General features: G+C 36.7%; 121 protein-coding genes and 1 pseudogene (2 of these 122 only partly in view). 35 read left to right on the top strand and 87 right to left on the bottom strand.

Going from position 1 to position 115,343, the window contains the following annotated elements; genetic code table 11:
• The 51 genes from F984_RS07745 to F984_RS07500 form a co-directional block, all read right to left on the bottom strand.
• Nucleotides 1-11: the beginning of a hypothetical protein gene (locus F984_RS07745; protein WP_004708333.1), read on the bottom strand. 310 nt of this gene lie to the left of the window's left edge; 11 of the gene's 321 nt are visible here — the first part of the coding sequence; it begins with the start codon at nucleotides 9-11; the stop codon falls past the left edge of the window.
• A gap of 44 nt (nucleotides 12-55) precedes the next feature.
• Nucleotides 56-9,634, bottom strand: a complete 9,579-nt coding sequence (locus tag F984_RS07740) for an interleukin-like EMT inducer domain-containing protein (protein ID WP_004708332.1) — start codon at nucleotides 9,632-9,634, stop codon at nucleotides 56-58.
• Between the two features lie 9 nt (nucleotides 9,635-9,643).
• Nucleotides 9,644-10,537 (bottom strand): hypothetical protein, encoded by an 894-nt coding sequence (locus F984_RS07735; RefSeq protein ID WP_004708331.1) that lies wholly within the window; start codon nucleotides 10,535-10,537, stop codon nucleotides 9,644-9,646.
• Complete coding sequence (locus tag F984_RS07730) at nucleotides 10,537-10,980, bottom strand: hypothetical protein (protein WP_004708330.1); 444 nt, start codon at nucleotides 10,978-10,980, stop codon at nucleotides 10,537-10,539. Before F984_RS07730 ends, F984_RS07735 begins: the two co-directional genes overlap by 1 nt.
• On the bottom strand, nucleotides 10,980-11,627 hold the full coding sequence (locus tag F984_RS07725; protein ID WP_004708329.1) for a hypothetical protein: 648 nt from the start codon (nucleotides 11,625-11,627) through the stop codon (nucleotides 10,980-10,982). Before F984_RS07725 ends, F984_RS07730 begins: the two co-directional genes overlap by 1 nt.
• 116 nt (nucleotides 11,628-11,743) lie before the next feature.
• Nucleotides 11,744-12,022: a hypothetical protein gene (locus tag F984_RS07720; protein WP_004708328.1), complete on the bottom strand. Its 279-nt coding sequence runs from the start codon at nucleotides 12,020-12,022 to the stop codon at nucleotides 11,744-11,746.
• A gap of 62 nt (nucleotides 12,023-12,084) precedes the next feature.
• Nucleotides 12,085-12,852 (bottom strand): hypothetical protein, encoded by a 768-nt coding sequence (locus tag F984_RS07715; RefSeq protein ID WP_004708327.1) that lies wholly within the window; start codon nucleotides 12,850-12,852, stop codon nucleotides 12,085-12,087.
• Between the two features lie 21 nt (nucleotides 12,853-12,873).
• Complete coding sequence (locus F984_RS07710; RefSeq protein WP_004708326.1) at nucleotides 12,874-14,169, bottom strand: hypothetical protein; 1,296 nt, start codon at nucleotides 14,167-14,169, stop codon at nucleotides 12,874-12,876.
• 118 nt (nucleotides 14,170-14,287) lie between these two features.
• Nucleotides 14,288-14,575, bottom strand: coding sequence for a hypothetical protein (locus F984_RS07705; protein WP_000151778.1), 288 nt, complete (start codon nucleotides 14,573-14,575; stop codon nucleotides 14,288-14,290).
• Between the two features lie 4 nt (nucleotides 14,576-14,579).
• The gene (locus F984_RS07700) at nucleotides 14,580-15,206 is read right to left on the bottom strand and encodes a hypothetical protein (RefSeq protein ID WP_004708325.1); all 627 of its coding nucleotides are present in this window, start codon (nucleotides 15,204-15,206) and stop codon (nucleotides 14,580-14,582) included.
• A 63-nt stretch (nucleotides 15,207-15,269) separates the two neighbouring features.
• Nucleotides 15,270-17,048, bottom strand: a complete 1,779-nt coding sequence (locus F984_RS07695; protein ID WP_004708324.1) for a hypothetical protein — start codon at nucleotides 17,046-17,048, stop codon at nucleotides 15,270-15,272.
• Nucleotides 17,049-17,202: 154 nt separating this feature from the next.
• Nucleotides 17,203-17,505, bottom strand: a complete 303-nt coding sequence (locus F984_RS07690; RefSeq protein WP_004708323.1) for a hypothetical protein — start codon at nucleotides 17,503-17,505, stop codon at nucleotides 17,203-17,205.
• Nucleotides 17,502-18,050 (bottom strand): hypothetical protein, encoded by a 549-nt coding sequence (locus F984_RS07685; RefSeq protein ID WP_000934749.1) that lies wholly within the window; start codon nucleotides 18,048-18,050, stop codon nucleotides 17,502-17,504. The genes F984_RS07690 and F984_RS07685 overlap by 4 nt, the downstream gene beginning before the upstream one ends.
• Nucleotides 18,040-19,170 carry a hypothetical protein gene (locus F984_RS07680; protein WP_001272161.1) on the bottom strand — a complete coding sequence of 377 codons (1,131 nt, stop codon included), beginning with the start codon at nucleotides 19,168-19,170 and terminating at the stop codon, nucleotides 18,040-18,042. Before F984_RS07680 ends, F984_RS07685 begins: the two co-directional genes overlap by 11 nt.
• Nucleotide 19,171: 1 nt before the next feature.
• On the bottom strand, nucleotides 19,172-19,450 hold the full coding sequence (locus F984_RS07675) for a hypothetical protein (protein ID WP_001243273.1): 279 nt from the start codon (nucleotides 19,448-19,450) through the stop codon (nucleotides 19,172-19,174).
• Between the two features lie 14 nt (nucleotides 19,451-19,464).
• Nucleotides 19,465-21,003 (bottom strand): phage tail-collar fiber domain-containing protein, encoded by a 1,539-nt coding sequence (locus F984_RS07670; protein ID WP_000996682.1) that lies wholly within the window; start codon nucleotides 21,001-21,003, stop codon nucleotides 19,465-19,467.
• A gap of 75 nt (nucleotides 21,004-21,078) precedes the next feature.
• Nucleotides 21,079-23,070: a Hint domain-containing protein gene (locus F984_RS07665; RefSeq protein WP_004708321.1), complete on the bottom strand. Its 1,992-nt coding sequence runs from the start codon at nucleotides 23,068-23,070 to the stop codon at nucleotides 21,079-21,081.
• A 19-nt stretch (nucleotides 23,071-23,089) separates the two neighbouring features.
• Nucleotides 23,090-23,602 carry a hypothetical protein gene (locus F984_RS07660; RefSeq protein WP_000014219.1) on the bottom strand — a complete coding sequence of 171 codons (513 nt, stop codon included), beginning with the start codon at nucleotides 23,600-23,602 and terminating at the stop codon, nucleotides 23,090-23,092.
• 11 nt (nucleotides 23,603-23,613) lie between these two features.
• Nucleotides 23,614-23,814, bottom strand: a complete 201-nt coding sequence (locus F984_RS07655; RefSeq protein ID WP_000130710.1) for a TraR/DksA C4-type zinc finger protein — start codon at nucleotides 23,812-23,814, stop codon at nucleotides 23,614-23,616.
• Entirely contained in the window at nucleotides 23,807-24,610 is an 804-nt protein-coding gene (locus F984_RS07650) for a hypothetical protein (RefSeq protein WP_001108883.1), read from the bottom strand. Before F984_RS07650 ends, F984_RS07655 begins: the two co-directional genes overlap by 8 nt.
• A gap of 2 nt (nucleotides 24,611-24,612) precedes the next feature.
• Complete coding sequence (locus F984_RS07645) at nucleotides 24,613-25,518, bottom strand: hypothetical protein (RefSeq protein ID WP_004708317.1); 906 nt, start codon at nucleotides 25,516-25,518, stop codon at nucleotides 24,613-24,615.
• A gap of 72 nt (nucleotides 25,519-25,590) precedes the next feature.
• Entirely contained in the window at nucleotides 25,591-25,818 is a 228-nt protein-coding gene (locus F984_RS07640) for a hypothetical protein (protein WP_001239774.1), read from the bottom strand.
• 11 nt (nucleotides 25,819-25,829) lie between these two features.
• A complete protein-coding gene (locus F984_RS07635) occupies nucleotides 25,830-26,288 on the bottom strand; it encodes a hypothetical protein (protein WP_001183513.1) in 459 nt (152 codons plus the stop codon).
• Nucleotides 26,289-26,366: 78 nt separating this feature from the next.
• Nucleotides 26,367-26,981, bottom strand: coding sequence for a hypothetical protein (locus F984_RS07630; protein WP_000371260.1), 615 nt, complete (start codon nucleotides 26,979-26,981; stop codon nucleotides 26,367-26,369).
• Nucleotides 26,969-28,414 carry a hypothetical protein gene (locus tag F984_RS07625; RefSeq protein ID WP_000176700.1) on the bottom strand — a complete coding sequence of 482 codons (1,446 nt, stop codon included), beginning with the start codon at nucleotides 28,412-28,414 and terminating at the stop codon, nucleotides 26,969-26,971. Before F984_RS07625 ends, F984_RS07630 begins: the two co-directional genes overlap by 13 nt.
• Nucleotides 28,395-28,733 (bottom strand): hypothetical protein, encoded by a 339-nt coding sequence (locus tag F984_RS07620; protein WP_000633139.1) that lies wholly within the window; start codon nucleotides 28,731-28,733, stop codon nucleotides 28,395-28,397. The genes F984_RS07625 and F984_RS07620 overlap by 20 nt, the downstream gene beginning before the upstream one ends.
• Entirely contained in the window at nucleotides 28,733-29,089 is a 357-nt protein-coding gene (locus F984_RS0103770) for a hypothetical protein (RefSeq protein ID WP_001166851.1), read from the bottom strand. The genes F984_RS07620 and F984_RS0103770 overlap by 1 nt, the downstream gene beginning before the upstream one ends.
• 199 nt (nucleotides 29,090-29,288) lie before the next feature.
• On the bottom strand, nucleotides 29,289-30,230 hold the full coding sequence (locus F984_RS07615) for a putative barnase/colicin E5 family endoribonuclease (RefSeq protein WP_000535146.1): 942 nt from the start codon (nucleotides 30,228-30,230) through the stop codon (nucleotides 29,289-29,291).
• 124 nt (nucleotides 30,231-30,354) lie between these two features.
• A complete protein-coding gene (locus F984_RS07610) occupies nucleotides 30,355-31,062 on the bottom strand; it encodes a hypothetical protein (protein ID WP_000213842.1) in 708 nt (235 codons plus the stop codon).
• 193 nt (nucleotides 31,063-31,255) lie between these two features.
• Nucleotides 31,256-32,155, bottom strand: coding sequence for a phage antirepressor N-terminal domain-containing protein (locus F984_RS07605; protein WP_001259764.1), 900 nt, complete (start codon nucleotides 32,153-32,155; stop codon nucleotides 31,256-31,258).
• 64 nt (nucleotides 32,156-32,219) lie between these two features.
• Nucleotides 32,220-33,161 (bottom strand): type II toxin-antitoxin system HicB family antitoxin, encoded by a 942-nt coding sequence (locus tag F984_RS07600; RefSeq protein ID WP_000801068.1) that lies wholly within the window; start codon nucleotides 33,159-33,161, stop codon nucleotides 32,220-32,222.
• A 353-nt stretch (nucleotides 33,162-33,514) separates the two neighbouring features.
• Nucleotides 33,515-34,570 carry a hypothetical protein gene (locus F984_RS07595; RefSeq protein ID WP_000172885.1) on the bottom strand — a complete coding sequence of 352 codons (1,056 nt, stop codon included), beginning with the start codon at nucleotides 34,568-34,570 and terminating at the stop codon, nucleotides 33,515-33,517.
• Between the two features lie 13 nt (nucleotides 34,571-34,583).
• Complete coding sequence (locus tag F984_RS07590) at nucleotides 34,584-36,872, bottom strand: phage tail tip lysozyme (RefSeq protein ID WP_002080089.1); 2,289 nt, start codon at nucleotides 36,870-36,872, stop codon at nucleotides 34,584-34,586.
• A 76-nt stretch (nucleotides 36,873-36,948) separates the two neighbouring features.
• Nucleotides 36,949-37,209: a hypothetical protein gene (locus F984_RS07585; protein ID WP_000142838.1), complete on the bottom strand. Its 261-nt coding sequence runs from the start codon at nucleotides 37,207-37,209 to the stop codon at nucleotides 36,949-36,951.
• 143 nt (nucleotides 37,210-37,352) lie between these two features.
• A complete protein-coding gene (locus F984_RS07580; protein ID WP_000101402.1) occupies nucleotides 37,353-38,195 on the bottom strand; it encodes a hypothetical protein in 843 nt (280 codons plus the stop codon).
• 13 nt (nucleotides 38,196-38,208) lie between these two features.
• The gene (locus F984_RS07575; RefSeq protein WP_001085635.1) at nucleotides 38,209-38,895 is read right to left on the bottom strand and encodes a helix-turn-helix domain-containing protein; all 687 of its coding nucleotides are present in this window, start codon (nucleotides 38,893-38,895) and stop codon (nucleotides 38,209-38,211) included.
• The gene (locus F984_RS07570) at nucleotides 38,896-39,585 is read right to left on the bottom strand and encodes a RusA family crossover junction endodeoxyribonuclease (protein ID WP_000592656.1); all 690 of its coding nucleotides are present in this window, start codon (nucleotides 39,583-39,585) and stop codon (nucleotides 38,896-38,898) included.
• Nucleotides 39,586-40,546: 961 nt separating this feature from the next.
• Nucleotides 40,547-41,002, bottom strand: coding sequence for a hypothetical protein (locus F984_RS07565; protein ID WP_001136753.1), 456 nt, complete (start codon nucleotides 41,000-41,002; stop codon nucleotides 40,547-40,549).
• Between the two features lie 455 nt (nucleotides 41,003-41,457).
• A complete protein-coding gene (locus F984_RS07560; protein WP_000991091.1) occupies nucleotides 41,458-41,991 on the bottom strand; it encodes a hypothetical protein in 534 nt (177 codons plus the stop codon).
• Complete coding sequence (locus tag F984_RS07555) at nucleotides 41,988-42,752, bottom strand: ATP-binding protein (protein ID WP_000994862.1); 765 nt, start codon at nucleotides 42,750-42,752, stop codon at nucleotides 41,988-41,990. Before F984_RS07555 ends, F984_RS07560 begins: the two co-directional genes overlap by 4 nt.
• Complete coding sequence (locus F984_RS07550; protein ID WP_000124477.1) at nucleotides 42,749-43,792, bottom strand: hypothetical protein; 1,044 nt, start codon at nucleotides 43,790-43,792, stop codon at nucleotides 42,749-42,751. The genes F984_RS07555 and F984_RS07550 overlap by 4 nt, the downstream gene beginning before the upstream one ends.
• A gap of 3 nt (nucleotides 43,793-43,795) precedes the next feature.
• On the bottom strand, nucleotides 43,796-45,274 hold the full coding sequence (locus F984_RS07545) for a DNA cytosine methyltransferase (RefSeq protein ID WP_001055556.1): 1,479 nt from the start codon (nucleotides 45,272-45,274) through the stop codon (nucleotides 43,796-43,798).
• Nucleotides 45,271-45,657: a hypothetical protein gene (locus tag F984_RS07540; RefSeq protein ID WP_004708298.1), complete on the bottom strand. Its 387-nt coding sequence runs from the start codon at nucleotides 45,655-45,657 to the stop codon at nucleotides 45,271-45,273. Before F984_RS07540 ends, F984_RS07545 begins: the two co-directional genes overlap by 4 nt.
• Nucleotides 45,658-45,662: 5 nt before the next feature.
• The gene (locus F984_RS07535; RefSeq protein WP_000078469.1) at nucleotides 45,663-46,271 is read right to left on the bottom strand and encodes a phiTE_072 family protein; all 609 of its coding nucleotides are present in this window, start codon (nucleotides 46,269-46,271) and stop codon (nucleotides 45,663-45,665) included.
• Nucleotides 46,268-46,807: an HNH endonuclease gene (locus F984_RS07530; RefSeq protein ID WP_000817335.1), complete on the bottom strand. Its 540-nt coding sequence runs from the start codon at nucleotides 46,805-46,807 to the stop codon at nucleotides 46,268-46,270. Before F984_RS07530 ends, F984_RS07535 begins: the two co-directional genes overlap by 4 nt.
• Nucleotides 46,804-47,421 carry a hypothetical protein gene (locus tag F984_RS07525; RefSeq protein ID WP_000218435.1) on the bottom strand — a complete coding sequence of 206 codons (618 nt, stop codon included), beginning with the start codon at nucleotides 47,419-47,421 and terminating at the stop codon, nucleotides 46,804-46,806. The genes F984_RS07530 and F984_RS07525 overlap by 4 nt, the downstream gene beginning before the upstream one ends.
• Nucleotides 47,418-47,873, bottom strand: coding sequence for a hypothetical protein (locus F984_RS07520; RefSeq protein ID WP_000575717.1), 456 nt, complete (start codon nucleotides 47,871-47,873; stop codon nucleotides 47,418-47,420). Before F984_RS07520 ends, F984_RS07525 begins: the two co-directional genes overlap by 4 nt.
• A complete protein-coding gene (locus F984_RS07515; protein ID WP_000200037.1) occupies nucleotides 47,870-48,055 on the bottom strand; it encodes a hypothetical protein in 186 nt (61 codons plus the stop codon). The genes F984_RS07520 and F984_RS07515 overlap by 4 nt, the downstream gene beginning before the upstream one ends.
• Nucleotides 48,052-48,252 carry a hypothetical protein gene (locus F984_RS07510; protein ID WP_000290737.1) on the bottom strand — a complete coding sequence of 67 codons (201 nt, stop codon included), beginning with the start codon at nucleotides 48,250-48,252 and terminating at the stop codon, nucleotides 48,052-48,054. The genes F984_RS07515 and F984_RS07510 overlap by 4 nt, the downstream gene beginning before the upstream one ends.
• 33 nt (nucleotides 48,253-48,285) lie before the next feature.
• Nucleotides 48,286-48,660, bottom strand: coding sequence for a hypothetical protein (locus F984_RS07505; RefSeq protein WP_000818521.1), 375 nt, complete (start codon nucleotides 48,658-48,660; stop codon nucleotides 48,286-48,288).
• Between the two features lie 32 nt (nucleotides 48,661-48,692).
• On the bottom strand, nucleotides 48,693-48,926 hold the full coding sequence (locus tag F984_RS07500; RefSeq protein WP_000335919.1) for a helix-turn-helix domain-containing protein: 234 nt from the start codon (nucleotides 48,924-48,926) through the stop codon (nucleotides 48,693-48,695).
• Between the two features lie 126 nt (nucleotides 48,927-49,052).
• Between F984_RS07500 and F984_RS07495 the strand changes: the two genes are divergently transcribed.
• From F984_RS07495 to F984_RS07420, 16 genes and pseudogenes are all read left to right on the top strand, one after another.
• Nucleotides 49,053-49,742, top strand: a complete 690-nt coding sequence (locus F984_RS07495) for a S24 family peptidase (protein WP_000550612.1) — start codon at nucleotides 49,053-49,055, stop codon at nucleotides 49,740-49,742.
• Nucleotides 49,743-49,753: 11 nt separating this feature from the next.
• Complete coding sequence (locus F984_RS07490) at nucleotides 49,754-50,029, top strand: hypothetical protein (RefSeq protein ID WP_000922095.1); 276 nt, start codon at nucleotides 49,754-49,756, stop codon at nucleotides 50,027-50,029.
• A gap of 215 nt (nucleotides 50,030-50,244) precedes the next feature.
• On the top strand, nucleotides 50,245-50,577 hold the full coding sequence (locus F984_RS07485) for a hypothetical protein (protein ID WP_000105905.1): 333 nt from the start codon (nucleotides 50,245-50,247) through the stop codon (nucleotides 50,575-50,577).
• 40 nt (nucleotides 50,578-50,617) lie between these two features.
• The gene (locus F984_RS07480) at nucleotides 50,618-51,421 is read left to right on the top strand and encodes a DUF2303 family protein (RefSeq protein ID WP_001290755.1); all 804 of its coding nucleotides are present in this window, start codon (nucleotides 50,618-50,620) and stop codon (nucleotides 51,419-51,421) included.
• An 85-nt stretch (nucleotides 51,422-51,506) separates the two neighbouring features.
• A complete protein-coding gene (locus F984_RS07475) occupies nucleotides 51,507-51,767 on the top strand; it encodes a hypothetical protein (protein ID WP_000350172.1) in 261 nt (86 codons plus the stop codon).
• 58 nt (nucleotides 51,768-51,825) lie between these two features.
• Entirely contained in the window at nucleotides 51,826-52,155 is a 330-nt protein-coding gene (locus F984_RS07470) for a hypothetical protein (protein WP_001072362.1), read from the top strand.
• A complete protein-coding gene (locus tag F984_RS07465) occupies nucleotides 52,152-52,523 on the top strand; it encodes a hypothetical protein (RefSeq protein ID WP_001260062.1) in 372 nt (123 codons plus the stop codon). Before F984_RS07470 ends, F984_RS07465 begins: the two co-directional genes overlap by 4 nt.
• Nucleotides 52,524-52,693: 170 nt before the next feature.
• Nucleotides 52,694-53,059: pseudogene (locus tag F984_RS07460) on the top strand (3'-5' exonuclease); the annotation flags it as partial.
• A 37-nt stretch (nucleotides 53,060-53,096) separates the two neighbouring features.
• Nucleotides 53,097-54,125, top strand: coding sequence for an ead/Ea22-like family protein (locus tag F984_RS07455; RefSeq protein WP_000805213.1), 1,029 nt, complete (start codon nucleotides 53,097-53,099; stop codon nucleotides 54,123-54,125).
• Between the two features lie 138 nt (nucleotides 54,126-54,263).
• Nucleotides 54,264-54,557, top strand: a complete 294-nt coding sequence (locus F984_RS07450) for a hypothetical protein (protein ID WP_000978815.1) — start codon at nucleotides 54,264-54,266, stop codon at nucleotides 54,555-54,557.
• Nucleotides 54,554-54,955: a hypothetical protein gene (locus F984_RS07445; RefSeq protein ID WP_000130767.1), complete on the top strand. Its 402-nt coding sequence runs from the start codon at nucleotides 54,554-54,556 to the stop codon at nucleotides 54,953-54,955. The genes F984_RS07450 and F984_RS07445 overlap by 4 nt, the downstream gene beginning before the upstream one ends.
• Nucleotides 54,948-55,343, top strand: coding sequence for a hypothetical protein (locus F984_RS07440; RefSeq protein WP_000047257.1), 396 nt, complete (start codon nucleotides 54,948-54,950; stop codon nucleotides 55,341-55,343). Before F984_RS07445 ends, F984_RS07440 begins: the two co-directional genes overlap by 8 nt.
• On the top strand, nucleotides 55,340-55,675 hold the full coding sequence (locus F984_RS07435; RefSeq protein WP_000877061.1) for a hypothetical protein: 336 nt from the start codon (nucleotides 55,340-55,342) through the stop codon (nucleotides 55,673-55,675). The genes F984_RS07440 and F984_RS07435 overlap by 4 nt, the downstream gene beginning before the upstream one ends.
• Nucleotides 55,676-55,945: a DNA-binding protein gene (locus F984_RS07430; RefSeq protein WP_000910239.1), complete on the top strand. Its 270-nt coding sequence runs from the start codon at nucleotides 55,676-55,678 to the stop codon at nucleotides 55,943-55,945.
• Nucleotides 55,946-56,082: 137 nt separating this feature from the next.
• Nucleotides 56,083-56,694 carry a hypothetical protein gene (locus F984_RS07425; protein ID WP_000365984.1) on the top strand — a complete coding sequence of 204 codons (612 nt, stop codon included), beginning with the start codon at nucleotides 56,083-56,085 and terminating at the stop codon, nucleotides 56,692-56,694.
• 36 nt (nucleotides 56,695-56,730) lie between these two features.
• A complete protein-coding gene (locus F984_RS07420) occupies nucleotides 56,731-57,813 on the top strand; it encodes an XRE family transcriptional regulator (RefSeq protein ID WP_001099514.1) in 1,083 nt (360 codons plus the stop codon).
• 11 nt (nucleotides 57,814-57,824) lie between these two features.
• Here the strand turns inward: F984_RS07420 and F984_RS07415 are convergent, their stop codons facing one another.
• A complete protein-coding gene (locus F984_RS07415; RefSeq protein ID WP_000773621.1) occupies nucleotides 57,825-59,087 on the bottom strand; it encodes a tyrosine-type recombinase/integrase in 1,263 nt (420 codons plus the stop codon).
• 615 nt (nucleotides 59,088-59,702) lie between these two features.
• Here F984_RS07415 and F984_RS07410 point away from each other — a divergent pair.
• Nucleotides 59,703-61,055, top strand: a complete 1,353-nt coding sequence (locus F984_RS07410; RefSeq protein WP_004708281.1) for a PepSY-associated TM helix domain-containing protein — start codon at nucleotides 59,703-59,705, stop codon at nucleotides 61,053-61,055.
• A 61-nt stretch (nucleotides 61,056-61,116) separates the two neighbouring features.
• Here F984_RS07410 and F984_RS07405 read toward each other — a convergent pair whose 3' ends face one another.
• The 5 genes from F984_RS07405 to F984_RS07385 all read right to left on the bottom strand — a co-directional run bounded on the left by F984_RS07405 (nucleotide 61,117) and on the right by F984_RS07385 (nucleotide 66,879).
• Nucleotides 61,117-62,145, bottom strand: a complete 1,029-nt coding sequence (locus F984_RS07405) for a Csu type fimbrial protein (RefSeq protein ID WP_025469296.1) — start codon at nucleotides 62,143-62,145, stop codon at nucleotides 61,117-61,119.
• Nucleotides 62,136-64,544, bottom strand: coding sequence for a fimbria/pilus outer membrane usher protein (locus tag F984_RS07400; RefSeq protein WP_080631612.1), 2,409 nt, complete (start codon nucleotides 64,542-64,544; stop codon nucleotides 62,136-62,138). Before F984_RS07400 ends, F984_RS07405 begins: the two co-directional genes overlap by 10 nt.
• Before the next feature lie 40 nt (nucleotides 64,545-64,584).
• Nucleotides 64,585-65,292, bottom strand: a complete 708-nt coding sequence (locus tag F984_RS07395; protein ID WP_004708276.1) for a fimbrial biogenesis chaperone — start codon at nucleotides 65,290-65,292, stop codon at nucleotides 64,585-64,587.
• 91 nt (nucleotides 65,293-65,383) lie between these two features.
• Nucleotides 65,384-65,914 (bottom strand): Csu type fimbrial protein, encoded by a 531-nt coding sequence (locus F984_RS07390; protein WP_004708274.1) that lies wholly within the window; start codon nucleotides 65,912-65,914, stop codon nucleotides 65,384-65,386.
• A gap of 533 nt (nucleotides 65,915-66,447) precedes the next feature.
• Nucleotides 66,448-66,879 (bottom strand): hypothetical protein, encoded by a 432-nt coding sequence (locus F984_RS07385; protein ID WP_004708272.1) that lies wholly within the window; start codon nucleotides 66,877-66,879, stop codon nucleotides 66,448-66,450.
• Nucleotides 66,880-67,405: 526 nt separating this feature from the next.
• Between F984_RS07385 and F984_RS07380 the strand changes: the two genes are divergently transcribed.
• The 3 genes from F984_RS07380 (at nucleotide 67,406) to F984_RS07370 (ending at nucleotide 70,905) form a co-directional block, all read left to right on the top strand.
• Entirely contained in the window at nucleotides 67,406-69,079 is a 1,674-nt protein-coding gene (locus F984_RS07380) for an FMN-binding glutamate synthase family protein (protein ID WP_002052116.1), read from the top strand.
• 210 nt (nucleotides 69,080-69,289) lie between these two features.
• Nucleotides 69,290-70,345, top strand: coding sequence for a linear amide C-N hydrolase (locus tag F984_RS07375; RefSeq protein ID WP_004708270.1), 1,056 nt, complete (start codon nucleotides 69,290-69,292; stop codon nucleotides 70,343-70,345).
• Between the two features lie 56 nt (nucleotides 70,346-70,401).
• The gene (locus F984_RS07370; RefSeq protein WP_079377094.1) at nucleotides 70,402-70,905 is read left to right on the top strand and encodes a hypothetical protein; all 504 of its coding nucleotides are present in this window, start codon (nucleotides 70,402-70,404) and stop codon (nucleotides 70,903-70,905) included.
• 60 nt (nucleotides 70,906-70,965) lie between these two features.
• Here F984_RS07370 and F984_RS07365 read toward each other — a convergent pair whose 3' ends face one another.
• The 5 genes from F984_RS07365 to F984_RS07345 all read right to left on the bottom strand — a co-directional run bounded on the left by F984_RS07365 (nucleotide 70,966) and on the right by F984_RS07345 (nucleotide 75,214).
• The gene (locus F984_RS07365; protein WP_002052112.1) at nucleotides 70,966-71,994 is read right to left on the bottom strand and encodes an alpha/beta hydrolase; all 1,029 of its coding nucleotides are present in this window, start codon (nucleotides 71,992-71,994) and stop codon (nucleotides 70,966-70,968) included.
• Entirely contained in the window at nucleotides 71,994-73,124 is a 1,131-nt protein-coding gene (locus tag F984_RS07360) for a YdcF family protein (RefSeq protein WP_002052109.1), read from the bottom strand. The genes F984_RS07365 and F984_RS07360 overlap by 1 nt, the downstream gene beginning before the upstream one ends.
• 4 nt (nucleotides 73,125-73,128) lie before the next feature.
• On the bottom strand, nucleotides 73,129-74,163 hold the full coding sequence (murB, locus tag F984_RS07355) for a UDP-N-acetylmuramate dehydrogenase (protein ID WP_002052088.1): 1,035 nt from the start codon (nucleotides 74,161-74,163) through the stop codon (nucleotides 73,129-73,131).
• Between the two features lie 19 nt (nucleotides 74,164-74,182).
• Complete coding sequence (locus tag F984_RS07350) at nucleotides 74,183-74,686, bottom strand: low molecular weight protein-tyrosine-phosphatase (protein ID WP_004708263.1); 504 nt, start codon at nucleotides 74,684-74,686, stop codon at nucleotides 74,183-74,185.
• 300 nt (nucleotides 74,687-74,986) lie between these two features.
• Nucleotides 74,987-75,214 carry a tautomerase family protein gene (locus tag F984_RS07345; RefSeq protein ID WP_004708261.1) on the bottom strand — a complete coding sequence of 76 codons (228 nt, stop codon included), beginning with the start codon at nucleotides 75,212-75,214 and terminating at the stop codon, nucleotides 74,987-74,989.
• A gap of 62 nt (nucleotides 75,215-75,276) precedes the next feature.
• Between F984_RS07345 and F984_RS07340 the strand changes: the two genes are divergently transcribed.
• A complete protein-coding gene (locus F984_RS07340) occupies nucleotides 75,277-75,750 on the top strand; it encodes a winged helix-turn-helix transcriptional regulator (protein ID WP_004708259.1) in 474 nt (157 codons plus the stop codon).
• Between the two features lie 201 nt (nucleotides 75,751-75,951).
• Here the strand turns inward: F984_RS07340 and F984_RS07335 are convergent, their stop codons facing one another.
• Nucleotides 75,952-76,494 carry a cysteine hydrolase family protein gene (locus tag F984_RS07335; protein ID WP_004708257.1) on the bottom strand — a complete coding sequence of 181 codons (543 nt, stop codon included), beginning with the start codon at nucleotides 76,492-76,494 and terminating at the stop codon, nucleotides 75,952-75,954.
• 280 nt (nucleotides 76,495-76,774) lie between these two features.
• Nucleotides 76,775-77,134: a YcgJ family protein gene (locus F984_RS07330; RefSeq protein ID WP_025469295.1), complete on the bottom strand. Its 360-nt coding sequence runs from the start codon at nucleotides 77,132-77,134 to the stop codon at nucleotides 76,775-76,777.
• A gap of 294 nt (nucleotides 77,135-77,428) precedes the next feature.
• On the opposite strand from F984_RS07330, the gene F984_RS07325 reads away from it, so the two are divergent.
• Together F984_RS07325 and F984_RS07320 are read left to right on the top strand one after the other, a co-directional pair.
• Nucleotides 77,429-78,586: an iron-containing alcohol dehydrogenase gene (locus F984_RS07325; RefSeq protein ID WP_004708253.1), complete on the top strand. Its 1,158-nt coding sequence runs from the start codon at nucleotides 77,429-77,431 to the stop codon at nucleotides 78,584-78,586.
• Nucleotides 78,586-79,020: an acyl-CoA thioesterase gene (locus F984_RS07320; protein WP_002053618.1), complete on the top strand. Its 435-nt coding sequence runs from the start codon at nucleotides 78,586-78,588 to the stop codon at nucleotides 79,018-79,020. The genes F984_RS07325 and F984_RS07320 overlap by 1 nt, the downstream gene beginning before the upstream one ends.
• 49 nt (nucleotides 79,021-79,069) lie before the next feature.
• On the opposite strand, the gene F984_RS07315 is transcribed toward F984_RS07320, so the two are convergent.
• Entirely contained in the window at nucleotides 79,070-81,298 is a 2,229-nt protein-coding gene (locus F984_RS07315) for a phosphocholine-specific phospholipase C (protein ID WP_004708252.1), read from the bottom strand.
• 42 nt (nucleotides 81,299-81,340) lie between these two features.
• On the opposite strand from F984_RS07315, the gene F984_RS22875 reads away from it, so the two are divergent.
• Complete coding sequence (locus tag F984_RS22875; protein ID WP_004708250.1) at nucleotides 81,341-81,499, top strand: hypothetical protein; 159 nt, start codon at nucleotides 81,341-81,343, stop codon at nucleotides 81,497-81,499.
• Between the two features lie 124 nt (nucleotides 81,500-81,623).
• Here F984_RS22875 and F984_RS07310 read toward each other — a convergent pair whose 3' ends face one another.
• From F984_RS07310 to amvA, 4 genes are all read right to left on the bottom strand, one after another.
• A complete protein-coding gene (locus F984_RS07310; protein WP_004708247.1) occupies nucleotides 81,624-83,717 on the bottom strand; it encodes a DNA polymerase III subunit gamma/tau in 2,094 nt (697 codons plus the stop codon).
• A gap of 123 nt (nucleotides 83,718-83,840) precedes the next feature.
• Nucleotides 83,841-84,455 (bottom strand): metalloprotease secretion chaperone CpaB, encoded by a 615-nt coding sequence (gene cpaB / locus F984_RS07305; RefSeq protein ID WP_004708245.1) that lies wholly within the window; start codon nucleotides 84,453-84,455, stop codon nucleotides 83,841-83,843.
• A gap of 22 nt (nucleotides 84,456-84,477) precedes the next feature.
• On the bottom strand, nucleotides 84,478-86,259 hold the full coding sequence (cpaA, locus tag F984_RS07300; RefSeq protein WP_004708243.1) for a metalloendopeptidase CpaA: 1,782 nt from the start codon (nucleotides 86,257-86,259) through the stop codon (nucleotides 84,478-84,480).
• Nucleotides 86,260-86,515: 256 nt separating this feature from the next.
• Entirely contained in the window at nucleotides 86,516-87,994 is a 1,479-nt protein-coding gene (gene amvA / locus F984_RS07295; RefSeq protein ID WP_004708241.1) for a multidrug efflux MFS transporter AmvA, read from the bottom strand.
• Nucleotides 87,995-88,120: 126 nt separating this feature from the next.
• Between amvA and F984_RS07290 the strand changes: the two genes are divergently transcribed.
• A complete protein-coding gene (locus tag F984_RS07290) occupies nucleotides 88,121-88,699 on the top strand; it encodes a TetR family transcriptional regulator (protein ID WP_004708240.1) in 579 nt (192 codons plus the stop codon).
• Nucleotides 88,700-88,751: 52 nt separating this feature from the next.
• Here F984_RS07290 and F984_RS07285 read toward each other — a convergent pair whose 3' ends face one another.
• From F984_RS07285 to F984_RS07275, 3 genes are all read right to left on the bottom strand, one after another.
• On the bottom strand, nucleotides 88,752-90,011 hold the full coding sequence (locus F984_RS07285) for a serine hydrolase domain-containing protein (protein WP_004708237.1): 1,260 nt from the start codon (nucleotides 90,009-90,011) through the stop codon (nucleotides 88,752-88,754).
• Nucleotides 90,012-90,082: 71 nt separating this feature from the next.
• Nucleotides 90,083-90,937 carry a MaoC family dehydratase gene (locus F984_RS07280; RefSeq protein WP_004708236.1) on the bottom strand — a complete coding sequence of 285 codons (855 nt, stop codon included), beginning with the start codon at nucleotides 90,935-90,937 and terminating at the stop codon, nucleotides 90,083-90,085.
• Between the two features lie 74 nt (nucleotides 90,938-91,011).
• Entirely contained in the window at nucleotides 91,012-92,403 is a 1,392-nt protein-coding gene (locus F984_RS07275) for a 3-oxoacyl-ACP reductase (protein ID WP_004708233.1), read from the bottom strand.
• 235 nt (nucleotides 92,404-92,638) lie between these two features.
• On the opposite strand from F984_RS07275, the gene F984_RS07270 reads away from it, so the two are divergent.
• Nucleotides 92,639-94,207 carry an acetyl-CoA C-acetyltransferase gene (locus F984_RS07270; RefSeq protein ID WP_004708232.1) on the top strand — a complete coding sequence of 523 codons (1,569 nt, stop codon included), beginning with the start codon at nucleotides 92,639-92,641 and terminating at the stop codon, nucleotides 94,205-94,207.
• 67 nt (nucleotides 94,208-94,274) lie between these two features.
• Here the strand turns inward: F984_RS07270 and aceI are convergent, their stop codons facing one another.
• Nucleotides 94,275-94,709: a chlorhexidine efflux PACE transporter AceI gene (aceI, locus tag F984_RS07265; protein ID WP_004708229.1), complete on the bottom strand. Its 435-nt coding sequence runs from the start codon at nucleotides 94,707-94,709 to the stop codon at nucleotides 94,275-94,277.
• A 90-nt stretch (nucleotides 94,710-94,799) separates the two neighbouring features.
• Here aceI and aceR point away from each other — a divergent pair, with 90 nt between their 5' ends.
• From aceR to leuE, 3 genes are all read left to right on the top strand, one after another.
• Nucleotides 94,800-95,693 (top strand): HTH-type transcriptional regulator AceR, encoded by an 894-nt coding sequence (gene aceR, locus F984_RS07260; protein WP_004708226.1) that lies wholly within the window; start codon nucleotides 94,800-94,802, stop codon nucleotides 95,691-95,693.
• A 130-nt stretch (nucleotides 95,694-95,823) separates the two neighbouring features.
• Entirely contained in the window at nucleotides 95,824-96,813 is a 990-nt protein-coding gene (gene tal, locus F984_RS07255; RefSeq protein WP_004708224.1) for a transaldolase, read from the top strand.
• Nucleotides 96,814-96,887: 74 nt separating this feature from the next.
• Nucleotides 96,888-97,538 (top strand): leucine efflux protein LeuE, encoded by a 651-nt coding sequence (gene leuE / locus F984_RS07250; protein ID WP_004708223.1) that lies wholly within the window; start codon nucleotides 96,888-96,890, stop codon nucleotides 97,536-97,538.
• Between the two features lie 36 nt (nucleotides 97,539-97,574).
• On the opposite strand, the gene F984_RS07245 is transcribed toward leuE, so the two are convergent.
• Nucleotides 97,575-98,048, bottom strand: coding sequence for an Lrp/AsnC family transcriptional regulator (locus F984_RS07245; protein WP_002053657.1), 474 nt, complete (start codon nucleotides 98,046-98,048; stop codon nucleotides 97,575-97,577).
• A 187-nt stretch (nucleotides 98,049-98,235) separates the two neighbouring features.
• Between F984_RS07245 and F984_RS07240 the strand changes: the two genes are divergently transcribed.
• A complete protein-coding gene (locus tag F984_RS07240; protein WP_004708221.1) occupies nucleotides 98,236-99,408 on the top strand; it encodes a benzoate/H(+) symporter BenE family transporter in 1,173 nt (390 codons plus the stop codon).
• Between the two features lie 73 nt (nucleotides 99,409-99,481).
• Here F984_RS07240 and F984_RS07235 read toward each other — a convergent pair whose 3' ends face one another.
• The 5 genes from F984_RS07235 to F984_RS07220 all read right to left on the bottom strand — a co-directional run bounded on the left by F984_RS07235 (nucleotide 99,482) and on the right by F984_RS07220 (nucleotide 104,813).
• Nucleotides 99,482-100,201, bottom strand: a complete 720-nt coding sequence (locus F984_RS07235; RefSeq protein WP_002053619.1) for an MgtC/SapB family protein — start codon at nucleotides 100,199-100,201, stop codon at nucleotides 99,482-99,484.
• A 15-nt stretch (nucleotides 100,202-100,216) separates the two neighbouring features.
• Entirely contained in the window at nucleotides 100,217-102,973 is a 2,757-nt protein-coding gene (gene mgtA, locus F984_RS07230; RefSeq protein ID WP_004708218.1) for a magnesium-translocating P-type ATPase, read from the bottom strand.
• 560 nt (nucleotides 102,974-103,533) lie between these two features.
• Nucleotides 103,534-103,977: an RDD family protein gene (locus tag F984_RS07225; RefSeq protein ID WP_002053613.1), complete on the bottom strand. Its 444-nt coding sequence runs from the start codon at nucleotides 103,975-103,977 to the stop codon at nucleotides 103,534-103,536.
• A gap of 257 nt (nucleotides 103,978-104,234) precedes the next feature.
• A complete protein-coding gene (locus tag F984_RS23005; RefSeq protein WP_002053667.1) occupies nucleotides 104,235-104,408 on the bottom strand; it encodes a hypothetical protein in 174 nt (57 codons plus the stop codon).
• 177 nt (nucleotides 104,409-104,585) lie between these two features.
• On the bottom strand, nucleotides 104,586-104,813 hold the full coding sequence (locus F984_RS07220) for a hypothetical protein (RefSeq protein WP_000774578.1): 228 nt from the start codon (nucleotides 104,811-104,813) through the stop codon (nucleotides 104,586-104,588).
• Between the two features lie 288 nt (nucleotides 104,814-105,101).
• Between F984_RS07220 and F984_RS07215 the strand changes: the two genes are divergently transcribed.
• Together F984_RS07215 and F984_RS07210 are read left to right on the top strand one after the other, a co-directional pair.
• Nucleotides 105,102-105,545, top strand: coding sequence for a universal stress protein (locus F984_RS07215; RefSeq protein ID WP_002053669.1), 444 nt, complete (start codon nucleotides 105,102-105,104; stop codon nucleotides 105,543-105,545).
• A 261-nt stretch (nucleotides 105,546-105,806) separates the two neighbouring features.
• Nucleotides 105,807-107,390 (top strand): ATP-binding cassette domain-containing protein, encoded by a 1,584-nt coding sequence (locus tag F984_RS07210; RefSeq protein ID WP_004708214.1) that lies wholly within the window; start codon nucleotides 105,807-105,809, stop codon nucleotides 107,388-107,390.
• A gap of 59 nt (nucleotides 107,391-107,449) precedes the next feature.
• Here the strand turns inward: F984_RS07210 and F984_RS07205 are convergent, their stop codons facing one another.
• Nucleotides 107,450-107,884 carry a hypothetical protein gene (locus tag F984_RS07205; RefSeq protein WP_002053610.1) on the bottom strand — a complete coding sequence of 145 codons (435 nt, stop codon included), beginning with the start codon at nucleotides 107,882-107,884 and terminating at the stop codon, nucleotides 107,450-107,452.
• A gap of 384 nt (nucleotides 107,885-108,268) precedes the next feature.
• Here F984_RS07205 and F984_RS07200 point away from each other — a divergent pair, with 384 nt between their 5' ends.
• Nucleotides 108,269-108,970 (top strand): hypothetical protein, encoded by a 702-nt coding sequence (locus tag F984_RS07200; RefSeq protein ID WP_004708211.1) that lies wholly within the window; start codon nucleotides 108,269-108,271, stop codon nucleotides 108,968-108,970.
• A gap of 43 nt (nucleotides 108,971-109,013) precedes the next feature.
• Here F984_RS07200 and F984_RS07195 read toward each other — a convergent pair whose 3' ends face one another.
• The 7 genes from F984_RS07195 to F984_RS07165 all read right to left on the bottom strand — a co-directional run bounded on the left by F984_RS07195 (nucleotide 109,014) and on the right by F984_RS07165 (nucleotide 113,586).
• Nucleotides 109,014-109,145 (bottom strand): hypothetical protein, encoded by a 132-nt coding sequence (locus F984_RS07195; protein WP_002048661.1) that lies wholly within the window; start codon nucleotides 109,143-109,145, stop codon nucleotides 109,014-109,016.
• Nucleotides 109,146-109,376: 231 nt separating this feature from the next.
• A complete protein-coding gene (locus F984_RS07190) occupies nucleotides 109,377-109,760 on the bottom strand; it encodes a hypothetical protein (protein WP_004708209.1) in 384 nt (127 codons plus the stop codon).
• Nucleotides 109,761-109,929: 169 nt separating this feature from the next.
• Nucleotides 109,930-110,211 (bottom strand): hypothetical protein, encoded by a 282-nt coding sequence (locus F984_RS07185; protein WP_004708208.1) that lies wholly within the window; start codon nucleotides 110,209-110,211, stop codon nucleotides 109,930-109,932.
• 158 nt (nucleotides 110,212-110,369) lie between these two features.
• On the bottom strand, nucleotides 110,370-110,744 hold the full coding sequence (locus F984_RS07180; protein WP_004708206.1) for a hypothetical protein: 375 nt from the start codon (nucleotides 110,742-110,744) through the stop codon (nucleotides 110,370-110,372).
• 161 nt (nucleotides 110,745-110,905) lie between these two features.
• The gene (locus F984_RS07175; RefSeq protein ID WP_004708205.1) at nucleotides 110,906-111,376 is read right to left on the bottom strand and encodes a hypothetical protein; all 471 of its coding nucleotides are present in this window, start codon (nucleotides 111,374-111,376) and stop codon (nucleotides 110,906-110,908) included.
• A 412-nt stretch (nucleotides 111,377-111,788) separates the two neighbouring features.
• Nucleotides 111,789-112,040: a hypothetical protein gene (locus F984_RS07170; protein ID WP_002048677.1), complete on the bottom strand. Its 252-nt coding sequence runs from the start codon at nucleotides 112,038-112,040 to the stop codon at nucleotides 111,789-111,791.
• Nucleotides 112,041-112,350: 310 nt separating this feature from the next.
• A complete protein-coding gene (locus F984_RS07165; RefSeq protein ID WP_002048675.1) occupies nucleotides 112,351-113,586 on the bottom strand; it encodes a mechanosensitive ion channel family protein in 1,236 nt (411 codons plus the stop codon).
• 603 nt (nucleotides 113,587-114,189) lie between these two features.
• Between F984_RS07165 and sbnA the strand changes: the two genes are divergently transcribed.
• Together sbnA and sbnB are read left to right on the top strand one after the other, a co-directional pair.
• Nucleotides 114,190-115,194: a 2,3-diaminopropionate biosynthesis protein SbnA gene (gene sbnA, locus F984_RS07160; protein ID WP_004708202.1), complete on the top strand. Its 1,005-nt coding sequence runs from the start codon at nucleotides 114,190-114,192 to the stop codon at nucleotides 115,192-115,194.
• A gap of 21 nt (nucleotides 115,195-115,215) precedes the next feature.
• Nucleotides 115,216-115,343, top strand: partial view of a 2,3-diaminopropionate biosynthesis protein SbnB gene (sbnB, locus tag F984_RS07155; RefSeq protein ID WP_004708200.1) — the 5' end (the start) only. The gene runs 886 nt beyond the window's last position; only the first 128 of its 1,014 coding nucleotides appear in the window; it begins with the start codon at nucleotides 115,216-115,218; the stop codon falls past the right edge of the window.

Raw genomic sequence — 115,343 nt, 5'->3', positions numbered from 1 at the left:
CCTTGTGGCATATTGTCCTCCCAATATAAAGGGCTAGATAACTAGCCCTTCTTCACTACCACAGCCCTAATTTAACCCTGACAACATTATTATCGTCGTAAACTGTAATTAAACTGCCGCTTAAAACCATTCTTGCACCATTGGGTTTAGCCGGATCCTTGTAGGTAGTTAAGGTCCCCAACTCACCAGCAATCGCGCTCAATTTATCGACTTTAAACAGTTCAGCTGTTAAAGACTTCGCTTTGAAGTTTGCTGCGGTCAAATTTTTAATAAATACATCACTATTCATAATGACCTGATTGTCTTGAATTATGAACGGCATATATTTAGTAGAAGAAGTACCTGTTGTGAAAAAAATTCTATCAGCTTGGAAACCTATAGAAGTTTGGACAGTTCCATTATTTTGTTCACTTACCATGGATAAACCAGAGAAAACACCGTTGTTATCCATTCCCATTACGTATTTACCTTTCATCCCGTTGATCAAATCAACTTGAGACTTAAGATTAATTGCATTTGGCCCATATACTGAAGTGAGAGTTTGAAGTGAACCAGCGTAAGCTCCTACATCCGTGGTATATGTAGTTTTAAAACTCTCAAATTCAGCAATATTGTCTGCATCTTCAATATCGATGTAATCAAGATCCACTTCGCCTGCTTGAGCTGCATAATTGCCGATAAAAACAGGAGTAAAGAAAGCTGCTTTATTTGCAAATGTTTTGGGGTTTGTAAGCGTTCCAGCCCCACTACTTGCACCAGCAGATCTACCCTTGAAATACGCAACACCAGTAACCCAAGAACCCAATGCAGGTGCAGCACCACCAACCACATAATGACTTGAGCCAATATCTCCATTTATGTAATTCGTATCTGTAATAAATGCAGATTTTGCGGCATTAAAACAGGTGGCCCCCACATAAACTACACCAGCACCTGACACCCTTCTGTAGCGGTATTTAATCCGGTACATCTTATTATCATCAATTGGTAAGGTAGAGAACCAGTTTAGCCAGATTTCATCGTTGCCAGAATTATCACCCATCCGTAATGCATAACCTCCCCGACATGTTTGATCTTCAATTAAACGCATACCTATTCTTGAGCCGCTAGGCGTTCTGTTAATCCAATCTATCTCAAAAGTTTGCAAAGCAGACGCCATAATGGTTTGGCTATTTGCTGAATAGAGGGCTGATAATCGTTCACTGGATGAAGCAACTGCCTCATTCAATTTTGAAGAAGTCACATAATCTCTTTGTATGTCAGCAACTGTTCTAGATGCTGCAGCAGCTGTGTCTTGAGCTTTTACAATTTCTGCAAAAATTGGTACTGGTACAAGTGACGAATTATATTGAATTGGTTCAATAGATTGTCCCAAAGCTGTGAAAGACTCAGTTTTAATAAGTGGTGTAATCGTTTTATAGTGTGAAATATCATATCTCGCCCCACCCCGTAAAAAGACGACTTCAATAGAAGCATTAGACATTTGCCTGATATTTATTAATGGTGATTGTGGAGTCCAGCTATACGAGAATTTTTCAATAATTCTATTATCAGCCTGAGTACCCCATCCATTGGCGGTAACACTCCACTCGCAGTTTAAACCGAAAGTTCGAGAGCCATGCGTAGACCAAATTACATTACTATTGTATTGGCCACCTAAAGTAGCAAACACCTTAAAATTATATTTTTGCTTTCCAATATCCAGTTGGAAAATAACAGGATAGTAAATATCTGGATTCAAACCTGATAAGTCAACATTCGTTAAAATATTTTCTTTTAAGCTTTCAGTATTTTTCTGTAATGGATCAATATATTCCGACTTTAACTGATTTGACGATGCAGCAATTGCTCTTTCAATATTTGTATTTGTGAGGTCAGAATTAAGAATATATGCACTATTAGTTCTATCCAATTTAGAAGACATTTCAGTAAGCTTACTTGCCCATGTCTCCTTAAAATTAGTTAATGTCCCTAATGACTCGTTAGCTGTGGAAACGAAATCTTGTAAATTAGGATCTGCAGATGCATAGTCAGTTACGTCATAACATTCAATTTGAGCTAAAGTCCAAATTAGAGGGCTTTCAGGTGTTGGGGCTGGTCCACCCGCTACATGTACGAATCCAGAAGTATCGAATCTTCCGGTGGCACCGGATTTAACCATACGAACATAAACTTCAAATCTCCCCGTCCCGTCAGTGCTTCCAATGAATTTATCTACTGATCCATCGCCCATTAAATTTGCTGCAGGATATAACTTGTAGCCGATAGGTAATTTAATCAGGTATTTAATGATAAAAATAGCATTTGAACGTGTGAAAAACTGTTGATGAAAACCGCCGAAATTCGGGCTTGCTGAACCAGTCGTAACGATTCTAAGCTCATGAGTTGAAGTTGTCGGATTGTCAGCACTTTTAGCTTCACGAGTAACACTAACTGTACCATTGCCTAGATTGTTATAAGTGCCGACGTTGTTCATTCCTTTCTTGAAATTTACATCACCGTAAAGCAACTTACCGTTAGTAATCATCATTGCAAGCTTAGTTGTATTTTCTAATGCTGAACCCAGATTGTCGGTGCTTGTTTGGAGCTGAGTAATATCATTATTACGAAGATTAATTAAATCTTTTGATGTTTGATCCGCTGCTGCTTTAGTAGTTTTTAATACCGTTGAAAGTCCACCTGGTACAGAAGCGTCATATTGCTGAATTTGTTGTGCAATAACACCTTTGTTAACATCAGCATTGATAAATGTATCTTCCACAAATTTCGCATTTTGTTTAAGAGTAGTTTTAAATCCTCCTTTGAAATTAGGAGCAGAATTTCCTCGGCTAATGAAAATATTCGAAACTGAAAATGTGCCCGCTGAAGGAGCATTATCAAATCTTAAACCCAGAGGAACAAATTCAAAATTCGTAGCTTTTACATCACTTGGAAAAATCCCCGTTAATTCTAATTCTCCACTTGCTTGAACAGTAAATAATGGTAAACCAAGCCCATATACCGCGCCGTGAAATTGGATGGTACAAACTGCACCAATTAGACCTGCCGAAGCATTATATTTGATTCGTATAACTACAGGATCACCTTTAGCGATTGGTAGTTCTTTAATTTTATATTGTAGTTCCCAGACCGGAAAAGTTTGATTTGTGCCTGTTGAAACATTTAATGTTTTGGTTTCATCTCCTAATAAAATCCAATTGTCTTCTGCGTATTGAATAGTATCTAGTTTTGCTGAAAAGGATTTTATTTCTTCTGCAAATACTTCTTTTGCATCAGATCGAGTAATTTTTTGTTGAAGAATTTGAGCATGATTTTCCAAAACTTTTTGCAAGTTTCCACTGTTATTTGCCAAACCTAGAGGAATGCCACTAACGACCTGAACAGCAACCATTATCTGTTTTGCACCATTCAGACCAGAATCAGGAGTTGCATGGAGCTCAATACCTCTTCCAGCCCCTATTCCTTTCTGACCAATTAGGATATATGCATCCCTTCCCGTAATCTGATCAAGAGTAAATTGATTTGCACCTAATGAAAGTAACGCAGCTTTAACTGTGTTTAAATTCATAGCAATGTAATCATAATTTGTGATTATCACAAAAGTATCTTTAGGTATTTCATTAATAGCATTACTCATGGCAACGGCGTTTGCAGGGTCACCATATGTGTCATATCGAGTTGAAGTTGCAATCGAGCCATCTGCTGCTAAAACATGCACAGAAAAGCCGCGGTTAGAAGCTACAGATATAGTCTCACCTTTTAAGTTCTTGATTCCAGTAAAATCATTATTCCAGCCTGAAGAATAAACTCTGTAATTAAAGACTTGTCCTAGATCTTGATTTAACTGCTTGTAATTAGAATCTAAGCTATTAATTGATTGGGTTATATTTTGTTGATTATCACTAATTGTAGAGTTTATTTCCTGAAACTTCCCATCAACTGTTAATTTATTCGTATCAACAGTAGATTTCAGAGTTGTATAATTTTCAGTTAGTACTTGGATCTTTTCTAAATTTTTCTGAACATCTGTTTTAGTACCTGTAATTGCTAATGAGTTAGCTTCTAAACCTTTCTCAATTTCACGAGGATTTTTTCTAAATCCTGTTGCTAACTCACCTTTCTCTAATTGAACTTCTCGAATTAAGAAATCAGGAGCATACCCTACTTGAGCACATAGGATAATATTAATATACTGTAAGTTATTGATATTTGTATCAAAAGTATAAGTACATAATACTTCTTTATCTGTTGCAATATTCCATTCATTAACAACCTGATTATTACTGCTACCATCATATCTATGGATGATTAATAGCAAAGTTTTTTGTGCTGCAGTTAGAGCTTTGGCTTTAAGTGACAACGTATAGGTTTGATTTATTTCTAAACCATCAGCTATCGTAATTGACTCGATAAAACCTTTAAAATATGTAGACGAATTCGTAGAGCGGAATCTCCCCCAGTTTGCGCCATAAGCATCCTTAAAAACTTCTAGAACATTACCTTCAACAACAGCATTCTGACGCCAGTTAGAGATTGAAAAAGGCGCATAGAAATCACCATTCTTGATTAAATTGTCTCCACCACTTGACGAGATTGTTGCTTTTAGAATTTTACTTTCTTCAGCTATAGCTTTATTTGTTTCTGCTTTTGTATAACGGGTGCTATCCAGTGTTGCTGAACTATCTGTCCATAAATTTCCGAACTTCTGCTTAAATTTTGCTTCCAATGCATCTGTAGCTGCGGCAACTGCTTTATTTGTGTCAGCAGTAGTCGAATAATTTTGTAGTTGTGTAGCGCGTACAAGTGATGTGTCTACATCTTTGTCTGTGAAAACGCTATTTACCCGATAAGCTTGTAACTCCCACCAACCACCACTGCCATTGTGTCCAAGCGCAAAACCTAACTTCATTTGTGGATGAGTATTAAAAGTTACAACCTGTTCGATATATACCCATTCTTCGTTTGCTGGAATTCTAATTAAAGCAATCGCTGATGCAGTGATTGTAGCATTTGAAAAACTACCATCAGCTTTGCCATACATAGCCGTAATGCTGCAATCACCTGTAGAATCTGCACTTCGGCGGACCCAAAAGCTAACTTTATATGAACGATTTGTCGGTAAAGCTTTACGGCTATATATCCAACATCCTGCTTGATTCGAAGAATCTTTTCTAAAGACAGTATTGCCAACTTTACCTGTATTAGTTGTTTTAAAGTGGATTTTCAAATCATAACTATAGTAATTAATCCAATCTTCAGGGTTTTTTAAATTAAAATCTGGCAGTAATGAGTCACTATCATTAGCAGATTCAATAGATGCTTTAACATTTTTAATTTGAGCATTAAGCTGATTAGTTTGATTTGCTGTAGCTTCGTCTAACTTTGCTGTGGTTGCATAGTTCTGCAGTGCTTTTGCGGTGTTATCGATATTTTTTTCAGCATTTGAAAGTCCAGTTTCAAGACTTGATGTTCTCTTTGTTAGTGCCTCCTTTTCAGTCACATATGTTTGTTTGAAATCATTAAAGTTTGCATTAACTTGGTCTACTGCAGCGTTGTAGTCATAAGCACTGGGGATCCACGATTCAGTAGTGATTAAGTCACCCCTGACAAGCACTGCCCAATAAACCGTTCCGACTGAACCTTGAGCAGCAGTAGGACTGTTAATCATGTAAAAATTTAAAGCACGTTTTTCAATAACTTGATTATTTTTAACAAAGGTTATTTTATTAATAACTTTGCCATTTGTATTAACAACGGATTGTAAGGCTTGCTGACCTCCCCCAGCATAAACTGCCAAATTAGAGTTTGTATCCGCACCATTTCTTTGATGTTCGGCACACCACATTAAAGTGTATTTTGCGCCTACCTCCCAATCCTCGCCTAGCTTATATGAAAGATGAGGATATGAAGTTCCGTTATATTTACCCACAACATTTGACTGGATAAGCAAATTCGAACCAGCAGCTGCGGCTCTACTCAAACTTGCAGAGAGTGCTGTTGCTTGCTCTGTAACTGCTTTAATCTGTCCAGCTTGTTCTGTTACATCTGATTTCGTTGCTTCCAATGCTTCTGATGAAGCCTTTTTATTTACTTCATTATTAGTTAAATTTAGATCATTTCTAAGCTTAGAAATATCTAAACTTTGAGAAGACAATGTTTCGCCGTGCTTCTTAACTTCCGCTTGAGTGATCTTAATCGCTTCTGCATTAGCATTTAATGAGCTTTGCGTATCCCGAGGGCTTGGGCTCCATGCTGTAGGTTTATTGCCGGCTTCGATCTGTAATTTTTGAATTGTTGGAATTCGGCCTGAGCCATATGTACCGTAAAACTCAATTGTAGATTCAGTTGAACTGCCAGTGTTAAATTTAGGAAAAACCGTCACTGCAAATTTTTGAAATTCATTTGCTTTAGTTACTGTAACTGAAGTTGTGAAAAAGTGGGCAGAACCATTAGATGAGTAAACCTGAACCGAACCGGCAACAGGTACACTCACTTCAAATGAAATGGTAACCGGCTTATCTAAGTTTTCGTCATAAAAAACTTTTAACTCTTTGCTTCGTTCATACATTAAGTATTCACGACTTGTTGTAGCTGTCGATGTTCTAGGAGCTTCTGAATTAGCAACAGCATTAACACCACCGATTTTTAAATTATCTACAGCAGCTGTTATATCAGTCGATACACGGCCCATTGCACTTTCGAGATCACTCTTTGTAGCTGTTTTCAATAAAGCTTGAGCATTGCTCTGAATACCTGTTTCTGCATTCTGCATTCTTGTTTCAAGCTTACTGGTCCTTTCAGCTTCAGCTTCTGTTCTGTTAGTTGCTGTTTTGAATAAATCATTTGCTGTTGCAGTTGCATCATTAGCTGAAGCTAATGAGTTGTTATCTTCAACAATAATGTAATTAAGCTGACAAATTCCTGTCTGGAAGTTGTAGTTTGCAATAAAGATTGGGGCATAAAATTCAGCTTGCGCGGGGAAAGTACGCGGATTATCAATTGTCCCTAAGCCAGTTGCTGCCCCAGTAGACTTACCCTTCATGTATAGAACTACTTCTTGCCACTCACCTAAATTAGGTTTAATGGCCGACAATAAGTAGTTAGAAGAACCCATATCTTCTGCAAGGGTGTTTGTAGTCGTTACGTATTTACTTTGGTCTGCATTTTTACATGCAACACCAAGATAAATAGATCCATTTTCACCGAGTACACGGCGGAAACGTGCACGAACCCGATAAAGTGTATCTGGGTTAATCTTTACAAACTCATTCCAATGAACCCATGTTTCATCATTATCAGCATTATTCCCAAGCTCAAGAATATAACCACCTAGTGCATCAGAATCTTGAATTACTTTCGCTTCTGCAGTGGTACGCCAACGTGTCCAGTCATCAATACCTTTTGTTGTGACGACTGCACGTACCCCAGAAGTTACTTGAGTTTGAGATTTTAGACTTAATAAATTTTGAGAAAGGGCTTCGGTAGCTTTTACCGCCGTTGTTCCTGTTTGCTGCGCTTCTGCTGCATTATCAAAAGCCAGTTTTGCAAGATCATCAGTAGTTTTAAGTGATGATGAAAGGCCATTTATGCTTGTATTTGTATTACTTTCTAAGGTCGAAACACTTTTTTGAACATCAGTAATTTGCCCTTGTACCTTTAAGTTTTCTTTAGAGATACTTGTATCAAGTTCACTAAATTTTGAAGCAGTAGACTGTTCCAACTCGGTAAGTGACTCAGTAACTTCTAAAATATTTGCATTAGATTTCCGATCAGCTTCTTCCAAAGCTGCTTTCGTTTGGTCGATACGTAAAGATAAGGCTTTATCACCATCAGAAACTGATTGAGTAATTGTTGCTATATCCGACTCTGTTTTAGTTTTATTCGAATTAAAGTCAGTTTTTAGATCTTCAAGTTTTTTTGCTTCTGAAACAACCTTCTCATCAACAAGTTTCACTGAAGATTCTACTTTTTCGATGTTTGCGGCATTACCTTCTATTTGTTCTTGTGAGTTTTTAAGAGTAGATTCAATTTGTGAGGTTTTCTCAGCAATAGATTGATTCAAATCACTTACAGTACGTTCGACTTTGTTAATAGCAGTTTTGTTGTCACCAATTTGTGATTGTGCGGTGCTAATTTGCTCAGTAAACGCTTTATCTTGAGCTGCTAGAGTTTTTATATCTTCTGAAATTAGAGCGTTTGACTTACCGAATTCGTTTTGCATTTCAGCAAACTTAAGCTCAAAACTTTGAGTTAAAGCCTCTTTATCATTTGCACGTGCTTCAGCTTCAGCTAGAAAACCAGAATCAACTTTCTTATCAAGATCAATATACTGAGCTGCAATTTGATCTACTTTTTTAACTGCAGCTTCAGTTTGGGTTACAACCGGTTCAATTTTTTGATTAATGAGTGTATTAGTTTCTTCACCTAATGCTAATTTAGCGTCATCAATCATTTGACCAGCTTTAACTAAGTTTTGATCAATGTCTTGTTTTAAGGCGGCCTTAGTTTGATCAATAACATTTAGTGTGTCAGCTGCTTGTTTTTTACGGTCCAGAACTTCTTGATCCGCAATTTTTTTTGCGTTTTCTGCGACTAACCGAATTTCATTTGAATCACTTCTTACATCAGCAATGATTGAATCTGTTTCACTTTTAATAAAACCGATTTTATCATCGAGTTCTTTCTCAGCACGAATTGCACGTTGTTGAGCATCAGCAACCAATGCTTCATTAGCTTGAATAGACTGATCGATACGTTGATTGGCTTCATCCAATCGTAGATTAGCCTCATTATTATGTTGATCTACAATTAATTTAGTATTATTTATTTCTTGATCTATATAAGCACGAACTTCATCGACTTTATTTTGAGCGATCTGATTAACTTCTTTAACTTGTTCATGAATCTTTTGAACTTCCTCATCAAAATGTTTCATTCCTTCTTCAAGCAATTTAAAAGCATCAGAATCTTTAATGTTTTCAATTAAATCTTCTACTTCTTTTACCTTTTCTTCAATTTCTTGATTAGTTTGTTCGTTATTTTCAATCTTCTCCCCTTGTTCTTTTAATTCCTCCTTAAGCCCTTCTAACTTATCGAGAGCGTCTTTAAATGCACCTTCAATAGCGTTAGGGTCAATAGGCACACCAGCAACCGTAAGCGTTGTGCCAACGGCCATACTACCCGCTACAGAACTATTGCCAGCTACTGAAGTATTACCCATTACAGTGCTATTTCCCGTTAATGTGCTATTACCAGTTTGTTGAGTATTAGCTTGTACATTCATTAACGGCGTTTTGATCGAAACGGTTGTGCCAGAATCTACTTTTAAATTTTCTTTAGAGATAAATTCAATATTATCTTGTCGAATACGGCGCACACCTACAATCGCGCCGTCTCCGTGACTGACATAACTATGGATTACTGGACGTTCTTCATTACCATTTTCAAAGAAGACATAGACGTCTTCACCATCAACTATTTGAATTTCTGTATCTAAATCACTATCACCGACTGGATAGGCAAAAGTTGCTGCAATGCCTTCACTCGCACCATCAGTTAAACCATGAATGTGTACTTGTGCAGTACGACCTTTTGCGTTGTAACTTAAAATCTTTGCACGTTTAAAACCATTCATATATTTGACCTACAAATTAGCAATCCAGAACTTTGATGAAGTCCCCATTGATCCCCCGATTGCGCCTGTATCTATATGATGTGCAGCTGTTAAAACGACATACTTCTTACTATCTATTTCGAATATATCGCCCGCATTCCAATTCAAATTTAGCGGCCTGATTATGGTTCCCCGTAAGATCAAAACCTTTTCCAAGTTTTTAACTTGTCGGGCATCTAAACCAGCTCTTTGCGTAACAGTGTGGCCTGGGGTTATTGAGTCATCACCAACAACCGTTGAACCGTTATTCTCCACGGTCACGAAAGATGATTTTTGCATCAGTTCCAAAGGTTTACTGGATATCCAAACGACACTGCTAGGATCTAGTTTTGTAACTGGTACCTTTTTGAAAAAAGAATCAATTTTTTGAGCTGACACCTTATTGTCTTGAAAACAAATTACTGCCGCTTCTTGCTGAAGATAATGAGCCAAGCGCTGTGTAGGCATACTCCCCTTTAAACAAACAAATTTAGGCAAAGGCAGATCATTGCCTAGACTTATAGTTGCCCCACAAGCTCGAATTACAGAATTAAAAGAAGTTTCATTACTAATAATTGCTTGCTTTGAGTATTCGATAAGTCTTTTACAACCAGCCAAAATACCAATACAAGAGATGCCACCAACACGGCGATCTTGTTTAATAGTTTGAGTTTTTAAAGGGGTAACTTTGATAAGTTCAAAAGGATGAGAAATGTCATTTACAGTAAGTTGTTCCCCTTCTTTTAAAAGGGAGTCTAATTCAGTGGTTGATTGAACTGTAAACTCAATGGATGCTGGAATAGGTACAAGATCAGTTCTTAAAGTTGCGCTAATGAGCTCAGAAGCCGGAATAATTTTACCCGCAGAAACAATGGTGATTTGCATTAACGGTTCCCCAAGTTAAAACTTATAGGGGCCATACAAAATGCAAGCTTAGGTAAAGCGTCTTTCTTTTCGTTATAGATCTGTTGAGCTTCCGAGACAGATAATCCATAACTTTCGACACCGAGCCCGCGAGTCGACTCAACCAATCTCGCTTGCAAAAGATCACAATGAGCTTTTACTACAGGTTGAATGATTACGTACTCATCGCCGCTAAGTTCAATAGTTTCATTCAGTTCAATACTTGTAGAAGCTTTAGTCTGACAATCTAATACCGCCCAACCTGCATAGTATTTAGCCTCTTCTAAAAATGCTCTTACGATATCATCAAGCAAAATTGAATAGCCCGATAATTGATATTCTTTATAGAGCTCTTCTGATAGTTGCTGGATAGAACCAGCAACTACAGCATACCCTTCTGATTCAGGTAATAACTTCATTGCCATCAACCAAATAGATTGCCCAGTTGACGACCAACGCCTTGCACTGCATTTGCAAGATTAGTTGCCTGTTGAGCAGTATTGATCACTTGCTGAACTCGATTAACAAGATCAGCTGTACCATCAATTTGTTTTTTACCAGGTTGAACACTACCGTTGGTACCAATATTGGCAAAGCTACCAAAGTAGTTATAGTCAATTGGGCAAGAGACAGTCATAACTTGAGATCGGCTATCAGAATCATATTCAGCTGACTCAAAGCGTATAGCGCAGTTTTCAAGTGCATAAGAACGGGTAAAACTACCTAAACGGCCATCATAGTAATCACCATGGATGATGCCCCCACTAGCTACGACATATTCAGCAAGTAGTTGATCATGTCCTGCTTCAGTTACTAGGATTTGAAGATTACCTGTGTAATGGGTTTTCGGCGGCCCAGCAACAATTCCTGTAAAACCTCCCGCATATTGAACTTCTGCAGGATCTTCATTACTTACAATAGGCCGTGGGCAACTTTTAAATAAGAAGCGAAGGTCTTCCATTCCACGAGGAACAAACATACCCTGACACGATAATAAGGGTGAACCAAGTTGCTGTAGAGCAATATAATCTTGTTTAAGCTGATTTAGTAAAATCGGATTAGATTGTTGCATATTTCTGATGCTCAATAGCTTTAATATGCCTCAAGATTAAAAGGTTATATCCACTTAAAATTTGATTGGTTCCATAAAAAAAGCCACCCTAAAAGGTAGCTTTTTAAATCTGCTTTTTATCCAATATTTGGCGGCACTCGCAGAACCTGTACTGAAGGTACACCCCGATCTAGTGCATCTTGGACACAACGATAATCAGGGTTATTTGGTTCATAACCTAGTTCACCACGGATATTACCCTTATGTATTGTCATCGGTGCATCAAAACGCCCACGCATAAAACGACCAATAATAATTGTGTCAGTTAATGATTGATTGGTCTTTGTTTCTGTTTTATCAGTTTTTTTCTGATATTGAATACCAGGCGCTTCACCTATGATTTGAGTTGTATTCATTAGTATTTCCTTAATTAAATGGATTATAGGTAAAGCCAAAAAATGACCTTACCTATGAGTAATTAGTAAATACCTAAGCGTTTACCTTTTTTGAATGAACGTAAACGCTTGTTGATTGCATTCGCAGTAAAAGCATGAAGTCGAGCTTTTTTCATACCAGCTTTTTGTGCTGCAGTTAAACGAACCTTTTGACCAGGTAACCGCTTATTCACAACCGTTTTAATACCTTGTCGAATCGCAAGTACTCCACGGTAATGAACTTTTCGTCCATTTACTTTCCGTTGGCTAAATGCTCCATTTCGAGCTTTAATTTTTTTAGCCATTGAATCGAAACCTTCTTCAGTTTCATCCGCTTCACCGAAAATAAACTCTCGAACGAGTTCTTCAAGTTCTGGGCCATCGTCTGGCATATTAGCAAGAACTGTATTGGCTGCTGCTTCTAACGCCACATCAGCAACTTCTGTATCATCACTAAAGATCTCTTCAATATCAGAAGCGTCAACGCCGAATGTTAGGAAAGCATCGGACAGAGATGCCATTAAAGCGCTTTCAAAGATGCCTTCTTCATCATCTGCACCATCTAATGCATCGACAATTAATGCGTCTAAATGATCAACGCCCAGTTCACCTTCTTCAAGCTTACCTTCACTGATTGTATCTACCGTATCGGATAGAATGTTCAGAGCAATTTGTCGTACTTGTTCAATCACAGATTGCTGTTCTCGATCAGTACTTGAAACCTTACTTACAACGGTAGAGATATTCTCCGCTGCTGAATCAAAAGCACGTAAAGTTAATGGTTTTTCAGTAGTGGGTCCAAATGGATTCATCTTGATAGATCCTTAATAAAATTATTTAACTAAAACGTCGTCATCAAAAATTGCGGCACGAGTTGTACCAACAACTCCATGGGCTAAATAGAGCCGTACACGCTCATATGGATAGTCTTTGTCAGGTATTAAACTGAACTCAAAAGGTTTACCCCCTAGATCTTCAGCCGGTTGCAACCAACCGGTTGTTTCACTAGAAGCACCTTCTAAAAACTCTTGGATGTCATCACCAGCTTTTTTGATATAGTCCGGTGTAGCTTGGAACATATAAGTCCGTAGGATCTCGATACATTTATTCGTAACTCGAGCTGAAATCTCCGCGGCCGGAACTAAACGCAAAGCACTATTTTTGCTTTGGTATTGCGTAAGCACATCACTTAATACAAATAATGTAGTTTCAAACTTAACTGGGCGAACTACATTTACTTTAGCCTTAGCCAACATTTCTTGAGTCTGTTCATCTTCAAGATCAATATTCGGCATCTGGCTTAAGTTTTTTGCTGTAAATGGATAATCTTTCCAAGCTACTGCATTTTTTAACGGCGCAAAGCCTTGTTTATTTAACTTTGCGTTACGTAATAATTTATCGCCGATGTAATGGCCCAAATAATAAGCTGGGACCTTACGCCCTCTTAGTGTGACAGCACCAGATGGACGGCATAGGTTCGGACTCCAAATGAATTGAACAAACTGTGATTGTGCATCTACGCTTGTCGCAAATTGAGCTGCTTGCTCAGCTGTAAAAGTTGGGTTGATTTCAGCATCCAAAGGAATACGTAACTTTGTAGCTGCACGTTGTGCCGCAACATAAATTGGTAAATCATGAGGATTTGGTAAAGTCAGATATGCTGGTGTACTTAATTGACTCGTCAGAATTTTATATAGTTCATCTGGATTAAATGATGGTAATGATTCATCTTCCAATGCCAATGTTTTTGAAGCACGACCTAAGCTATTTGATTCGTTATAAGCATTTGATTTGAGGATTGCTTGTAACGCATCAATACCTAACGATAAATCAAAACGCTCAAAATATTCTTTCGCATCAGCTACAGCGACAATAGAAGCAGAATTTTCAATGTCTCCATCTACTAATCCCTGAACAGTAACAATTTGATCACCTGTTACCGCATCACGGATTTCCAAACGCATAGAAATATCTGCAGGACCGCGTGGGCTAGTTACTTTCGCAAAAAAGGCCACATTGATTTCTGTATTTGCAAGATAACTGTGAGTATCAAATTCCAGTTTTAGTGATGGGCTGGCCCCTGCAACAAGGGATAGCTCACCTGTACTTGATAGAGCAAGTATATTCATTACATTACACGCCCAAGGCTATTTGTTTTAAGTATTTTGAGCCGTTGGCATTTTTGATTTTCTGGCTAGTTCCAATGTAAAAAAAACCACTCGAAAGTGGTTTTTCATTTCCTAAATTTTATAATCCGCTAGCAGGTTCTGTAGGCTCTTCTGCCTCAGTAGGTACAATTTGAAGTACATTACCTTTCAAGCCATTAATTTGATCTAGGTTATCTAGCAATTGTTTATGAGCTTCGTCACCGATCAAAGTGAATGTGACCTTTTGACCAGCTTGTACCAAAACTTGCGTAAATGGTTCGGTAATGTCACTTAAACCGTTATTTTGAAGTGTAATACTTCGTTCAGTAGGATGATCACCAACAGCATCCATAATTGGGTTCGTGCCATCAATAATGAAAATAGTCATCTTGTTACTCAACAGTTAGATTCTTACCAAGCCCCTTCAACTGACGTAAGTTTTCCAGTACTTGATGTTTAAATGTTTGGTTATGACACGTAATACTTGCTGTTTTACCTGCCTCAATAGCAACACGTGATAACGGTTCTAAAACTGTTGCAAATCCGTTATTAGTAACTTTAATAACTAGCGGATCCACGCTACTCCCACCTGATACTGTTAACAAATCCGTAATGGGAGTATTAACTTTAGAAGTATCAGTTTCTTTAAGGACATGATCCGATTCCGTCCCCACATCATCACCAGACTTACCACCATTTGAATCTAGATCATTTGAAGGTTTGACAGAATCATTCGATGTTTCAGTTGGATTTCCATTTTCTTGAGTATTGGACTCTTCATTATCTGAATCGCCATTTTTCAAATCAGTAGGTTTATTACCTTCATCTTGAGATGCGCCGTCTTCAGGACCTTGGCTATTTAACAAATCACCTTGGTCTGAAGCTTTTTCATCACCAGCTTGGGTATTCTGTGTTTCTGTAGTTTTATTGGTTTTATTACGTGTGTTTTTTTGTTTAGTAGTCGCTTGTTCGTCAGTTGAAGCTAAAGTTTCGTCAGTGTTTTGTGTTGCAGCAGCCATGAGATTTTCCTTTCAATAAATAGGGTAAAAAGGCGCATCGAAATGCGCCCTTATCTGTTTTACTTACGAATTTTTGAGAGATGGCATATTGATACAGTGGATGACATAGCTTTGATCAGCATAACGTTCTAACGGGTTCATTTCGGCTGCTTGAGCACCGATTAAAGTAAGTACTGATTCACGCGCATCTGGTCGAGTTTCAATAACTGAAAGAGGCGTTTGAATAAAGCCAACGAACGGCGCACGAATTGGCTCATTACCACGACCAACTAAAAGCATATCAAACGCTGTATCTGCTTCAGCTACAAGCTCTTGTGCTGTCGGTGCGTGGTAAACGTTTGTACCATCTGCAAGAGTACCAATACGGACAATTTGACCATAACCAGCAGTGTATCCGGTTTTAACTGGCATCTTGTCGCTTGACAGTTGATTAAAGAATACTGACCCAGTATCGCCAACATATAAGTCAAATGCTACGGTAGAGCCACCAGTACGTTGGTTAATATCCAATTTGGCCGCTGCAATAAATTTATTTACTTCCGCAAACAAGTCACCTGAAGTATTAAATGCAGCTGCTAATTTTCCAGTCACACCACGAGAAGCATCAAAAGTAACTTCACGAGCGGAGTATTCAGCTAAATCTTTTGCTTCACCTAATAAACGTACAGTTTGTTCTAAGAAGATTTTACCTTGAACAATTGCTAAAGCCTGACCCAGAAAACCAAGCTTAAGTTCGTTAGTTAACTGAGATTGTAATAGTGTTGAAGCTGTTACCCGTGCCATGATAGGTGACGCAATCAATGTTTCATATTCAGGTTCGAAATCAACACCAACTGGGGTTAATAGATAGTTATCATTACCATCACGCGCATCAAAATCCGCCACAAGATGAACTTCAATTTTCGCACCAACTGGTAATGCTTCATTTAATGTCACGCTAATTTTGCTAGCTGAAATGTCAATTTCGCTACCAACTACACGATATTCAACGCCGTTTACTACTACGTCTTTCTCAGCAATAGCAGAAATCTTGCCTGAAAATTTTGATTTACTGCGATTTCGAGTATGCGCAACTTCTTTACCATTGATCTTAATAGATACATTACCCGCAATAAATGGCAATAAACTCGCTTTGGCATCAGGTGTTTTAGCCTTGAAGTCTTCATAACCTGTTCGTGCAGTCACAGTATAAGTTGTACCTGCGCCACCATTAGACAATGCAAAACGGAATCGTCCTTCAACATAAGGCTTAGAAGCATTTGCACCATCTAAGTATTCTGATTTCTTCATTGCACCAAAATCACGGTTGGTGATAAAGCGAATAGATACAATCGGTACTTCATTTGAGCTATTAGAGTTGGGAATCATAGCAACGATAGGTGTTGCATAAGCGATAACGTTGGCGATAGTAGCAACTGTAATTGCTGGAACGATGCTTACAGATTCATGATGCTGGTGATTTACATCATCAAAACCAGATTCATTAATACTATCGTAATAGCTAAGGGTCTCAGCAGGCAAAGCAGATGCTTGTTTCGCACCACTTAAACCAGCAGATAATGCAGCTGCAATGATTGAAGGATGTGGTAATTCACCCCCATGGCGTGCTTGATATTGTGATACCCCAAACATCACAGCTTTATCAACTTCTGGCGCATAATCCATGCCAATTGAATCAAAAATTGCTTTTAATACTTCTGGGTAATCTTCTGCAGCTGTTTGAGCACTATCAAACCCATTTTCAAGCTCATCAGGACTTTTGAAATAGTAATTTCGGCACTGAACAGTAGCTAGTTGTTGAGCATCATACTTTTTACGAATTTCTTCTGTTAACACAGTCATTTTAAACCAGCCTTTGGCTTTCTATGTAAGATGCAGAAAGTCTGACATGGCCTATTTTTACTAAAGCTGGTCGGTTCCAAACATAAAAAAGTCCCCAAAATTGAGGACAAAGAAAATGTAGCTAAAGGACCATCTCAGCCCTTTATTTATATAGCTATCCGCTTACACCACTTGAAACATAAATCTCCACATTATCACCTGCTTTCACTCTATAACGGAGCTTATCCCAGCAATGCTGTCTAAACGGTTCAGTATCGGGCGCAGCAGCTGTTAATGTAAGAATAGACACCCAGTGAGAATCGTTTTGCGGATCTGCATATGGAACATTGCTTCCGAAAAACTCTACTTCTGCCCCGTTCCCGATTACCTGGTAATTGAATATTGCAGAAGTACATTGTTCAGCCATTTCAATGTCGCCTGTCTTTTTACCTTTTTCATTGAAAATTAAATAGCTCATTTAGTTTCTCCATCACCTATAGGTGAAATAAACAAATCATCTCTACGGTTTAAAACATACTTACTGCCAAAATCTGCCATGAGGCTAAAACCAGTAATATTCACAATCTCAAACCACAACATTAAATTTTCATAAATCATTAATCCTAAAAGGTCCCCTTCTTTAAGAATCAAGTCGGGGATGTTGATTATCCTTTCCAATACATCTTCCAACTCATCATTAAATGGCTCTACTTGAGCAGTTAATACCAAATCTGAGGGGTTATTCATTGAGAAGTTCTTTTGAATATAACCACCATTAAATTTATCGAAATGAACATAAGCAGCGCCCTTATATTCATACTTGTAGTTGGGTTCGTCTTGGATCGATAAAGTGTTCGCTTCAAAAGAAAGAGGATCTAAAGGTTTTGAATCTTCAGCCGGATTATTGAAAATTACTTCTTTTCGCCAAATTTGCGCTGGAATACTTGCTAGAGCATTCATAACAACGCGTCTAGCTGCTAAACGGCGTCCATTTGCAACTTGATTTACTGATCTATTTAGCATTTCGACTTAAACCTTTCATAAAGACATTTAACATGTCATTGTCGATTGCGCCTGATTTATGTAAGGCTTGAATTCTTTCAATTTGACTCGCTCTAACAGTTTCCACTTCAAAACGTTTGAGGGTTTTTAATTCGCGTTCTAAGAGCTTTTTGGCAACTTTATCAGCTCTACGCATCATTTCTTTTTCTGCTTTTTGGATATTGGCTTTGATTGGCTTAACAGAACCATTCATCAAATCCTTTACTTGCTCGTTAATTGAATTCTGTATTTGCTTATCTGTTTGCTTATACCGTGCACCTACTTGTTTTTTACGGTCTTTCTCTACTTCCTTTTTAAGGTAGGCAATCCCAGATGGTGAACTAATCCACTTAACAACGCGCAATACATGCTTACATGCCACACCGGATAAATGCGGGTTACGTATCTTTGGAAAGCCGCCCTCATCACGTCCTAAATTGTAACCGCCAATAGTTGCCATATAGCGGTACCAGAACGTATGACGTTCGCAATCACACTGAAATTTGATTTTGCCTTTAGCCAAGCGGTTTTTGACGGTGTTTAATGCCTGTTTATCGATATCAAAAACAACAGATTTAAAGTTAGAAAACTCAATCTCAACGTGATGATTTAAAACTTTACTATTTGGTCCGGCATTAGTAAGCAAGTGAACTAAACCAGCTTTTCTGCTTACTGGAACCGCCAAATAGATTTGCTCATTTGCCCGGTCAATATCGTCTTGTCGGCTTAAATTAATGATGTTTTGAGGGGTAATACCCTTACTATACTGATCTTTTAATAGTTGAATGTTTTCCTGAAATGCCAAGATATCATCACGGGTAATACGCCGTGGTACTTCTCCATTTCGCTGACCTAATGTTGTAAAAAGTACCCTTTCGACATCATATTTTTCCCCTTGGGCAATATCTTGTGGTCGCAAGAACATAGGTTTAGGGATCTTTCGTCCCCAATCATCATATTCAATTTCTTTTTCTGCAAATGCCCGCTGTTCTCTATCTGCACGCTGGCGGCTCTGTTGATCTCTACGAACTCCACCATTTTGCAAAGACTGGTTTAATTGCAGCTGGGCACGGCGTAAATCATCTGGCTTGAATGCTGACATATTAATTATCCTGCAAGTATTCTTTTTGAAGTCTTAAAAGGTCAACGAGCCTTGGAAATGCTACCTTTTGTAGAGGTAACTTTTCCCAAACGCCATTCGCTTCACAAGCCACAAGTACTGCGTCAATATGATTTCTTGAACCATATAATTTCAAACTCAACAATGATGGATCTAGCGATTCATCCTCTTTAATCTCCCATACAATTAAATTCTGAATATTATTTTGTTGAAGATTCCGGTGAATTAAGTCTCTAATAGCATTTCGATAATCATTTCTCATACTGTTTCACCTATTTAAGCTTTAACAGTACTTACACGAGCAAAACCACCAATACCTGCTTTACCAGTATTACCATTACTTTCGGTTGCAAGACCAGGTTCACCAACAATGAGTGTCATATATTGAATTTTTTCACTGATATTAGAATATCTACAAACCAATAATCCGCCACTAGCACCGCCACCACCTAAACCCCAACCAAGATCACCGACTCCATTTGCGCCATCTCCACCTGCACCCCAATTACCCTCAGGACTTACTGAAGAACCGCCTACATGATTAGTTTGATTTGCAGCTATACCTGCATTACCAAGTTTTCTAGAAATCTCAGTTAAGTTTGAATTTATAGTGATTGCCGTAGGTAACCCACCAGCACCATTTGAAAAATAACTACCGTTAGACCATTGCCCACTAGTACCACCTTTACCACCCCCCACTAATGCTAAATCAAGTTCATTTAAACGTAAGCGAGTATCACCACCATCTGTACCATGGGCCATTCTTCCAGCTTCCCAAATACTGCCACCGCCGCCGCCACCAGCACCTACTAAAATGAATTCTTTTTGCTCTTTTGGTTGGATTGGAATGATATACACACCAGGTACTGTGTAATCGCCATTACCATCATTAAGTGTTTCTGCAGCAACTTGAATTACAGACCAACTTACAATTCCAGAATACCCAATTCGGTTTTGCCCAGAACGATTCCAAACTTCATAATCAAATGACTTTTCAGAACGCGTTATTGTCCACGCTTCATGCGTGCTTTCAGGTGTTAAATGGATAGCATATTTTGAGTCACGTAAGTCAGTTACCTTTCCACCCAAATCAATAGTAGCTTTAGACCCAATGTTTACCCCTGCTCCCAATAATTTCGGATATTGAGAATCTAAATATTTTTTTAAATCCGTTAGCTGCTGACCTAAATTTTGGGATGAAGTATCTAATCCATTAATTTGGCGCTGTAAATCATCATCTTTTTCTTTTACGTCTTTTCTAAAAGCATATTGTGAATGTGGATCATTATGATTTAAGTGTTCTTTGATTATTTTCTGTATTAACGCCCCGTATTGCGGGTGTGGATCCTCATCTGCACTATGCTGGTTCATCAACATCACTGCAATTGGAGTATTTGGATCAATTTTTATAGTTACATTTTTTAAATTAACGTCAGTTAAAACAAATCCAAAAGTAACGATAGCAACCACGTTTGCATGCAGTGACATGATTGATTGAACTTCTGTAGTTGACGCTACTGCAAGTAAAGTGCCGTCTGATAGGTAAATACCCATCTCAAACACTTCCATTGTTAAAGTGGGCTCAATACTCATTACAAAACGCAAAGTACCCGTTTCTGTATCTACACCACCACCGTTAAGAGAAAATCTAGCTAATTCATTTTTAAGAGAAGTTAGGTTTTTCGCTTCCACTGATGCATCAAATTTGCCGGTACCAACAGCAAGATGGGTAAGCTCCCCCCCAAAGCTAGCAACATCGCTCACTTTATTTAATGCATTCCGACCTGCGTCAGTTAAAAAGAAGTTAATAGCCATAACCACCCACCCATATGATTTATTGATCTATGGTAGTTATGAAGAATAGGTATTTAAGTGGGCAGTTCCATATAACTAATCATTTTCTTTTTCAGCTGCTTCTCTTAAAGCACTGAATCTTGATTTACGTTCAGCTTGTTCACGGCCTTCCGGTGTATCGTCAGTGACATTTACAGTTTCGTAAGCTTCAGTGTAGTGAACGTTTTCTAAGAATAAGAAAGCAAAAGCATCACCAATATCCGGTGATTTAATTCCCATACGTTTCATTTCGTCTTTGCTCAAGATTTTATAACGAGCAAAGTCATCGAACCGGTATGGAACGTGGATTAATTGGTCTTTAATTTTAACATTGTGTTTCTTCGTTTTTATTTTAAAACGTCCATTTGCGATTGCTCGAGCTAAGCCCACATAAGCTAATGAACGTTTATTCGTAAACTCTTTTCTATTGTCATTACTAAAACATTGTGAGCCCCAATAAACAGGAACGTAGAAAATACCTTGCTTTTTAAGATACTGGCCTAAACCTTTACCTGCCCCGTTGTCATCTACAACCAAGTTAGCATTTGGGTACTGTAAAAGTAGCTCATTAATCTTTGCAAATAGTTCTAAGATATCATCTCTGTTTTTGCATAATGGAATATCTACAACTTCTACACGGCGTGCACGCTCCCCCCATTGCGATTCGCCCCAAACTTTAGATACAACAATTACTGAATCGTCACGACCAACACCACCACCAACGTCAACCGTAATGACATAACCGAATTGATGGTCATCAAAAATACTCGCGCCAACATACATTTCTTCTGTTTGACGTTTGGTAATTAAGAACTCATCCGATAAGTCTGGGAATTCACCTAGAACACGGATCTTGTACTGAGCGTCTTCACGGCTTCCATACTTTTGCCGTTGTTCTTCTAAAGATTGCTTACTAACTAATGGTGACTCTTCCCCGTTAAATGTGAGAGCAATCCAAACACCACCAGCTCGATGACTTAACTTGTGATGAGTCTCATAGAACATACCCGCATTACGGGTAGGTTGCGACGTCATTACGGCACGGTTGTCTTCGTGAGTTAATGCACCAAACGCTACATCCAGTACAGCATCATCTACACCGCTGGCCTCATCGACCCAGACCATGTAGTTATCGCCGTGGTTACCAGCCAAGTTTGTAGGTTGATGTTTTGGTGCTGTCTTAGCAAAGACATACCATTTTTCTTTGTAGCCTTTAATGTAAACGAGTTCAGACTGGTACCCGACATAATCAGCAAGCCAAGCCAAAGGCCCTTGCTTCAATCGTGCTAGATTGATACTGATTTCTTTCCAGACTTGTTTCTTTAACTGCCCGATCTGGGGGGCAGTAAACATCATGATTGATTCATCAAAAAACAAGAGATGCCATAAGGCAACAATACCGGCACTGGCCGTTTTACCAGTGTTATGTAGTACTAAGTCATCTTCACCTAAGAAAAATGGATCTGGATCGAGTACAAAACCGTAATATTTACCTTCACCCAGCTCGGCAACGGATGTGATTTTTAAAGGCTCATGATCCCCATCAACAAGCCTATATGATGCAAACTGTTCTCTATTTTTTGGCTTTAGGTTCATGTATTGAGAAACAAGTAATTCAATCTTGTCGCCCTTTGACCAGCCGTTACCATCGTATAAAGAGATTAAGCAAAGGATATGCGATTTATTGAATGTATGAGCTTTGCCATTCTCATATTCAAACCGGTACATATCCTGATAACCAGTTACTGTTTTAATTACATCTAGTTCAGTCTTACCATCTGCAGCAAGGATCTTGTGATTTAGGTTAATGCGCTCAACTGGGATAAATTCCCCATTGGCTAATTTGATTAAAGTCCCTTTTCCAAAACAACCGTGACCTGAAGCTACGGATGTACGACTACCATCAAATGCAATAGATTCAAATAGTAATTCTTGTTGCCATGTGGGTTCGACACCTAATGCTTCTACGGCGAAAGCATAGATGTCGTATCGATAACGCTCACAAAGTTCCCACCATTCGGGAATTTCTTTTAATGGTGCCAAAGCCATACCGTAAAAACACCATTAATTAAAAGATTGAAAAAGGAAGCATTGTTGGATCTACAGCATCTTCTTCAAACTGATTCCCTTCAGTAATTGAAAAGCCTTTTGCAATTTTTGTACTAGCCCAAACAGCTAACAGGATTGCAATGTGGCCGTTGTTTAAGCTGCTGCTATCAAATTCCTGCTGAAGGCCGTTTTTATCGACTTTACGGATTTCAAGTACGTTCTTAGGGTTGTACTGGTTTAACTTCGGCTCAATTTCAATTAATTTTGCTCTGTAACGAGCTTGATAAATTGAAATCACTTCCTCTAAGTGGTCTTTAGCATTGAAACTTAATTGCCAATTCTGTACTTGGTCCGGTGAGTCAGTTACTACAACCGTTTGATCTCTTAAATCACTTGGTACAGGTAAATTTGAATAAACGGCTGTTTTTTGAATAACAAGCTCACCAGTATCCGCAAATGCGGCTCCAATGAGACGAATCGGTTGATCAGAAAACCCAGCAACACGACTGTCAATACGAATAATTCCAGACATTACTTGTATCCTTAGCGCCGTTTGCGTTCTAACTTGGTTTGGCATTCAATGCAGAATTTCACGCCACCTAAAGAACGGCGGCGCTCTGGTATTTCTTCACCACATTCAACACATTCTTTTTCAGATTCGCCGTCAAAACGGCATCGATTTGCAATTTCTTGCTGCAATAAATAATCAGCACTTTCTTGTGCCTTATCGATTAAGTCAGTCATCTATACGCTCAACTGTAATTTCACCTGTTTCTCTGTCACCCTTCAAACGTTGATGGTCGAGTGGCGTGTACTGATCAGCTTGCACTACAACTTTGTCGTTGATTGCGGGCTGTTCCGTTGCTGAGCCGTCAGGTTCATACCCATTACCCGTGTTTTGATCGAAAGGACCACCGAAACCGATAACGTTAGGTGTGTAACCCACAAGCTGAATATCTACAGTTGAGATAGAAAGATTGACTGCTTCGCTAGGTACGGGTGATGGAAAAAGTTCATTTTCAAATACAGTGAATGTTGAATTAACAACATGATCATTCCATTGCTGAAATGGCACATTAAAACGGCGGTTATCACTGCTAGACATGTACGCGCAAAATTGCCCAATGACTGAACGCAGATCGTTAGGATTGGTGGCAAAAAATGCGATTTGAGCTCTTACAGTTGTTGGTACTAGACGAACTTTTACCCGCTTCTCATCAATGACCGTTTCAACAAAATCTGGTACTGGTAGTAATTGATTTACATCAGGGGGTTGGTCTGTTAACGCTGTTGCAGTAAGCATGATTGGTAATTGAACTTTAGAGTTATCACCATGTGTTTGGCTTTTTCTGTATTCAGAAAGCATTGCTTCTGAGTCGTCCATCATCCTTGAAGGACATGCTTTTATAGCGTTGCCAATAGCTCTCATTTTCCAGTCAGCTGTTAATTGTGTCTCTGGCATATACCAAGCGCGAAAATTAACTAACTGCTTATACCAAGCGTTTTGAATGCTTTTAAGTGAATCATTGGGGTAATTCATTATTACCCCCATAAACTAAAGATATTGCCAAAAGACTTTTTCGGCTTTTTAGCTTTTTCTTTTACACTTGGCTGATCCATGGATTGCAGAATTTGTTCAGCATGTTGTTGAACTGAATCAAAGCTCTTCACAGGATTTACCAAACCTGTATAGAGTTCTTTTTTGCGTTCTTCCCTAAGTTGTTGCAGGCGTTTCTGTTTATCAACTTTTTCTGATAGTTCACCTACTAACCCTTGAGCATTTCCTAACTCATTTAAAAGATGAAGTTGGCTATTGATATTGTCGTAGGTCTGTAAGATTTGATCTTCAAGTAATTGAGCAATAACAATTTCAGATGGTGATAACTGTGAAATGTCAGTTGCACTATCAAAGCAAGAAACAACACCTTCAGGTTCTTCTGGAACAAATAAACCATCAAATAACTGACCGTCACCTACATTACTTGCATAGTTAGGTTGTGACACATAGTCAAAACCAAAAAAGCCAGTTGGTATAAGACGACCACCCATTCTCTTATAGTTAACTGCTGTGCTGAATCCACCTGCTTGTGCGGCATACTGTCTTAATGCAAGTTCACCAGGTTCATTGTCAAAAAATTCTTCTTGATGCTCTACAGTCCCATCTTGTGAAGCACGTAAATGAATTGTTTTAAGCGCAGGGGCTAGATATACCAATTTACCTTTAATAGGAACAGTTTCAGGCGGTACCATACCGTAACGCTGTCGAATTTGATGACCGTAAAAACCTTGTAATGAATTAGTAGCAACCATTTCTTGAACATGGTCACTGTTGATCAAGTTGACCATTGCATCAACATCGACATTACTTCGATCAACACCGGTATATTTACGGCATCGGTCATGTAAGTTGTAAGATAGAACTTTTGTCTTTCTATTTTTGCTAGCCATAAAAAAGCCCCAATGCTGTGATTGAGGCTATTGTTTCAGTTGTTCTATAGTTGAAATTTAATCAGTTCCAAATCAAATCTTTTGATCACATTCAATCAATTCCAATAGCTTGTCATGCTGTTTATCTTCAATGGTTGCATCAAAGATGAATCCACTTTTTAGTGAGATAAAAACATCATAAAAGCTCTCGCTAACCATGCCGCCTCGATGTTCACTTTGGGAGACTTGCAAACAATCCATTTGAGATAAGTCAATTAATTGAGAACAACCACGCTTTCGACAAAAAATACTTAATCGCATACTTCACCCAATTACTTTAGAAGTGTACCTTCAACACCACGAGCACGGCGCTCTGCTGTACGCTTATTAAATTCTTCTAGCGCACTTTCCATATAAATAATGGCTTGTTTATTGAATTCGCTTGGGAATTTTTCATCTAAAGTTTTAGTACGGTGAATAAGCACTTTTAACAATGCTTCACTAGTAACTCCATTCACCCCATGTTCAGGAATTGGGCCATCCTGAAAATGAAGACTGATTTCAAAATCTTTTGCGTTCTGAGTTTCTGGATTTGCTGAAATCTTATAGTAATGGCCCTGAGCATAAGCTGTAATGCCTTCAACCATTTCCCCATTAACAACTTTATCAATTTCTTGTGGTTTTAATTCACGGTTTGCGTAACCTAAGAAATGATCAATTAATAGGTTTTCTCCTTGATCATTGATTGGTTCTGCGATTCCTACTAAAACATTGTCTTGAGCTTGTTGCATATAAAAAAGTCCTGAACTAATGAACAGGACTATGAAATCATTTTGTATTTGAGCACTAACTCAACAGTTCCAATTGAATTAAAGGAAGTTATAGACTGCATAAGGCTTCGCTGCTATGGCTGCTGCTAAGCTGGTCAAGCCTAAGTCTCTATCAAATGCCATCGAATGAACTTTAACGACAATATTGGCTGGTACTAAACGCCGTAATATCGGTGACAGTTCTACCACTTCATTTGCATCAACAGTTTTATCTAGAACAATTCTAATCCGACTTGTTAAAAAGTAATTCGGCTTTTCAAAATCAGACAAATAGGCTGGATATTCTTTTAGCTTTTCCAAGCTGTGCCAAAGCCGGATAATCTGAAAATGATCTTTCCCCCAAAGCATACGCAAAACGAACTCTAAAAACGCTAATCCTCTTTTATTACCCATGCTGCTCCAATTGGAGTAGATTATTCGCATTAACGTGTCAGAGGTGTTATTACGCCGTAATACAACAAGTCCATTTTGTTTAGAAAACCGTTCTACAACTGTTTTACTACCGATATGAGGACAACCGTAATCCAGTAAATCTTGTATGGACTGCTCAAAGTTTTGTGCAAATACTTGTTTAAATGCTTTAGCAAGTGCGGTTTGCAAGCCCGAACTTACGTAGTGTTCATCAAGTGGCCGTGTAAAGCTTATAGGGTCCATGTTGCCCCCGAAATATCAGCAGTACGTTCCAATTCAACAGTGATACTGTCTTTGGTCACATATACCCACTCATTAGGCTTATTCAACTCATTTGATAGCATAATGGTAAAGTCACTCATCCGGTCTTGGAATGCGACAATATTGTCATTAATCAGCTTTCCCATTTCCTGAGTATTAAAGCCATTAACAAGCCAACGACTTGAGCTCAATGATTCACGCCCGTATCGCTCTACAAGTAACTCTTTAATCTGTGTTTTAACCATATCAGTATTATGAACAGAAGCTAATGAGCCTTTAATTTTTACTTCAATTGGCTTTTCAACAACTTCATGTACATTCACTTTACCTTCATACAAGTTATCGCAAAAACCAATATATCGACAGATATCTTGTTCTAAGGTAGCTTGTTCAGCAGGGTTCTTTGCGACCACTACAATGTTCAAATGATTAATGTCACGGTAAGTAATTGAAAAATGTTGTTCTTGAAGCGTCTCATTCCACACAGAAATAAACTGGGCCCGTTTCATAAACTTCTTACGGACAGCATAGTCAAAGTTACCGAGAAATACCGCATCTTCATCATAAAGTGATGGATAACTTGATAGTAAACGTAACTCCGAAACAGATAATGGGTCTACACCTTGTCTTATCAGCCCACCAGCTTTAAAACGCACTGATACCCGTTGTTCATCATTACTGAGGACATCAAGTAAAGCAGCGTCTTTTAAACGAGTTGCGTCTACTTCACCATATGTCTCAAGGATTCCCATTGTCACAGTTTCATTGGCTTGTAGGGTACGACCTGCTCTCTCAGAGTCACCAAATTCAATAAATACTCTTCTAAGATTATCAGTTGTTACAGTTACAGCATATTCACCAGGTTCAACATTCATCCACCGAGGCTTAATAACATAGTTGTTATTGCCCTGCTTTACAGAAATATTCGCAAGTGAAAGGTCCTCTAAAAGATCTATTCGATATTTATGAAACCCTTCAGTAACTGGTACAACATATTTAATTTCACGGTATTCGCTTTGTTCTGCTATTACTTCCGCCGTTTCACCTGCTTTGACTGTAATCGATTGAATAAGCCGCCAGACTCTACCGCCACTATGATCTTCAATCATTCGCCCTTGACTTAAGCTCACAGCATTTGTTGACCGGTTGATGATTTCAATTAAGTGCTGACACGGCGTACCTATAGGCAAAATGCCTTTATTTGTAGCATCTGCAATAATTGAGCGGTCACGTGTTTTGGTAAATGGTTCAATTGAAGCAATATCGATTTCTGGACCAAATGCAGTCAAAAAACTAGCCATAGAACGCAGCTGGTGAACGACAAGGGGATCTTGAGCTTTATAGCGTTCCTGAATCTCATAATCATCTATCGCTGCTTGGAGCTGGGCTTCAAAATCAGCTTGCGTTAATGTCATATGTCTCACCTGTTACTGATTTACCCAATCGGTCTGCTACTTGGTTAAGATCTATATTCACATTCATGATGCTTAAATGAATATGAACCGTCTCAAATCCTTCGGTTTGTGAATACAGTGCTAGTTGGTCAGAGTTAAGCTCAGATAATATTGGTAGATCCTTTTTCATCTTAATAAGAAAACTATCTGCCACCCTCGAGTCTAAAGGTGCCATTAGCAAATCATAAAGAGGTGCACCAAAGTCAGAACCATACTTCCCATTGACCGGATGATTAAGCCAGTACTCAACCATGTCTAAAATTGTTTTAGATGTGATCATTAAGAAGTTGCTCTATTACTGAAAATCATCAAAAGCTTTACTAGTATTGCGGTGCCAATCTGATAAGTTGAAAAAATGGTGAAATAGATTATGAATATCCATAATGAAACGCTTAATGCATCAAAATATGAAGCAACGTTATAGATTCTCCAATCAACAAGAATAATAGTGATCAATACACATGCCATACTTATGAAATACATATATCTGATTTCTTTAAATAAGAGGCTTATAGGCACATGACGGAATTGTTTAATATACGCAGCTTTATTCTTGCTATTCCATCCAGTAACAACGGAAAGATAAGCTAAAAATGCAAGAATTAAGACAATATCAATACCGATTTGAATTTGCATAAAAAACACCCTTAATAAGAACTGTATTAAGGGTATTGCTTTTGTATTTATGTAAGCGTGAATGGTTCCAGATTTGAAAATAGGAAAAGCATGGATTATTATATATACAAAGCCCGCTCCACTTATGACACGAGAACGTATAGGGTCATAAGTGTAGGTTAGAAGATGTCGCAACCCATCTCTAACTACCGGGCTTTTTTTAATGCACTTCAAAAGCTGTAAGCAGCCATGCATTACTACCTTCTCGCTTAATCAATGACGCTTCATGCGAATTAAATACAATATTTATTCTTGTAGATAATCCACGTTCTGTACGCCGTTGTGTACTACCTTGAGCGATTGTTTGCACAATAGTATCCACAAGCATATGCACAACTTCATCATATGTCATGCCATCACTTTCCATACGGCGCTTGATAATATGCTTAATACCCTGTTTATCACTGCCATACTCAAAATCCACCCAGCCTAAATCATTACGATACATAGCTCTATGCACTGTGGTTTTTTCCATAATGGCTTTGTTCATTGCAGCTTTACCACGTGTGATATTTGCTGTAACTGATTTGATTGGACTCGCACTATCAAATTCAGGCTTTCCCAGTTCGGATTGACCAGCCTCCGAACTTATACCAAGTTGATGCTTTGCTTGTTCAATTTGTTCCTTAAGCTGGTCACGGTGAGCTATTTGCTTAGCTAAATCCTCATCAAGCTTTTGCTCTTGTTCTTCGACTTCTTTAATTTTCTGATCTACAGAAGTACGGCGCGGCGGTAAGCTAACTTTTTCACGCTTATTTTGTTCTTGGATTTTAGATTGTGCTTCACGGATAAGTTTAGCAACACAACTTACGGCGTTTTCAAATGTTGGCTTATAGTCATCACTAAAATCGCCAGATAGAACAATTACTTTATCATTCAGTTCGGCCTTCACTACATCCGCTAATGCACGAATATAAAGTGTAAGCGTAGCGCCACCTGAAAAGAAAAATGCAACTGGTAAAACGCTAACACCAGCAACGCGCTTAATTTTGCGAAATTCTGGTGTAACAATCGTTTGGCCTGTTGCTTTTTCTAATGCCGATTGGATCTTTTTAATGTATGGAGTAGTAGCTGTTATAGCTGCTAGATTAAGACTGCCCATGAAAAATAACCTCATATTAATGAGGTTATCTTGTAAGTAAATTTTTTCTAGAAATTACATAAGTTCCATTAAATTTCATTTTGTTTATAAATAAAAACCTGCATTTGCAGGCTTTTATTTTAAATTAATTAGAAGTTAATTTATTTCGGACGTTCGTTAAACTATGTTGAAACATTTGTAAACCTAATTCAGTAGAAATTTTGACAGGTTCACCATGGTGATATGTTTCAGTGTTAGCGTGATATGTGTTGCCATTTCCAACAAGATGATTTGTTTCAGCAATCTCTGTTTGCAACATTTGTATTTGATTATTAAGAGTTGTAGACATGATAGGCGCTTCCAAATTATGAACTTCTTCTCGTTTAATACTGCAATATTTTACTTCCCCTGCAGTATATTGATCGTATTTAATAGCTTCTAGGACAACAGCTATCGCATTAGGACAATCATGAATAATATGCTGAGTATGAAAACTCCCCGATCCAATTACAGTAGGAACATTAGTAATGTTTTCTATTGTAAACTCAGTGTCATTTACCATTTTAGAAACTTTAAGGCAAGAACCACTTAAATAGATTAGTGCAATAAAATCACTATTTGTTTTTTCAAGTATAGATCTCGGAAGCTCAAATTGTGTTTTATTTTGTAAGATAAAATCAATAAGGGCCTCGCTAAAATCTCTCATACAAAATAAACATCCAGCCATACCAAATACAATATCGCCCAAACGTTTCACTTTCCTAAAAGGAATATTTAGAGTAACTTCTGTACGATTTACTGTAAAGGCTATGTCGGAAGCCATGAAATGAGTATCATAAGCTGTTGTTGTCATTAACATAATCCTTAAAACGCGCGCGAATTATGCATTTATGAATAATATTTTTCAAGAACTATATGATCAATTACATTGGAAATATCAATAAAATTAAGAATTTTATATTTGTCAGTAAACTTAAAAAGCCAGCTAATAGCTGGCTTTTTATTAGGGGAGTCCTATTTAGACATCTTTATATTTTGATAAGCCCTTATCGATTCACAGGTTCGAAAGGAAAGCGTTTTAAAACCTTCCCAAGTTCAAGCACCTCATCTTTATGAAGAAAATCCCACAATTGATTAAAGCGTTCACGCAATTGCACAACATTAACTGGTGTGTGGTGTAGTGAATATTGCTGTACAGAAACTGCTCCGCTTTCTTGAATCGATATCCAAAAGTTTTTAGGTCCTTTTGGAGATTGATACTTTAGCTCCTCACCTAATTGCTGTGCAATGTCATAAGCAAGAGGGTTTTCTAATGCTGGATAACGAGCAGCGAGATTATCTACAAACTTTTCTAAACGTTTAAGTGTATCTGTTTCAGCTGGAACTAGCTCTTGTAACGGCAAGAGCTCAAGATACTGCTTCGCCTCATCAAAATGGATTGAAAGCAATTGGCTATATTTAGCAATTCCAAAGTGGCGATTATGACGAATCCACATTGAAGCTCTTAAGCTTCGATCCCTCCCTGCACGGCGATCAACTATCTCGTGCAGTGCATTTTGTTGTTCTGGAGAAATGGTTAAGCGTTGGTTTATTGCTTGCCCTTTAGTCCAGTATTCCCACAGCACATCGTCGCACTCTTGCTGGTACATGATCACAGTATCTCGAATTTCGGGATTAACCTTGTTTGGACTTATAGTCATTAACCATCCAAAAAGCTTACGAACAGGTAAACAAACCATATTGTACTGTTTACCATCTTTTCCAGTTGTCACTATTTCAGTGATAACTGAACTAAATCTTTGTTTTAACTTTTCATATTGTGATTGCCATGTGAGGCCCATTCCTTCAACAATTGGGCGCATGGCAGTAAATGGCTGATTGTTGAATTCAATAATTACTAAATCAGCACTATGAAAAGGTACATTAATTTGTGTTAAAGTACGCATGTTGTTGCTCCTATGCAATGACAGGCCTCGTTTTCTTTCCACGGACTGCGAGGCTTTTTTGTGGTTAAAAATTTACATATTGTTCTTCTGTTAGATTACTTAATAAATTAAAAAAAGTAGGTCGAGTTTCCTTAGTTAATTTCTGTCTAGGAAATTCACTTAATATTTTGACTGCTTCCACAGGATCTAACTGTGAAGTAAATGGAACTGATAATTGAATAAATGATGTTTTATCTGTTTCCAAAGCTGTATCCAGCACATCTTTTACTTCATTGTAGCGCGGCTTCCTTTGCGCGGTTAGGAAAAGTCCATCAAAAATAATATAAATCTCGTTTAATCCTGGTAATTGGACTTTCGCAATTGCTCCCATGAGGGGCAAATTAGTTTCAGGCCCGTCATCTCTACTAAACCCATCAGTAGGTGTACGATAAGTCGCAAATAAGATTACTTCTTGACAATTAGGTAGCTTCAAATAGTCGAGCAAATTAAGACAATTTCTCGTGGTATTACTTTCGTGATATCTGTGAGCAATTATTAAATCTTCATTATTGTAGAGCGAGGCAAGATAATTCGCATAGGGTAAATATCTTTGGCAAGATTTGGTTATGTAATCTGATCTAGAGGAGAAAAGATTTGAGTTATGTACTTTATCTTTTAGAAAGTCATCAATTTTTCGTGTTAAAGATATGGGAATTGTAACGTTAATCTTTTCAGTCTTTTCCGCATAGATTGATGTATCAATTGTTATGACATGAAAAAAAACATCTTTATCACGTTTTTTAAATGTTACTGAATTAATTTCAGTCGGCTCAGGAATATCAAGACCTTGGTCACTTAGAAAATCAAAATACTCAAGCGTCTTCTCATATACCTTCCTAATCACCTCGTCATAACTGGAACCAGTAGCATTAATATTCGGTTTATCAAAAAGTGCAGCCTCATAAATATCTTTTTTAAAGAAAGACTTAGATTCTGTAATCTTTACAGCAACTGTATAGTTTTTCACCAAGAACTCCTTTTGAATGATATTTCAGATTTTTAGACACCTTTTTTAATAATAGTTCTAAAAAAAATATTGTCAACAAATTTAAAATCAAATAGTTATTAATAAAAATTCAACTTATTGAAATTATTAATTTTAAATTTATAACCCCAAGATTCCAAAATTAAAGATTTATAGAGTTACAACTCTATACTGTGATTTTATTTGCTTCACTTACGTTACGTTAAGTTAAGTTAAGTTAAGTTAAGTTAAGTTAAGTTAAGTTAAGTTAAGTTAAGTTAAGAATAGATCAAGTTATATGAAAAAAAATGCCGTGATAACTATCACGGCGGTTTTTCTTGATCATATTGGAAAAATCACAAACCCTTACATGGATTATTTAGAGGTGTCACAGTAGCAACACTACTTGCACTTCCACCCAATTGTTTATACTTGGCAAAGCTTTGATTTAGAGTTTTTTGCCCATACTCGATCCGTTGAGCAGCTGCATAACGCCTATCTAAACGAGTGACACCGCTAAAACTTTGTAACCTATCTTCTTCTTTTAAAACGTCTTGTGCAACTTTAATACTATTTCGTGCACTAACAACATTAGAGGATTCTATAAATAGCTTATAATTATTAGTACTTTTGCATAGATTAATTTTTTGTCTATTTTCCCGCTTCTTAGCATCAATTAAACGGGCTTGTTCCTCCCTCTCCGCATCGGCTCGATCTCTTGCTTGTTTTGCTAAACGGATTTCTTCTTCCCATTCCTCTTTTTCCCGTTCTTTAGCATTCTTTTTATTAATTGCTTCAATATATTCAGCCTCTCTTAACTCACTAACTTTATTTAAGTACTTGTCATAAGCCATCATAAATTTTTCACCACAACTATTGGCAATAAAACGATGGCGCATTTGAAAAGTTTTTACTAGATTGTTTTTGCTATTTTCATCTAATTCAGGATTATTGATTCTAGCAATGTCAACTAAATCATAATAAATGTCCACATTTACATCTGAAGAACTATATATTCCTTGCTTATATATCAAATTATTAAAAATTGAATCTGAATAGGCATCAGGATTTGGCGTTCCCTGTAAGGCTGCAATTTTATATTGTGTATCTAATATTACATTGCCAGTTGTCCTTTTATAGAACTTACAACTTTGCTTAGAATCTAAACCATATTTTTCTCGTAAAAGAACATAAAGTTCGTCCATGCCACCATAAGACACTTCAGGGTTTGTACTTAATAAATCACAACTAAAAATACAAAGTTCACTAACTACCTTTGTCGAATTAATATTTTCACTGTTGGTAGCAATTATTTGTTTATTCAGAATATCATTAACACTTGTAGCAGCTTGAACATAACTTGAAAAAGCTGCCGTAACTAAGAAAGATAATTTTAATAATTTTAAAGTCATATATATCCCAAAACTAAACGTCTAATTTCCCCATTCCAATGCCGCCAGTTAGAGCATGAGCAAGGAAACGATCACTAACATTCTGCCCGATGTTACCATTATTCTGATTTACAACAACAACTTCCTGTGGGTTAGGAGTATTTAAAGGTTGCTTAAACGGCGTGACATTAGTTAATAATCTATTTTGATTATTTAATGAAGGTTTTGCTTTTGTAGTAGCTTGGGGAACGATAGCTTTTTGGGTGCTTAAAACACTAGCAACTTTAGCTCTTGTATTTTCCACAATATGACTTGATTTCAAATCTGATACAGCTGGGGTATTTTCTTTAGGTAGATTAGTTTTCTGTTCCTGAACGGTTTTATCAATGTTAGCTCTGTATTTATATTCCTTTTCTAAATGCGGTCTATAATCAAATGACTGCCCATTGCGAAGCTTTGTTTGCCCATACGCCCATCTTACATATTTTGTGCCGAGAACTCGGGCAATATCTTCTTTTGATGCATTTGGGTTATTCTGCATATAAGCTTTAACCGAAGCATATTCAGGATTCGTTTCGATTTCATGCTTCATAAATGCACCTTGTGCATCTAAAGCTGCTTGGCTCCGTACCATATTACCGTTTGCATCAAGTAATCCCCTTTCCTTCATATATGCCGTAAGCCGGTCTTTACGGGCTCCTTGCCAAGAGATCATACCCATATTCGTACCACCAGCTTTATCCTGGTGTTTACCAAACAGATATTTATCTTGGTAGTCATTTTCCCTACCAACAGAAGCAGTTAAACCAGCAGCCCAATTATCATTAAAACCAGCTCTCTTCATTGCATTGTAAACTGCAAGTTGCTTTTCCTTAGTTTTTTCACCAATTGGAGAAACAGTTGAACCATAAGCAGGTACATTTTTATTTGCACCAAAACCCGGCTTATAAACTCCTTGCCCAATGCCCCATGTTGGAACACCATCATGAAATGGATTAAATCGGTTAAATTTATCTTTAATGAAATCTAAGGTATCACCAGCAGTATCTTTAACTCCGTCTACAACTTTTGAAGCAGTGTTTTTTGCCTGATCAAAAGCATTAGAAGCATAACTTACAAATCCTTTCCAAGCAGTATTAATAATACCTGGTACATCTGCAGCTATTAATGAATCTGTCCACTCTTTAAAATACGGCGCAACTGCGGTACCAAGTTTATTACCTATCCATGAACCAGCCATACCACCAATCAAAGTACCAGCTGGGCCTAATATTGATCCTACCGTGCCACCAATAACGCCCCCAGCAAGACTACCTACAGTACCGCCCTTTTCTTGTGTGCTTTGTTCATTCCAATCTAATAATGATGCACCAGCAGCCAATGCACCTATTACGGGTAGACCACGGCCAAACTTAAGAAATTTACCTAAGCCCTTTCCTAATTTCCCTACACCTTTCTTTCCTTTGCCTAGAGCACCACCTAGAAGCCCACCACCAGCAGATAACACGGAAGTAAGCAATTTCCCTAGAGAACCTAACAAACCACCCTTAGACGCCAAATTATCGGCAATACGCTGCAATAACTTTATTTGTTTGCGGTTATGGTTCTCTTGTTCACGAGGTAATGGCTCATTTCTCTTTTTACTACGCATCAATCCAGTTAATGGCCGCAAAGCTAATCCTGCTGCACGGCGTACAGGTGAAAGTAAATGACCAACTTCATTGATTGCGTCAACTGTAGGATCTACACCTTGTGTTGAGTTCGGCATTACTCCTTTAATCGCCGTAGATATCGTTTGGGCAACTTTACGAATCGATGATTGGTTTTGGGGTTCATTTGGATTAGATACAAAACGGCCCCTTTCATCACGCTCAGGAACAGTAGGATTTATAATTTTTGATAAGTCTTCATGACTATTAATTTCTATAGCGGGCTTTCGCCCATTAGATTTGTTGATTTGTTTTTTATCTACTGTTTTAAGGTCATTAATTGATTGGTCCAAAACATCAGCAAAGTCTTTGACCAGCTTGTCTGCTACAACAAAAGATTGAGTGATTGGATTAGCTTTGTCTTTTAATAAATCTTCAAAATCTAAAGCTTGTCTATTATTGACAGCATTAAGCATCTTTTGAAATTCAGTCAGTTTAGGCTGAGGCTGTGCAAATTGTGCTTTTTGCTCTTCAAAGCTTTGAGTAAGGATACCAATGATCTTTTCAATGTTTGAATCAATCGTACTAACTTTTTTTTCAACTCGTTTCATCCCGATGATGAAGCCCAGCTCATCGTAAGATAAAACTGGATTATGGTGATTTGAATCCGTCATAACAAAAAAATGCCCCATACTGATATAGGGCATTTTTGCAATTATAAAATTTTATACTATGGTCAAGTTCCATAACTTAAAACTTAATATCTACAGTATATGTTTCAGGACTATTTGAAAGGATCTGGAAGGAATATCCTCCTTCTACGAATTTAGCCTTTACCCTTTCTAATGTTGGTAATTCAACTTTACTACGCGATAAACTCCAAGTTGTTCGACGAATACCTTGTTTAGCATTGTCTTGAACAGCCTTTGATAAAATATCAATGATTTCTTGTTCAGAAGATTTTGCTTTGGTAGCGATTTCTGATGCTTCAGCTGCTGTAATGAATGTCATTTTATGACCTCCAAAAAAGTTTAGATACTTACTAATATAGTCATAAGTTTCTTAATTCTCTGGTAATTTTAATAAAAATTCGAAATAAGTGATTATAACTTAAGCAGAACTGCACATTAAATTAAGTCTGGCATTTTTCCAGCTCAATTTTCACTTTTTTCATCTTCAGGCTCTACTTCACCGGCTTCAATTAACGCTAACTTTCGCATAAACGCCTCTTCTTTTTTCTTTTTCATATTAGCTTTTGCAATTGCCATTCTTTCTTCAGCACCTGAAATAACTGAACTACGCCGTGCTTGAACTTCCGACTGGTCTTTAAGATCATCGACATCTAAGCCCCAGAACATTGCCTCAGTTCGAGCAATGTTAGAAATGCTGATACTTTGTTTAACGTTCAAATCAACCACTTGACTAATCAAGCCCATTTTAAACTTAACCAGCGCTAATTCATCTTCAGTAGGATTATTTAGATTAAGGACTTCATCTCTAATGTGAATAACACTATCGATAGTATCTGTAATTAACTCACCCAGCTTATGAGCTCTTATACGGTTATTTTTGACAACCAAAGCTGACTTTAGATAGTTCTCATTGACTGTAGAACGCCCGCCGTTGTTATGACCATTATTTTTAGAGTTTTGACTATTAAATTCAGCAATATTTGACGTTTTTTTGACAGAATTTTGACTATCACTTTTTTCCGATTTATCAGTAGTTTGTGTATCTTCTTGACCATTGTTTTTTTTGGTCAATTTTTTAATCTCTTTATTAAGCTCTTGGGCTGTCTTTTTGACTAGAGATTTAGCTTTCTTTTTCCATTTCTCAGCAAGTGCTTTACGGCGTACAACGGATGGCGAAGGCATCTCACAACCGAGTTCTTCGCCAACCTGATTAACTAAACCTTGCCACGTAATCTTAGGAGAAGATTCATAGACTTCTTTTAGCCGGTTCCAAATTTCTTCCGAGTATTCAATCTTGCGAGCCATTAAAGTCTATCCCTTAATCAGTAAATAGACCTATTTGTTTTACTTCAGCTATAGCTTGTTGCTGTAAAGAAGCCTTGCTAAAACGTTTTTTATTTTGGATAAGATCAATTAGAGCTTTTTGCTGTAAATCGTTCTCTTCACGTTGAAAAACATCATCGATAGCCATTTCTAAGTTACGGATTTGTTTCGCACGATTTTGTTCACACTCACGAACGATACGCATAAGAGTGTGAAGTTCTGGTAAAACCTTTTCTTGAATAGATTGATCTTGCGATAAACATGCTTGAATAAGCCCCTTTGAGGCTTCAAGTAACTCAACCGTTAAGGCTTTAGGGAAAGAAGTAATATGCTGTGCCGCAGCCATACTCAATTGAAATGCCATAGCTTGAGTATATTCACTCATCATTTCACCAAGACTGTTAAACAGAATACCTGCTACAGAAGCTGTTTTATCTAGTTCCGGTTCAATCGTAAAACCAAGAATCCAGTCAGCTGAAACACCATATTTTTGACATAGCAAAGAAAGTAATTCTGCATCTGGCATTAACTTACCATTTTCGATTTCACTCATTCGATTTTTATGCGGTGTACCGAATATTTCTAATGCTACGTCTTCTTGACGTAATTGAGCCATGTCACGCGCCATTGCAAGTTTTCTTCCGATAAGTACTCGACGTTGCAAATCGCTCTTTTTCGCCATTTAAATGCTTCTCCCAGCTAACCAATCAAAATCTACAGTTTTTGACAACCAATCAGTTTCATCAGTAAAAACGCACGAAAGCCAGACACAACCCTCTTCACATGGTTCTGCCAGCTTAATTTGTTCACTTATGAAAATATTGTCGTCTTTGAATAACAAGCCATCACCTTTGACACTATCAATTAGTAGTTTTGGATAGTTATCAATATCAAATCGTGGATAAGTTTTAGCGCTGTAAGAACGAGTTTTAAGTGGTGGCTGAACAATTAACCGTATTTCACAAAGTTGATCGATAGCTTTTAACTTAAGTGCTCTAAACATAGGTCCATATTGTTTTTGAACCTTGTCCTTATACTTTTTAGCACCTACTGAAAGACTATTTCTTTGCTTTCCGTTCTGATCAATTGTAGCCCGCCAAATCTCGTTAGCGCTTAATCCATAAGGCAATTTGATTGTGATGTATTGCTTACCAAAAATGATAACACCACCTGTACTTCCCCTATACACACTATTTTCACCATCATTTTCTTTTTCTACATGGCACGGGAAAAACACATGTTTATTTGAGCTAGCTTTATGCTTTTTAACTTTGTCATTACCTGATGAAACACTGAAATCCTTAAAGAATTCCTGTCTTTTATTATTGGAGAAAAACTCGCTCCACTGACGGCGGTTACTTTTTTTAATCATAACGACCTCAAATCAAGCAAGTAAGATTTACATAAACTTGAAGCTCTTCTTGCATGACATAATCCTTAAAAACACTTAGTTCCAGAATTATTAACCGTTAGATTTATTTAGAAGTACCCTTGTTCCAATTCATTATTTTTGTTTGTAAAAAAATGCTCTCTTTTATATATGCAAAATATATTGATCCTCAAAAAAACATCGAGCTGGTCCTACTTACCAATGTGTCAGCACTTTTAGGATAGGGGCCCCTATCATTTCCTTCTTTTTAGTAATTTAATATCCAAACCCTTTTTACGTAGGATTTGCATCACACACCAAAATTTTAAAGGCCACATCTAGTTTCCCTTTATTATAAAATTATTACCTAGGGGTTGTTTAGAAATCTAAAACTTTTATAACTCTTACTCAGAAATTCTCTTTTTCATCAACCATAAATTACATAAAATATTATATTTATCCACAACTTAAATAAGCTTGATTCTTTAATTGATAAACTCACTAGAATAATATTTCTTAAAATAATAGGAGTATATTGACAGAAAAAAGCTAAAATATTACTCTCTAAAAGTTTTCTTCATAAAAAAGCATCAAAAAATGAAAACTATCATCGTAGCTTTTGTACTCTCAGCAATTTTGATCATTCTATCATTTTTATTTTACATGATTATAAAAACCCATTATAAGAAATAACAAAGAATTAAAAAAGCTCATTTCCGAACCAGAAATGAGCTTATGAAATCCACATAAACCTGAAATACTAAGTATGGCTACTTAGCAATATTAAATTAAATGAATTTCTTTGAAGAATCAATATTTTTTTAAAAAAGTATCTAAAAAAATTTAAAATTATTACAAATATTATAATTATAGCTTTTAGCAAAGTTAATTTCTTTGCTGCTACAAAAAAGTAAAAGTTCAAAAAGAATAAAACTTCTAAAATTAGTTAACGGGACTAAGAAAACTATTTTTTAAAAGTTGCTTTATAATGTTTGGAATTAAAATAATTTACAATCTCTTCCCCATTATTTTGATTTTTTTCTAAATTTAAGGTTAAAAAATCTAATTCCGATTCCAAATTTATAAACTCGGGAATATATTCTTTGATAGGAGGGGGTGGCTTAGGGCCCCCTTCAGTAATTTTTTGAATAAACCCAGCTAACCATAAAATGTATTCTTCTCTTAAATTATAAGAAGGAATCAAACTTACATCAATCTTTACCTTACAATCATTTTTACTTTTACTCAGTACTTCATTGAAATCAATAAAATTATATTTCAGCTTATATTCTGTACCCTTAATTTCTTTTCGAATCACCTTCATAAGAATATACATATTTTCTAAAACATCTTTAGAAAATAGTTTTTCATTTTTCATTTTTTTGTAAATAGTCTCAGCAAGAAAAAGATATTGTGGCATGTTACAAATTCCATTTCATAATTTCCTCTTATTCTATAATATAGAATTATTAAATTAATATTACAAGAATTTACTCAAAGTTTTTTATTTTAAATTTTGAAGTAATATCAAAATATTAAGATAGTAATTCCTAATAAAAAGGTCTATTTCTTTTTTAAGAAATAGACCTAGCGAAAAAAGCGCTCAAACCTAAAAATGGCTGATTTAGTATTAGCTGCCCTTATTCAAGTTGGTACTATTAAGTAATTTAGAAAATGCTCAATTAACCTCTCTCTTTAAATTTCTCTGCTTCCATCTAGTCCCTACATCTTATGAAATGGACCCCATATTGCATTCATATTCTTGAGCTGCTTCTCTTCGTAGTTAAGCCTTTTTCTGATTAGCTTGAACTTGGGTCGGGGTTAGCTTGTTTGGATTGTATTTTTTTGAGCGTTTTTTGCTGGTTGCTTTAGATTTCATTTGCACCCACCCCCTTTAGCTCTTAACTTTTCAGCAACTAAACGATCAGCTACACGCTTAACTCGATTCCAAACAAAGTTGTGATCAATTTCAGAACGACCTTGATAAATACGTTCAAGTTGAAATGCCGTAACTGAATAATCCACTTCTAAGGCCAGTAAATCCCAATCTTCATTAAAAGCTGTAGCGTAGGGGGTCAATTGGCTTTTCTGTGCCAAAATACGCAATTGGCGAGCATCTGGACCACGTTTTACAACTGGTTTTGGCTTAGATTTGATTAAACCAGTTGAAAGCGCCCATTCGACACAAGTTTCGCAACGACAACATAAACGCTTATACATAGGTCCGGTGCCGTGAGGCATATTGAGATCACGCCCTATAGACTCAACGTGTCGAATTTTATTACCAGGATGTTTCAGCCATTTCTTAACTGCTTTTTCTAATGCTTTTCGCTCCTTAGATTTAGCTGCTACGTTTGAGTAAGCAACTAATGCGTATTCAGATTTTTTCATATCAACAAATGCGTTCACTGTGCTTTACCTCCACCTATACGAGCATCATCCCAATCACATTCCACAATATCTAAGCCATCATGTTGAAATCTTGACCAAAGCCGGTCCCCAAGATCATCGCGAACCTCAGAAAGGCTTAGGTTTGAAATCACTACTGTTGGCTTCATCTCGTCATAACGAGTAAGTAGAACCTTATGAACACTCTCAAGCAGGTGAGGACGTTTTTCAGCACGGTCATGTAAGCCATATTCGTCAATAATTAATAAATCTTTGCCCACATAACGTTTTAGTGCTTCATCTTCGCTATCACCGCTACGGCGATAGGCACCCGCAATATCTTCAGCTAAGTCTGCAGACGTAATGTAAATAGCCTCCCAGTTTTTAATGATGATATTTTTCAGAATAGATGAACCTAGATGGGTTTTACCTGTTCCAGTACGACCAACAAGGAGTAAATTTCTAAAAACACCTGCATTGAAATCCATAGTGAACTTTTCACAAGTTTTACGAGCTTTGTCTTGTCCTTTGTGAGTTACTGCATAGTTGCTAAAGCCGCTATTTACATGTCTTTTAGGGATACCAGCTCGAGCCATTTTCAAATTTAAAATACGAATATTCTTATCGCTTTCATATTTTTCATTTGACTGCTTCATGATTTTTTCAACACAAGACTGACAAACGATTCGACCATGTACATTGATCATTTGTTCTTTGTGGATCTTACAGATCTGGTTTGTATGGGAAATTTTATATTCCAATTTTTGAGGCACTGCGTTCATATCAACTCACCCTTCACAGCTGTGTGAGCAACCGGTTCATATTTCTTTGGCGCTCCCCATTGATCATTTACGTTGCGTGGTAACGATTGATGGTTTGACTGTTGACCAGTAGTCATTTCGGGTTTTTCGTTTAGGTACCAAGATGCTTTGAAGGCACCCCAAGGATTTTGTCTTTTCAAACAATATTCGACGGCTTGCTGAAGTGTGATTCCTGCTTTTTGGGCTTCATTCAAAAGTGCGTCAAAAGCGTTTTCGGTGTTTTGAGCTTTCTTGGCTTTACGTACTTGTAAGAACTCAGCAGCGTCTTTCTCAGGTACACCATTTTTTTTCAAAGCACTCTTGAAACTAAATTTTGCTTGAGTCGATGAATCAACTTCGCCAACGGCGGAGTTGTTATTCCCTTCTGGATTCAGTGAATCAGGATTCAGATTAAGGGAATCAGGATTCAGATTAAAGGAATCAGGAATCAGGGCGTTTTGGTCTGAGATAGAAACAGTTTTAGAACCGTTATCTAACTGTTCTTGTGTGTTTCCACTACTGTTTGCTTGATTCGATTCACTTTCTTGATAACTGTTTTCAACAGCAGAACCAGTATTTTGAGGGGCAAATGGACCTGTTTTATCGTAAAAATGCTTTAAATCAGCTTTATTTAGCTGAATTGCCTTTCCAACAATTGTTTTGTTTTTTGGATTACGTTGATAGACAGTGTAGATGCCATTTCTGTCAGGTAGCTCACTATCTTTCTCAAGACCATGTGGGTTTTGATGTTTAACAAAGTTAACGATATGGATAACATCAATACCATCAGCGTTATATAACTCGATAAAACCAAACTTAGAAATGTTCTCTAACTGTTCTGCAACGTTTATATCGTCTGCAGGAAATAAAGACATTTTGATTTTCTTAGGTCGATTTTCGAGTCGGCCTTCGCGATCTGCTAAAGTCCAAAGCCCTATAAATAGCAATCGTGCTTCATAAGGTAATTCAATAATGTCTTCATTCATAAAGAATGAGGGCTTAATATTTCTAGATCTTGCCATTTCTTAAGCTGCCTCATATAAGTGTTCATGTGCAAAATTTGCACGTACTAAAGCTTCAGAGAATTGAGGAGGTACAGAATTACCTACCATTCTTCCCTGTTCTGTCTTAGTTAATTTGATAGTGTTTCCATGTTCATCGATCCCATGATCAATGATGTAAGTAGGTTCAAAACCTTGTGCAGTGAATAGTTCTCTTGGCTGAAGCATACGGAAGCCAATATCAACAATTTGGTGCAGCTCACCTTTAACCATTACAAGGCCAAAACGATCACGTGTTGGTATCGTACGAAGTGGCTCATGAATGCTATTTCCGTCTTTCTCACTACCGTAGAAGGCAGTTAAAAATGCTTGTACCAATGCAAAATGACCCGCACTTGTAGTAATGGTGTGTAATGGTTCATCTACTGGTTGACCAATGTTGTTATTACGCAGTTTCACCAGGTTGCTGACGACTAAACTGTTATGATCTTTTGCAGTAATCGTATGAAGTGGTTCACGAATATCACTACCAACTACACCCGTATAATGCTTAGCAATGAACGCAGTAACTAACGCATGATGCCCACCTTTCACCCCTGCGCAAATTGTGCGTAAAGGTTCATCAATAGGCATACATCTTGGGCTAGATGCATTTGCACACTCAGTAAGTACTGGGGCAACGCTTTTAACCTTATCCATTGGAACAATAAATGGTTCTGGATTATTGATCACATAACGGACTAAACCATTTGCTATACGGCGACAAGTTGCCTCAACTAGAGGTTTCTTACGAGTAAAAATACTTGGGCAAGGAATCGACCAATCTATACATTCTGCAGTGATTCGCCATGGTTTTAATTTCCCAGCTTTAACTGCTTTGCTATCTGGTGCAGCATGCGTAGGCTTGGGCCAAACTATAGGAAAATTGTCACGGCGAGCAACAAGAAAAAACCGTCTTCTTAGTGTTGGAGATCCGTAATCCCGAGCACTCATTACTCGCCATTCAACTTTATAACCTTGATGACGTAATGCATTAACAAAGCACCTGAATGTTTCACCTTTGTGCTTTTTACTCGGGAATCCATCTTTTCCTAGTCTGCCCCAAGTTTTGAACTCTTCAACGTTCTCGAGCATGATTATACGTGGTCGTGTAAAGTCAGCCCATCTAAGAGCAATCCAAGCTAAACCACGTATTTTCTTTTCAACCGGTTTTCCACCTTTTGCTTTAGAAAAGTGTTTGCAATCTGGACTAAGCCAAACCAGTCCTACAGGCTGATTGTTAGTAACTTTTACAGGGTCAACATCCCAAACATCCTCACAAAAATGACGAGTATTTGGATGATTAGCACGATGCATTGCAATTGCTTTAGGATCGTGGTTAATAGCAATATCAACGGGACGGCCAAAGGCTTTTTCTAAGCCAGTAGATGTTCCACCACCACCTGCAAAATTATCAACAATCAATTCATGAGGTAATAAGTTAAGATTGAGGCACATATTCATAATGCACCACCATTAACTTTTTTAAGCGTTAGTAAAACAGTGAATAATTGACCTGCAGAATATTTAAATGTCTTAACTTCAGTGCACTCAACTAAAAAGCGATGTTCACCAAAATTAACCCTACTTCCTGGTCTATCAAGTGTATAACGGCTCCAACCTTCAGGAATCGGATCACAGGAAAAATGGCCGTAGAATTTTTCAGGTCCACATTTAATGCTACAAAGGGGTTCAGCTACCCAAAAAACTTGATTGAGAAATTTTTTTCTCGCACGAAATTGATTGTTTTCCCCTTCCTTAATTCGCATATTTACCGCTATTTCGCATAATTCCCTATCGCGGATATTTTTAGCTTGGTTGCGGTCAACGATGAGTTTATTTTTCATATCGCTCACCCATCCAATCCAATTAAATTCTTAAATTCAGAAATCACATCTACCAGCATTTTTTCGAGGTATACGTAATCAGGATTTAATTTGGATGGCCCACTTTCCCAAAGCCAGTCTTCACCAAACAGTTCACACATGATTGATCGGTCTTTAAAAGTGAGCTGGTCAAAGAAATTTGAAAAACATTCGAATTCAATTTCTTTAAGGTGTTCATAAAAATTTCTAAGATCTTTTTTGGAAATTGCGCCACTTGATCGACCATCTTTTAATTCAGATAGCTTATTGATAGCTATGTATTCAATTACTTCATTACCATCCTCAACATCTACCCACTTTTCAATTTTAGGAAAAAGTTTATTAAGTAAATAAGGAGCATGGCATTGGGCAATGAACTCTTTAAAAGTTGGTTGACCAACATGAGAAAAGAAAGCGGAACCGGTAAAACTACTTAAAACGACTGTTAGACGTCCACCGCCAGCACTATATAAATTATTTGGATCAACATAAGCTAAAGCCCAGTCTGACTTATATTCACCTATTTTTTTGAAGACGAACTTTTCCATTAAAAGTTCCCCAATGAAATTGTCTTCTCTATATACAATCTGGCTCATGAGGCGCCACCTTGGTTAACTTTATAAGACTTGCCATAGAGGACCAACTCAATAGTGCTAGTACTTACAGCAAATTCTTTTGCCAAATCTTTAACTTTTGAGCCTGATGCACGTTTTTTCCTAACGCTCTCTACTTGCCCTTGATTAAGTTTTGCATTTATATGTGATGCCCCCTGCTTATATCCACCATGCTGAACCCTATCATTTGCATTATCTTGTTTTGTGCCATAAGCTAGATTTTCGTAACGATTATCGGATGGAATCCCATTTAGATGGCGTACTTCTTGATTTTCTGGAACAGGCCCAATAAATGCATCTGCAACAAGTTGATGAACACCAATTGGTCTTGATTTGCCATTACCGATATATACAGAAACGGTGCGATATCCTTTTGAAGTGGTAAATTGCGATAGTTCTTTTGAGTATGAAAAATCAACTCTATTTAGCCCTTTGGCTAACCTACCCTTGCGACGGTGTGTAAAAACTTTCCCATCTGCAGTGACTGAGTAACTGTTAAACGATGGACATCTTTTCATTGATCAATCCTCCGAAAAGAAATACACCAAACCCAAGGGTTTTCATTCCAAGATTCTTTACCTTTTATTGCTTCCCAATGTTTTTGAAAGTTAAGAACTGGGTTATGAGAATTATTGCTTTGCATAGTTGAATCAGTTTTAGGTTTATCAAAACCTTCAGCCTTAGCATCTACATCACTAATTTCATGTAAACGCTCAACACGGATATCAACTATTTCAAGCAAAACACGTGATGCTTTACGAGGCATACGAGAAGATGGCTTCCATCTAACTGGATAACCCTTTCCCTTACAGTCGTAATAAGCAATTTCATTTGGGTTATCTGCTTTGTAGACAAATGACTCATGAGGAGTTCCACCTAAACTTCTAATTTTGGTGCCATACGTCTCTTGAACAAAAAGCTGGTCGCCAATTGCTCCAAAAGGACAAATTTTCTGAAAATAAGAAGATATTTGTGATTTAGAATCTTCTAAACCAAAGAACTCTCCAAGATGTTCAGCTATATCAATTTTTTTTTGAACTTTACTCTTAATAATTCGGCGTGTTTGCGTCTTAGATCCATTTAAAATGGCCCTAACCATTTCTGAATTAAATAAAATTGGACGTACCGTCATGCTGCACCTTCCTGAGCTGGTTTATACAAGCTCACTTGTTCAGCATAATTCCAAGCACGTTCACAGATATTATTAAAAGAAGAGCGTCTTTCATCTAACCACTGCTTACGCCATTCTTTTTGTTCAGCTGGATCTTTAATTAAGTTGTAAGCTTTGAAAAAAGCTGTTCGGTCAAGGTAGGAACCTAATAAAACGCTATTAAAGCTATCTGCTAAATCTTGTTTTTCTTCATCTCGAACTTGAATAAGTGTTTCTTCAAAATTTGTTCCAAATTTAGAGATAAACCATTCTTCATGTCCACCGAAAAGAAAGAACGGAACATCTAAATCATGTTTTATCCCCTTCGCGGAGTATTGACCATTTCCAAGTACACAAGTAACTAAAGCAGCAATTTTTAAATTTGGTGCTTCAAATGTACATTTATCACTAAGGTTTATTAATTCAAAAATCACTGTTCAGTCCCTACCTCAAATCGTAAATCTAAGAAAGCTTGGTTCACTGGACCTACATAACGTGACCAGCCAAAGTTTTCTTGCCAAAACCACCAATTGTTCTGCTCGTCACGCTTCCACGGCGTTCCCTCAGAATCAGTGTGATTGGTTCCTAACGGCCAAACCTTTTTTTCTGAAGTCATGAAATCTCCTTTTGTGCATTGAATGCACGATCTAGAAATTTCTCTTCATCGGTTTGAGTGTTTACGATTTGATGCGGGGCATCTTGATTAATAAGACAAGTTGAGCACTGTTCTTCTTTAAAATCAGTGCATTTGCCTGAGCAGTGATGATTTGCTAAATTACTCACGTTCATTCTTCCAAGGGTTTGAACAGCCATAGACCATTTCCTGTTGGCGCAGGGAGTGGTTTTTTATTTCCAGCTAAGTAGATCAAGCTGGACTGATTTATCACTAGCATTTGTATGCCGCGATTTTTCGGCCCGTAAAGGCACTAATTCGAAGGTATCTCTGGTATACCCGTTATCTTTTGACCCACAAAAAACATTTCTGAGAAACTGGTATTCGGATTCAGCTTCTGAGACTTTTCTAGTGCAAATGTTTTTAATTACCTCGAGAGAGCTTTTACCTGCCATCTCACCTTCTACTTCTGAAATCTTTTTCTTACACATAGAACGGATGAGATTAGATAAGGAATTCTTGCCTTCTAGTTTGGCAATCCATTCCATCTTTGCTTTTTCTTCTAAAGTTAATTTCGATGATGCATTTGCAAGAAGTTTTTCAGCCATGGTTATGCCTCATACATTCCTAAAATTGGTTTTTATGCAGATCGATTTAATTGTTTTGTCTTGGATTCCTCATATTCTCTTTTCTGTTCAGAGGCAACTAACGCGTCTAAAGCAACACCTTTGTTATAAGCAACTTCTTTTTGTTCGCCACTTGCAATTTTTGAAACAGAACTTTGAGAAATCCCAGTTCTTTCTGAGATTTGCTGTTGAGTCAAACCTCGACTATTTGAAAGGTAAATAACCTTATCTTGAATATTCATGCACATATAAATGCCTCCGTGTTAAGGCATATTTTTATTCACTAATGAATAGTTGTCAATACATTAATGAATTGTTTCACAAAAAATATTCATTTTTGAATAAAATTAGCTATCCATCTTGGAGTTGGAAAAATGCACCTTCAAAAAAACGTTAAGTACCTGTTAAAAAAATACAGCACTACTACTACAGGTCTTAGTAAAAAGTCTGGAGTACCACAACCTACACTTTTTCGTTGGGAGAATGGGCAATATAAAGAACCAAAGATATCTACCGTTGAAAAATTAGCCTCTTGGGCAGGCTATGATGCCAATACACTGCTCAATAATGACTTAGAAGCCATTGATAATATTAATAATGATTTAGATGAATTGGTGTTAGATAACAATGTAAATCTATCAAATAAAATCAAATTAGATGGAGAGCAAATTCCAGTTATTTCTTGGGTTGCAGCAGGTTCATTTACAGATGTTCAAACAGTATTGAAGGACACTGAAGTACTTGAATGGCTTCCACCAATGAAGAAAGCTGGAAAAAATGGTTATGGACTTATTGTAACTGGTACATCAATGTTACCTAAATTTGAACCAGGTGATCGAATATATGTAAATCCAGACTACCCAGTTTTTGATTTAAAAACCAATGATTTAGTTATTGTTTCTTGTGCTGGTGATACACAAGCTACATTTAAGAGATTAATAATTGAAGATGGAGAAGAAAAATATTTAGAGCCACTAAATACTAAATGGCCTGAACAAATTATTAAGCTAACAGAAGAATGTAAGTTGGTTGGTAAAGTCGTTGGTATGCATAGAGAGTTTTAAGGATAAATAAGATGTTGAAAGTAACTGAATTTCAAGGAATTAATACTGTTTTAACAACTTTTGCAGAAGAAGTTATAAAAACTCAACCTGAATTAGCTGCTAATATTCTTTTAAATATTAAAAATATTTCTAATGAACACCATCCGTTAGTTGAACAATCTTTCATCTTAGATAATTTTGAAAACCATGATTTAGCATCTTTAAATATAAAAGAAGCTTTAAATAGTTTTAATCATGAGTTAGCAAGATTAATGATTTTGACTAAAAATAATTTGATCAAAAACTAAAAATGATTGGATTCCGTTCAATTGAATGTTAACCCTTGTAAATACATGTAAATATATACGAAATACTCAGTTTAATACTGGGTATTTTTTTGCCCTAAATAAATCATATTGGTTGTTTTATATACAATTAATTCATTAGTGAATAATTTGTTGTTGATTTAATCTATTCATTGATGAATAATAATTTCACCAACACATCTCATGGTGAATAAAAAATGAGTACATTACGCTCTACAGATTGCGAAGAATTTATTAATGACATCGATGGCGGTGCCTTTGCAAAACAACTTGGCTATGCAGTTAGCAAGGTTGCAAGTGCTGCTGTTGATACACAAAAAGTCGGCGAGATCACAATTAAATTAAAGTTCTCTAAAGGCGTTGGTCACAACAACGTTACTGTAGAGCACAAACTAATTTCAAATGCCCCACTCCCAAAAGGTAAAAGTGTCGAAGAACACGGTGACAAAACACCTATGTATGTAAACACACGTGGTGATGTATCGCTTTTTGCTAAACACACTGACCAGCTTTTTGAAGAAAAAGCTTAATTTTTAAAAACTTTTTATCTCAACTAAAGGAAAGACCTTCATGTCTGAAAAAATCGAAATCGAAAAATTTTTAGGTTTAGCTAAACCTGTAATTCCACTTGAGCGTGGTCAGCTTGTAGCGTTGCATCATGACTATAGTGTTATAGCTGCTGAAAAATTTATGGATGCTCGCTTCCGTCCTCATGGTGAATTTACTACACCAACATTTAACGACTTTAAAGATTTTGTAGTTGCAGAAGGCGGTAAAAATACACCAATTTTTGTTAATCAAAATGACATGAAAGCTATTGCAGTTCTTAACTTCCATGGTGAAGGACAAGCCCAAGGCCATTGTGACTACTTAGCTTCTTTATGTTTAGAATCAACTGTTGTATGGAAAAAGTTGAATCAACTTAAAGACCATAAATTAGATCAACGCAACTTTGCTGTTTTCATTGAAGATTGGGCTCAAGTACTTAATGCATTTGATGAAAATCATAATGTCATTGATATTAAAGATGCCCTTGTTGCAGTACGAAATATGCAAATTGAAGCATCGACTACTAGTAACGCTGAAGTAGAAAACACACGTCAGGTTCAATCTGAAATGGCCCAAATTGCAGCATCTGCTAAAAAAGGCGTATTACCGGCTTATTTCACCATCCAAGATTCAGCTTACTTAGGTCTTGCAGAACGAGAAATCAAATTACGTTTAATTGTGAATAGCTCTGGCAGCACACCTCAGTTTGCCATTCAAATTGTCAAAGAAGAGTTATTACGTAATGAAATTATTGAAGATTTCAAAGAAGAAGTAATAGCTTTACTTCCTGAAAACCCTGTACGAATTGGGTCATTTAAATCTTAAGAAATAAAAAAAGCCCTGAAAACTTTGGACGGCTATCGGGGCTTTTTTCAACCAATACTACATAAACGTCAAAAGGTGAATTCTCATGGATCACTACAAAGACAAAGTTATAGACGAACAAGGCTTGATTAGCGTTTCGGAGGCGTTACGAGCTATGGCTTGTGGTCGTGTTATTCAATGTTCAAGTAAAGACTTTCCAAATTGGAAGGACATGGAAATCACAAATATTAATGCGAAAAATTTAATTGATGAAGAGCGCATTAATAAAAACGGCTTGAAGTACAGATATAAACCTTCGCAAATGTCTGTAAATGCTGAGCTAACACAAATGAAAAAGCCTCAATGACTTTGGACGGCTATCGAGGCTTTTTCTACCAATACTGTACGTATAAAGGCAAATTATTATGAATCAGAAATATATAAACAGTCAATCTGCCCCATCTACACCTATTTGTTTCGTGCCTGAACTTAGCGGGAATAAAACAAATAAACCAGCTACTTCTAAACTTTATCAGCATCCATCAGCAGAGGATCTAAAGTTTAAAAAAGATAGTAAATGGCCGTATGTTTTATGCTTCCTTATATTTAGTGCATTAGCTATTGCTTTCCTTTATGCATGTGATGCAGAGGCTCAAGTGCGTGAGCAGAAGACTCAACATTGGCAACAACAATTTAACTCAGGCGAACCTGTTGATGTTCAAGTACATGTAGTTAAATTAGGTGGTGCACAATGAGAACAAACTATTTACGAGGATCTAAACGTTACGAAAATAATCTGAATGGTCAAGTAAACCATAAATCAACTTTCCGTGAATTCGTAGGGAAGGATGAAGAACGTGGTTTATACAAAGTCCGTCTTGGCTATACAGTTTATGCTGCAAATCACACTTTAACTCGTGTTTATACGGTTAATGAAAACAATGAATTAACTCCTGTTTCACAATATACATTAAATACAAACGAGTGGATTTTAAGAAATCTAGAAACCGAAATTAAATATCGTAGAGGACGTGAATTAGGTCAAATTCTTCAAAAAACGCACATCCCTTCCCCTGACCGGAAAGCCTACAAAATTCGTCGTGGCTTTCTTGGTACACGCTAGTTGGGGATATTTATGTTAGCTATTAAATCTTTTCGTGTGATTTATGGTACCTGTCCAAGATGTACTAATGACAAATGCACTTTAGGTGTTAGTCATTCTGGCTCTGGTGCTCAATGGGAATGTCACAACTGTGGCTTTTGCTGGCCTAACAGTTAAATGGTGCATGATCAATGAAAGCAATTATTTTAGATACGGAAACCAACAAATTAAATGGTTATCCAATTGAAATCGCTTATGCGCCTTTTAGCTTAGAGAATGGTCAATTGTTAGTTCATAAGGATGAGGTTTTTAACCGTTTCTATTCTTGTCCTGAACCAATTGATTTAGAAGCAATGGCTGTACACAACATCATTGAAACGGATATTGAAGGTCAACCAAGTTGCGAATCGTTCCGGTTACCTGAAGGTGTTGAGTTCATTGTCGGCCACAATATTGATTACGACATCAAAGCTCTAAATAAATGTGGACCAGCAATTAAGGTAAAGACTATATGTACTTTAGCTTTAGCAAGGGACGTATGGCCTGATTTAACAAGTGCGTAAAGCGCTTCAAAATATTTAAAGGTTAGCAACTATGAAACCTACTCTATTTACGCCTGAAACATGGGCGGAGTTTACCCAACAACTCAAAAATTCTTGGGAAAATGATAACGCTGGTACAGATTCACCTATTTTCGTTGTTCAATCAAAAAATATTGTGTGGGGTTTAGACCCTGCAAGCGATTCAGTTGAAATTACGAATATTGTAGATGTAGATCAGGAATCAAAATATAAATCAGTTGAAGAGTTTTTTGATTCACTAAAAGCTGCAGAAAAACATGATTTAAATGGATTGGCTATTGATGAAGAAGATGAGCTTTTCCTCGATGCCAAAGTATCAACACAAATTAATATTTTATCGGAATGGAACGAACGCAACGTCTATATTTGTCATGGTAAATATTTTTGGGAAGATATTAATTGCCATCCAACACGGTCAGCTGCTGAAGCATTTATTAATCGTAAATCACATGATTATGGTGAGTTACGTGTATTTGTAAAATCACTTTATTGGTGTGATGAGTTTAAAAATCTACTGAATGCAATTATTAATGGTGAAGTGGGTTTGACAAGTATAGATGACGACAACATTCTAAACGTTTTGGGACCAATTGAACCTAAAGCAGATAAAGAAACTAACTCAACTCAAGCAAAAAAATCTGCGAAGAAGGCCAATATCAAAGAGGAAAATTGGACTCGTTACCATAATGACAAACCGGTTGAGTCTCCGTTAGCTGGCCTTATTGAAAAGCTAAAGAAAACTAAAACTGCAGATGCAGCTAATAGTCTCATTGAGGAAACGAAAGACTGGTCTTCTGAAGATCAAAAATCTTTTTTAACTGAGTTAAATAAACACTTAGTCATTATTGCTGGTCAATCAAAAGAAAATATTTCTATTGGGGAAAAGATCAGACAAGCAAAGGACCTGACTACATTAGATGCCCTTGAAATTGATATTTCAGAAGCAGATGAACGTATTCAAGAACCCCTAATGGAGCTGGTTGTAAAAAGAAGAAAAGAACTTGAGGTTGAAGGTAACTTTTTATTGGAGTCGCCTAAATGATTCAAATTTATAACAGCAAAACTAGAACATTTACTGTGATCGGTAAACGAACCCAAGTTTTCTTAAATGTTTCACTTAATGAAACTGAAGCTTTGCTCTTCAAAGCGAAACTTAAAGATTCTATTTGGAGATTCTAACATGATGAAGTACATCCCTGACTCAATGTCATACCCATTCACTGTTTGGATGTCCGAAAGTGGTTTCTATCCTTCTTATAAAAAAGGATACATCGTTATGAAGCGTGGCAAAGAAGTGGCAAAGATTTCTTTAATAGAAACAAAAAAAGGTTTCGAAATGAATGAAGTCTGTCAAAAAAGATTTACTTCATTTTGCCGGGTTTGGATGAATAAGGATAAACGTTTTATTAACCAGCTTCGAATGCGTGGCATTTCTAATTCAATGAAATTCAGTTATCAAAAGGTGGCAGCATGACAGATTTGTTAAGAAGTGAATTTGAGGAACTGCCAGAGGTTAAGCAATGGATTGAGAGATTAATCTATGGTGATAATTCTGAAGTTTACATAATGGTAGATGAAACAGAAGAAAATAATGCCATTGCTACATGGATAAATGGAGCATGGTTTGCTTGGAAATTAAAAGCCAAAGCTCAGGCGGTGCCAACTTGGATCAGCGTTAAAGATGAAGAGCCACCATTAGATACATCGGTTCTTATTTGTTGGGCAGATGCTCCTGATGTTACCCCAGAACAAGACTATATGACTATTGATGAGGATTTAAATAGCGTATGGGCAAATTATCAAAATGACCCACCTTCTCACTGGATGCATTTTCATAGTGTGCCAAACGTATCTGGAGCTGCTAATGAGTAAATCGACATTATGGGCTGTTGCAATGCGACCTGAAGGTTACTGCCCTTTTAAACAAACCCCAGCAACTTCTAAAGAGATAGCTGAGAGAGCTGTTGAACGTTATAGAAAAATGCATGAAAAAGAAGGCAACAACTTTTTCTTAGAAATTTTCGATGATGTGATCAAAGTCCAGAAATGGCACGGTTCCCGTAAAGATCATATTAAAAATCTATTTTATGTAGAAAGTTGGTTTAGTGAACCTATGTACCAATGCTTTGATTTGAAGACAGCTGAACGTGTTTTTAAATTTGATGAAATAGTAATTTGCTACAAGAAAGGTTCTGCCCCTCTTGTAACCAAAAGCTTTGATGAAGCAAAACTATTTTATGGATATGGAGCTGAGGAATGAAATATCAAATACAACCAACACAAGTACCGGATGATTTAAATAGCTGCTGGTTCCATCCTGATATAGAACTACATGACACAATTGGAGAGCATGCTGAGTTTTATACAAAAGAACAATGGGCACAACTGCAAAAGAACCTTGGTGTTTCTATAAAAATCGAAAACCTTGACTATTGGGATATTGAAGAGATTCCAGAAGATAATCTTTGTGATTGGTCCAACTGGAAGCCGCAGCCACCACAAGAAGGCTTATTTCTAATAGCAGCATTTGATTCAGAAAATGGCCCTGTTCTTTGGTGGGCAAACCCTAAAGCGGAAAGTAAGGAGGAGTAAATGTTAAAAGATCTGAGAAATCTATCTGATGCAGAGCAACAAGAATATTTGGATCGCTTCATAATGGCTAATGAAGAACAGAAGTTTCCTCAAGAGGTTGTGGCACTTTATTTAGATTGCTCGCCTTGGACATTAGCTAGAATGCGTTGTGATCAATCATCACTGCCTTTCTCGAAAATTGGAAGACGTGTTTCATATAAAAAGAAAGACGTTTTAAAGTATGAGCAAAGCAGGACTGTGCTTAATACAGCGCAACTTGCAACTGTATAAGGATTCAGTTAAGAAATAATTGTAGTTTCCATGATAAATATTGGGTGACAAATAATTAAAATTGCAAAAAGTTTTAGTTGACACTTTTCAAAATTTGCAATAAATTTTGATTACCCAAATCTCTTTAGGACTTAATTATGGATTTATCGAAGAATCCCCCTCCAAGCTATTATGATGCATCACTGAATGATGAAACATTAAGCTTTTTTGCTAACCATATGTTAGAAGTTTTTTCACAAACTACTCAAGATCTTAGTAGAAAAGATGATGATAATTACACTATCAGTTGTGCAATTTTTGGAAGATGCCGTAATAGGTTTGCTCGTGAAATTCGTAGTGGTAATGCCCCATCTCCAACATATTTAGAAGATTCTTCAAATAAATTCACCTTTAAAATTGGAAACACACCTGGTATCCGTTTTTTTAAAGAATCTGATCATTTAAAACCGAAAAGACCAAACTTTTTTAAGCAAAGTTACAATCTAGAATTATTTGAATCTGATTCAAAAGTTCCTGTTTTTTGGCGATTCATTTTGGTTCCAGCTAAAACTGATGACGAAGAAACATTTATCGCTTTTGTTGGTTTTAACCAGAAATTACAGCCGATTACAGCTTGGACATCTAATAAGACTTCTAGATTTATTTTTGATCCAGCGGCTATATTGCCAGAACCAGCAGAATTGAAACGCTATAATATTGATGATCTATTAGCTGATGATGATTTAGATGATGCAAGCGGAATCAAGTAAATCTTCAACAGCAAATAGGCAAAAGTTGATGAGAAAATGAATACTTATTTTAATGGTCTAGAATTGCGGCTCTTACGTCAATTTAATCATTTGTCTTTAGAGGACTTATCAATTCATGTTGGTAAGTCACGCCAATTCTTGCATAAAATTGAAATGAACCAAGTTGTTCCTACACCTGATTTAATTGATGTACTTAGCAACTTCTTCAATGTAAAAACGGATATTTTTTACAGTTCTCATCCGATTTTACAAGAAGAACAAATCAATTTTCGAAGCAACAAAACTGCCAAAATTTTTACAAAGCAATCAGTGATCGCTCAGGGTGAATATTTAAAAAGGTTAGTAGAATTTATAGAGGCAAATTTAAGGCTCCCTAAGTATTCAATACCTTCTGTTGAATCTGTAAAGAATTTTCAAGATATTGAAAATGCTGCGCTTCAATTTAGAAAATATTTTAATTTAGGGTTGGGACCTATTAGCGATATGACTCAATTGACTGAAATGCTTGGAATTTTTGTAACTACTTTTCCAAGTGTTTCAAGCGAAGTCGATGCTCTTTCTATTGCATCTAAAAGACCAATCTTTGTTAATAACGAAATTAGTAGTACTTGTCGCCAGCGTTTTAATTTAGCTCATGAATTAGGACATCTTGTACTACATGATGGTTGTGTTACAGGTGACACTCTCACTGAGTCGCAAGCGCATCGATTTGCTAGTGCTTTACTTATTCCACAAGAAATGATGATTTCTCATTTCCGTAATTGCTTTAATGGTAGATTTAATTGGAATAAATTAAGTGAGATGAAAACAAATTGGAAAATAAGTAAGGCAGCTTTGCTCTATAGAGCTAAATCTTTAGATCTTTTAAATGAAACAAGTTATCGTAGTGGCTTTATTCATTTGAAGCGTACTGGTGAGGCTATTTTAGAGTCAGAAGATCATGAAATACCTAAAGAAGTTCCAACTTTACTAAATACATGTTTCAAAGCTTTAAGTAAAAAAGGAATTTCAGCAATTGATATAGCTAATGAATTAAATATATCTCTAGATCTATTAAATAAAATTACGCAATTAGATTTACAGCCACAAAATCCTTCTAAACTTAAATTAGTTATTTGATTAAAGGCGGTTTAGACCGCCTTTATTTCTTTTAATCTTTCTGCCCAGACAGATTGGTAATTAAAGCAATCAATCTTGCCTTGATAAACCGCCTCAATCATATTCATCGAAGCTCTTAATTCCTCATCTGGAATTTGAACATAACCACCTGTCACATCAATTCTTGGTTTAGCCGTGTGATTAAGAAGTCTTTTTGTCACATAAATATTAAATCTTAAAAGGTTGCATATAGTGGCAAATGTACGGCGGAAATCATGCATTGAAACGTAATAGTCAACTTCCTTACCCACTCTATTCAATAATGTATCTACCTTAGTCGCATGCATATTCCACGAAGTAGGCATCTTAGTAGCTGGGAAAACCCAATCGTTTTCTCTTAATAACCAACGTTCACGCAAAATACTGTGTAGATGATCACCAATAGGAAAAGTATGATCTGAACCATTTTTGGTATCTCTAAAAGTTAAGGTACCATTTTTAATATCTACATCAGCCCACTTTAGACAACATGCCTCCTGTTTACGGCATCCCGTATACATGCACATCAATACGATATCCCGATGCGTGTTTGACCTAGCAGTATTTTCCAGATTCAACTCATCTTCATAATGAAGCACCGCATTGTAATATTTGTGAATGATGTCTTTATGGAGATGTCTATCCCTACTTGCTATTTTATTCCAACCTCTTGTTACGGAAATAATGTCAACTGGATTACTTTTAAGGATCGGGTTCTCATCTGTTGAATAAAGAACATGAATATACTTCCATAAAGTACCTAAAAGAGATACAGCACCATTTGCTGACGACTCACTTACTTCTGATACCTCAATAAATCGATCCAATACTTCTTGCTTAGATATCTGGAAAAGCTTTTTGTTGCCCCACCCTAAATATAAATCAAAGTATTTATGGTATTGCCTAATTGTTTTCGGCCTAAAGTCATTTCTATCAATATAAATTTGAAGAGCTTCATTCACTGTAATATCTAAAGGATTAGCAACATTCTTTAATTTGATAGGCTTTTCATATTCATTGTTTGAAATTTTCGCCAGAATCATCTGAGCTTTTGCTCGAGCATTTGTTGCAGGAATATCGGTGGTTTTACCAATTGTCACTCGATAGAGTTCACCTTCATGCCTCCTTTCAACAATATAGGTTTTACTTTTATTAGTTACCCGAACAGCAAAACCGATCAGTTCTGCATCTCTATATATTTTTTGACCTTTTTCAGTTAATGGAATAGCATCAACAGTAGATTTGTTGAGTTTCATGTCTTAAACCTGTTTTAGCGAACTTTGATTTAACCATGTTTCTCAACAGTCTACAAATAGTCTACAAGCGTTTTTAGTTAACCATAAAATACGTCATTTTCTAACAATAAGCCTTTGTTTTAATTCACTTTAATAAAAATACAAAAACCACAGGCGTATTATAAAAAAAGTAGAATCCACCGAGTCTGGTTTGAATTGTAAGTGATGGGAGCAACTGATAAACCTTATATCTTCAATAAGTTAGAACTTCAGATAGTTGTATGTATATCTACATTAGCACTTACTCGCAACTCAACAATCTACACACACAACCACAAAAGGATGCATCATCAATTGCATATTAAGTAAGAATACACATCAATTTACTGACCGGCGCAATTCTATCATCTAGATAAAAAACTAATAGCTTTATTGCTTTTTAAAATACAAAGCATAAAGCTATCACTATCAATCTTTAATCAAATTTTAATCTCACTTCTTCAATTTTTAGGTCTAGATAATCAATTTATTAAAAGGCTTTTATGTGAAAAGTTTGGCTATAGATAATTAAACAATGGGTAACTTTATTTAAAAGTAGATATACTTCACGCCAAAGTTTGTTCGATACTTCTCAAAATGCCTAACACCCCTAGCTTTTGGCACAGTCTTTTCCGTCTCGTACATATTTACGCTGGTATTTTTATTGCCCCATTTATATTTATTGCGGCATTTACAGGTCTTCTATATGCAGTTACTCCTCAGATAGAACAATCTATCTATAAAGATGCACTATATGTTCAGCCTTTAAATAAAGATATGCACCCACTAAGCCAACAGGTTGAAGCAGCAAAAAAAGCGATGCCCGAATCTGCACAAATTACAGAAGTTAGGCCGGCACCAAGTTCCATACAAACAACACGAGTTATTTTTTCTGATAAAGCTCATCATTTATATAACGAAGCTATTTTTGTAGATCCTTATACCCTTTCTATCAAAGGTCAGCTTGCTGTATATGGAACCAGTGGAGTATTACCATTTCGCACATTCTTAGATCAATTGCATAGTAATTTATTACTTGGAAAATGGGGACGTTTTTATAGTGAACTTGCAGCAAGTTGGCTCGGCATTTTAACTCTGACCGGACTATACAGTTGGTGGAAACGTCGTCAAAACTTCAAAATTAGACAAACGCGGAAAAACTATTTATTAAAGTGGCATAGTTCTATTGGCTTGACCTTATTACCACTTTTATTGTTCATTGCGATTACAGGCCTTACATGGTCCCAATGGGCCGGTGATAATATTCGTATTGCTCGTCAATGGCTAAATTGGCAAACGCCAACCTTAGCCACAACTTTAAATAATGCGCCATTATCAAAAATGCCTCATGATGAACATAAAGAACATCATGGTATGGTCATGGAGACTTCGAATTTAGAAATCATGCCAACCGAATTCGATTCTGTATTAGCAATTGCTAGAGCAAATGGAATTCATTCAGCACAAATACAAATCAAACCTCCTGTTGATGCAAACCAAGCTTGGACTGTTACTGAACTACAGCGCAAATGGCCAACACAGGCAGACAGTGTGGCTATTGATATACATAAACACAAAGTCATCGATAAACTAGCTTTTAAAGATTATTCATTATTTGCAAAACTTACACGTTGGGGAGTCGATGCTCATATTGGCGTATTATTTGGATGGGTCAATCAACTAGTACTCGCTTTATATGCACTCGGGCTATGTTTTATGATTATTTATGCGTATAAAGCTTGGTTTAAAACCTCTAATTTAAAAATTACGACTAGCCATTTTGTAAGCCAAACTTTATTGGTATGGAAACGCGCAAACAATCAACAAAAAATAATCACGGCCCTTACACTTATTATTTTAGGAATTATTTTGCCCATTTTCGGATTTAGCTTATTAATCATACCAGTTATATTACTAATACGAAAACAAAGTTCTTTAAACACTAACTAAAACTCATGATACTTGCCAACTCACCTCCTTACTTTAAGTGAATAGTGAGTTGGCAGCATAATTAGTAAGTCACCGTAACAACTATGCTGTCTGAATAGTTACCGGGAGTACTTGAAATAGAAGTTCCTTGTGGAATTTTTCCATATACATTTGAAATTTGACTAGTGCCAGATCCTGTCTTTGACACTCCTCCAGAACCACCCACAGCAGTTATACCACCTGTAGTATCCCATACTGTGCTATAAGCAGTATCTTTGTATAACTGATAAGGAATATATTGACTGCTTCCATTAGTCATACGTCTAAATCCACCGCTTATACGGTTATTACCATCCCCCAAATAAATGCTATAAGGTGTTCCATTGTTGCAAGTTGCATTAATCGCACCTTGAGCCGTGTAGTCACGACTTGTTGTACCAATATCACCAATATTGCCAAAATCGACATTTGATGTGGAATCTAACTGACAGAAACTTGGTACTACATAGTTAGCTGTAATCGTCATATTACCCGAGTCCCAGCCACCGCCACTATCACCCTCACATACACTGCTTGAATTTGCTTGCATGTCCCAAAATACTTGAACGGAGCCAATATAAGTCCCTACCGGATAGGCTGTTAAAGAGCCCGATCTTGCTGGAACTTTAATACTTACTGAGTAACTAATAATATTATTTGGTGCCACCGTAGTAACAGGACCATACCAAAAGTTTGAAGTTTGATTTGCAGTAGAAGAACCTGCTCCGCCTACAGTTGCAATAACCGTATAAGGTAATGAAACATTACTATTTGAAGTAGTTGCTCCAGTAAATACTGTCTTCATGCACATATATCTTGATATTTGAGCAGTACTCCCAACATTCGTACACCGAATAGTTCCAGTATAAGTAATGGTAGCGTCACTATTAATCGTTGCTGCTGTATAATTATAAGTACTATTTGTGGTTCCAGTTACCGTACAGCCAGCATGTGCTGAACTAAAAAAAGCATAAAGCACAAATAACAGTAAACTAGCTAAAACATACTTTAAAGTAGATGAAAACTTTTTGGCTAGCATGTAGGAACTATGACTTACAATACTTATTGACATACATAAGGCCCCAATTTTTTAGCACTGTATTGCTGACTTTCGTAAGTGAAATTAACTTGACATGAACCATGATCAAGAAGGTCTATTTCAAGTTTATTTTGCTTTAATAGGTTTGGAACGAAGACCTCACCATCATAGCCCACTACGGCATCTTGTTGTCCATTAATTCGGACGCTATAACCCGGTAACAATGGCGAGTTATTTTTATCTACAACTTTGGCTAATCCTGAAACAACTCGATGAGCACCAAAGTCAACTAAAGTTCCTTGGCGATAGCCCACAAGTGCTGTTCGATTGGTCGTTGTCACATCCCATTCCAGTGGTAAATAAGATGGGTCTAGATAGATATGATGAGATTGATACGGTCTTAAATTCGCAATTAAGAATCTTCCTGACTTATCTGCCTCTCCTAAATTTACTCCACCATTGATAATCTGGCTTTGCGGTCCGGCATTGGTAACAACAGCATAACCATCTCCAATTTCATTGGCCGCAAATATACGGCCTGCTGCTGCAACTAAAGATCCTGTCGCTGAAAGTGCAACTTGGTCATTATCTCCAATTCGGTTATAGCGACCTGTCAGGTACGCAGCCCGTGCGCGATAAGAGCCATAGATAGATGCATTATTGTTATGTGCATCCTGATCTCGCTCAACATATCCACCCCATCCAAATGAACCAATCTGTGGATCGGTAAATCCATTTATTTCTTGTCTGTAGGTCGTTTTACCGCTGTCATTAGAGAAACTTGTTATTGCATTAACTTTTATAGATGGCGTATAGCGCAGCGCAAAGTAAATGCCATAGTCCTTATGGTTTTCATAATCTTTATAAGCTGAACTATAAAAACCCCAGTTCTTGTTTAAACTTCCGCTTAAGTTCGCAGACAGTAACTTATACGAGTTATCACTGTACTTGATCTGGTTATAACCGACATAAACACCATAGCCTGCATAAAAGTTATAGTTAATCCCTGCCCTAATAATCTCATCTGCCAGCGCGCTATAGCTAAGATAGTTCTGTGGTTCAGCACTAATCTGGTTATCTTTTAAATAGCGGATTTGAGACACACGGGCCAGATCAAAGTAGTTATCAAATACTTTGCGGTAACTGGTGTTAAATGAAATGTTCTTGCTAATACGCCCTTCTAAACCAACCAGAGCCGAATAGCCGTTTTCATCCTTATACTGGCTTGCTGCAAGGTCAGCATTGATAACACCCACACCAAACAAGTTCTTGGCGAAACCTGTGCCCACGTTGGAAAGACCGTCTGTGGAGGCTTCCACACCCCCACTTAAGGTCAGTGAGTTGCTATAACCATAACGAATTGCACCAGAGGCAAAGGTGGCATCATCATAATCGTTTGAGTACAATCCATAGTTGTAGCGTGGAACCCCAACATCTACTGAAAACTCATTTATGCCTTTTGCCAGAATCTTCGATGAAAAATAGTAAGGTTTTTTAGTAATGATTTGCTGACCTGTTGCATCAGTCGTCACCAGTGTGACTTCATTTCCGGAAATAAACGGCAGCTGCTTAATGTCAAACGGGCCTGACGGAACAAGACCTGAATAAATCTTTTGCTGGTTAACGTATAAGTCCAGTGTTGAAGGCAGGGCTGCCGAACCGGAAAACTGTGGCAGCGCTGAAGTAACAATATCGCCACGCTGGGTATAGGCACTCGACCACTGGAAACCGGCAAGACGCACACTACTGCCCCAGTCCGAGCTATTAGAAATAAAGTCACCTAGGGTATATATCCTGACTTTTTCAGGGTCTACATATTGCCATTTACTTTCCAGACGCACCCACTTCTCATGGCTATAGCTCGTTTCATTACTACCGTTATATAAAACGCCTGATGAAAAATTACCAAGGGTGCTGTTAAAAATCCCTTCTGCCGAACCTGAGAAAATACTCTCATCATTGGTTATGGTGTGGTACAGGCTATAATTCAGGATTGCAGCATTTAAGGGTTTCATTTTTAACAAGTTAGTGTTTGTAGTCGATTGACCATTTAAGTCAACGGAATAGTCACTCAACATGCTCGAAGGAACTTGTAAGTTCAGAGACTGCTCATTTTCCAGATATTTAAACTGGATTCCTTTAAGTTCATTAATACACACCCATTGGCTATCTGGAATATGCTCATCCATTTTTAGCCTTAAAGCTTTTAGATCACGGGCACGAACATATAACTTTTTATCTTGATCTTGGTGTACCGATATTAAATCAGTAGATGTATTAGAATTGATCGAAATATTTAAAAATAGCTGAATATAGCCTTTATCAGAACCAGATGCCTGAAAAGCGGAGTTTGTTACTTCCGGAATATTGGGTAAAGCAGCATTGGTGTTATCTTGTAATGATTCAGCAAAAGCATGAATCGGCAAATACATAACACATAAAGCACTTACGAGATATTTCATATGTGCCTCTTTAAAGAGATGCTGGCTTACCGTTAATATTCAATGAAATATTATATTTATGATCAGCTTGAAATTTAAAATCAGAACTAATATTAAAGTTTCTTGATTTTCCGGAAAGAATATAACCATTTACGGTATTTACTTTAATCGGATAACTTTTGTTTGAAGTAGTATCTACAAGCGTTAAATTATTTAACAGTGCATGGCGATTGCCAATATTATTAATGGAAAGATAAGCACTATTTTGTTCTTGTTGTATTGACCAAGTCAGCTTAGTCATCGCATCTTTATTGACTACAAACACAGGCAATGATGAGCGAAGCAATACATTTACACCTTGAGAAGCTTTTCGGCTATCAATAGGCTTGGGTAATTCATCAATAATAATACGGTAAGTTTTTTCACCAGAAATTGGTTCCGGCTTAATTCTAACTACTCGTAAATTATAAGAATCATTAGGTTTTAATTTTAAAAAAGGTGGGCTAATTGCAATATCATCTGTAGGAATTAATTGATCTTGCCCAGCATTTTGGGTCCATTCAAATATACGTACCTGTAAATCAGCACTTTCATTTGACTGGTTATACAAGCTAATTGAAGATGCAGTCTGATCACTCAATATTTCAACATTTACAGGAGAAAGACGTATTGAGGCAGCATTTAACATACTAGGCAAAAATAATAATAAACTTGTAGCAACAAAGATATTTTTTCTCATGATTTGCCCAGAATTACTTTTCTCAAATTAAACTTAAGCTAGCTCTTTCAAATAAGAGCTAGCGTCAACAATGAATAGAACCTATTTAAAATTAATAAGTCACAGTAACAGTCACTGTATCAACATAACTACCTGCACTTGGCAAAGTTGAGCCAGCAGGAATACGGCCATACACGTTCACTGTTTGTACTGCGCCAGTACCTGTACCACTATAGGCTGTTGTTGAAATACCGATTGCTGTTGCACGGTTAGTGTCAGAGAAAAGGTTATAAGGGATATATTCGTTACTTGTTGCCCCACCAATCATACGGCGTTGAGTTGTTTGAGCATTTTTGCCTGCATCAAAAGCTAAAGTCCATGGCACAGTATTGTTACATAACACTTTAATAGCTGTACCGCCCGTAGTAGTCGTATCTGCATCTACATTGTTAGCAAGAGAGCTTAAAGTACCAAAATCTAAAACTGCATTAGCAGTTGTACCCGTAGCTGATGTATTCAATACACAACTATTTGTAATTGTTGCTTTAACAGTTAATGTACCTGTAGCCGTTGCAGCATTTGCGGCATTGATAGACATTAACCCCATAGCAATTGCTGATAAACCGATGAGAGATTTTTTCATGATTGAAAACCTTTTTACATTACGCCAATAAGAATTAATAGATGTAAAAACTAGCCTTCCCCAATCCAATCACTAGCTTTTCTGACTGTTTTTTCAAAGCGTCTTTTTTTTACTCTACTGTGGGCGCATCATACAAAAAAACAACAAAAATGCTGATATTAGTTTCATTTTAAATATCTATTAATAATTCAAAATCCGATGGATTTCTCAATTATGTGTTTTTATATGGTCTATACCACTTTTTGTAGAAATTCCCGGTAATTTTATTCACTTTTTTATTAGTTTTAATAAAAAATCATAAAATTTCATTAGTTAAATTTTACCATCATTTTTTATAGTTTATCATTTATTAAAATTTCCCTTCCACCAGGAGAGCAAAATTTAAGCTTTTGTTTGTTCTATATATTTTAAATGAATAAGAAAATAATATTCTATGAATAAGAATTCTAAGGAAGTGAAAGGTGGTTTAATCACTTTTCCCAAAATTGAGGTAAGAAATGTCATCTAGCTTTAGCAAAAAAGATAAATATGCTTTAAGTATTTCTAAAGACTAAATGAAAAATGCATCCTAAAATTCCCCCTACCATTGCAAAGCCCAGTTGTACATAAGCTTTACCATACCAAGCAAGTCTATTTAATTGATAATTTCCTTCATTCACATTAATCATCCACATATTTTTAATATCCCAACTATGGAATCCTTTTGGTCGTTCTGCAAAAAAATCAAGAATAGGTGTAAATCCTAAAATGAATAAAATGCCCAACAATGGATAGACGATACAACCAGGAAAAATAGGTTTCTTCTTTTGTTCCATGGAATCAAATATTAGGGCAATAATAACTAGTAAAGTTTCAGCTAAAGCTACTTTTTTAAAAGTTTCGAAGTCATAGCCAAGATAGAACATTAAAAACAATAAAAAAATATCAGTAAAAAAAACAGAAAATGTTAAAAATTTCCAGCTCATTTCAAACCCTTACTTGATTTTTTAGAATGCAATATAGTTGTAATAAAATCTATTGAAAATATCCTTTCAATTGACAAATACTATCAAAAAATGTTTAAAAAAACATAAAGCCATTAACTTAAAAGCTAGATTTTTGATCAAACTCATACAAGCAAATTTCAGACTTGATTAAATTTATAAAGTTAAAAAACTGTTTAGATTAATTCCCAGATTTATTTAGATTTTTTTATTAACTAGCTTTTTAAATAATAGCAGGCTTATTTAAAAAATCTAAACCATAAAAAAACTCTCATATATTTTATAATCAAAGCAATAATTATAAAAGTTCATTATTTATAAAACCAACTTTATCTTAAAATTATTACGCCCCAGCTTATAGAAAATTAAATACACTCTATTCAATTTAATCTTAAATATAATCATTTACTATTGATATATGCTCTTACAGCTAACAATTCCCTACTTGTAGTTTAAGCTGCTTCTTGGCAAGGTATGTGCCAGTAAAACATTAGGAATTTGTTCACATATGGCGAGTCCAGCACAAATCATTCGACATAAATTTCTCAATACATTCTTTTCACGCCATTCACTCTGGTTCTTGTGTATTTTTACGGCACTTAGTATCACATGGTTTAGAACCGTATATACCCCTCATAGTATCTATTATTTTATTTCAGATACTCTACTCAATGGTTTATGGGTCGTTACTGGTGCATTAAGCTTATTGGGTTTATATGACGTCTTACAAAATAGACACTCTATCTTAAGAAATTACCCAATTATGGGTCATTTTCGTTTTTTATTTGAAGATATACGTCCAGAAATTCGCCAATACTTTATTGAAGCCGATCAAGATGCTCTACCTTTCTCGCGTATGCAAAGAAGCTTAGTTTATCAACGTGCAAAAAATGAAAATGCCGATAAACCTTTCGGGTCAATCATAGATGTCTATCAACAAGATTATCGCTTTATTGTTCACTCAATTAGTCCATGCCCACCAGCAGATCCTAAGAGTTTTCGTATTCAAATTGGTAATGCACAATGCCTTCAACCCTATAGTGCATCTATTATGAATATCTCTGCCATGAGCTTTGGTAGTTTAAGTGCAAATGCAATACGTGCATTAAATAAAGGTGCACAGTTGGGTGGGTTTTATCATGACACTGGTGAAGGAAGTCTCAGCCCTTATCATTTAGAAAATGGTGGTGATATTGTCTGGCAAATTGCCAGTGGCTATTTTGGTTGTCGAACTTTAGATGGAAAATTTGACGAACAAAAGTTTGCTAAACAGTCTCAATTGCCACAAATCAAAATGATTGAGTTAAAGCTTTCACAAGGTGCTAAACCCGGGCATGGAGGTATTTTACCTAAGCATAAAATTACTGCTGAAATTGCCGAAATTCGTGGTGTTTCACGTGATCATGACTGTATTTCACCAGCAAAACATTCTAGCTTCTCTACACCAATTGAAATGATGCACTTTTTACAAAAGTTACGCACTTTATCTGGCGGCAAACCTGTTGGTTTCAAACTATGTATTGGGCAACCTTGGCAGTTTATGAGTATTGTAAAAGCAATGCTTGAAACAAAAATTGTGCCTGATTTTATTGTGGTAGACGGTTCTGAAGGTGGTACTGGTGCAGCACCAATTGAGTTTAGTGACTATATTGGTACTCCCTTACGTGAAGGCTTACGTTTTGTACACAACACACTTGTAGGTGCTGGACTAAGAGACCAAGTTAAAATTGGTGCAAGCGGTAAAATTATTAGCGCATTTGATATTGCTAGTACTTTTGCATTAGGTGCAGATTGGGTTAACTCAGCACGCGGTTTTATGTTTGCAGTTGGGTGTATTCAAGCGCAAAGTTGTCATACCAACCAATGTCCTGTAGGTGTAGCAACTCAAGATAAAGACCGTCAAAAAGCACTCCATGTACCTACCAAAGCAGAGCGCGTATTTAATTTCCATAAAAATACATTACATGCTTTATCAGAAATGATTGCTGCTGCCGGTTTACGTCATCCTTCAGATATTAAAGCCCATCATTTGGCTCAACGAGTCAATGACCGTGAAATCAAGAACTATGCTCAATTACATTTCTTCTTGAAAGAAGGAGAACTTTTACAATCTGAACTAAAAAATGATGATGATAATTTTTATTATCGTATGTGGAATATGGCTGATGCCAATCATTTTTAATTCATACTAACTTAATAATTTGAGCATCATATTTAAAATGTGATGCTCTCTCATATTTTAAATTTATATGTGATTTTTGCTTTAAATAGCCTCTTCTTTTAGTTTGTATTTAATATATTTTTCACCTACTATAAAAGTATAAATAATATACATGCTTTAATTTTATTAAATAAATATCCTCAAACTGTAATAACAAGAAGGTATTCACTCATGTTTAAAAAAACATTCATTCCCACTTTTATTGCTCTTGCTGTAGGGTTAAGTAGCTATGCATCGGCTTGTACACGTGCGGTATATTTAGGCAACAACCAACATATTATTACAGCTCGTTCAATGGACTGGAAAGTTGATACTGGCACAAATTTATGGATTTTACCGAGTGGTGTTGCTCGTGATGGAAGTGCAGGACCAAATTCAATTAAATGGACTTCTAAATATGGCAGCGTTATTGCAACAGGTTATGAAGTCTCTACGACCGACGGAATGAATGAAGCTGGTTTAGTCGCTAATGTCTTATGGTTAGTCGAATCTCAGTATCCAGATGTAAAAAATTCTAATAAACCATTATTAAGTATCGCAGCTTGGGCACAGTATGTACTCGATAATTTTGCAACCGTTGATGAAGCCGTTAAAGCTCTTGAAAAAGAACCCTATACAATCGTAACAGACAGCGTTCCTGGCGAATCAAGACTCACAACACTTCATTTGTCTATTTCCGATAAAACAGGTGATAGTGCAATCATTGAATATATTGGCGGAAAACAAGTGATTCATCACAGCCGGAATTATCAAATCATGACCAACTCCCCTACATTTGATAAACAGCTTGCACTTGCTGAATATTGGAAACAAATCGGCGGTACCGTTATGCTTCCTGGTACTAACCGCGCTTCTGACCGTTTTGCACGAGCATCATTTTATATTAATGCAATTCCAAAAAACGACGATATGAAACAAGCTCAGGCTTCTGTATTTAGCGTTATTCGAAATGCCTCTGTTCCATATGGATTAAATACACAAGAAGAGCCTAATATTTCATCGACCCGTTGGAGAACTGTTGCAGACCATAAACAGATGCTTTATTTTTTTGAATCCGCTTTATCCCCCAATGTATTTTGGGTGGACTTGAAGAAAATAAATTTTAAAGATGGTAAAACCCGTAGACTGGATCTCGGTCCCGAGCAGAGCCATATCTATGCTGGAGATGCGACTTCTGATTTTAAAATTGCAAAACCATTTGCTTTTTTAAGCCCAAAAACTCTTTAATAAAGGATAAAATTTATCACCTGTAAGATAAATAATATCTGCTTTCTTGGAATTACATTATGAAAAAAGCCCTATTTTTATTAGGTACTTGTTTACTTACAACAGCTTGTAGCACGACCTCATATAAATCTACTACTACGACAGCAACATCTGAGCTAAAAACAGCGGGTCAGCTCAATTGCCTACCTACAGAACTTTGTCCAAGCTTACTTGTTAAATGGAATGAGAAACAGAAAAACCAAGTCCGTGTAGATGTACATTTAAGCAGTAGTTATAACTTCTATGATATTAATTCATTAGTATTTGATATTGATGGAAAACAATTTAGCTATAACCCAGCTCAAGCCACTGAGAAAACTACTGTTAGCAGATTTGTTCCTAAACACTCGACCACGTACTTTATTATTCCAAGTCAGTTCTTACAGGAATTTAAAAATGCAAAAAACATTAATGTGTTAGTTAAGACTGATAAAGGTATTATTGAGCGAAATATGTATTCACCGCAGAAACAATCTTCAGTGTATAAAAATTTCGTAGAACTTTATCAAAGCTTAAAATAATCATCTGATTTGATTAACTGATGCACTCAATCTATTGACTAGAATGAGTGCATTAATTTTTTAATAATAAAAATGCTTTGGCTTAGCATGTAAAAAGGCTGGAATTAAACCCGTTAAAGCTGCACGTATATCTGCACGTTCATTAATTAATTGATGAGACCCCTCTTCAAGCATTAACAAGGTTTGAAGTCTAAACTTCCGTCGAATGAACTCAATGTTATAGCGCCAGTCTACCGTTTGGTCTAATGCCCCTTGTGCTAACCAAACAGGAATACGACAAGCTGGACGCTCTTCCATTTCTTGCATCCATTTTGACATTGCTAAAATCCAGTCCATCCCCATCATGCGTGGTTGTAATGGATCTTTTAAACGAACAAAACGTAAAAATTCAGGATTATGATTGTTACGTCTAAAGTGTCTTGGTACTTGGCGTTTAATACGACGAATAATGCCGAGTCCCACTGGGTTATGCCACCATGCTGTTTTAGCTGGTCGAATTAAAGGTGAAAGTAACAGAACTCTATCAACAATTGGATCTTGTCTTTTTTCAGCATACTCGAGCAAGTGATGCATCCAAATTGCTCCACCCGTGCTTTGGCCGATACCCACCCACGGTTTCGGTAACTGATCTGCATGTTTGACATATTGATAAACAGCCATTAGAACTTGCTGGTAATGATCAAAATTTTGAATACTTGCAGGTGAACCATTACTTAAACCATGACCAGGTAAATCATAAGTAATTACACTGAAGCCTTGTTCAAGAATTTCACGGATAATAGGTTGATAAATCCCGCTATGTTCAAGATAGCCATGCAACAAACATACAGTCCCCTGCACTTTGTCTAATTTAGGCTTAAAAACTTGGACATGCAGACGAAATAAAGGCATTTGAACATAGCCTTGCCAATGGTCACAGTCGAGTAAATGCAAACCGTATAATTTGCGGTATGCTAAAAGTTCACGAGAAGGCTCTTCTAATGTATTTAAATTGAGTGGACTTAAAACTTGTGGAGTGAGATCACGGTTAGGTACCGGTAAATCTAATTGTTTTAATACGGCAGGATTGAGAAATGGAATCTCAGACATTAAGGCACCTCTCGACAATCACTTGAACCAAATAACATGTCACGAATTGTCGCAAGTAATTCATAATTTGCACGACGACTATGATCGTAGTTTTGTATACTCGGTTGCCAACGTGTAAGCGGTGTTGGCATAGGGGCAATAACTGGAATCGTTTCGATACCATTCAGAGCAAATAAACGGCGCGTACGCGGCATATGATATTCATCTGTAACTAACATTACGGTAGGCGCACCGCCTTTCTTTTGAAGCAGTAATGAACTAAAACGAGTATTTTCACAAGTATTCATACTTCTTTGTTCTAATAATTTTGCATCGACACCACGTTTTTTTAACCATGCTTGCATATATGGTGCTTCAACACCACTTAATACAATTGGTAGATGGTTTTGCTTTTCAACTTCTAACGTTTTCTCTAGTCTTAAGCGGGTATAACTATTAACTACAATATCTTTGCCATTTTTATCTAAAGTTAAACCGCCACCTAGTACTACAATAGCATACGGTTCTGTTAACTTTTTAGGTTGAGTTGGCAGAGGATTTTTACGGACATATTCAACTTTCTGCTCAGGCTCACTTACCGCTTTTTGATGTTCAGGTACTACAGGTTTTCTTGCTAAAAACTCGGTATATTGTTCAGTAAGAGCTTTGTTTTCAGAACTGTTAATAAAAAGCGCTTCATCTATAGGACTACTTGTTTCATCAGCTGCATCAATTTCTGAGTTTTTCGCGACTAATGGAACACTTACAGCTGAAGTTTCTTCCTCTTCTTCCATCTCTTGTTCTTTTTCTTCTAAAAGAATAATTTGCTGCAAAGCTTTATAGTTTTCTTGTATGTAGCCCAAGTCTGCTGTCTTTTTTTCACGTATAGCATCTTCGGTAAGCTTTAAATAAGCCTGACGAGCAATCCATAAGTTTGAACCAGGCTCTAAGTTATCATGTTCACTTAATGCAGCTTTTCGCTGGCTTTCCGCTGCCACTTCATTCACATCTACTGGAACAAAATAGTTAAGTCCAGCTACAATAAGTTTTGAATAAAATGGCGAATATAGAAAAACCACGAAACAGCCCAATAGTACAAATAGCACAGTAACTACTTGTACAAAACGTACCATCAAGTGTACTTTTGGCATAGAACTATTCCGTATGATTTTCAATTAAACCTAAACTGTTATAAAGCACAGGTTCTGGTTCTAACATAACATGGAAACGCTGATCAACATCGTGTTGTACAGCTTGATAAGTTTTCTTTACATCAGCAAGAGATGCATTGGCATAATTCACCAAAACCAAGGCTTGTTTATGAAACATCCCCACCACACCAAGTTGTTTACCTTTCCAACCTGCTTGATCAATTAACCAACCCGCTGCAATTTTAACGTTACCGTTGGCTTGAGGATAATGTGGAATTGTTGAAAATTGTGTGATTAAGCGTTCAAATTCTTGAGCACTTACAATCGGGTTTTTAAAGAAGCTTCCTACATTTGGATATTCTTTTGGATCAGGTAATTTACTTTGACGAATACGGATGACCTGATTTTGTAAATTTTCAGCAGTGAGATTGTCTCCAACGGCTTCCTTTAAATCACCATAATTCAACTTTAAATGAGGTTGCTTGAGTAATTTAAAGGTGACATGCGTGATGATGTAACGCGTCGGATCATCTTTAAAAATGCTATGTCTATAAGAAAAATGACAGTCGGCCGCTAAAATTGATTGTGTCTCTCCAAGTTTACGGTCATAGACCTGTACTGACTCAATAAACTCACCAACTTCAACGCCATAGGCACCAATGTTTTGTACTGGTGAAGCACCCACCAAGCCAGGAATAAGGGCTAAATTTTGTAAACCAAACCAGTTCTGCTGTGTACTATATAAAACAAAATCGTGCCAAACCTGTCCTGCACCTACTTTGACACGAACAAAATTCTGATCTTCTGATAAAACTTGTATACCTTGAATATCAAGGTGAATGACTAACGCATTAATTTGCTGTGGCAGCAACATATTACTACCGCCAGATAAAACAAGTACATTTAGCTCATGCTGTTTAGCAAAATCCAAAGCTTCTTTAATATCTTCAACAGACGTAATCTTAGTATAATGAGAAGCTGTTACATCTAAACTTAAAGTATTGAATGGCTTAAGCTGTACTTGATTTTGAATTTGCATTGTATTGATAAACCTATTCTTAAACTTTCAATTGTTTTTTCAAAACATTAATCCATGCGAGAGTACTCGATTCACATTGGTCAAGTACACGCTCGAAGCCGTCATCACCACCATAGTAAGGATCAGGCAAAGCTTGCTTTGGATATTGGGGATCATGTTCACTCATTAATGCGACTTTTGCTCGAATTCGATGGCTACCAAACTGAAAGATAGCGTTTTGCAATAAATCATGAATATCTTCAAAGTTTTGATGATCCATTGCCAAAATCAAATCAAAATCTAAAAAATCTTGAGTTGAAAGTTGTCTAGCACGTAAAGATGACAAGTCATAGCCTCTTTTCTTAGCATGCTTTTGGCTACGCTGATCAGGGGCTTTATTTGGGTGATAATTACTCGTTCCAGCCGAATCAACGATTACATTGAGTTGATGCTTATCACAATAATGTCTGAAAACCACTTCAGCGGTGGGAGAACGGCAAATATTTCCTAAACAGACACATAAAACCTTATATTGTGTTTCCATTAGAAATTAGTTCCAAACATTTGAATTACATAGAAATAAACAGGTTACTTGCAAAGTTACTGCAAAATGCTAACAAACTATAAATCTGGCCAAGTCTGTATTGATCCTGATGACCTGTTGCATTTTGTCAAAACTCACTTGTGTTGAAAAGGAAAATAATGTTTATCAATAGATTAAAAGTTGATAAATCAGTCGATAAACTAGCTAATTTTGTCTTTTTATTTTAAATAGTGGTATCAAAAATATTTTGAGCAAAGCCCGCTCAATTATAAAAGCCCTACTTAAAGGGCTTTAAACAAATCATTTTGCTGAAGTCATTAACTCAATCATTTGTTTTGTTGGACTTAAGCTACCTAATTGCCACTGTTTAGGTGGATATTCATCAATTCTTATCCAAACATGCTCTCGAAAAGCAGGATTACCCTTACCCTCTATTTCTACAAATAAGTCTGTTATCCGTTTAAAAAGTTCGGCCTTACTGTCTTTATCGAGTAAACCTTCTATAGTTTGTATATTTATAAATGGCATAATGCTACCTGAATTAATTCTAGGTCTAAATTGTAGACCCATCCTAATTGGAGCTTCCTCTAATGTCAAATCAAATTATTCCAGACCATAAATTTCCCGTAGATGTATGTGGAATCTTTAAAATTACTGAAATATTGAGTGACAGATGGACAATCCTCTTATTAAGAGAAGCTTTCTATGGGGTAACAAAATTTAATGATTTTTTAGTAAATACAGGAATATCAAAACAAATTTTATCTAATCGTCTCAAACATCTTATTGAATTAGAAATATTTGAGTTATCTATTTATAAAGAAATAGGTGTAAGGGAACGTAAAGAATATTTACTTACCAAAAAAGGTAAAAGCCTAAATATTGTTTTGCTTGCTATGCTTGAATCTGGCGGTAATTTTATTGAAGCAGATCGGGATGTCGTTAAAGTTTTTAAGAAAAATTCAGATGATGAACTCAAATTAAAACTTGTTGATTCATCTGACCAAGTTATAGATTTTAATCATTTGGAACTGAAACTAACTCATCGTAGCCATAAGAAATAAATTTTTGTATGTCCCCCTCTTTTATGTTTAAGCCTAAACGAAAGATATTTATAGATAATATAAAAAAAGCCTACTCTTTCAAGTAGGCTTCCCCTTATGACTTTGCGCTGATCATTAAGGTTTATTGTTGTTTAAGGCAACATCTCAATTTTACAGAAATACTTAACAATTAAAACCCTACCAATAGCTAATAATCATTATTTAATGGAAAAACTCTTCAGTAGTTTTTACCTTAGCAAAAGCATTGTTTAAAACTTGGTTATGATGATCAATTATGTGCTGCGCATCTAAAACTGTAGAATCAGATGTTGTATGGGCATCAGAGATTAAAGTTACTTTGTATCCAAACTCTGAAGCAGCTCTAATAGTCGTATCTATACAATATTCCGTTTTCATCCCACTCACTATGATTTCATCAATATCAAGTTTCTCTAATAGTTCTTTTAAGACAGTATGCTTGAAACTGCTCGGGTAGGTTTTCTCAATGACAATATCTTTATCTGGATTGCAAGATAACTCTGTTATCAACTGAGTATTTAGGCTATCGGGATCTAAAGGCGTATCTTTTTCGCCAACATGACGGACAAAAATAATTGGCTTGTTATTGGAACGGTGATAATTAATCAGCTTAAGAATATTTGAAAGTACAAATTGATGGTTATATGGCGTCGACTTTGCTTTGAATAGTCCATTTTGCATATCAATGATGAGTAAAACTGATTTTAAGTTATAACTTTGGTCCATAATCTTTCTCTGAAAAAGCCAATAATGAGCAGAGAAAAATAAACCCAGCCATTATTGGCTGGGTTTAGGTATTTTATTAAGTCGCTCTAACAAAAAATCACACGCAGCCTTTTTTAAAGGTCGTGGTGGTGGTATTGATTTTTTTTGGTAAACAGTTCATGAATTAAACTTGCTCATCATTAAAGCGTATTTAAACATAGCATAATTTTTTCTTAAAACACAAAATTTTGTCTTTTAAGTTATTGATCGTTTTAGTCAAACCTTATTTAATACTGATAAATTATTTATTTTTGAATAATTTATCAGTCATATTTTTATCAATTTTGCTACGATGCCCATTTTGAAAGTATCGATCGACATGACATAGCTTTGTTTTGGTATCACAAAACACACCATTTGAGAATGTAAATGCTGAAGTATCAAAATCGCCTTGAGAGAAAGCTTTATTCGCTTTATAAGGACCTAAATATTTAGCTGTAAGTTTTTTAGAGACGCCTTTTTTGTCCGCACAAATGTATTTATCACAAATGACACCCTTTTGAGGTGAATATACACCAGAGTTAGTTTTCGCCATCGCTGCAGAGCTAAGCATGAAGCAAGTACATCCAATAACACCAAGTAAAATTTTAGAAATTTTCATTTTTAGAACCGAATAAAATTATAAATTGTTAAGACATTATATAAAACTACTAGCCTGCTCGAAAATCTACACAAGGCCACAAATAACAAAAAGCCCACGGTTCAATGACCTTTTAAATAACTTGTACACCTGTTAAATACACCTCTTCGAGCACATACAAACAGTGCTCACCTCATACAACCCTCAACATAATTGCCTCAGAACTACTTTATTTTAAAGCGTCTTATGCTAAGTTACTTAAAGATTGAATAGAACCGTTCAACAATAATTTTCAAGAATAAGGAAATAATGTATATGAGCCATTTTCAATTTCAAACTGTTCCAAATATCATCTCTGGCTTAGGCTCTATACAAGAATTACAGAATGTTTTGTCTTCAAAATCTTACCGTAAGTTATTGCTAGTCACAGATGCTGGTATGGTTAAAAACCAATTACACCGTCCCATCCTGCAAATTTTAGATACCCTCAATATTGAATATGTCATTTATGCAGATGTGCAGGCTGATCCGCCTGAACAAATCGTTTTAGATGCGGCCAATTATGCAAAACAGCAAAATGTAGATGTCATTATTGGTTTTGGAGGTGGTAGCTCTTTGGATGTGGCAAAAGTAATCGCTTTGCTCTCGCATCCTGATCAAACTCAAAGTTTGCAAGAGATGTATGGCGTAAACCAAGTAACCACCACTCGCCTACCACTTATATTGATTCCTACTACTGCGGGCACAGGTTCAGAAGTAACGCCTATCTCAATTGTAACTACTGGCGAGACAACAAAAATGGGGATTGTTTCCCCAGTACTATATGCTGATACAGCAATTCTTGACGCAACTTTTACTCAAAACCTTCCAGCACATATTACCGCTGCAACTGGTATCGATGCTATGGTCCATGCCATTGAGGCATATACTTCTAAACACAAAAAAAATGTTTATACCGATATTTTAGCCAAACATGCACTGAAATTATTGAACCATAATTTACCGAAAGTTCTTAAAGATGGTAATGATTTAGAATCACGTCAGAACATGCTGTTCGGCTCAATGCTTGCAGGTCAGGCATTTGCTAACTCACCTGTTGCAGCTGTGCATGCTCTAGCTTACCCACTGGGTGGACATTTTCATTTATCGCATGGACATACCAATGCTTTAGTGCTGGTTGAAGTTTTAAAATTTAATGCGCCGAATGCAAAAAAATACTATGCAGAACTTATGCAATGGCTAGATCCATATAGTAATGGCAGCACCGATGGGTTATGTGATCTGTTTATTGACCATATGCAAAATCACTTAGACCGTAGCGGTTTGACTTTAAAACTTAGTGATTTGGGTATTGAAGAGTCTAGCTTACCAAGACTTGCTCAAGATGCCATGTTGCAAACCCGCTTACTACAAAACAACCCACGTGATATGACAGAAGCCGCTGCTTTAGCAATTTATCAGGCGATTTATTAATGACTAAACCCGTTTTAAAAACCCGTGATCAATTTAAGTTCTTTTTAGATATTCAAACTCGTTGGGCCGATAATGATATTTACGGTCATGTAAATAATGTGACTTACTATAGCTACTTCGATACGGCTGCCAATGCTTTACTCATTCAAAAAACAGGTTTTGATATTCATGAAGCAAAATCAATTGGTTTAGTCGTCGACTCAGCTTGTAGCTTTTTTCAAGAGTTATCATTTCCAGAAGTTATTCAAGTAGGTGTTGCGATTGGTAAAATTGGTACAACATCTTTACGCTATGAATTGGCAATCTTTAAACAAGGTCAAGACCAAGCGTCAGCTCAAGGACATTTTGTGCATGTGTTTGTTGATCGCGAAACGCGCAAGACTGTGCCAATTTCCGAGTCAGTTCGTGAAGTTTTAGATAATTTTTTATTATAAAAAGATGAGGCAAAAAGAAAATAATTTGCTCTTTTTGCCTCGTCTTAACTTACATCATTGCAGGATCACTAAAAGAGTCTTCTCCCGTTTCGACTCGGCCAGCAAAACGTCGGTAATAATATGGATCACTTTGATTAGTTACTTCAAAATCATACCAATCCCCAACATCAGCCAACGACCAATGTTGCTTAACAACTTGTCCCGCTTTTACGGTCAGTTGTAATGGCGCATCTTGTCGATATGCACAAGGTTTTACCGTTAATATTGTATCCTTGGTTCCTTCATTCATAAGTTCGACATACACATCACCATTCGCGATGTCATAGCACACTCGAATTTCAGGTTTAACACCACTATCGATAATACGTTGAGTATCCCCTTTAAAATGACGATGGTAGCCATTTGGACCAAGTACCCATAGGTCATAACGGCCTACGTTATCTTTTAAAGCATCCCATTCATCATCTAGTGTTTTATTCGGCTCGACAATATATCGCTTTGGAATACGGTCTAAGTTAAGTTTGTCATAAACATGAAAAACCGCTGCTTGCGTACCTGTATTAGAAAAAATTAATTGCACTTTGCCATCAGTGCTACAACGTGCACTGGTATGCAACTCATAAGGTAGCGCACGCGACAGACGTATGCCACTTTGCTGAATTGGTAATTTAATGTCAGTTGGTACGGGAACAGCTGGCAAAGCTTCTTGATTTTCCCTTAGCGCATCTGCCTGCACACGGGTTTGTTTACCACTCAGCTGCGGTAAAACATCTGCATTTGGTGTTTTAAAGTTAAATGCACTGGTCAAATCACCACACACTGCACGGCGGTATGGACTGATATTCGGTTCTTTTACACCAAAACGTTTTTCTAAGAACATGAGCACGGACGTATGGTCAAACACTTGCGAGTTTACCCAACCACCACGGCTCCATGGAGAAATCACATACAAAGGAACACGCGGGCCCGGACCATAAACACGTCCATCAGGTGTAGGCTGAGAATGGCTTCCTTCAGGCGCAGCATGATCAAAATATTCATCCTGCATATCAGCATTGCTTAGTGTCGACTTACCTGCGTACTGGCCGTTTTTGAGTCGAGATGGTGCTGATGGCGACGGCATATGGTCAAAATAACCATCGTTTTCATCGAAGTTAATAAGTAGTGCTGTTTTACTCCACACTTCTGGTACAGCAGTTAATGCATCAATAATTTCTTGAATAAACCAAGCTCCTTGAACCGGACTTGAAGGGTCCGGATGTTCACAGTAAATTGATGGCGCATTAATCCAAGAAACTTGAGGTAACTTCCCTTCACGAATGTCTCTTTTAAAAGCGTCAAGATACTCTTCTGGTTTATTGCCCGGTAGCGTATTGGCAATGCCTTTATATAGTGGATTTTTGGCATTATCAGTAGCCGCATCATAGGCTTTATACGGTAGTTTTTGACCCGTATCGGCATACGGTTTATTCGGCTCGCCACCGCTTGAAACTGGATAACCGGATGCAATGTTGGCCTTTCTAAATGAACGAAATGCACCCAACATATTATCGCCCCATTCATCTGGCATATTCTGATAACAAATCCAGCTAACACCTGCTTCTTCTAAGCGTTCAGCATAGGTTTTCCATGTATAACCACGATCTGCCGTAGCGGGATTACCATCAATCCAGTCCCATTCATTATTTACAAATGAACGCTTAGTCGGTGTTGCCCCATTGGTACCGGTTAAATGAAAAGATCGGTTCGCATCTGTTCCGGTGTGCATGGAACAATGGTAGGCATCACAAATCGTAAAGGCATTGGCAAGTGCAAACTGATATGGAATTTCTTTTTCTTTAAAATAGCCCATGGATATATCAGTTTTATGGGTTGGCCAGTTCGCCATACGGCCATTGTCCCAAGCCAACTGACTATCATTCCACGTATGCGGCGTACCATCTGCACGCTGTGCATTATTGGCTGTACCGTCTAAATGAAAAGGCGTTAAAACTTGCCCATTGCGTCTAAGCTGCTCCCAAACCTTACGACCATTTGGCAAAGGAATTGTAAAGCGGTCAGCAAAACCTCGAACGCCTTTTAACGTACCAAAGTAATGGTCAAAAGATCGGTTTTCCTGCATCAAAATAATAACGTGCTCAATATCTTGAATGGTGCCCGTTTTATTATTTGCAGGAATTGCTAGAGCCTTTTGAATACTTGATGGGAAAGCCGCCAACGCTGCAGCACCAAAGCCCATATTTAAAGAGTAATTTAAAAATTTACGACGTGTAATCATGATCAAATTCTTTTTATTATTTAAGGTTATGGAGCACAGCGCATGACAGGCTTTTTACCTGTGTCTGGTGTATTCGAATTATCATTTGCAGAGTCGTTACAACCACTCAGTAAGAGTGCACCGATGAGTAAGAAATATGAATATTTAAAGGAAGTTATTCCTGTACATTGCCTTTTCATGACGATATATAGTCCATTTTAAAATCTAAAATGGCTAACATAGAAAAGTACAATGACAGTGGCGTGACCTGAATATTTCAATCCAGTGAAAAATATGAAAATTCTATTATTTACATATTTTTCACCAAATCAAAACTCAATTGGAATTAAGGCCTTAATTGAATATTTTGTAACTCACCATCAAAAGTCTCTATAAGACTTTTAATAACGGGTTGTTGCTGTAATAGCTCTGTCGCTCTATGGAAAGCTTTTTCTTTACGAATGCTTTGCATAACATAAGGTGTAGATGTATGAACTGCACCATATTCAACTGTAAACTGTGTATCTGCCCATTGTTGCTTTAAAGCATCAATTAGGCCTTGCTGTAATTGGGTTAACATATTTTCATATTCTTGAGGAATATGGAAAATCGTGTTGCCTCCAATTTCACCAGTCATCACACCGTGTTGAGCAAGTTCTTGAACGGCTGGGGAAAGCTGACTATTTCTAAACCAATATTCCCACTTTTCAAGTGTCCACTCGCCTTCTAAAACTTGAGCAGAAAGCTTCAAAATATCCTGAGGCATCAATTGCGCGTTATCAGTTGCACTAGACTCTTTGATAACTGTAGCAGTTTCAACAACCACTTCGGCTTGCACCAATGTTTGCTGCTCAATAACAGGTTCAGAAACCAAATCATGAGTTACAGGTGCATCTTGACCCAGAGAAAATTCAGTATCAGATGTTTCAAACAAACCTTGCGGCTCAGCAGTAAATGTTGGCTCAGATTCAGTTTGTTTGGCTTGGGTTTCAGCCTGAACATGTACTGCCTTTTGTTCTGGTACTGGAATGAAATCTTCCTCTAGAACACTAATCGTTTCTTGAACAGGTACTGACTCAAGCCCAATCAGCTCATGATGGTTTGGGTCAAATACCATTAAATCCTGATTAGACTGCGGTTCAGGTTCAGGTTCAGGTTCAGGTTCAGGTTCAGGTTCAGGTTCAGGTTCAGGTTCAGGTTCAGGTTCAACCATAGCGGGTTGGCTAATAACTTCAACAGGCTGAACAGCACTCACAGGAGTAATCTCTTGAGCTATTGGCTGAGCTTGCGAATTTAAACCTATTTCTGCTTGTCCATTTTGTTGAACAGGCTCTGAAACTAAAATTTCATTTGGTGCTAAAGGACGGAAAGCCAATAAGCGTAAAATGCACATTTCGAAACCTTGCTCTTGCGTTACGGCAAGTTGCAAGTCTGAACGGCCTTTACATGCGATTTGGTAGTAAAGCTGCAAATCTTGAGCAGAAATTAACTTAGAAAGTTGAAGAATTTTGGCATTAATTTCTTCACTATACTTTAAGCCAAGCTCTGGTAAATACTGTAATAAAGCTAACTCATGTAATGTTGAAATGAGCTGATCAAGCACTAACGATACATCTAAGGCTTGATATCTAAATTGGAGTAATAACTGACTCACTTTTTCACGTTGGTTTTGATGAACCGCTAAAATCAAATCATAAATGATCGTACGGTCAATCAAGCCAAGCATTTCTTTCACATCTTGGTGATGTATAGAACCCTGGCCATAAGCTATAGCTTGGTCAGTTAATGATAGCGCATCACGCAGTGAACCCTGAGCAGATTCAGCAATTTGCCAAATTGCATCTTGATCAGCTGTAATCTGTTCTTTTTCAAGAATAGCGCCAAGGTGTTTGGTAATTTCATCTACCGCTAAAGGTCTTAAAGTAAATTGTAAACAACGTGAAATAACCGTAATTGGTAGCTTTTGCGGATCAGTCGTTGCAAACAGAAATTTAACGTGTTCTGGTGGTTCTTCTAGTGTTTTTAATAACGCATTAAAAGAATGCGTAGAAAGCATATGTACTTCGTCAATCAGATAAACTTTAAAACGACCTTGCGTTGGCGCATAAGGAACATTATCTAAAAGTTCACGCGTATCTTCTACTTTTGTTCTTGAAGCAGCATCAATTTCGATTAAATCAATAAAACGGCCTTCATTTACCGCCTTGCAGGTTGCACAGACTTCACATGGTGTAGCAGTCACACCTGTTTCACAGTTCAAACACTTGGCTAAAATACGGGCGATTGTAGTTTTACCTACACCACGCGTTCCTGTAAATAAATAAGCATGGTGAAGACGACCGCGTTCCAATGCACTACTTAATGCACGAGAAACATGGTTTTGTCCCACTAACTCATTGAAATTACGTGGACGGTATTTTCTAGCAAGTACTTGATACATGTATGCTCCTTGTTACAGGCATAAGCATACTTTGTTTTTAAAAGAGTGTGAACGCATAAAGCTCATATCCGTACAGATAAACTGCGAACTGACTTCTTTTCTCTACCAGAACCATTTATTCCTTTATGGATGATCATGATGTAACTCCTGATCTGTAACACCCTCATCCATAGTTTGCACCAACCCAACACCATCCTTAATTTCAGCCGAATAATTTCCTTTCTCGGTAAAAATTTGCATGATCGTATAGTGGTCTTTTTGACTTTGGGTAATGGTAAAGAAATTCTGGTTCGGATCGCCTTGGTCAAATCTACCAGTCCATCGAACAATATCCTGATCAACAGGTTCGATCTCTACAATTTTCCCTGTACGGTTAATGCCATATTCCAACATCTGAAATTTAACAGTGTCCCCGACTTTTTTAAGTTCGATCACATTCGGATCATATTTAATGACCATACCTTTAGCATTTTTAAGCAACGGAAAATTAGCTTCAGAATGCAATTGATCTTTTTCTACTTCATTAAAAACAATTTGTTGCTGAGACAACCTTTCTTTTTCTGACGGACTCAAATTCAGAATATTTTGACTCTCTATCATTTTTGCCCCAGATTGTTGCCGACTTTCTGGAGAGAACGTTAAAGCAGAAGAACTTTGCTGTGAAAAAGCAAACCAGATTAAAACTGCTAACGCCACACAAGCGATAGCAGTTCCTATTAACAACTTATTTTTCTTCATTATTTACAGCTAAAAATAGAGATTAGTTATATAGAGAAATTTTTTGTGCGTTCAGGTTAATCACACTAACCGCATCAATTTTTCCTTCTTCACCCAAACGAACACCATATTTAGGATTGTAAAGGTATGGACTAGAATAAAAATTAATATTATTGCCACCCATTGCAGTACTACCTAAGGGATGAGCAAAACCTGAACCGATATTGGTTGACCCATTATGATATAGACCAAGATTATGCCCAACTTCATGACGCATGGCTGCAAAAGAACAACCTGCAATATCATTTGCACCAATCATGTTATATGCCGAAGCATTAATCCAAGCCCAGCCACAACCGCCATCCCCTGGTTCATTACCTTGATAATAAACACCGTCTGCCAATACACGTTTCCGCTCATTTTGTACCGTCGTGTCATCTCGTCCAGTCGAGATTGCTTCTTTTAAAGTGGTAGCAGGGATTTTATAAGTTAAATAGCCCACATCTCTTAAGTAAAAGCGTGCATTCGAATTTTCAGCGGTTAAGTTTGTTAAATTTACGCCTTCAATCATTCTAAGTTTTGCTGCACTCTCACCTAAAATTGAGTTTACTTCTGGGCTAGAAACCAACAACATATCAATTGTATAACTATCTACTGTCCAACCTTGAGCGGTGTAGATAAAACGGCGGTTTTCACCATTTTTAATTGCTGTCGACAAACCATTAGCAGCATTAATATAGGTGTCGGCCGATGCATTCGACACAATAACCACCTTATCTCCGACTTGAGCTTGAGCTGGTAGCTGCAAGGTCGGCTGCCAATTGGATGTAGACAGTTTTACCTTTAAAGTGGGTTGAGTCATATTCGGTAAAATTGCAGGAATTGTTGCCGTTGAATCAATCACTTTTGTTGGTGAAGAGATGAGCTGCCAATAGCCTTTGTCGCTTACATACATAAACTCATACTGATCGCCTGTTTTAAGGGTTAAGGTCGCTTGGCTATTAACATTGGTATTATTAATTTTTGCAGACCAAGTTGCAGTAGACTTGATAATAATCCTATCCCGATCATTTGCAGTGGTAGGTAAAGTGAAATTAGAAACCCAATTTCCATCTCCAAATGCAATTTCGGTAAGTGGGCTATTTACTGCTGCTAAAGATGTTCCAATTTGCTGAACATTTAGCTTCTGAGGTTTTATATATTCTGGCACCCATTTTCCTAAAGCAGAATAATATTTAAACCAATATTCAGAACCATTTTTTAATGTAAAACTGCTCGGGAATAGTAAGTTGGTTTTATCAATATCCGAACTTACACTTGCTGTAGAAACAACTTGTACGGTTGTTCCGTCACGCACATCACTTGGTAAAGCAATGGTTTGTGCCCATTTGCCATCTTGAATAAGTACTTTTTGCATGGTTGCAGTCGTTAACGGTATTAACTCATAGTTAGCCCCAGTAGTAGGACTAACCGTCACTAGCTGAGCAATCCATTTATTTTGACTGCTATTAAAAATGAATTGATAGATATCTCCGCTATTTATCTTCAACACTTCTAACGGAATATTCGTATTAGAAGTGTCTAAATAACTACTATAAGCAGCACTAGAACGAATTGTAATTTTGTCTGAATTATTAGCATTTGTTGGTAAAGAGAGATTTTTTACCCAATTTCCATTAGCTAAAGAAAACTCTAAATCTGAATAACCCGTCGGAATTGATCCACTATTATTATTCTGATTTGGTGAGAGTACGGTTGCAGCATATACAAGTGAAGATGCAACAATTGCACCAATAATAAGTGATGTTTTTAATTTAAAATTCACAGTAGCCTCTTTTATTTGTTTTTAGATTTTCGAATAGCAGGTTAACAAACCATTTTTTTGCAGTCAATTTTCAAATCATTAATTTTTTATTAAATTTCAATAAGATGATGTTTGAATCATTTTGAAATAAAAACATGAAATTTATTAAATAATAGTTTATTTATGAGAATTAAATAACCAAATCGAATATAAAGAAAATATTAAAAAGACATTTGAGGGTAAAAAGAAAGATAAATCTCTCTTTTTACCCTTTATTTTAGTTTACTTTCTTAGGAAAACTAAACCAGACAAATACAGTTAGCAGGAAGAAACAAATGGCTGAGATAGTAAGCACCCAACTATGTGCATAGCTAAAAGCTTGCTGCGCAACCGCAACTAATTGCTCTCCTAAAGATTTTTCAAGGCTAGATGCTAATTGCATAGTTTCACCAATTGAAATACTCGCTTTTTCAGTTAAGTTTGATGGAAGCTCGGCTGGTAAACTAATTGAGCGACTATAAAACCAAGACAACATTAACCCAAAAATAGCGACGCCTAAACCAGCGCCAAGCTCATAAGCCATACCTTCAATCGCGCCTGCTGCACTCGCCTTTTGTGGGGGTACAGATGACATAATCGCAGCAGTTGAAGCCAGTAAGGCAATCTCAATGCTAAAGCCTAAAAAGACCATACATGTCCATGCTAAGAAGTGATCGGTCGAAAAGTTAAGTTGGGCAAGTCCCCAGAGACTGAGTGCACTTATTAAAATACCAACAGTAGATACAAGTCTAAGTCCCCATTTATTTAAACAGATTCCTGCTAGTGGACCACCTAAACTAATTGCAATCATAAATGGGATAATAAACATCGCTGCTTGTAAGGGAGAAAACCCATAGACAAACTGCAACTCTTGAGACAGTAGTAATTCAAAGCCAACCAAAGCAATCATTGAAACAACCGCCATAACAATGCTGGTAGAAATCACCGGATGTTTAAACAATTCCAGATCAATCATTGGCGTCGTACTTCTTTTTTGGCTTCGAATGAAGTGAATTAAAGTACTTATGCCCACCACAAACATCACGACTGTAAGTACCGAGAAGTTATACATAGCCGATTTGATTGAATAGATGAGGCTTAAAATGGCTACCACCAAAACTAAAGCTTGTCCTAAGTTAATTGGCTGATCAGTTTTTTCTTGCTGTTTAGGAATGATCATTACGATCATAACTAGAACCACTAAAATAATCGGAATGTTAATGAGGAATACAGCTCCCCAATGGAAATGTTCCAGCACAAATCCACCAACTAGCGGGCCAAAAGCTGCCCCACCGCCACCTACTGTAGACCAGAGACCGAGTGCAAAATTTCTCTGCTTTTCTTCGGTAAAAGCATTACGGATGCCTGATAAAGTGGCCGGAATAAGCATCGCTGCCCCTAGGCCTAAAACAGCACGTGAAGCAATTAAGGCATAGGCCGTTGGAGAAAAAGCCGCAGCTAGAGAACCAATACCAAAAACGGCAGTTCCTATAAATAATAATTTTTTAAAGCCGATACGATCACCAAGTGCACCCATCGGCAAAATTAAACCCGCCATAATCAGTGAATAGATATCAATGATCCATAAAAGCTGATTGGCAGTTAAATTTAATGCTTCACTTAAAGTCGGTGTAGCAACATGCATCACTGTTGCATCGATTGTCACAGGTAAATAAATAAGGACAATAATTGTCAGGATTAACCATTTCTTTTGCATAACATTCTTCTAATATCCAAAAATTGGACATGTGTTCAAATCATGGTTATTATATACACAATTGGACACTTGTCCAATTTTTAAATTTAATGTAGTTTGTGTCGAATTCAGTCAGGTGAAAGAAACATGGCCTATCTTAATCGCGATCAACGCAGAGAAATGATTTTGCAAGCTGCCATGCAAGTTGCTTTGGCTGAAGGTTTTACAGCCATGACGGTACGTAGAATCGCAACAGAAGCACAAACCTCAACCGGACAAGTTCATCATCATTTTTCTTCGGCATCTCATTTAAAAGCTGAAGCTTTTTTAAAGCTGATGGAACAACTTGATGAAATTGAACAAACCCTAAAAACCACTAGCCAATTTCAAAGGCTATTCATCTTATTAGGTGCAGAAAACATAGATAGACTTCAGCCTTACTTACGATTATGGAATGAAGCAGAACTCTTAATTGAACAAGATGCAGAAATACAAAAGGCCTATAACCTTGCCATGCAAAGTTGGCATGAATCTATTGTGCAAGCAATTGAACTCGGTAAGAAAGAAGGCGAATTTAAAAATATATCTAATTCAACAGACATAGCATGGCGACTCATTGCTTTTGTGTGCGGATTAGAAGGTATTTATCAACTTGGATTACAAGGTTTAGCTGAAAACGACTTTAAGCGTCATACCGAAGCAATTATTCGTCTAGAATTATTATAAATGTGAGCTGGCATTTATTAAAAAACACCAGCATTTATTGATTACATAAAATTTAGAACCAACCTTTACGCCCTTTTAAAACTTGGTCAGTGCAGCGTAAGGTTTCTTGAGTCAATCCCCATAAACGATAGTCACCCGTGATTGAACCAATCTGGAAGTTATGTGTATAAGCAAAGCTAAGATCACGCTCAGGGTCACACCATGCCCCTGAACCATTGTAGCCAATATGCCCAAAGCCATTTTTAGCACGTTTACCCATCGTAATAATACGGTGATATCCTAAGCGCCAATTCATCGGTATTGGCATGACACGATCACGTGCATAACTTTGAATGGTACTCAGCTCTTTAAATACTTCTGGGCGAATGAGTTTCTGTCCATCCCATTCGCCTTTATTTGCCAGCATCGCATAAATTTTAGCAAGGCTATTTGCTGTAAATGTACCATTTGCTGCTGGAATAACAGCTTGCAATCCTTCATCACTAAAGAAACTAAAATTCTTCATCCCTTTTGGAATCATAGCATCCTGAAAATCTTGCGGATCCTGCCCAGTCCACGTAATCATTTTTTCAGAAAGTGAACTTTTACGTGGCTGAGGTTTGTTAGGTTTTTCGGCTTGAGCAGATGCTGGTTTTTCTGGTTTCGGCTGAATAATTAAACGAGCTACCCGTTCCAACTGGCTTGCAGGCGTACCAAAATAAGCACCATCTAACTGCAACGGTTCAATGAGATATTTTTGCATGAGTTGATCTAAAGATTGACCAGTTGCTTTTTCAAGTACTCCACCAACAAGCCAACCAAATGTTAAAGCTTGATAAGCGTTGCCCTGTCCTGCAATGAATCTTGGCTTGGACATAGCCATTACATCCAACATATGTCGCCAGTCGAGCATTTCCCTCGCACTTTCAATAATATTTCGAATATCAAACATGCCGCTTTGATGGCTTAGGACATGACGCAAAGTCATTTGCTCTTTACCATTCTGAGCAAACTCAGGCCAGTAAGTCGCAATCGGTTTGTCATATTCTAAAAAACCTTCACTGACTAAAATATGTGCTAAGGTTGCAAGTACACCTTTCCCTGTAGAGTAGCAAACTGCCAAAGTATCAGGTTGCCAAGCTTCAGTTTGTGATTTTAGACCGGTGTAGATATCTACAACTTTCTGACCTCTAAAATAAACCGCTAAAGCAGCTCCACCTTGTCCTGTTCTAGCATCTTGAAGACGGCTGAACTGGTGAGCTAAATCAATAAAACGTTCATCTAAAATACCGTGATAGTTATGGGTATCGGCCAGTAAAATCTCTTTAATCACATGAAGTTCCTTGCATTTTTTGTTATTTTGTTCAAAAGCAGCCCAAACCTCTGTTCAGGCTGCTGCTATTTTTATAATGCTTTTACTGTTCCTGCAACATGCGGTTTTTGTGATTTCGCATTACGAATCAAGAAATCAGTCTTTTTGTCTGTATTGGCAGTTAAAAACTCAACTTTTGACGGCAAGAACATTGGTAGCTTAAACCAGACATCTGCCTCATAAGCATTAGGTAATTCAAGGTTCGCTAGAGCTTTCGCTTTACTCCACATGCCATGTGCAATTGCTTGTTTAAAGCCAAAAGCTTTTGCAGTAATAGCATGAATATGAATTAAGTTAAAATCACCAGACACTTTCGCATAACGGCGGCCTGTGTTTTCTAAAATATCCCACTGGGCCTTTGGAACATAAACTGGTGCTTGTTCTTCTTTGGCTTTCTCACCCACTCTTTTCTCGACTTTTTGGCGAGATAAATAAGTCGTTAAGCCTTCCATCACTACTTCATTGCCAACTTTTGCCGTGGTAATAAAGTCAAACTGAACGCCTTTATCATGCGGTTTTAATTCCCCAAATTTGCATGACAAAGTTAGTTTTTCAGTTACACCAATAGGTCTAGTCTGTTTAATCTGGTTACGAATATGGACTAAACCTAAAATTGGAAATGGAAAGGCTTCTGCTGTCATCATGTGCATTTGCAAGCTTTGAGAAAGTACCGCTAAATAAATTGCCGGTACAAAGCCATTATTTTGAAAGCCACATACTTCGTTATAAGCTTTGAGATGGCTCTGATCAATTTCAAGATGGTCTACCACATATTCAACTTGTGGTAAGATTTTTGGCCCCTGCGGCTTTTTAAAAATTAAGCCTTGTACTACTTTTGGATAAGCCAATGCCGCTTTTGGTAGTTGGCTAAAATGACGAGTATTCATACCTAACCTTTTATAATTTATAGATTCTTGAATAAAAAAGGGATGCACAAGCACCCCTATTTAGCTAAGAGTGCTTAAGCGCCCAACAAGCTTTGACCACACACACGTACAACGTTGCCATTTACACCTGTAGAAGCAGCTGATGCAAACCATGCAATTGTTTCTGCCACATCAACAGGCAAACCGCCTTGTTGCATTGAGTTCATACGACGACCTGCTTCACGAATTGCAAACGGAATTGCCGCAGTCATTTGAGTTTCGATAAAGCCAGGTGCTACTGCGTTAATGGTAATACCATTTTTTAAGATAGGTGCAGTAAATTTCACTAAACCGATTACACCAGCTTTTGAAGCAGCATAGTTGGTTTGACCAAGGTTACCCGCAATACCACTAATTGATGATACACAAACAATACGGCCATTTGCATTTAGACCACCGTTTTCTAATAAGTAGTCATTTACGCGTTCAGCAGCAGACAAGTTAATGTTAATAACTAAGTCCCAAAGCTCTGGCTTCATGTTTGCCAACGTTTTGTCACGTGTAATACCTGCGTTATGAACGATAATATCTAAACCGCCTTGTTTTGCCGCAGCAGCTTTAATTTTTTCGCCCGCATCAGCAGCTGTAATGTCAATTGCCAAAGTAGAACCACCAATGTCAGCAGCTACACGGTCAAGGTCAGCTTGTTGTTGTGGTACATCTAGACAAATAACATGAGCACCGTCACGTGCCAACACGTGTGCAATTGCCTCACCAATACCACGGCTCGCACCAGTCACTAACGCAGTTTTTCCAGCAAGCGGTTTTGCCCAATCAACATCCACCACATCTGCTTTAGATACACGAATTACTTGGCCAGATACATAAGCCGAACGCGGAGAAAGCAAGAAACGTAAAGTTGATTCAAGGTTTGCCGCAGCACCTTCGTCTACATAGACAACTTGAGCGGTAATACCCTTTTTAAATTCTTTACCGACAGATTTGATAAAGCCTTCAAGTGCGCGCTGAGCAATTGCCTGTTTTACAGTTTTTGCAGTTTCAGGTGTTGTACCAATCACAATCACTCGACCAGAAGTCGCAACTTGACGTGCAATCGGATTAAAGAATTTATAAAGTTCGTTTAACTGTTCTGAGTTTTGAATACCAGATGCATCAAATACAACTGCTTTGAATTTTGATTCTTTATCGCCCGCATTGAATGGACGTAAATTTAAACCAACTTTTGCAGCTTCTTGTTGTAATGCAACATTATTGCCTACATAGCTGTCAGCATGAATATTGCTAAGTACTTGTGCAATCGCACCAGATAATACACTTGACGGCGCTGCGCCAACCAATACTGCACCATTCACTACTGGCTGAGCACTTTCAAAACGCTCTAATACAACTGGCGATGGTAAACCCAGATTTTTAACAACGAATTTACCAATAGGAGATTGTGTAAATGCTTGGTATTGATCAGTCATGATTATTATCTCTCAAAGAAATGAATTTTCTACGACAGGCTTCATTATGTTATGAGATGGAAAGAAACAATATGAAAGCAGTCGTTCATTAGAGTTACTCCAAATCATACTTGAGTTCATCTTTTGATGTCTTGACCTGAATGCTATCTACAATGTCATTCTAGTCAATACAGGTCTATTTGAATTGTGTTAAGGTAGCTTACAAGAATATCGTTATTATGCTTGGAAAAGCCTTATGAGCAAAACAACTCAAGAAAATCCAGCAGTCGAGAATTCTGCTCAGGAAAAAGTGTCAAATACATCAAAGTCGGCTTCTAACACGGCTAAGCGTAACAGCACTACTCCTAAAGCAGCAACTAATACACCAAAAACGACACGTACTCGTTCAACGACTGCACCTGCACGTAGCCCTCGTAGTAAGAGCGCTGCTTCAGCAACCCCGTCTACATCTTCAAATGTAGCTGCAGCACCAAAAGCAACAAAAACCAAAACTTCTGTTCAACAGGATAAAACCATGAGTCAAAACACTGTTCGCCGCGTTGCAATCCTTGGTGGCAACCGTATTCCATTTGCACGTTCAAATACTGCTTACTTTAAAGCGTCTAATTCTGACATGCTGACAGCAGCATTGAATGGTTTGGTTGAGCGCTTTAATTTACAAGGTAAGCGTATTGGTGAAGTTGTTGCGGGCGCTGTTTTAAAACATAGCCGTGACTTCAACATGACTCGTGAAGTTGTATTGAGCACAGATCTTGCTCCTGAAACTCCTGCTTATGATATTCAAATTGCATGTGGTACAGGTTTACAAGCAGCATTTGCCGTTGCCAACAAAATTGCCCTTGGCCAAATCGACGTAGGTATTGCAGGTGGTGTAGATACCACTTCTGATGCGCCAATTGCTGTAGGTGATGGTTTACGTAAAGTTTTACTTGAGCTTAATGTTGCTAAAACTGGTAAAGACCGCCTTAAAGCTTTAACAAAAATTGATTTTAAAAAGCTTCTTGATGCACCAAGCAATGGTGAACCACGTACTGGCCTTTCAATGGGTGAGCATCAAGCAATCACTGCATTAGAATGGGGTATCACTCGTGAAGCACAAGACGAACTAGCTGCAAGTAGCCATCAAAAACTTGCTGCTGCTTATGACCGCGGTTTCTTTGATGACTTAATGACTCCATTCTTAGGTCTTAACCGTGACAACAACCTACGTCCGGACAGTACAGTTGAAAAACTTGCTAAGTTAAAACCAGTTTTCGGTAAAGGCGAAACTGCAACAATGACTGCAGGTAACTCAACTCCGTTAACTGACGGTGCGTCTGTGGTATTGCTTGCTTCTGAAGAATGGGCAAAAGAAAACGGTCATGAAGTTTTAGCTTACCTTTCTTTCTCAGAAACAGCAGCTGTTGATTTCATTGGTAAGAATGGTCCTAAAGAAGGCTTATTGATGGCTCCTGCTTATGCAGTACCTCGTATGCTTAAGCGTGCTAACCTTAAACTGCAAGACTTCGATTTCTACGAAATCCATGAAGCATTTGCATCTCAAGTACTCTCTACTTTAAAAGCTTGGGAAGATGAAAAATTCTGTAAAGAACGTCTTGGCTTAGATGCACCTTTAGGTTCAATTGACCGTTCTAAATTGAACGTAAATGGTTCATCTTTAGGTGCGGGTCACCCATTTGCTGCAACTGGTGGTCGTATCTTGGCTACTGCAGCTAAATTGATTAATGAAAAAGGTTCAGGCCGCGCATTAATCTCGATCTGTACAGCAGGTGGTGAAGGTGTGGTGGCGATTGTAGAAAAATAATTTCTATTTATCGACCTAACAAAATAAGCACCCATCTGGGTGCTTATTTCATTTCAATCTATGTGGATTAATGAAGTGATGCCGCTTTAGCATTTGGGAAAAACTTATCTTCAATATGGTCATAGCACCACTGGAAAATAAAGGTATAAACCAAAATACATAAGGTTAAGCCAATATCTAAAATAAATGCATCAATCACAGTCATCTGCATCATATATGCAATCATTGGAACAGTCGCAATCAGCAAACCACCCTCAAAACCAATCGCATGTAAAATCCGCACAGGGATCGTTCTTTCCCAACTATATTTATGCTCTACCTTTTCAAAATAGTGGTTAAAAATCATATTCCAGAAAACTGAAACCACTGCCATAAACACACCGAGTGTTCCGGTCACTTCCATCGGCATATCAAAAATAAAACTTAATGCAATCGCAATGATGACCAACAAAATTCCTTCATAACTGATTGCATGAATGAGTCTTCTCTTGGAAATCAACATTTTTAAATACTCAATAATAACTTGGATAATGTGCATTTTATTTTTATAATTTTGATTAATCCAATTAGGTTCTTTCAATTTTTTTGACAGATGAATATTAATCAAGAACAACTTCTCATGTTCCAAGCCGTTATGGAAACAGGTTCATTTTCAGCAGCAGCAAGGAAACTCGGTAAAGTCCCCTCTGCTGTGAGCATGTCGATTGCTAATTTAGAAATCGATCTGAACCTGACTTTATTTGAACGTAAAGGCCGCGAACCTACTCCTACAGCCGAAGCACGAGTGCTATATGAAAAGACAGCACAACTATTAATTGAAATGAATCAATGGAAACAGCACGCGCATGCATTAAGTACTGGGCTGGAACCTAATCTTACTATTGTTGTAGTGTCTGAACTGCTACATACCAATTGGACCGACTATGTTTGCCTGCTAGAAAGTCGCTTTCCCGATCTACAAATTAATATTGTGTCTGCCCCTCAAGAAGATGCGCTTCAAATGTTATTAGATGGCTCTGCTCAACTGGCCCTTATGTTTGAACGTGAGCATTTAGACAATAGAGAACAGTTTGTTGAACTCAAACGTGAAGCCTTAATTCCTGTTATTTCAAAAACCCATCCGCTCGCAAGCCAAGAGCATGTTTCTTATGAGCAGATTTTGGGTACGAGACAAATTGTGGTAGCAAGTCGAGATGAAACCTTAAAACCCGAATTATTATTTTCAAAACATTACTGGCGTACAGACAACCACCACTCTGCGTGCTTAATGATTTTACGTAATTTGGGTTGGGGAGTACTGCCGCAAGAGATGTTTAAAGAAAACCCTGAGTTAAACAACAAGCTTAAAGCATTAGATGTATTTGATTTTACACCGCGCTTTGAATATTACGTTGATTTGGTCTGGAGTCGTGAAAGTGAACTCGGCGCTGCTGCACGCTTCCTGATTGACTATATCCGTAATAAGCGAATGCAGCAGCTTCCTTAAAATAATTTCAATTTAGATGCAGAACATAAACGTTTTTCTTTGAAACATAACAATTGATATATCGACAGTATGGATAGAGTTTGTGCTATAAAGAAAACATAAGATTTATTACTGAAGATGTTGAATATCAATGACTCATACAGCACTTGACCAATTAAAAACATTAACGACCGTTGTTGCTGACAGTAGCGACCTTGATGCTATTCGTAAATTTCGTCCCTTAGATGCTACAACGAATCCTTCATTGATTACTGCGGCAGCAGAACAACCAGAAAGTAAAGAGCTCATTGAAGATGCTTATTATCAAGCCAAAGAAGAAGGCTATAAAAATGATGAGCTGATCGAAAGAACCATTGATATTTTAACCGTAAAATTTGGTGTAGAAATTTTAAAACTGATTGAAGGCCGAGTTTCAACAGAGGTTGATGCTGCCCTTTCATACGATACTGAAGCAACCATTCAAAAAGCACATGAATTATGTGAACTTTACAAAGGTTATGGTATTGATCAGTCACGTATTCTTATTAAAATTGCGTCGACTTGGGAAGGTATTCAGGCTGCTAAAGTACTCGAAGCTGAAGGTATTGCCTGTAACCTCACTCTTCTTTTCGGTTTACACCAAGCTCAGGCATGTGCAGATGCGAAAGTGACTTTAATTTCACCATTTGTCGGCCGTATCTTAGACTGGTACAAAAAAGCTGAAGGTGTCGACTCTTACCCAATCGAAAAAGACCCAGGCGTAGTTTCAGTTAAGAAAATTTATACCTATTACAAACAGCAAAATATTCCAACTCAAGTGATGGGTGCGAGCTTCCGTAGTATCGATCAAGTGCTTGGCCTTGCAGGATGTGACTTGCTAACAATTTCGCCGGGACTACTTACTCAACTTGAGCAAGATACACGTGCTGTTAAAGCTGCACTTGATGCAAATCAAGCAAAACAGGCAGAAGCGATTGTTAGACCTGCTCAGAACGAACAAAGTTTTAAAGACGAACTCAATCATGACTTAATGGCTTTCCAACTTTTACAAGGTGGTGTTGATGGCTTTATTAAAGCGCGAGATCAATTAAGCCTTTTGTTACGTCAATCCTTTGGAATTGATGCAGAAATTAAATCTTAAAAACTGCACTTTTCATACAAAATTACCGATTTTTGTTATCATGATAAAAATCGGTTTTTTTTATTGAGTTTCTCGTGTTCGGCATAACAGATCTAACAACATATATTATTGGTACACTCCTAATTGTGTTATTACCCGGACCCAATTCCCTTTATGTGATGTCAATTGCTTCACGCTATGGTATTAAAACTGGATATATGGGTGCACTTGGTATTTTTACTGGTGATCTTATTTTAATGTTATGTACCGTATTAGGTGCAGCTTCTTTATTAAAAGCATTCCCTTGGGTTTTTATTATTCTTAAACTCGTTGGTGCACTTTATCTGTCCTATTTAGGGTTTAAACTTTTACAAGGCAGTATTCAACGCTGGAAATTACGTAATCAACCACAAGCCGAAATGGCTGATTTACCTGCTTTAGATAAAATTCATCCTTATAAAACAGCCTTAAGTATTAGTTTACTTAACCCTAAAGCAATTTTATTTTTCTTATCTTTCTTTGTTCAGTTTATTAATCCAGATTATGCTTATCCAGCTTTAAGTTTTTTAATCTTAGCGGTAATTTTACAAATTATTAGTTTTAGCTATTTAACAGCGCTTATTTTCTCTGGCATTAAACTCTCAGCATTTTTTAAGCAAAATCATAAAATTGCTGCAAGCGGAATTTTCTTAGTGGGTATTTTATTTTTTGGGTTCGGTTTAAAGCTGGCCACTTCAACCATGTAAGTTACTGAGGCAATAAAGTTAAAACTTATTAGATTATTAAAATGCCAGCATGCCATCTGTTTTGACTTCATTAAGTACAAAGAATGTTCTCACCTGCCTTACTCCCGGTAAGGCAATAATTTTTTCACTATGAAATCGGTTAAAAGCAGCTAAGTCTTTAACACGAATTTTTAGAAAATAATCGACTTCTCCGGCAACCAGATAACACTCTAGAACATTCTCCAAATCACCTGCGGCTTGTTCAAAAGCTTGAAAGCTATCTGGTGTTGAACGGTCCAGCACTACCCCAACCAAAACGATGGTCTCACGCTGCACCATACTTGGATTGATTCGAGCACGAACATCTAAGATAGCTCCAATTTTAAAAAGACGTTGCGTATGATTCCAACATGACGAGGTACTAATACCAACAAGTTTTGCTAGTTCGGCATTACTTAAGCGTCCATTTTCTTGTAAACAACGCATAATTTTCAGCTCAAGCGGTGTCAAATTTTCAGCTTGCTCATTCATAAAAATAATATCCAAATTTAATTACTTATTATGAAATAAATAATAGCATTTATAACCATATAAAAAATATTATTTCATTTTGACACCCAAAATAGGAAGCACCTTCTTTAAAAAAATTGTTAGATTTATCTGGCTGAAAATATAGGCAGAAACATATTAATTTTTCAGGGACTTAGAACATTTAGCCATGCAAAAGATTCTTCAAGATTTTTCTATTCCAGCCGTATTCGCGGGTTTCATTACCTTTCTAATTGGTATTAGTGTTTCGGCTATTTTAGTGATTCAGGCAGCCCAAGCTTTAAATGCTTCACCTGAACAAATCACCTCATGGTTTTGGGCTTTAGGTTTGGGTCTTGGTTTATCAGGACTCATCCTTTCTTGGAAATTTAAATACCCTGTAGCAACAGCTTGGTCTACTGCCGGTCTCGCTTTAATTATTGCAACTGGCGGTGGATATAGCATAAATGAAGCAATTGGTGCTTTTTTAGTTGTTGGTGTACTGACTGCGGTTTTAGGTTTTTCAGGAATATTTCAAAAGGCGCTTTCATATATTCCTCAAAGCTTGACCAGTGCCATGCTTGCAGGCGTTTTACTCAAATTTGGTATTTCACTTTTCGCAAGTTTGCAAAATGATTGGGCATTCGTTTTATCTTTACTCTTCATTTATATCTTTACCAAAAGATTATGGCCGCGTTATAGCATCGTGTTCACAGCACTTGCTGGTGTTGTGCTCTGCCCTGTGTTTTTAGACTTTCATATGCCTACACTTCACTGGTCTTTGGCTAAACCTGTTTGGATTAGTCCTGTCTTTAGCTGGTCAGCAGTTTTAGGCTTAGCGCTACCACTGTTTGTGATTAGTATGGCTTCACAGTATTTACCCGGTATTGCCATGATTAAAAGTTATGGCTATAAACCACATGTCAATCAACTCATTGGCTGGACCGGTTTAACCCAAGTTTTGCTTGCGCCTTTTGGTTGTTATAGCGTCAATATTGCCGCGATTAGTGCGGCTGTATGCCTTGATGATCAAGTTCATCCTGACCCAAGTAAACGCTATATTGCTGGCATAAGCTCTGGTTTTTTCTATGCATTGATGGGACTATTTGCAGCAACACTGACAAGCTTACTCATGTCCTTTCCTCATATTTTTATTGTAGCTTTAGCAGGTATTGCATTACTTGGCACCATTAGCCATAACATTGCGCTTGCCTTTGGCCCAATTGAAGACCGTGAAGCAGCACTATTTACCTTTTTATGTAGTGCTTCGGGTATCCAATTTTTCGGTATTGGTTCGGCATTTTGGGGACTAATTGTCGGTATTATTGTATTTGTAGTCCTTAAATTTAAGGTTAAAAAATAACACCTACAATAGAAACTTTGCGCTTAACCATTTAGAGCATTTCATAAACAATTAAGTGCAAAGTCTCATTAAATTAATTAATTGCGTTTTTATCCCAAAAAGCCTGCCTTATTTGTGGCATCGCATTTAAGTGGTTAATAATATGCTGCGCTTCTTCCGCTTCAATTGAAGTCGCAATTAAGGTCACTTCTATTTCAACCTCTTTCTCTCCAAAAGGTGTTACATCAATGTCTTTGGGAGGGTAATTGTGGTGTTTCAACGTTAGATTTAATTCATCCATAACTACTTTGCTCTGACTTCGGTCACAGATAATATAAATTACATGTAAAACCTCTGTATCATCGTCTAATGGACGACGGTCAATGATATGAACAATCGGTCTTAACAACGTATTGGCAGATAAAATAAAAGCTGTTGCCAGTATGGCTTCAATAATTAAATCAGAACCCGCAGCGGCCCCTACCGCAGCAGAACACCATAAAGTTGCTGCGGTATTTAAGCCATGGATGTTACCTTCTTGACGCATAATTACACCTGCGCCCAAGAAACCAATACCCGAAACCACATAAGCAATGACCCGAACAGCGCCATCTGCTCCAGTAAGATTTGTTGCAACATCCACAAAGATTGCAGCACCTACAGCGACCAGTACATTGGTTCGAAGGCCAGCAGTCCGTTGCCTATATTGCCGTTCAAATCCAATTAACGCCCCTAAAATAAAAGCAACTGAGAGACTAATTAATGTATCAACAATATTGGATAAATCTGCATGTTGTAGAAATTGCAACTTCATCTTGCACCTATAATTTTATTGCCAGCCGTAACGGCGGATATAGATTTTTTTCACCCATTGAGTAATACACATATAAGCAATTAAAATTAAAGGCAAATATAAGAAATAACTTAATGGTAAAGCTTGCAGTTTTAAATAACTTGCTAAAGGACCCATTGGTAAGAAAATACCAATACACATAATCACTACTGTCATAACTAACAATGGGGTTGCAGCACGACTCTGAATAAATGGAATCTTAGCCGTACGGATCATATGCACAATTAACGTTTGAGTGAGTAACCCCACTACGAACCAGCCAGACTGGAATAAAGTCTGATGTTCAGGTGTATTTGCCGAAAACACAAACCACATTAAACAAAAAGTGATAATGTCAAAAATAGAGCTAATCGGTCCAAACACCACCATGAAACGGCCAACTTCTTCAGGTTGCCAACGCTGCGGTTTTGCAATTAACTCTTCATCAACGTTGTCAAATGGAATCACGATTTGTGACACATCATAAAGTAAGTTTTGAATGAGTAAGTGAATAGGCAGCATTGGTAAAAATGGAATAAAAGCACTCGCAATTAATACCGAAAAAACATTACCGAAATTTGAACTCGCCGTCATTTTAATATACTTCAGCATATTGGCAAAAGTTCTACGGCCTTCAATTACACCCTTTTCAAGTACCATCAAGCTTTTTTCAAGCAAGATTAAATCTGCTGATTCTTTAGCAATATCTACTGCCGTATCTACTGAAATACCAATATCGGCAGCGCGTATAGCCGCGGCATCATTAATACCATCTCCTAAGAAACCAACCACGTGACCGTTGGCTTTTAACTGCTCAACAATACGTTCTTTATGTACAGGGCTAAGCTTCGCAAAAATGTGGTATTGCTCTACTGCTCTTTTGAGCTGCTCATCGGTTAAGGTTTCAATTACACCGCCCAATAGAACTTGGTCATAGTTCAGACCAATTTCTCGGCACACTTTTTGAGTGACAAACTCATTATCACCAGTAAGTACTTTTACGGTTACACCATGAGCATGCAAACTTTGTACTGCTTCTCGAGCAGACTCTTTAGGTGGATCAAGAAATGCGACGTAACCAATTAAAATTAAATCACTTTCATCAACAACCGAATAATTTTCCTGATTATTATCAAACTCACGATACCCTACAGCAACAACACGTAAGCCATCTCGGTTATAACGTTGAGTTAATGCTTCAATTGCGACTTCACGTTGCTTTGTTAAAGGCTCTACTTTGCCATTTACCTCGACATAACGGCAAACCTTTAACATTTCCTCAACTGCGCCCTTGGTAATCATCCGCACTTTTTCTTGAGGGGTTTTTACAACAACCGACATACGGCGGCGATCAAAATCAAAAGGAACTTCATCTAACTTCTTATAACGTAACTTTTGAGTTTTGATCTGATCATCAACAGCTTCTAACACAGCCACATCAAGCAAATTTTTCAAACCAGTTTGATAGTAACTGTTTAAAAATGCTTGCATGAGCACAAAGTCTGATTTTTCCCCATAAACATCAATATGTTGAGATAAAAAGATTTTGTCTTGAGTTAGCGTTCCAGTTTTATCGGTACACAGAACATCCATTGCACCAAAGTTTTGGATCGCATCTAGACGTTTAACGATTACTTTCTTTTTAGATAAGAAAACCGCACCCTTGGCTAAAGTTGAAGTCACAATCATCGGTAGCATTTCTGGAGTAAGACCAACAGCAACCGATAATGCGAATAAAAATGCCTCTGTCCAATCACCTTTAGTGAAACCATTAATAAAAAGTACAACAGGTGCCATCACCAACATGAAACGAATAAGTAACCAACTGACTTTGTTGACACCCATTTGAAATGCCGTGTTACTTCGATCAGTAGCTGTAACACGGTGAGCGAGTGCACCAAAATATGTTTGAATACCCGTACTTAAAACAACTGCCTGAGCCGAACCAGAAACAATATTGGTCCCCATAAATACAATGTTATCTAACTCTAAAGCACTCGTTTCTTCGAGATTTTTCTGCAATGGAAATTTCTCGACAGGCATTGATTCACCAGTCATTGCAGCTTGAGAGACAAACAAATCTTTGGCATTTAAAATTCTGCAATCAGCAGGAATCATGTCACCTGCAGATAATAAAATCACATCACCTGGCACCAAATATTGAATTGGCATTTCAAATTGGTGATTGGTTTGGTTTTTAATATCAATGCCATAACGCTCATGCATAAGCTCTAAATCTTCTGCACTAACTTGATGACGCAGTACTGTAGCGGTATTACTTACCATTGCCTTTAAAGCATCTGCAGCTTGATTTGATTTTGCTTCTTGCCAATAACGAAGTAACGTCGAGAGAATAACCATCACGCTAATAATGGTTGAACCCGTTAAATCATCGGTAAAAAAAGCAATTAATGCCAAAAGGCTAAGCAAAATATTGAACGGATTGCGGTAGCAATACCAAAGATGTTGCCACCAAGTTAATGGCTTCTCATGAGTGATCTCATTAAGCCCCACTGCCATTTGCTGGGTATGTGCTTGTTCTTCTGTAAGCCCTGTGTAATGAGTATCGAATTGTTTTAATAAATCACTTGATTGGGCTCTTGATGCATCGAGCAAACGCATAGATAAATTTTTGCTAATTTCTTGAGCATAGCTAGATTGATGTAGCTCTTTAAAAGATCGATTACGACCAAAAAAACGCATCAAATGAAATCTTTGTAAAAATGCTGTGAAGAGTCGTTGCCAGAATTTCATCGCGAAATCCTCCATTTTTTAGGCGTACAAAGCTCTCGACCTTATTGATAAATAAAGTCTATAAAAATTTAAAATTTAGAAAGGAATCGGAGATCGTAGAGTTACGATGAAGAAGAGAAAATTAGCCCAAAGCCGAACCAACGCTGACGGAAAGTCGCGGGCTTGAACATAGCTCGAATACTTTGAATTGTATGAGACGAATTATTTACCAAAATTGAATTTTGGTAGTTATAGCAGTGTGTGGAAGCATATAAGAACATTGGCTTCTCCCCATTTCTAGCGAGAAACTAAATAGATAAGTGCTTGAAGTACTTAATTACAAAAAGTAATTTGTATAGGTTTAATCTAATTTTTTACAAAGCTATCTCATTGCAAGATAGCCCTTCCTAAAGGTTATCTTGCTCAGTATTGGCTTTGGTTTAATTGATAATTAAACTCGAACCTCGAACAACTACCCATTTAGGATCTCCATTAAATAAACTCGCGGCAAGTATATGTTTTACTCTATAACACACAAGATTTTTTTTGTAATTTTTTATTAACAAAATTCCAGCTTAAAATCACAGCTCTTTGACTACCACAGTTTTCGCCATTTTGTCATGCCAGCCTTGTTTTTTAGGATCAAATGCCACCCAAATAAGGCCAATACAAAATACTAAGATGGATGGAATGTATCCAATATAACGAATGATAGATTGCATCAAAGTTAACTTATTTCCCGTTTTTTCATCGAGAACTTTTAAACGCATAAGGCGTTTACCTGGTGTACCTGCAAAGTAGAGCCAACATAAAACGGTATATAAAAATGGAAAAGCATAATTTACAATCAGATCAAACCAATAGTTTTGCGGCTTACTACTCATTCCTGTCGCAAATATCAGATCATAATCTCCACGATAAAAAACCCATGCAGCTGGAATAATTGCTAAAAAAAGAATAAGTGTATCAATAATCATTGCACCAAATCGTAACCAGAACCCTGCATATTCGTATTTATAGCTCATGCGTACACCTCTGTTTTGTTATCGTTTGTCTTATACTAAAGAGACAACTTCATTTTACTTTAATCCTAAAGGAAATCTTTTTATTTTTAAATACTTGAAATAATTTTTAATTTTCTATTTTACTTAGAATTGTAATAAGTACTGTTGAGACCAATAAATTACAACATCATATATAATATTTAAGTATTTTATATACACCTCACTCTAGATGAGGTGGTTTAATTATTTTTATTGAATTAATAATATATAACGACTGATTATTTCCAAAACAAAACATCAATTTTAAATTCTTTCTTCAATAGTAATGCAGCACAGATTAGTCCTAAACCAATAATTATCAAAAAGAAGCTTAAAGTTAATACACCTCCTAGTATAGATAAAACACCTAGAATAGCGAGTAGATAAAATAAAATTATAATTAACTTAAACATTTAGTTTATTCAACCATTTACGATAAAATCAACTCATTCTAGCGCTTTTAGCAATAAATACTGTTCTCAAATGTTGAATACACACCTTCTTTGTATTAACTCAAAAACAATATGTTAATAATTCTTGCTAAATGTTAATAATAAAAAATAAACTGTGACAAATATCACAATTATAATTTATTTAACTTCAAAATAGTGCTTTTCAGTAATAAGTTTTATTTTCAGATTTTTATATAAACGATCTTTTGAATTTTCCAGTGAAGGCACTACTTTTTCAGCAAACTTATCGTCAGCCATAAGTCTTGCATAAGTTTTATATCCAATTACTAATTTTTCCGGTTCTTTACCTGTTTGGCGAAATTCTTCAATAAGTTTACTTACTTTCTTTGCTGTTAAATCTGCCATTCTTATACTCCCCCACTCAATATACTATTTGGTTATACGAGTTCTGTATGACAAAAATATGAAAAGTAATTTATTGTAAAGTTCATCTAAAAAATAAAATTTTCACTCTACTCTATATCGATCAAGCAATTTCATTTTAAAAGCAATAAAAATCAATTATATATTTCATTTTTATTTAATTTAATGACAACTTAATTGAATTGATTTCTACCTTTAAACAAATGTGTTAATCTTTAAGTAAGAAAAGCTTCATACATATAACAACTTGTAAATAAGAGGAATAACATTATGAATTATCAACATATTATTGTACCTGTGGATGGTTCCGAGATTTCTTTGGCAGCAGCCCGACAAGCTGCCCATATTGCTAAAGCTTTTGGTAGTAAACTTACAGCAATTAGTCTTGTTGCAGTAGATCCATTTAGTGGTGTTGATTTTTATTACATCTCTCCTGTTGTAAAAGATTATTTTGTTGAAGCGCGTGCGAATGCTGAAAAAACGCTTGCCAAGGTAAAAGCCTTATGTGCTGAAGAAGGCGTTGATATTGATACACAAATTATTCAAGGTGAAATCTCATCTGATGGCATTTTAAAAGCTGTAGAAGACTTAAAATCAGACCTGATCGTTATTGGTTCTCATGGTCGCAAAGGTTTCCAAAAACTTATTTTAGGTAGTTTTGCACAAGATGTTCTAAACAGCACTAAAATCCAAGTTTTGGTGGTAAAAGAATAATTGATTAGGCAAATAAAAGCCTAATCAGTTGATTAGGCTTTTCTACGTAAAAAAAGCATAAGTTTTACACAGCTTAAAAACCGTTATAAACTATTAGTCTATTTCCCCCTCTATTTTGTGAGTCACGCCAATGAAGTAAGTCTTTTTTCTCATCAATTTTCTCTTTTTTGATGTGCAAAATAGACTATTTTTAGTGACTTAACGTCTTTATTTAAAGCTTAACTTTCCTATTTTGTACATCCTGTATTTATGAGGTTTTTTATGACTCAGCAGGCATGTGTAGTATCGCAGCTCACTTTAGAATTTCCTTCAAAAGTGATGTTTAAAGAATTAAATTTTTCACTTGAGCATCATCAAGTATCAGCTTTAATTGGCCGCAATGGTCAAGGTAAGTCTTTACTTATGCAGTTGCTCCAAGAGATTTCGCCCACCAAAGAAATGCACATTAGTGGTCAAATTACTTGGCTGTCTAAGCATGCATATTTAGCTCAATTAACGCGCCTTTCTTCATCCACCATTGCAGAAGCTTTAGAGATTGACCATCTTTATAAAGCTTTGCAAAGAGTGGAACAAGGCGAAGCTGAATTCGATGATTATGATTTATTAGAAGGCAATTGGGATCTCCCTTCTGTTTGGGAAGCCTTATTGCGATCGGCTCACTTACCAACCGATTTAAACTTTCCGGTGAAACAGTTAAGTGAAGGACAAAAAACCAAGTTAGCGTTAGCAGCATTATTTTTAAAAACCGACCACTATCTATTGCTTGATGAACCAAGTAACCATCTCGACCAAGATGCTAGACAGTGGTTAATTCATCACCTCAAGAAACATCCGGCGGGTGCTCTTATCATTAGCCATGATCTAACTTTGTTAAATGAAGTGGACCATATTTATCACTTAAATGAACATGGCTTACAGCACACTACAGGAAACTATGAAATTTTTTATGAGCAATATCAAACACGAGTTGAGGCTTTAGAACAGTCTGTACATCAACATCAACGTGAAGTTAAGCACATGAAGCAGAAGCAACATGATGTTTTAATGAAAGCACAAAAACGTGAGCGTACTGGCAACAAACTTCGTGATTCAAACTCACAAGCTAAAATTTTACTCGACTTTAAAAAAGAACAGGCTGGACAAAGTTTAGGAGCAATCCAGTCTCAACATCACCGTCAAATTGAGCAAAGCCAGCAGGATTTGAAAAATAAAAAATCACTTCTGGAAACTGTTAAACCTCAACAATTTATATTCCCCTCTTTTCAAAAACGTTCAGGAGAAATTCTTAGAGTTCATGACTTAAAACTCCACTATGGAACACAGCAACCCATCAATTTTGCCCTCAAAGCTTCTCAAAAAACTCACTTAGTTGGTCGTAATGGTGTCGGTAAATCAACCTTGCTTAAACAGATTGTTCAATCTGCTGTAGCGCCTACAGATGAAATTAGCCTGTTTGTAAATTGCTTCTATCTAGATCAGAACTTCAGCTTTTTGTTAGACCATCTCTCTGCTGTTGAGAATTTAAGAAATATTAATCCTGATATTTCTGAGTTAGAGTGGAGAAATCTATTAGGTCAGCTTAGGCTTCGTGGTGAAAAAGGGACTTATCCTTTAGCTCAACTGAGTGGTGGTGAGAAGTTAAAAGTCGCATTGTTAGGTTTAAGTCATGCAGAGACTATGCCTGAACTTTTATTACTGGATGAACCAGAAAATCATCTGGATATTGAATCAAGAGAGCTATTTGCAAATGCTATTTCTAGCTATGAAGGTGCTGTGTTATTAGTCTCTCATGATTTAGCTTTTGTTGAAAAGTGCGGAATTCATGAGTCAATTTATTTAAATTAATATTTTTTAATCTTCTATAAAAGCTCTAATTATTAGAGCTTTTATATAGATTGCCTTAATTAGTACTTTATATTTTTATTATTTACTATTTGAAGATCTAAATTAAATGATACGGTTCTATTTTTTCGTGCACTATTTCTCATTTGATAAACTTGAATAATATAGTCACCATCAACGGGTAGTATTACTTCTCCTGAAGAGCCTGTAGTCGAGCCTACCAATAATGCCTTATCTTTGCCTGGCTTTTGACCTGGAGCAAAAACATTAATATAAGCTAAGTTACTATAACTATTAATATTAAATTTTAAAACCTGACCACTTTTTGCAAAAACTCGATACCTTACATCATCATAGCCCTGAAATTTTCCTGTTAAAGTTGTTTGATCAGAACCTTTTAAAAAGCTTACTTTGGTTTCAACATTTTTAGCAACAACAGTTAATGGTAAAGTTGCAATTAATCCTGTTAATAATAAAATTTTAATATTTTTTTTCATTTTTAACCCTCAAAATTCTTTTAAATAATTATAAAAAAGATACTTTTTATTAAATTTTACTTTATGTATAAATTTGATGAGTAACGTTTGAGTTTGTAAGTCTTTTAATAGTTGTTCAAAAAATATATGTCATGAAACTTTAACTTGCCAGCTCATAAAAACCACCTTAGAATCCGCGCAACGAATTTTTAGGGGCTTCATTGTGAGTACTTGCTCGATTGATAAGAATAAATCATCGACTCAGATTTAAGTATCCACTAAAGCCCACTGGCTCTCTTGTGGATTTAAGAGAGTCCCTCCCTTTTGCTTTATTTCTTATTTATCAGTTGTTTTAAAAAAACAAGTAAATACTTACATATGCTCCTTGTTGTTTTGGAGTCATCAATGCTATTTCTTAATTTTAAAAAATCTATCGTTTTTTTTAGCACTTGCTTGGCATTTATTTGTAGCTATGCTGGACGACCAATGGTCGTTGATGATGCTTCTTTAGTCCCAGCCCATTCTTGTCAACTTGACTCATGGATGCAGAATAATTCTAAAGATAAGGAATATTGGGTTATTCCTTCTTGCAATATAGGAGGCAATTTTGAGTTTGGTGTAGGTTTGGGACGTCATTTTTCTGATGAGGTAGGTAATATCACTTATACAACTGTTCAAGGGAAAACGCTTATAAAACCACTTGAGACCAATAACTGGGGAATTGGTGTTTCATTTTCTAGCCAAATTAATAACAGCCACACTTCTGAAAAAGATTGGACTGTGAATGTGCCCTTAAGTATTTCTATGTTGGATGACCATTTCTTATTGCATACTAATGTGGGCTGGCTTAGAGAACACACCACTCACCGCGAGCAAACCACTTGGGGTGTGGGTACAGAAACATTCATTACGAAACCCTTAACGGTTACTGCTGAAGTGTATGGAAATGATCGAAGTGATTCATTTTATCAAACCGGTATTAAATATATGTTGTACAAAGAAAATATACAGTTCAACGCAAGTTACGGTAACCGTTTAAATCAGACTAAAGATGACTCATTTTTTTCAGTCGGTTTAGTGTTTGTGAGTAATCCATTTTTTAAGTGAAATAAGATTAAAAAAGCCCATCTATTGATGGGCTTTTTTAGTTTTATGAGTCTTTATCTAATGAGTGCGGCGTTGTGGTTTTATCTTGCTGTTTGGTATCGTTCTCGCCTTGGCATGCCGCAACAGAGACTGAAATAATTGCTGCTAAACCTAGGGTAGCTATAATTTTAGTCATGTCTTACCTCATATAGTTTCCATTGATTAGGTTATAAATACTGACTATCCATATTACGATCAGCATAGGTTTATAGACTTTTTTGTACTTCTCGCATAGAAATGTAAATTAGAATGGAGCACACATAATTAAAGCATTGATAATTAAATAGCAGCAGTTTTAGGGGTGAGAGAGATACTTAACTAGTTTTCGCCCATTACTTTAATTATCACTCTTAGAGGTCAGCTTTTGTTAATTGTAGGAAACACAAAAATCTAACCGATCATGCTGTTGCTTAAAGCATGTCCATGAATCTTTTTCAGGTGCTTCAATAATCTTTTTAGTTTTAAAATCACGATAATAAATAGTCGCATCTTTTAAATTCGATAAATTACTTCCCACAGAAATACATGAATCCTCATGAGAACAAATATTTGATTCTTTTATAAATACTTTGCTATTTGGAAAAGTTAATCTTTCAAAGTTAGAACTTAAGTTATTCGTAGAAGAGAGTAAGCAAGTCTCAGTACTATTTTTACCATTCACAATAAAACAGCTTTTACTGACTTCGAAGGGCTCCTGAGCGAATGTGCCCGTAGCATAAGGCAATAAAAATAATGTAATAAGGCGCTTCATGTTCTTTCTCACTATGCAATATTTAGTCTAAAACTGCCTATAAATATTCAGACTACATCTAATTTAGCTGTCTATAATACCTCTATTAAGTTTAGTTAAATATTTACTATTTGATAAATTTTACAAAATATTTAAAATTAACTTATAGACTATGTTTTCATTTTAAAAACTATTCATCTAAAACCTTCCAATTTGTTCCAATCTGTGCCAAAGCTGGTAACTCATCACTATTAAAAACATTACAATTATCATCAACAGCAAATCGATAGATGGGTATTGAATCTGCTTGTGTTTTCTTAAAAAAACTGAAATCTTCGGTAATATGTATTAGGTCTGCCGACCGATTATTCCCGGCTATTTTGTTTACTCCTGCACCTGATGGTATATGTATGTAACTTTCACAAGTTATTTCAACACTGTTTCCATCCAAATCTTGATATGAACATTTCATGTTTCAGTCCTTCTATAATTTATATGTGTAGAAAAACTTAACATGCTATACAGATAAGTTATGGATTTTTTTATGATCTAATTGTTTAAGTATGTAATGTATATCGTATTGAAAATAAAAAAATTCCTTTTAAAAAGCACCGTTATCGGTGCTTATAGTTATTTACACTTTCCATTAGGACCATTTATTTCTTCTTTTAAAGAATCAATATCCATTTGAATTAACTCTTTATCAGCAGCTACTACTAGACCAGATCTTTTCATGAAATTTTTATATTCTTTAAATCTAGAAATAAGAAATTCATTATATTTTAATTCGGATTGCATATAGCTACATTCTATTGAATCTAGCTTTTTCCTTTGCGAACTGGTTAAATTTTTATTCGCATTCTTTTTGATAAAAGCATCTCTTTGTGCTTGAGCTATATGGAATTTTTCTAAAAGACTATAATATTCATCTTCAAAGCTTGTGTTTGGTGCCGCCGTAGTGTTAGTACAAATAAGTGAACCCAAGATAAAAAATCGTAATTTCATAATATGTAATATTCGCTTATTATAATTAAAAAGTGCATATTATAAGACTGTCACCATCAAATAAAGTAAATAAATTATATAAAAGAAAACCGCCCCAGAAGGCGGTTGCTGAAATTTATCAGCAATTATAAAAGTGCGGTGGACACACACTTTTATAGGTTTTAAACCAGATTTATTTTTTTATTATTTTTTTTATACTCTTCGGAATTAAAATAGTTCACGATCATCTTGGCATTTTCTTCTGATACTGCCTTTTTACTTTCAAGTACGGATTGAGGTTCTTTTTTAGTATTAAAGTCAGCAGGTACAATACTTGAAAGTGGTGGAAGTTTTGGCTGACCACCTGTTGTAATTCTTTCAATAAAGCTTGCTAACCACATAATATATTCACCCTTATTTTTATATTTAGGCATTAAGCTCATGTCGAGTTTAATTGAACATTCATTTAAGGGTTTACTTAGACATTCTTCAAAGTCTATAAAATTATATTTGAGTTTACAGGGGGTTCCCTTTATCTCTTTTCGAATAATGCTGACCAAATTATTTAATTGTTCAATCAGGTTATCAGAGAACAATTTATCTTCTTCGAATTTTTTATACACCTTCTCGGCGATTATTAGAAATTTTGGCATGGTTCCTTCCCTCTTATTCTGACTTTGGTGATTGATCAGATTTTTAGGGAAGTATGATGGATATATTATTGCAGTATGTAAGTGTTGAAATACCAAATGTAATCAATAAGAGGGTTGTGAAACTGCCTTCCATAATAAACCACAGCAATTAAATAAAGTGCAAAATTCGTCGCATTTTATGCGCGGAAAGATTTTATAGTTGGTAATAATTTTCTGAAAAAAATTAAGCTCATCAATAATATTATTTGACTTATATTTTTTGTGCTGTCTTATCTAAAAATAGAATATAGAAATTTTTGAATTATTTTTTATTTGCTGCCTTGCTGAATAACGAGTTTTTAGTCGAGGGACTGAAAAGTTAACCGTGTCTTCAGCAAGGTCTTTTATAATTTATGTTTTAGCTTGATGGTACTCATGCACCGCTTAAAGCTGCTTCAAACATTTCAATTATTGCTTTGGCTCCTTCAGCCTTTTGCCTTGCGTCTTGATCGTCAAAGATAATGGTTTCGTCATTTAGTTCACTCACATATCGCCGGGCTTCGTCTAGAGCTCTCCTTAGTTTTTGGACTTTGTGTTTGTTTACATCTTTGGCAATGGTTGGCGCATATCCTCCACGTTTTGCGTTTTTAAGTTGTCTAGCTCGGTTCTCTATTGCTGTAGCCATTCAAACACTCCAACTCACCTAACAAATTTTAGTAAAGCAACTTTATTGTTTGTTATTCTTAAACATTTAGTATTTTCTTTGTTCAAAGTGTCAAAATTGTTACTTAAGCCTTACTCCTGAAAAGTTATAGATCGAGTTTGCTTAAAAATTAATCTTTTTCAAGTTATCAAACGCACATAACTTGGTATAGTCAATTTATACCGCTATTTAATAATAATTTTCCAAAAATAATTATTAATTAATGTATAAAATTATTAAAAGAATGCTATCTATTTGAAAAATCAAAAAAAGATAGCATTCTTCTATTTGGTTATTCTACTGTTAGTTTTTGAAAATCATGGCCTGAAGGCGCCTGATAAACTCTTAAGCCAAACTCTGGCAATATCGCGATGAGATGATCAAATATATCAGACTGAATTGCTTCATAAGAAACCCACGCCGTAGTATTGGTAAAAGCGTAAATTTCTAAAGGTAGACCTTCACTCGTCGGTTGTAATTGACGAACAATAAGAGTTTGGTTTTGAGCAATGCCTTTATGCTGACGTAAATAGAATTCAACATATGCTCTGAATGTCCCAATATTGGTTAAACGTCTTTTGTTATAACGTGACTGACTTCCTAAATGCTTATTGAATTCTTCAATTTCAGATTGCTTGGCATTGAGATACTGATCTAATAATAGAAAATCTTTAAGTTTTTGCTGCTCTTCTTCAGTCATGAAGTGAACGCTAGTTTGATCAATATAAAGAGAACGCTTCATACGGCGACAACCGGCATTACTCATACCGCGCCAGTTTTTAAAAGTGTCCGTTACGAGTTTATTGGTTGGAATGGTGGTATAGGTTTTATCAAAGTTCTGGACTGTGACTGTATGCAATGAAATATCAATCACATCACCATCGGCATTTAACGATGGCATTTCAATCCAGTCTCCTATACGTACCATGTCATAAGAAGCAATTTGTACACTCGCGACCAATGACAAAATGGTATTTTGGAATACCAGCATTAATACGGCTGCCATCGCACCGAAGCCAGCCAGTAAGGTAAATACATCCTTTTTAAGGAAGGTACCTAAAATCATCAAACCACAAACAACAAAAATGATGAGTTTAACCAGTTGTAAATAACCTTTAATCGGCTTATTTCTAGATTTTGGATTACGCTGATAGATTAAGTTAAATATATTTAATAATTCACTAATAGTGAGTGCAATAGTCAGGAAAATAAATGCCTGTGCGCCCATCTGTACCAAAGCAATGGCTTTTTCAGATAAGTGTGGAACAGTGGTAATACCATTCATAATCACAATGGCTGGCACAATATTGGCAAATCGCTTAATAACACTATGCTGAGCAAAAACAGATTGATTAAGTGACTTGATTTTAGTCACTAAATGACGGATTCCCCTAACAATAATTCGCTTAGCAATAAAGTTTGCCAACGCAGCAAATAAAATCAAAATTGTGAGTGAAACTATCATTTCTAGCCAAGGATAGTTGCTTAACTCAGCTTGAAGATCACGATAATAATTAAAAAAATCCAAACCCTTACACCTTACAACTTTATTTTCAATAATTTTAAAGTGTTCGTATGTTATAGATTAAGGCTTGTTTACATATGTCGTCATAAATACAACACGTCTATAATACTTAATCGCTAAATTAGATTAATTTTTAGAAAAATGATTCAAGTAGGCAATAAGTAGATTTTCATTTTTAAAATAAGACTAGTTATTCAACACTGCTTTATCTACTTAGCTCCTTCATAAGAAGTGCTCTTTTTATCAAATTACAGCTTTTTTTTTCAATAAACTTACCTTGGTATGAAGAGTTATGAATGGAAAAACTTTCCTCATTACCTATTTTTTTCATTTTTCGTCAACTCACTTATTTTTTCACTGTGATTAATTTTTATAAAATAGTAAGTTCCTGCCTATCTGCTTATATTTAAAAAGTTTATTAATTTAACCTTTTGTAAAATATAGATTTTATTATTCAAAGAATTAGAACAAAAAAATTAGTGAAAATTCCTATAACTCCCCCTGTTTTTTCTTTACAAACAGCAACAATCTTGGAATAAATCGTAATAATAATTTAATTAATAATAATTATCATTTACAACACATAAAAACCTGAGAAGATCTGCCATGATCCATGAAAATATTCTCGAATGCATAGGTAAAACGCCACTATTACAACTATCAAGGCTATTCACGCATCAATCAGTCTCAGTGATTGCGAAAATGGAATTGTTAAACCCAGGAGGAAGCATTAAAGACCGTCCAGCATTATTCATGCTACAGGAAGGCCTGAAATCTGGAGTGATTAATAAAGACAGTCATATTGTTGAAAGTTCATCAGGGAACTTAGCTATTGCACTTGCAATGGCTTGCAAAATATATGGATTAAAATTTACTGCCGTTATTGACCCGAAAATTGCCTCAGCAAACCTACAAATGCTGAAACTTTATAAAGCCAATATCGAAATGGTCTCTGCAAAAGACCAAAACGGCGGATATTTAAAAACCCGAATTGACACCGTAAAACGGCTCTGCCAACAACTGCCAAATGCGGTTTGGATTAATCAATATGCCAATCCAAACAACTGGAAAAGCCATTACTTTGGTGAAGCAGAAGAAATCTTAAATCAAATAGATCGCAAGATTGATTACCTCGTGATCGGGGCAAGTACCTCCGGCACAATTATGGGCGTATCTCGTCGCCTTAAAGAAAGATTTCCAGAATTAAAAGTGATCGCAGTCGATATCGTCGGCTCTGTGTTGTTCGGCGGCACATCTGGTCCACGCGAAATTCCCGGCATTGGGGCAAGTACAGTCCCACCACTACTCTCCCCCGATGAAATTGATGATGTCATTTATGTAGATGACTATGAATCGGCACTCGGTTGTAGAGAACTTCTTGAACATGAAGGAATCTTTGCAGGCGGTTCGAGCGGCTCGTCCATTTCAGCCATAAAAAAACTGATTCCAACCATTCCCGAAGGTTCATGCGTCTTAACGCTGCTGCCTGATCGCGGCGACCGCTATCTCGATCTTGTTTATGAAGATGAATGGTTCGAAATGATCAAGAAACGTCACTTCAATCGAAACTTACGACGTCAAGAAAACCTTACTTTACAAAATGTTGTTTAACTTTCTCCTTAGGACATATTCATGAGCAATTTGGCTACCCTTCGCTATTTAAGTCAATCAGATTTATTAAATCTTGGCGCAAATCATAGTAATTCATTTATTGAAGCGATTACTGAAGGTTTAACCCTGCATGCAAATAAACAGTTTGT

Origin of the sequence: Acinetobacter nosocomialis NIPH 2119 (assembly GCF_000368085.1) — a bacterium.
Lineage (GTDB): Bacteria > Pseudomonadota > Gammaproteobacteria > Pseudomonadales > Moraxellaceae > Acinetobacter > Acinetobacter nosocomialis.
Note: the sequence above shows the minus strand (reverse complement) of the source record. Positions and strands in the feature narration are given on the sequence as shown.

Excerpts from the sequence above, each read along its gene's own strand:
- F984_RS07740 (WP_004708332.1), bottom strand. The coding sequence starts at position 9,634 with ATGAATGGTTTTAAACGTGCAAAGATTTTAAGTTACAACGCAAAAGGT.
- F984_RS07735 (WP_004708331.1), bottom strand. The coding sequence starts at position 10,537 with ATGCAAATCACCATTGTTTCTGCGGGTAAAATTATTCCGGCTTCTGAG.
- F984_RS07730 (WP_004708330.1), bottom strand. The coding sequence starts at position 10,980 with ATGGCAATGAAGTTATTACCTGAATCAGAAGGGTATGCTGTAGTTGCT.
- F984_RS07725 (WP_004708329.1), bottom strand. The coding sequence starts at position 11,627 with ATGCAACAATCTAATCCGATTTTACTAAATCAGCTTAAACAAGATTAT.
- F984_RS07720 (WP_004708328.1), bottom strand. The coding sequence starts at position 12,022 with ATGAATACAACTCAAATCATAGGTGAAGCGCCTGGTATTCAATATCAG.
- F984_RS07715 (WP_004708327.1), bottom strand. The coding sequence starts at position 12,852 with ATGAATCCATTTGGACCCACTACTGAAAAACCATTAACTTTACGTGCT.
- F984_RS07710 (WP_004708326.1), bottom strand. The coding sequence starts at position 14,169 with ATGAATATACTTGCTCTATCAAGTACAGGTGAGCTATCCCTTGTTGCA.
- F984_RS07705 (WP_000151778.1), bottom strand. The coding sequence starts at position 14,575 with ATGACTATTTTCATTATTGATGGCACGAACCCAATTATGGATGCTGTT.
- F984_RS07700 (WP_004708325.1), bottom strand. The coding sequence starts at position 15,206 with ATGGCTGCTGCAACACAAAACACTGACGAAACTTTAGCTTCAACTGAC.
- F984_RS07695 (WP_004708324.1), bottom strand. The coding sequence starts at position 17,048 with ATGACTGTGTTAACAGAAGAAATTCGTAAAAAGTATGATGCTCAACAA.
- F984_RS07690 (WP_004708323.1), bottom strand. The coding sequence starts at position 17,505 with ATGAGCTATTTAATTTTCAATGAAAAAGGTAAAAAGACAGGCGACATT.
- F984_RS07685 (WP_000934749.1), bottom strand. The coding sequence starts at position 18,050 with ATGCTAAATAGATCAGTAAATCAAGTTGCAAATGGACGCCGTTTAGCA.
- F984_RS07680 (WP_001272161.1), bottom strand. The coding sequence starts at position 19,170 with ATGTCAGCATTCAAGCCAGATGATTTACGCCGTGCCCAGCTGCAATTA.
- F984_RS07675 (WP_001243273.1), bottom strand. The coding sequence starts at position 19,450 with ATGAGAAATGATTATCGAAATGCTATTAGAGACTTAATTCACCGGAAT.
- F984_RS07670 (WP_000996682.1), bottom strand. The coding sequence starts at position 21,003 with ATGGCTATTAACTTCTTTTTAACTGACGCAGGTCGGAATGCATTAAAT.
- F984_RS07665 (WP_004708321.1), bottom strand. The coding sequence starts at position 23,070 with ATGGCTTTGGCACCATTAAAAGAAATTCCCGAATGGTGGGAACTTTGT.
- F984_RS07660 (WP_000014219.1), bottom strand. The coding sequence starts at position 23,602 with ATGTCTGGAATTATTCGTATTGACAGTCGTGTTGCTGGGTTTTCTGAT.
- F984_RS07655 (WP_000130710.1), bottom strand. The coding sequence starts at position 23,814 with ATGACTGACTTAATCGATAAGGCACAAGAAAGTGCTGATTATTTATTG.
- F984_RS07650 (WP_001108883.1), bottom strand. The coding sequence starts at position 24,610 with ATGAATTACCCCAATGATTCACTTAAAAGCATTCAAAACGCTTGGTAT.
- F984_RS07645 (WP_004708317.1), bottom strand. The coding sequence starts at position 25,518 with ATGGCTAGCAAAAATAGAAAGACAAAAGTTCTATCTTACAACTTACAT.
- F984_RS07640 (WP_001239774.1), bottom strand. The coding sequence starts at position 25,818 with ATGCGATTAAGTATTTTTTGTCGAAAGCGTGGTTGTTCTCAATTAATT.
- F984_RS07635 (WP_001183513.1), bottom strand. The coding sequence starts at position 26,288 with ATGCAACAAGCTCAAGACAATGTTTTAGTAGGAATCGCAGAACCAATC.
- F984_RS07630 (WP_000371260.1), bottom strand. The coding sequence starts at position 26,981 with ATGGACCCTATAAGCTTTACACGGCCACTTGATGAACACTACGTAAGT.
- F984_RS07625 (WP_000176700.1), bottom strand. The coding sequence starts at position 28,414 with ATGACATTAACGCAAGCTGATTTTGAAGCCCAGCTCCAAGCAGCGATA.
- F984_RS07620 (WP_000633139.1), bottom strand. The coding sequence starts at position 28,733 with ATGATCACATCTAAAACAATTTTAGACATGGTTGAGTACTGGCTTAAT.
- F984_RS0103770 (WP_001166851.1), bottom strand. The coding sequence starts at position 29,089 with ATGCAAATTCAAATCGGTATTGATATTGTCTTAATTCTTGCATTTTTA.
- F984_RS07615 (WP_000535146.1), bottom strand. The coding sequence starts at position 30,230 with ATGGGCAGTCTTAATCTAGCAGCTATAACAGCTACTACTCCATACATT.
- F984_RS07610 (WP_000213842.1), bottom strand. The coding sequence starts at position 31,062 with ATGACAACAACAGCTTATGATACTCATTTCATGGCTTCCGACATAGCC.
- F984_RS07605 (WP_001259764.1), bottom strand. The coding sequence starts at position 32,155 with ATGCGTACTTTAACACAAATTAATGTACCTTTTCATAGTGCTGATTTA.
- F984_RS07595 (WP_000172885.1), bottom strand. The coding sequence starts at position 34,570 with ATGACTTTAAAATTATTAAAATTATCTTTCTTAGTTACGGCAGCTTTT.
- F984_RS07590 (WP_002080089.1), bottom strand. The coding sequence starts at position 36,872 with ATGACGGATTCAAATCACCATAATCCAGTTTTATCTTACGATGAGCTG.
- F984_RS07585 (WP_000142838.1), bottom strand. The coding sequence starts at position 37,209 with ATGACATTCATTACAGCAGCTGAAGCATCAGAAATCGCTACCAAAGCA.
- F984_RS07580 (WP_000101402.1), bottom strand. The coding sequence starts at position 38,195 with ATGGCTCGCAAGATTGAATACTCGGAAGAAATTTGGAACCGGCTAAAA.
- F984_RS07575 (WP_001085635.1), bottom strand. The coding sequence starts at position 38,895 with ATGGCGAAAAAGAGCGATTTGCAACGTCGAGTACTTATCGGAAGAAAA.
- F984_RS07570 (WP_000592656.1), bottom strand. The coding sequence starts at position 39,585 with ATGATTAAAAAAAGTAACCGCCGTCAGTGGAGCGAGTTTTTCTCCAAT.
- F984_RS07565 (WP_001136753.1), bottom strand. The coding sequence starts at position 41,002 with ATGCCACAATATCTTTTTCTTGCTGAGACTATTTACAAAAAAATGAAA.
- F984_RS07555 (WP_000994862.1), bottom strand. The coding sequence starts at position 42,752 with ATGAACGCAGTGCCTCAAAAATTGGAATATAAAATTTCCCATACAAAC.
- F984_RS07550 (WP_000124477.1), bottom strand. The coding sequence starts at position 43,792 with ATGGCAAGATCTAGAAATATTAAGCCCTCATTCTTTATGAATGAAGAC.
- F984_RS07545 (WP_001055556.1), bottom strand. The coding sequence starts at position 45,274 with ATGAATATGTGCCTCAATCTTAACTTATTACCTCATGAATTGATTGTT.
- F984_RS07540 (WP_004708298.1), bottom strand. The coding sequence starts at position 45,657 with ATGAAAAATAAACTCATCGTTGACCGCAACCAAGCTAAAAATATCCGC.
- F984_RS07535 (WP_000078469.1), bottom strand. The coding sequence starts at position 46,271 with ATGAGCCAGATTGTATATAGAGAAGACAATTTCATTGGGGAACTTTTA.
- F984_RS07530 (WP_000817335.1), bottom strand. The coding sequence starts at position 46,807 with ATGAAAAGATGTCCATCGTTTAACAGTTACTCAGTCACTGCAGATGGG.
- F984_RS07525 (WP_000218435.1), bottom strand. The coding sequence starts at position 47,421 with ATGACGGTACGTCCAATTTTATTTAATTCAGAAATGGTTAGGGCCATT.
- F984_RS07515 (WP_000200037.1), bottom strand. The coding sequence starts at position 48,055 with ATGACTTCAGAAAAAAAGGTTTGGCCGTTAGGAACCAATCACACTGAT.
- F984_RS07510 (WP_000290737.1), bottom strand. The coding sequence starts at position 48,252 with ATGGCTGTTCAAACCCTTGGAAGAATGAACGTGAGTAATTTAGCAAAT.
- F984_RS07505 (WP_000818521.1), bottom strand. The coding sequence starts at position 48,660 with ATGGCTGAAAAACTTCTTGCAAATGCATCATCGAAATTAACTTTAGAA.
- F984_RS07500 (WP_000335919.1), bottom strand. The coding sequence starts at position 48,926 with ATGTGCATGAATATTCAAGATAAGGTTATTTACCTTTCAAATAGTCGA.
- F984_RS07495 (WP_000550612.1), top strand. The coding sequence starts at position 49,053 with ATGCACCTTCAAAAAAACGTTAAGTACCTGTTAAAAAAATACAGCACT.
- F984_RS07490 (WP_000922095.1), top strand. The coding sequence starts at position 49,754 with ATGTTGAAAGTAACTGAATTTCAAGGAATTAATACTGTTTTAACAACT.
- F984_RS07485 (WP_000105905.1), top strand. The coding sequence starts at position 50,245 with ATGAGTACATTACGCTCTACAGATTGCGAAGAATTTATTAATGACATC.
- F984_RS07480 (WP_001290755.1), top strand. The coding sequence starts at position 50,618 with ATGTCTGAAAAAATCGAAATCGAAAAATTTTTAGGTTTAGCTAAACCT.
- F984_RS07475 (WP_000350172.1), top strand. The coding sequence starts at position 51,507 with ATGGATCACTACAAAGACAAAGTTATAGACGAACAAGGCTTGATTAGC.
- F984_RS07470 (WP_001072362.1), top strand. The coding sequence starts at position 51,826 with ATGAATCAGAAATATATAAACAGTCAATCTGCCCCATCTACACCTATT.
- F984_RS07465 (WP_001260062.1), top strand. The coding sequence starts at position 52,152 with ATGAGAACAAACTATTTACGAGGATCTAAACGTTACGAAAATAATCTG.
- F984_RS07455 (WP_000805213.1), top strand. The coding sequence starts at position 53,097 with ATGAAACCTACTCTATTTACGCCTGAAACATGGGCGGAGTTTACCCAA.
- F984_RS07450 (WP_000978815.1), top strand. The coding sequence starts at position 54,264 with ATGATGAAGTACATCCCTGACTCAATGTCATACCCATTCACTGTTTGG.
- F984_RS07445 (WP_000130767.1), top strand. The coding sequence starts at position 54,554 with ATGACAGATTTGTTAAGAAGTGAATTTGAGGAACTGCCAGAGGTTAAG.
- F984_RS07440 (WP_000047257.1), top strand. The coding sequence starts at position 54,948 with ATGAGTAAATCGACATTATGGGCTGTTGCAATGCGACCTGAAGGTTAC.
- F984_RS07435 (WP_000877061.1), top strand. The coding sequence starts at position 55,340 with ATGAAATATCAAATACAACCAACACAAGTACCGGATGATTTAAATAGC.
- F984_RS07430 (WP_000910239.1), top strand. The coding sequence starts at position 55,676 with ATGTTAAAAGATCTGAGAAATCTATCTGATGCAGAGCAACAAGAATAT.
- F984_RS07425 (WP_000365984.1), top strand. The coding sequence starts at position 56,083 with ATGGATTTATCGAAGAATCCCCCTCCAAGCTATTATGATGCATCACTG.
- F984_RS07420 (WP_001099514.1), top strand. The coding sequence starts at position 56,731 with ATGAATACTTATTTTAATGGTCTAGAATTGCGGCTCTTACGTCAATTT.
- F984_RS07415 (WP_000773621.1), bottom strand. The coding sequence starts at position 59,087 with ATGAAACTCAACAAATCTACTGTTGATGCTATTCCATTAACTGAAAAA.
- F984_RS07410 (WP_004708281.1), top strand. The coding sequence starts at position 59,703 with ATGCCTAACACCCCTAGCTTTTGGCACAGTCTTTTCCGTCTCGTACAT.
- F984_RS07405 (WP_025469296.1), bottom strand. The coding sequence starts at position 62,145 with ATGTCAATAAGTATTGTAAGTCATAGTTCCTACATGCTAGCCAAAAAG.
- F984_RS07400 (WP_080631612.1), bottom strand. The coding sequence starts at position 64,544 with ATGTATTTGCCGATTCATGCTTTTGCTGAATCATTACAAGATAACACC.
- F984_RS07395 (WP_004708276.1), bottom strand. The coding sequence starts at position 65,292 with ATGAGAAAAAATATCTTTGTTGCTACAAGTTTATTATTATTTTTGCCT.
- F984_RS07390 (WP_004708274.1), bottom strand. The coding sequence starts at position 65,914 with ATGAAAAAATCTCTCATCGGTTTATCAGCAATTGCTATGGGGTTAATG.
- F984_RS07385 (WP_004708272.1), bottom strand. The coding sequence starts at position 66,879 with ATGAGCTGGAAATTTTTAACATTTTCTGTTTTTTTTACTGATATTTTT.
- F984_RS07380 (WP_002052116.1), top strand. The coding sequence starts at position 67,406 with ATGGCGAGTCCAGCACAAATCATTCGACATAAATTTCTCAATACATTC.
- F984_RS07375 (WP_004708270.1), top strand. The coding sequence starts at position 69,290 with ATGTTTAAAAAAACATTCATTCCCACTTTTATTGCTCTTGCTGTAGGG.
- F984_RS07365 (WP_002052112.1), bottom strand. The coding sequence starts at position 71,994 with ATGTCTGAGATTCCATTTCTCAATCCTGCCGTATTAAAACAATTAGAT.
- F984_RS07360 (WP_002052109.1), bottom strand. The coding sequence starts at position 73,124 with ATGCCAAAAGTACACTTGATGGTACGTTTTGTACAAGTAGTTACTGTG.
- murB (WP_002052088.1), bottom strand. The coding sequence starts at position 74,163 with ATGCAAATTCAAAATCAAGTACAGCTTAAGCCATTCAATACTTTAAGT.
- F984_RS07350 (WP_004708263.1), bottom strand. The coding sequence starts at position 74,686 with ATGGAAACACAATATAAGGTTTTATGTGTCTGTTTAGGAAATATTTGC.
- F984_RS07345 (WP_004708261.1), bottom strand. The coding sequence starts at position 75,214 with ATGCCATTTATAAATATACAAACTATAGAAGGTTTACTCGATAAAGAC.
- F984_RS07340 (WP_004708259.1), top strand. The coding sequence starts at position 75,277 with ATGTCAAATCAAATTATTCCAGACCATAAATTTCCCGTAGATGTATGT.
- F984_RS07335 (WP_004708257.1), bottom strand. The coding sequence starts at position 76,494 with ATGGACCAAAGTTATAACTTAAAATCAGTTTTACTCATCATTGATATG.
- F984_RS07330 (WP_025469295.1), bottom strand. The coding sequence starts at position 77,134 with ATGAAAATTTCTAAAATTTTACTTGGTGTTATTGGATGTACTTGCTTC.
- F984_RS07325 (WP_004708253.1), top strand. The coding sequence starts at position 77,429 with ATGAGCCATTTTCAATTTCAAACTGTTCCAAATATCATCTCTGGCTTA.
- F984_RS07320 (WP_002053618.1), top strand. The coding sequence starts at position 78,586 with ATGACTAAACCCGTTTTAAAAACCCGTGATCAATTTAAGTTCTTTTTA.
- F984_RS07315 (WP_004708252.1), bottom strand. The coding sequence starts at position 81,298 with ATGATTACACGTCGTAAATTTTTAAATTACTCTTTAAATATGGGCTTT.
- F984_RS22875 (WP_004708250.1), top strand. The coding sequence starts at position 81,341 with ATGACAGGCTTTTTACCTGTGTCTGGTGTATTCGAATTATCATTTGCA.
- F984_RS07310 (WP_004708247.1), bottom strand. The coding sequence starts at position 83,717 with ATGTATCAAGTACTTGCTAGAAAATACCGTCCACGTAATTTCAATGAG.
- cpaB (WP_004708245.1), bottom strand. The coding sequence starts at position 84,455 with ATGAAGAAAAATAAGTTGTTAATAGGAACTGCTATCGCTTGTGTGGCG.
- amvA (WP_004708241.1), bottom strand. The coding sequence starts at position 87,994 with ATGCAAAAGAAATGGTTAATCCTGACAATTATTGTCCTTATTTATTTA.
- F984_RS07290 (WP_004708240.1), top strand. The coding sequence starts at position 88,121 with ATGGCCTATCTTAATCGCGATCAACGCAGAGAAATGATTTTGCAAGCT.
- F984_RS07280 (WP_004708236.1), bottom strand. The coding sequence starts at position 90,937 with ATGAATACTCGTCATTTTAGCCAACTACCAAAAGCGGCATTGGCTTAT.
- F984_RS07275 (WP_004708233.1), bottom strand. The coding sequence starts at position 92,403 with ATGACTGATCAATACCAAGCATTTACACAATCTCCTATTGGTAAATTC.
- F984_RS07270 (WP_004708232.1), top strand. The coding sequence starts at position 92,639 with ATGAGCAAAACAACTCAAGAAAATCCAGCAGTCGAGAATTCTGCTCAG.
- aceI (WP_004708229.1), bottom strand. The coding sequence starts at position 94,709 with ATGTTGATTTCCAAGAGAAGACTCATTCATGCAATCAGTTATGAAGGA.
- aceR (WP_004708226.1), top strand. The coding sequence starts at position 94,800 with ATGAATATTAATCAAGAACAACTTCTCATGTTCCAAGCCGTTATGGAA.
- tal (WP_004708224.1), top strand. The coding sequence starts at position 95,824 with ATGACTCATACAGCACTTGACCAATTAAAAACATTAACGACCGTTGTT.
- F984_RS07245 (WP_002053657.1), bottom strand. The coding sequence starts at position 98,048 with ATGAATGAGCAAGCTGAAAATTTGACACCGCTTGAGCTGAAAATTATG.
- F984_RS07240 (WP_004708221.1), top strand. The coding sequence starts at position 98,236 with ATGCAAAAGATTCTTCAAGATTTTTCTATTCCAGCCGTATTCGCGGGT.
- F984_RS07235 (WP_002053619.1), bottom strand. The coding sequence starts at position 100,201 with ATGAAGTTGCAATTTCTACAACATGCAGATTTATCCAATATTGTTGAT.
- mgtA (WP_004708218.1), bottom strand. The coding sequence starts at position 102,973 with ATGAAATTCTGGCAACGACTCTTCACAGCATTTTTACAAAGATTTCAT.
- F984_RS07225 (WP_002053613.1), bottom strand. The coding sequence starts at position 103,977 with ATGAGCTATAAATACGAATATGCAGGGTTCTGGTTACGATTTGGTGCA.
- F984_RS23005 (WP_002053667.1), bottom strand. The coding sequence starts at position 104,408 with ATGTTTAAGTTAATTATAATTTTATTTTATCTACTCGCTATTCTAGGT.
- F984_RS07220 (WP_000774578.1), bottom strand. The coding sequence starts at position 104,813 with ATGGCAGATTTAACAGCAAAGAAAGTAAGTAAACTTATTGAAGAATTT.
- F984_RS07215 (WP_002053669.1), top strand. The coding sequence starts at position 105,102 with ATGAATTATCAACATATTATTGTACCTGTGGATGGTTCCGAGATTTCT.
- F984_RS07210 (WP_004708214.1), top strand. The coding sequence starts at position 105,807 with ATGACTCAGCAGGCATGTGTAGTATCGCAGCTCACTTTAGAATTTCCT.
- F984_RS07205 (WP_002053610.1), bottom strand. The coding sequence starts at position 107,884 with ATGAAAAAAAATATTAAAATTTTATTATTAACAGGATTAATTGCAACT.
- F984_RS07200 (WP_004708211.1), top strand. The coding sequence starts at position 108,269 with ATGCTATTTCTTAATTTTAAAAAATCTATCGTTTTTTTTAGCACTTGC.
- F984_RS07195 (WP_002048661.1), bottom strand. The coding sequence starts at position 109,145 with ATGACTAAAATTATAGCTACCCTAGGTTTAGCAGCAATTATTTCAGTC.
- F984_RS07190 (WP_004708209.1), bottom strand. The coding sequence starts at position 109,760 with ATGAAGCGCCTTATTACATTATTTTTATTGCCTTATGCTACGGGCACA.
- F984_RS07185 (WP_004708208.1), bottom strand. The coding sequence starts at position 110,211 with ATGAAATGTTCATATCAAGATTTGGATGGAAACAGTGTTGAAATAACT.
- F984_RS07180 (WP_004708206.1), bottom strand. The coding sequence starts at position 110,744 with ATGAAATTACGATTTTTTATCTTGGGTTCACTTATTTGTACTAACACT.
- F984_RS07175 (WP_004708205.1), bottom strand. The coding sequence starts at position 111,376 with ATGCCAAAATTTCTAATAATCGCCGAGAAGGTGTATAAAAAATTCGAA.
- F984_RS07170 (WP_002048677.1), bottom strand. The coding sequence starts at position 112,040 with ATGGCTACAGCAATAGAGAACCGAGCTAGACAACTTAAAAACGCAAAA.
- sbnA (WP_004708202.1), top strand. The coding sequence starts at position 114,190 with ATGATCCATGAAAATATTCTCGAATGCATAGGTAAAACGCCACTATTA.